A 113993-nucleotide genomic window follows, 5' to 3' on the forward strand; every position below is an offset into this window, starting at 1 on the left:
CAAACGCAGCTACGGCTTCAAATAAGAAGGGCAAAAAAAAAGCCAGCACCCGGCTGGCTAAAGTAATACTGGAAGCAATGTGAGCAATGTCGTGCTTTCAGGATGTCTCCGTAGGGGTCTCCCCTGAACGCATGGCAATAATAATCATTATCATTCGCACTTGTAAAGTTTTTTTTGAAAAAAATGGCATTGACTTGAACTTCAAAGTCAATGATGTTTAAAAGGTTTTCCATAACCCATTGAGGAGAAAAGGATGAAATCTGTTGTCGTGCGTCACGCCGAACCCGGCGATGCGGAAGCTTTACAGAAAATGTATGCCCATCCGGCGCTTTACCGCGACACGCTACAGCTACCTCATCCGCCTCTAAAAGCCTGGTATGACAGAATTACTGACCCCAAACCGGGCAGCCGGCATCTGGTGGCCTGCGTTGGAGATGAGATTGTCGGGCAACTGACGCTGTCGGTGGAGCAGTCTCCGCGCCGCAGCCATGTGGCAACATTTGGCATGGGCGTGCATGCCGATCATCAGGGCAAGGGCGTTGCCTCGGCTCTGATTCAGGAGATGGTTAACCTGTGTGACAACTGGCTGCGCATCAGCCGTATTGAGCTAACGGTGTATACCGATAACACACCGGCGCTGGCGGCCTACCGCAAGTTTGGCTTCGAGGTGGAAGGCACCGGCAAGCTCTTCGCCCTGCGCGACGGCGAGTATGTGGACGCTTACTTTATGGCACGTTTTAAACCGGAGTGATTTTTACCCTCACCCCGCCCCTCTCCCTAACAGGGAGAGGGAGAAAGAAAAACTGGCTTCAACTTGAACGCACCCCTCTCCTTTTTAGGGAAAGGGGAAAGTAAGAACAATCAGTACCCTGCCGCTAAATCATCTACCGAGCGTGGGTCTGAAGCGCCGTAAAGCTTGCCGTCCGGCGCGACCATAATGCTTTGCGTACTGCCCATAGCCGCCTTCACTTCGACGTTTTGCCCCTTCTCTTTAAGCAGTTTTAGCGTATCCGGGCTAAAGCCCTTCTCCACCCTCAGCTCGTCCGGCAGCCACTGATGATGGAAGCGCGGAGCATTGGCCGCTTCGGCAACGTTCATTCCAAAGTCGATGCTGTTGACCACCATTTGCAGCACGGTGGTGATAATGCGGCTACCGCCCGGGCTACCGGTCACCAGCCATGTTTTACCGTCTTTCACCACAATCGTCGGCGACATAGAAGAAAGCGGGCGTTTATGTGGCCCCACGGCGTTGGCCTCCCCACCTACCAGCCCGTAAACGTTGGGCGTGCCGGGCTTGGCGGAGAAGTCATCCATCTGGTTATTCATCAGAATGCCGGTATTACCCGCAACGATGCCGGTGCCAAATACGGTATTGAGCGTATAGGTTACCGCCACGGCGTTGCCGTCTTTATCCACCACCGAGAAATGTGTGGTCTGGTCGCTTTCATAAGGGGCAAGTTTGCCGGGTTTGATTTCACTCGACGGGCGGGCTTTGTTGATATCGATTTTCTCGGCCAGTGATTTCGCATAGGCCTTGCTGGTCAGCGCCTGCCAGGGCACCTTCACAAAATCCGGATCGCCGAGATATTCCGAGCGGTCGGCGTAGGCATATTTTTCAGCCTCGGCCATAACCTGCATCGCATCGGCGCTGCCGAAGCCATATTTCGCAAGGTCGAAGTTTTCGAGAATATTCAGGATCTGCACGATATGAATACCGCCGGAAGACGGAGGCGGCATGGAGTAAACCTCATAGCCACGGTATTCGCCGCTGACGGGCTTGCGTTCCACCGCCTTGTAGTTAGCAAGATCCGCCTTGCTTATCAGCCCGCCGTTTTTTGCCATCTCTTCGGCAATCTGGTCGGCAATCGCGCCTTTATAGAAAGCATCCGGCCCCTGCTCGGCAATCATCTCCAGGCTTTTTGCGAGGTTTGCCTGCACCAGCTTATCGCCTTTTTGCAGCGGCTGGCCGTCAGCTTTCCAGAAAATGGCCTTGCTGTTTTCGTGGTTCGGGATCACTTCCGCACCGTACTGCTTGAGATCGTCCGCCAGCGCATCGTTGACGGTAATACCATCACGCGCCAGCTTGATCGCAGGCTGCACCACTTTGTTCAGCGGCATAGTGCCGTATTTATCCAGCGCCAGGCTAAAACCGGCCACGGTGCCGGGCGTGCCGGAGGCCAGGTGTGAGGTCAGCGATTTTTTGCTGTCCGCATTGCCTTTATCATCCAGGAACATATCGCGGCTGGCTTTCTCAGGCGCCATTTCACGGAAGTCGATGGCGACGGTTTTGCCGTCTTTCGTTCGCAGCATCATAAAGCCGCCGCCGCCAATATTCCCCGCCTGCGGGTGCGTGACCGCCAGCGCATAACCCACGGCGACTGCGGCATCAACCGCATTGCCGCCCTGCTTTAAAATCTCAACGCCAACCCGGGTTGCCGCCGCATCCTGAGAAGACACCATTCCATGTTCGGCTACAACAGGATGGTGAACATCCACTTCCACGCCGTAAGAAACCGGCGGAGGAGCCGCGACACCCGGCAGGCATAGCCCAATTAACAACGCCGGGATAGCGGCCCAGCTCAGCTTTTTCCACTGTTTTATCATCGTTATATCCTCATTTACCCGGGGAAAGTCCCCGCTTAATCCTGGTTCACAAATCCGAAATAATCACCGTGTGAAGGGAAACGGAGTAAACTTAAAAAGCCCCTGACGGGAGGAGATGACGATGAAAAAAGTATGGCTTTTGGCAGCCCTGCTGCCCTTAACGGCGCTGGCCCAGCCGCTAAACACCACCAATAATCCAAACCTTCCTGGCTACCAGAATCCGAGCCAGCAGCGCATGCAGTCGGAAATGCAGGCTCAGCAGACCCAGCAGCAGGGGATGCTTAAACAGCAGCTTCAGACGCAGAGCCAGCTTCAACAGCAGAAGCTACAGACGCAGCTCAACAACAACTCGCAGCGGGTTTTACAATCACAGCCGGGGATAAGGGAGCAGCCGCTACCGAGCGGCAAAAACGGGATGCTGAAGGCAGGAAACGGCGGCATGCTGAATCAAAATAGCTCAACTCTGCCGCCCGTTACGCCGTAAAACTCAGGCGTTAAAATCAGGGCCAATCTCGTCGATGCGATCGGTACAGATGGCATCGACGCCCCACTCCAGCAGCACAGCTGCACGATGCGGAACGTTCACGGTATACACCAGAATATATAAGCCCGCCGCTTTTAGCTCCTTCACGCGAGCCTCATCCAGCAGTTGATGATTCAGGTGAATCGACACGCACTGTAAACGGGTGGTCAGTTCGCGCCAGTCGTCACGCCATTCGTCCAGCAGCAGCCCGCGAGGCAGCTCAGGTGCAGCCTGCTGCGCGGCTTCCAGCGCCGGGATTTCAAAAGACGAAAGCAGCGGTGCGGTTTGCCCGGCCCACAATTCGCGGGCGGCCAATGCCACCACTTTACCAGTTTCCGTTTCCAGGCCGGTGGTCGGCTTGATTTCGATATTGGCCATCATGCCGTGCTGCCTACAGCGCTCGGCAACCTGAGAGAGCAGCGGCAGCGGCTCGCCGGCAAATTCGCGGCTGAACCAGCTACCCGCATCCACTTTCAGCAGGTTATCCCAGTTCAGCTCTCCGGCAACGCCCCAGCCGTTGCTGGTGCGCTCCAGGGTGTCGTCGTGCAGCAGGAAAATTTGCCCATCGCGTGACAGCTTGGCATCAAACTCAATCATGGTGTGGCCGTAGCGCGCCCCCACGTCGATTGCCGCGAGGGTATTTTCCGGTGCCAGTTTACCGCCGCCACGGTGGGCGACGATTTTTGGATAGGGCCAGTTGCTCATAAGCGTTGTCCGTTTTTACCATCAAAGAAGTGCAGATGTTCTTCCGGCAGATGGACCCACAGCGTGGTTCCCGGCTGAGGACGCTCCTGGTGTGAAAGGCGAATAACCACCTTTTGACCGCCCCAGCGGCCGTGCACCAGGTTATCGGCGCCGAGCATTTCCAGGGTTTCAACAACAATGGGAATGCCGCCTGCAGCCTGTGAGCTTATCGCAATATGTTCCGGGCGGATACCCAGCGTCATCGGGCGGCCAACCCACTGTAAATGCTGGCTGCCAATTGGCAATACGTCGCCGCCATCCAGCTCAAAGCGCGAGCCGTCGATGCTGATTTTGCCCTCCAGCAGGTTCATCGCAGGAGAGCCGATAAAGCTGGCAACAAAGCGGCTGGCCGGGCGCTCATAAACTTCAACCGGAGTACCAATTTGCTCCGCTATGCCTTTGTTCATCACCATCACGCGCTGGGCGAGTGTCATGGCTTCGACCTGGTCGTGCGTAACGTACAGGCTGGTGGTTTTCAGGCGGCGATGCAGCTGCTGTAGCTCAAGGCGCATCTGAACGCGCAGCTTGGCATCGAGGTTGGACAGAGGTTCATCGAACAGAAATACCGCCGGGTCACGCACGATGGCGCGGCCCATAGCCACACGCTGGCGCTGGCCGCCGGAAAGCTCGCGCGGGCGGCGGGTTAACAGCGCATCCAGCTCAAGAATACGGGCAGCTTCCAGCACTTTCTGGCGGATCTGTTCTTTGCCCAGACCGCGAATTTTCAGCCCCCACGCCATGTTCTCTTCCACCGTCATATGCGGGTAGAGGGCGTAGTTCTGGAACACCATCGCAATGCCGCGTTCTTTTGGCTCCATGTCAGTGACGCGCTGGCTGTCAATCCAGATGTCGCCGCTGGTGACCTGCTCAAGCCCGGCGACCATACGCAGCAGCGTAGATTTACCGCAGCCCGACGGCCCAACCATGACGATAAACTCGCCGTCCGCTACGTCAACGGTCAACGGCTGGATCACCTGGGTCTTGCCGTCCCAGCTCTTACTTACTGCCTGTAACTTTAAACCTGCCATGGGCTATTTCTCACTATCAACCAGGCCACGCACAAACGCGCGCTGCATTACTAAAACGATAACTACCGGAGGAACAAGAGTCAGCAGCATTGCCGCCATAACCTGGTTCCACTGCGTCACGCCATCACCGCTGGCAATCATTCCTTTGATACCCGCCACGGCGGTTCCCAGGTCAGCGTCGGTGATAATCAGCAGCGGCCAGAGATACTGGTTCCAGCCGTAGATAAAAGTGATCACGAACAGCGCGGCCAGATTGGTTTTGGACAGCGGCAGTACGATGTCAAAGAAAAAACGCATCGGCGAGGCGCCGTCGATGCGGGCCGCTTCCATCAGCTCGTCTGGCAGCGTCATGAAAAACTGGCGAAACAGGAACGTGGCGGTAGCCGAAGCCATCAGCGGCAGCGTCAAACCGGTGTAGCTGTCGAGCATTTTCAGGTTAGAGATAACCTCTACCGTAGGGAAAATACGCACTTCAACCGGCAGCATCAGGGTGATAAAGATCATCCAGAAGAACAGGTTGCGCAGCGGAAAGCGGAACCAGACAATGGCGAAGGCCGACAGCATAGAAACGGCGATTTTGCCAATGGTTATCACCAGCGCCATCACCGTGCTGTTAAACAGCATCCGGCTAAAAGGCGCGCTGTTCACCGCCACGCCGTTGTTCCAGATATAGCTAATGTTTTCCCACAAATGGGTGCCGGGGATAAGCGTCATCGGCGTATCAAAAACCGCTTTGTTATCCAGCGTCGCGGCGACAAACGCCACGTACAGCGGGAACAAAATCACGATAATGCCGAGGATGAGCAGGGTATGGCTGAAGATAGTCAGCCCGCGACGGTTCTCAATCATTGGTAGCGCACCTTACGTTCAACGAAGCGGAACTGAACCACCGTCAGGACAATCACCAGCAGCATCAGCACCACCGATTGCGCCGCCGAGGAAGAGAGATCCAGCCCGGCAAACCCTTCGCGATAAATCTTGTAGATAAGCGTGGTGGTTGCCTGAACCGGGCCACCGCCGGTTGCCGCGTCGATAACCGGGAAGGTATCGAAGAAGGCATAAACCAGGTTCACCACCAGCAGGAAAAAGCTCACCGGGGCGATAAGCGGCAGCGAAATAAAGAAGAAGCGGCGCACCGGGCCAGCTCCGTCAATGGCTGCGGCTTCCACCAGCGAACGAGGGATCGACTGCAGGGCGGCGAAGAAGAACAGGAAGTTATAGCTAATCTGCTTCCACACGGAGGCGAACACTACCAGGAACATGGCCTGGCCGCTGTTCTGTGCGTGGTTCCAGTTATAGCCAAACTCTTCCAGTACGTGGGTAATCAGCCCGCGTCCCGGGTTGAACAGAAAGATCCACAGCACCGCGGCGATGGCGGGTGCAACAGCGTAGGGCAATAGCAGCATGGTTTGATAGAAGCGGCTACCGCGCACCACGTAATCGACCAGAGCGGCAAAAAACAGCGAGGCCAGCAGGCCGCTGCCCGCCACCAGGCCGCTAAAAATCATCGTGGTGTAGAAAGAGTCCAGATAGTAGCTATCGTGGAACAGCTGCACGAAGTTATCCAGGCCAACAAAGTGGCTGGACAGACCAAACGGGTCAAGGTTTTGCAGCGAGTACCAGAGGGCTTCGCCCGCCGGCCAGATAAAGAAGATGACGGTGATAATCAACTGCGGCAACACCAGGGCGTAGGGGAGCCAGCTTGAGCGAAACACCGGGCGAGATGATGACATAGAGTTACTCGGTTTATGTTGATACGGGTGGGGCTATGCCCCTCATCCCGCACTCTCTTTCAGGGAGAATGCGGGATGGGGGTAGATCTTATGACTTGGTAGACTGCTCGAAGCGGCGCAGCAGCTGGTTACCACGCTCAACGGCGGTATCCAGAGCCTGTTGTGGCGTCTTCTTGCCGGTCCATACGGATTCCAGCTCTTCATCAACCACGGTACGGATCTGCGGCATGTTGCCCAGACGCAGGCCTTTAGTGAACGGCAACGGCGGCTTGTTCAGCATCTGGCGAGTTGCGGTATCCGCACCCGGGTTCTTGTCGTAGAAGCCGTCTTTACGGGTCAGGTCGTAAGCCGCGGTGGTGATTGGCAGGTAACCGGTTTTCTGGTGCCACTCAGCGGCGATTTCCGGCTTAGCCAGGAACTGCATGAACTCGGCAACACCTTTATACGTTGGCTTGTCTTTGCCCTGCATAACCCACAGGCTTGCACCACCGATGATGGCGTTCTGCGGAGCGCCTTTCGCGTCTGCGTCGTAAGGCATCATGCCTACGCCGTAGTTGAATTTCGCGTACTGGCGGATATCAGCCAGAGAGCCGGAAGAAGCGGTGGTGATTGCGCAATCGCCGTTGTAGAACTTCTCGGTAGACTCGTCTTTACGGCCGAAGTAGGTGAAATCGCCCTTCTTATTCATCTCTTCGAGCATCGCAATGTGTTTCACCTGCTCTGCTTTATTGAATTCGAGAACCGCGTCAGTGCCGTCGAAGCCGTTGTTTTTAGTCGCAAACGGCAGGCCGTGCCAGGCGCTGAAGTTCTCCAGCTGGATCCAACCCTGCCAGCCGCTGGCGTAGCCGCACTTCATGCCGGCCGCGCGCAGTTTGGCACTGTACTCGGCAACGTCTTGCCAGGTTTTAGGCGGCTGGTCCGGGTTCAGGCCCGCTTTCTTGAAAGCGTCTTTGTTGTAGTACAGCACCGGCGTGGAGCTGTTGAAAGGCTGGGACAGCAGGTGGCCCGTTTTGGAGTCGGTGTAGTAACCGGCAACGGTCGGCACGAACTGGGATTCGTCGAAATTGATACCTGCGTCTTTAAACACTTCGTAGACCGGCTTGATAGCTTTAGAAGCCATCATGGTCGCGGTGCCTACTTCATAAACCTGCAGGATGGCTGGCGCGTTACCGGAGCGGTATGCCGCAATGCCCGCAGCCAGGCTCTGCTCATAGTTGCCTTTATAAACCGGCACAATTTTGACGTCAGGATGCGTTTCGTTGAAGCGGGTAGCCAGAGAATCAACTTCTTTACCCAGTTCCCCGTCCATTGAATGCCAGAAAGGGATGGTGGTAACGGCCATCGCCTGGCTGGCAAATGCCAGACCCAGCGTCAGCGCCAAAGCTGTGTGTCGTAACGATGTCATTCGGTTATCTCTCTTGTTGTGCCGGATGCGCGAAATCACGCGTTTTATGCTCGCGAGGTAACATGACACGCTCGAATGACAGAAAAATAACGGCCGGATGACAGAATGGTTACAGCAAGGTGAATGAAATGTTTCTTTGGATCGGGGAGGATATATTTTCTTCGCCCCTCTGAGCAGGGGGGGCAAACAACACCGAGTAGCCTGATGCCCTCACCCCGCCCCTCTCCCACAGGGAGAGGGGGCAAACAAAAAAAACGGCAACCGAGGTTGCCGTTTTGCTTTTATTAGCCGCCCAGATAGGCGCTTCTTACCGCTTCGTTCGCCAGCAAGGCCTCGCCGGTGTCTTCCAGCACGACGTGGCCGTTTTCCAGGACGTAACCCCGGTCGGCCAGCTTCAGCGCCTGGTTGGCGTTTTGCTCAACGAGGAAGATGGTCATCCCTTCGCTGCGCAGCTGTTCGATGGTGTCGAAGATTTGCTGGATGATAATTGGCGCCAGACCAAGCGAAGGTTCATCCAGCAGTAACAGACGCGGCTGGCTCATCAATGCCCGGCCAATCGCCAGCATCTGCTGCTCGCCGCCGGACATGGTGCCCGCCCGCTGAATGCGGCGCTCATGCAGGCGCGGAAACAGTTCATAGACGCGCTTGATGCGCTCCTGGAACTGGTCACGCTCGGCAAAAAATCCGCCCATCGCCAGGTTCTCTTCTACCGTCATGCGGGAGAAGACGCGGCGGCCTTCCGGCACGATGGCTACGGCCTCACGCATGATGCGCGCGGTGTGCCAGTCTGTAATATCTTTGCCATCAAATACCACACGGCCGCTGGTGGCACGCGGGTCGCCGCACAGCGTGCCGAGCAGCGTGGTTTTACCGGCCCCGTTGGCGCCGATCAGGGTAACGATTTCACCCTGTTTAATATGCAGACTGACTTCGTGCAGCGCCTGGATTTTTCCGTAGTGGGCGCTCACCTTGTCAAACGACAGCATTATATTTTCCATCTTATGCCTCACCCAAATAGGCGCGAATGACATCAGGGTTGTTGCGGATTTGCTCCGGCGTGCCGTTTGCCAACGGCGTTCCCTGGTTCACCACGTAGATACGGTCAGAAATGCCCATTACCAGCTTCATGTCGTGCTCAATCAGCAACACCGTGGTGTTGTGGTGATTACGCAGCTCCATGATCAGCTCATCAAGCTCATGGGTTTCTTTCGGGTTAAGGCCGGCAGCAGGCTCATCCAGCATTAAAATTTCCGGCTGAGTGACCATACAGCGAGCAATTTCCAGGCGACGTTGATCGCCATAGGCCAGGTTACTTGCCTGGCGGTTAGCGTGCTCGAGCAGGCCAATTCGCTCAAGCCAGGTTGCCGCCCGGTCCAGGGCTTCGCTCTGGGCGCGACGGAAGCCAGGGGTTTTCAGCAACCCGGAGAAAATACCGGTTTTCAGCTGCTGATGCTGAGCCACCAGCAGGTTTTCAATCACCGTCATTTCGCGGAACAGGCGTACGTGCTGGAAAGTACGCACCACGCCCATACGAGCAATCTGCTGGCCCGGCAGCCCTTCAAGATGCTGGTCACGCAGCATGATGGTGCCGCCGGTCGGCTTATAGAAGCCGGTGAGGCAGTTAAACACCGTGGTTTTACCGGCGCCGTTGGGGCCGATAAGTGAAACGATTTCCTGAGGATGCAGCTCCAGAGAGACATTGTTGACGGCGAGCAGGCCGCCGAAACGCATCATCAGGCCGCTGACGGATAACAATGGCTGACTCATGCCTGCTCTCCTTTCACTTGCTCTTTCTTCAATTTCAGATGCGGGCGCGTCATCGGCAGCAGGCCCTGCGGACGCCAAATCATCATCAGCACCATCAGGCCACCGAGCACCAGCATGCTGTATTCGTTCAGGTCACGCATCAGCTCGCGGGAAACCACCAGCAGCACGGCCGCCAGAATAACCGCAAACTGAGAGCCCATCCCGCCCAATACCACAATCGCCAGCACAAACGCCGACTCGGCAAAGGTGAAGGACTCCGGGCTGACAAAGCCCTGGCGCGCGGCAAACAGCGTCCCGGCAAAACCGGCAAACGCGGCGCTGATGGTAAACGCGGTCAGCTTAATGCGGGTCGGATTCAGACCCAGCGAGCGGCAGGCGATTTCATCTTCGCGCAACGCTTCCCACGCGCGACCCAGCGGCATACGCAGCAGGCGGTTAATCACGAACAGCGACAGCACTACCAGCAGCAGCGCCACCAGGTAGAGGAAGATAACCCTGTCGCTGGGATCGTAGGCCACGTTGAAGAAGTTGCTGAAGGTATCCCAGCCGCCTTCACGGGCGGTACGGCTAAATTCGAGGCCAAAGAAGGTTGGTTTCGGGATCTGGCTGATGCCGTTCGGGCCGCCGGTTATCTCGGTGTTATTCAGCAGCAGGATACGGACGATTTCGCCGAAGCCCAGCGTCACAATCGCCAGATAATCACCACGCAGGCGCAGCACCGGGAAGCCCAGCAAGAAACCGGCGGCGGCGGCCACCAGGCCCGCCAGCGGCAGGCAAGTCCAGAAGCCAAGGCCGTAATAGTGGTTCAGCAGCGCAAAAGTATAAGCGCCAATAGCGTAGAAGCCGCCATAACCCAGCACCAGCAGGCCGGACAGCCCCACCACCACGTTCAGCCCCAGGCCGAGGATGATGTAAATCATGGTTAACGTGGCGATGTCTACCGTACCGCGCGAAACCAAAAACGGCCACGCAACGGCGGCAACCAGCAGCGCCACCAGGAACAGCTTCTGCTTAACCGTTGAGCCATCCAGCGCGGGCAGCACAAACTTCGGCCCGGAAACTTTCTTCATGCCTTTCTGGAACAGCGGGCGCAGCAGCTGGAACACCAGCACTACGGCGGTGCCGATAAGCACCCATTCCCAGCGCACGGAAGCGGCGCTGTTTACCACCAGTTTGGTACCGTCCAGGCTCAGCTGAACGCCCATAAATACCGATGCCAGAATAAAGAACATGGCCGCAGAGAGCAGCGAAAAGACAACATGCATCGGCTTCATACTTTCTCAACCTCCGGACGACCGAGGATACCGGTCGGCATCACCAGCAGCACCACTATCAGCAGAGCGAAGGAGACAACGTCTTTATATTCAGTGCTCAAATAAGCGGAGGTCAGCGCTTCGGCAACGCCGAGGATCAGGCCGCCAATCATGGCACCAGGAATGCTGCCGATACCGCCCAGAACCGCCGCGGTAAAGGCCTTCATCCCGGCCATAAAGCCGATATAAGGGTTGATAACGCCGTAGAACTGGCCGAGCAGAACGCCCGCAACCGCCGCCATCGCAGCGCCAATCACGAAGGTCAGGGAGATAACGCGGTCGGTATTAATGCCGAGCAGGCTCGCCATTTTCAAATCTTCAGCACAGGCGCGGCAGGCGCGGCCCATACGGGAATAGCGGATGAACAGCGTCAGCGCCAGCATCGCCAGGAAGGTCACTACCCAGATAACCAGCTGCATAGTAGTAATGGTGGCGGTGAAATTATCACTCGCGCCCACTATCCACTGGCCGTTAAACAGGCTTGGCAGCGCGATGTCACGCGAGCCTTCGGTAAGGCTGACGTAGTTTTGCAGGAATATAGACATACCGATGGCGGAAATAAGCGCAATCAGGCGCTTGGAGTTGCGCACCGGCTTATAGGCGACGCGCTCAATGCTCCAGCCATAAGCGCTGGCAATAATAATCGCGCCGATAAAGCCTGCGCCGACCAGCATCCAGCCAACATCAATTCCGAGCATCATTAGCGCGGCGATTATCATGAAAGAGACATAGCTGCCGATCATATACACTTCGCCGTGGGCGAAGTTGATCATGCCGATAATGCCGTACACCATCGTATAGCCGATAGCTATCAGCGCATAAGTACTACCCAGCGTGACGCCGTTAAACATCTGCTGCAGGAAGTAGAGAAACTGCTCGGACATAACTTAACCTTTTAATGACCCCCCGGCAGAAAGCCGGAGGGTGGGATGACTATAGAGTCGTCGCCTTATTTCGCCACGCTGGACGAACCATCGGCGTGCCACTGGAAGACACCGAATTCAAATCCTTTCAAATCGCCTTTTTCATCCCAGTTCAGCGGCCCAATAACGGTGTTCGCGCCATGCGCTTTTAAATCTTTAACCAGCGCGGCAGGATCCTTGCTGCCGGTACGGTCCATCGCGGTTGCCAGAGACTGAACCGCCGCATAGGTTATCCAGACATACGGGCCGCTCGGGTCTTTTTTCTCTGCTTTCAGCTCATCCACGATAGCTTTGTTGGCAGGCTCCTGGTCATAGCGCTTAGGCATAGTCACCAGCATTCCTTCACCCGCCGGGCCAGCGATGTTGGACAGAGAAGCATTGCCCACGCCTTCCGGCCCCATAAACTGAGTTTTCAGACCCACGGCGCGCGCCTGGCGCAGGATCTGACCCATTTCCGGGTAGTACCCGCCGTAGTAAACGAAGTCGATATTTTCTTTTTGCAGGCGCGCCACCAGAGTGGAGAAGTCTTTATCGCCCGCGGTAATGCCGTCGAAGAAGACGATGTTAGCCCCGCCTTTCTTCAGGCCGTCCTGCACGGAGCGCGCCAGGCCTTCACCGTATTGCTGCTTATCGTGAATGATGGCAACGCGCTGCGGCTTAACGTGCTCGAGGATGTATTTGGCCGCGGTCGGGCCCTGGGAAGAGTCCAGGCCAGCGGTGCGCATAATCATGCCGTAACCACGCTGGGTCAGCTCCGGGTTCGTCGCGCCCGGGGTAATCATCAGGATGCCTTCATCTTCATAGATGTCGGAGGCTGGCTGAGTAGAGGAAGAGCAAAGGTGGCCGATAACGTATTTCACGCCGTCGTTCACGATCTTGTTCGCTACCGCTACGGCCTGTTTCGGATCGCAGGCGTCGTCGTATTCTACGGCAACAAGCTTGTCCCCTTTGATGCCGCCTTTGGCGTTGATGTCTTTAATAGCCTGGCGGGCACCGTTAAATTCCATGTCGCCCCACTGCGCTACCGGGCCTGACATTGCCCCGACAACAGCCACTTTAATATCTCCAGCGGTTGCCGCGTGAGACATCGCCAACGCAACCACTCCGGCGAGTAATGTCTTCGCGTTCATCTTCATCCGTTCCATCCCCATAACGTGGTTAAAAAGCACCCAGTGCTTTTTTTAATCAATGACCATTTTTATCATTGCCTTGAAGGAGTTAGCGGCAAAATTTACAATTTATCCGGCTAAACTCTCTATTTTTCAGGCGATTAAGTAGAGATAATATTCTGTATTTCGCCATAGTTAAACAAAAAAAAGCACTGAAATCAGCATAAAATAGCGGCACAAAGAGCCGAACAATTCACTGGATTTTAGTGCTTTATCCTGGTCAGGATTCAATCTGCCATTTTTAAGGCTGGCTTCGGTTTGCCACAAAAAGTAATCAACTGCTCAGCGGCATAAAAAAGATAAAGCGTCTGGGGCAAATAAATTGGTTACACTCGACGTTTTCCCGCTTTTTGGTTAGGTCACTTATGAAACTCACCATCATTCGTCTGTTTGAGTTTAGCGCTCAGGATAAAATTGACCTCGGCAAGATCTGGCCGGAATATTCCAGCGCCTCGCTGACGCTTAGCGATAACGAAAGGATCTATGCCGCAAAATTTAACGATCGCCTGCTCGGGGCGGTACGCGTCACGTTGACCGGTTCACAAGGCGCGCTGGATTCGCTGCGGGTGCGCGAGATCACCCGTCGCCGCGGCGTGGGGCAGTACCTGCTGGAAGAAGTGATGCGGGATAACGCGGCGATTAACCACTGGTGGCTGGCGGATGTTGGCGTGGAAGACCGCGAAGCGATGGCGGCGTTTATGCAGGCTTCGGGGTTCCGCGCACAGAGCGGCGGCTGGGAGAAATAGGCGCCCCCTCACCCCGTCCCTCTCCCTAAGGGAGAGGGTGCAAACACTAAAACGGCAACCAGAGGTTGCCGTTTGCTGTTTATTTTGCGTCGGTCGCTGTACCGTTGGCATGCCAGGTAAACACGCCGAACTCAAAGCCCTTCAGGTCGCCCTTCTGGTCCCAGGACAGCGGCCCCATTACGGTGTTAACGCTGTTAGCCTTCAACCATTCAGAGATTTTTGCCGGGTCTTCACTCTGGTTCAGACCAGCCGCCAGAGACTGCAACGCGGCGTAGGTAGTCCAGACGAATGCACCGCTCGGATCCTGTTTCTTAGCTTTAATCGCGTCCACAACCGGTTTGTTAGCCGGAACCTGATCGTAGTTCTTAGGTTTGGTAACCAGCAGGCCTTCAGCAGAATCACCGGCGATGTTAGACAGGGATACGTTCGCTACGCCTTCCGGACCCATGAACTGGGTTTTCAGGCCAGCAGCGCGGGACTGACGCAGGATCTGTCCCATTTCCGGGTGGTAGCCGCCGTAATAAACGAAGTCGATGTTCTCTTTCTTCAGGCGCGCCACCAGGGTAGAGAAATCTTTCTCACCGGCGGTAATGCCGTCGAAGAACACGACGTTAGCGCCGCCTTTTTTCAGGCCATCCTGCACCGAACGCGCCAGACCTTCACCGTACTGCTGCTTGTCGTGGATTACCGCAATTCGCTTGGGCTTAACGTGGTCAAGAATGTATTTTGCTGCGGTCGGGCCCTGGTCAGAGTCAAGGCCAGTGGTGCGCAGAGTCAGCTTATAGCCGCGTGACGTCAACTCCGGAGCGGTTGCCGCCGGGGTGATCATCAGAATACCTTCGTCTTCGTAGATATCAGATGCTGGCTGAGTGGAAGAAGAGCACAGGTGGCCGATAACGTATTTAACGCCATCGTTAACCACTTTGTTGGCTACCGCTACCGCCTGTTTCGGGTCACAGGCATCGTCATATTTGGTGATAACCAGTTTGTCGCCTTTGATCCCGCCCTTTGCATTAATATCGGCAACCGCCTGCTCGGCACCGGTAAATTCCTGATCGCCATACTGGGCAACCGGGCCAGACATCGCCCCCACTACCGCGACTTTAATATCTTTTGCCAGCGCCGCGTGGCTCATTGCCAGTGCAATGCATCCTGCCAGTAAGGCCTTACCCGTCATTTTCATCCTGAGAGTCCCCATAGTTATGGTTATTGCATTTGTTGTGTTGTTGTTTGTTAGCGCATTATTCTGATTGTATGCATAAGAAAAGCATATGATAGCTAACTTAAGGGCGTCCACCCGCGCCAGGGCAGCACACTATGCTAAACATAGCGTCATTTGCGATAATTTGGAAAGACATATTTGAAGGTTAGATAAAGGAAACGTGACCAAGAAATGACCGCGCCGGACGAGGCTCCGGCGCGGGTAGTCGAAACCATAATTACCAGCCGGCGGGCAAATAACCCAGGGCAGAAGCTATTGCATAAACCGCGCTACACAGATAAAGCAGTACGATGAAAATCTGAATCAACGGATGGGACATAAATGCCGGGCAGGTCCAGCCGGGCGTGATATCGCCATGACGGCGGGCACCTTTAATCATCAGAATCGGCATAATCGACAAAATCACGCCGCTGAATACCCCGGCGAAATAGAGTGCGTTAACAAACGACACCAGCCCGCTGTAGGCCAGAATAAAGGGCGGCACGGCAACCACCAGCAGCACCAGGAAACGCTTCATCGAAGGCTCGTCGCTGCCGAGGCGAAATCTGTCGAAAATATTAGTCAGGAAGCTACCGCCCAGCCCCCAGTACGAGGTCAGCATGGCGCACAGCGCGAACAGGTTGGCCGAAAAGAATGCCCACTCCCCCAGCGCTTTACCCCAGGAAATGGTCGCGACCTCAGAGATATTGTCCAGCCCGTTAAGCATAATGACCGACATCGGCACCAGGGCCAGCAGGCTAAAGGTAATAACCATGCCGACGATAATCGCCTTTGGCAGCTTCTCGGGTTTGTCAGCAAAGCCGCGCGCCATCTCCGGCACGATGTACTGCGCCGAGAAGCAGAACACCACAACGTTGAATACCGGCACCATATAAAGCCAGTTACCTTCCAGCAAATAGCTCACGCTGGTCGTCTCTTTGAGTAAAGTAGCGACCACCAGGATGGCAATCATCACCACCATGCCAACGCTAATAAATTTTTCCCCCCGGCCAATCGCTTTTAGCCCCATGTACAGTACGCCCGCCGCCGGGATAAAGAACAGCACGCTGCCCAGCGCAGGGGAGATACCGAGCAAAGAGTGCAGCAGCTTGCCGCTGCCGGTCATATAGGCAGTCAATGCGCCCACGCTGTTCACACAAACCGAGAGGAACATCATCAGTGCGCCAAACTTGCCAACGTAGCGTAGAGACAGTCCGCTAAGCTGCAAATGCTGGCGGGTGCGCAGAGTCGTTTCTGCTACATAGAGCATGGTTACGGTAGTGAGACTGCCCACCAGTACCAGCCAGAATAGCAGCGGCCAGAAGCCTGCTTTACTGGAGGCATAGGCGATAGAAAGCACGCCCGCGCCAATATTAGTGCCGACAATCATCGACACGCCTTCAACAAAACTCAGGGATTTTCCAGGGACAGCCGTTCGCTCCCCGCGCGCAACGGCGGGAGAGAAGGTGGAGTTTTCAGACATAATATTTTCCAGATTACTCCGGCGGAGAGCCCCGCCGGAAAACAGGTGATATCAGGGTGATAAACCACTCACGCTGAGCAAAAAGAGCTTCGCGGCCGCCTTATATTGATGACGGCCTTCCGTGGCGCCGCAGAAATTGGCCGGGCCGGTTAGCCCTTAAGTACCCGCGCAAGAATAGCCAGCGCTTTGGTGAACTGCGCATCGGGGATGGTGAGCGGGTAGAGGAAGCGAATCACGTTGCCGTAAACGCCGCAGCTCAGCAGCAGTAAACCCTGCTCCTGGGCCTTTTGCTGGATTTCTCGGGTAATTTCCGGGGAAGGTTTTCCGCTTTGCGGGTCGTTAAACTCCACCGCTACCATCGAACCTTGCCCACGCACGTCGGCAATCGCCGGGCAGCTCTGCCGGGCCTGGTTCAGCACCTCTTTCAGGTGTTCGCCCAATTGGGTTGCACGTTTGCACAGCTGCTCCCCGGCAATAACATCCAGAACAGCATGCGCGGCAGCAACGGCTAGCGGGTTACCTGCATAGGTCCCCCCCAGGCCGCCCGGAGCCGGAGCATCCATCACTTCCGCGCGGCCAACCACGCCGGACAGCGGGAAGCCGCCTGCCAGGCTTTTCGCCATCGTCATCAGGTCGGCTTTGATATCGTAATATTCCATCGCAAACAGCTTGCCGGTACGCGCAAACCCGGTCTGCACTTCATCGGCTATCAGCAGAATGCCGTGGGTGTCGCACAGCTCACGCAGCGCCTGCATAAACTCCGGCGGCGCAACGTTAAAACCGCCTTCGCCCTGAATCGGCTCCAGCACGATGGCCGCCACCTGGTCCGCCGCAATATCCGCTTTGAAGATGCGATCCAGGCTTTTCAGTGCGTCCCCGGTGGTTACGCCATGCGCGGCATTAGGGTAAACCGCGTGGTAAACGGAACCGGGGAACGGGCCAAAGCCAATTTTGTAAGGAGCCACTTTGCCGGTGAGCGCCATCGTCATAAAGGTACGGCCATGGAAGCCGCCACCGAAAGTAATCAGGCCAGGGCGTTTGGTGTAAGCGCGGGCAATTTTCACAGCATTCTCAACGGCTTCTGCGCCGGTGGTGAAAAATGCGGTTTTGGCCGGGCCTTCAATCGGCGCCAGCTCGTTGATGCGCTCGGCAAGGGAAACATAGCTTTCGTAAGGAACAATCTGGTAAGCCGTGTGGGTAAAGGCCTGCAGCTGTTTTTCTACAGCGGCAATCACTTTTGGATGACGATGTCCGGTGTTCAGCACCGCAATCCCTGCGGCAAAATCAATAACCTCGTTGCCTTCTACATCCCACAGAGTGGCGTTCTCAGCCTTCTCTGCAAAGTAGCTACACATCACGCCCACGCCGCGCGGGGTGGCCTGTAAACGACGCTGGTTCAGCTCTGCACTTTTCACCCTGATCTCTCCTGTTATCTCAGTCACTTTATCGCAACAAATCAGAAACAATGTCGTTTATTTACACAGGTATTGGCTCTATAATCGAGTACCAATTCAGATTATCTGAGGGATCCAATTGCGAGATTTAGTGGGTGATTTGATTCTTGTCAGGCTGCAGGAAGAGAGCGATAACCTGCTGCATAAGCGCCTTTACAACGCGCTTCGGCGCTCAATTCTGGATGGCTCACTCCCCTCCCACAGCCGCCTGCCTGCGTCTCGTGACTTAGCCAGTGAACTTAACATCTCACGCAACACGGTATTAACAGTTTACGAACAGCTGATGACTGAGGGCTATGTCGCCTCCCGCCAGGGCAGCGGAACATTTGTTGAAAAAACGCTGCCGGATCGCTTCACCTCCGCAGGCAAGGTTGGCGAAAGCGGCGCGGCTTCCGCCACGGAGGTTTCAATCTCCCGCCGCGGCCTGCATCTTCTTTCCCGGGTCAGCGCCAGCCCGCGCCAGTGGGGAGCCTTTATTCCCGGCGTCCCGGACGTTAACGCTTTCCCACATCCGCTGTTCAGCAAGATCCAGGCTCGCATCAGCCGCCGTCCTAAGCCGGAGCGCCTCAGCTATAGCTGCAACGGCGGCACGCCGGAGCTACAGCATGCGCTGGTTGACTACCTGCGGGTTTCTCGAGGCGTAAACTGCCAGGTTGAGCAAATTCTTATCACCGAAGGGATCCACCAGGCTATCGACCTGGTGACACGAATGCTGTGCGACAGGGACGACCTGGCGTGGATCGAAGAACCTTCCTACTGGGGCATTCGCCACGTACTGGCGATGAACGACGTGCGGATTACACCGCTGACCGTCGATGCTAACGGCCTCTGCCCACCGGAGACGATAACCGAAGCGCCGCGCCTGATCTTTGTCACGCCTTCACACCAATATCCGCTGGGCGCGGTGATGAGCCTGGAGCGTCGCCAGCGGCTGCTGGCCCTGGCCCGCCAGCACGGCAGCTGGATTATTGAAGACGATTACGACAGTGAATTTCGCTTTTCAGGCCAGCCTATTCCCGCTTTGCAGGGGCTGGCCGACGAAGCGCCGGTGGTTTACATCGGTACCTTCAGCAAAACGCTTTATCCAGGGCTAAGGCTCGGCTATGTGGTGCTGCCGCGCCCGCTGGTTAGCGACCTGAAAACCGCTCATGCGGAGCTGTATCGCGGCGGCCACTCGCTTATCCAACAGGCGCTGGCGGAGTTTATAACCGCCGGGCACTACTCGGCCCATATACGCCGTATGAGGCTGCTTTATGGCCGTCGCCGCGCTTTTTTAACCGAGCTAATTTCCCGCCATTGCGGCCCGCAGGCGCTGTCAGATTTCAGCGACAATGCCGGGCTGCATCTGATTTTGAACCTGCCGGATGAAGCGGATGATGTGGCAATTGCGCAGTGCGCCAACGCCAGAAATATTCTGGTGCGCCCGCTGTCGCGCTATTACCTGACGGAGCGGCGTAAGAAGGGATTGTTGATGGGGTTTGCCAGCCTGCCTGAGAGTGAAATGGAGGCGGCGTTTGCCGCGCTGTTGGAATGTATGCCGGAGGCTAAAAAACAAAACGCCCCAGCATAAAGTGGGGCGTTCTCGGGGCGGCACTGCAATGTCGGCTTTATGCTTCTATCGCAGCTCGCAATTTTTTCATCGCGTTCTTTTCAAGCTGGCGTACACGCTCGGCGGAAACGCCATAACGGTCTGCCAGTTCTTGCAGCGTGCTCTTGTTGTCTTCGTCCAGCCAGCGTGCGCGAATAATCTGCTGGCTACGCTCGTCAAGGCCCTGCATCGCGTCGCTCAGCTTATCGGCAGCGTGCGATTCCCAGTTATCGTCTTCAATGCCGTCGGCAAAGTTGGACGATTTGTCCTGCAGGAACAGCACAGGCGCCATCGGCTGGCCGTCCGAGTCGTCATCGTTGGACATGTCGAAGGTCATATCCTGCGCCGCCATGCGTGATTCCATCTCAAGCACGTCTTTGCTGGACACGCCAAGCTCGTTGGCAACCATTTCGACTTCGTCCTGATTAAACCAGCCCAGACGCTGCTTGGTTTTACGCAGGTTAAAGAACAGCTTACGCTGTGCCTTGGTGGTCGCGACTTTCACGATACGCCAGTTACGCAGCACGTATTCATGAATTTCGGCTTTGATCCAGTGCACGGCAAAGGAGACCAGGCGAACGCCGACTTCCGGATTAAAGCGGCGCACCGCTTTCATCAGGCCGATGTTGCCTTCCTGGATAAGGTCTGCCTGCGGCAGGCCGTAGCCGGAATAATTACGGGCAACGTGAACAACAAAGCGCAGGTGAGACAGGATCAGCTTTTTCGCTGCTTCCAGACTACCCTGGTAATGCAGCTTTTCAGCCAGCTCCTTCTCTTCCTCAGCCGTTAACATCGGCCAGGCGTTTGCAGCCCGGATATACGACTCCAGGTTACCAACAGGGGCTAAAGCTAAATTTTGCATTTCTTTGGTCATTCAAACCCTCTCTTAGAGACTGACGTACAGGTTGCCATCTACTGGCGGCGGCGCGCCTGCAATGCAGCGAGCGCCAAACCGTATCATCCACTGTACTCTCAGACAGTGATGTTATCCACAAGTTCAATGTAAAGCTGTGAATAGATTACACACAAAGTGTGACGGTTATTGCAGCATGGCAGGGGGCACTGCGGAGTAAAACTCATCCCCTGCTGACGACGTTATCGTAGCAGAAGATGAGTATACCAAAAACTTTTTACTGTGGGGTAAAACGGCGTAAATGTTGAACAGTGGCAAGCCAGGCTGCCAGCCAGCCGATCATCGAGGAGACCAGCAGCAGCAGCAGGCATTCGTCAAAACCTAAGCCGCTGATATCGAACTTAGTGCCGAACACCTGCGCCACTTCGGTCACCGCCGAGGACAGACGCATCACCAGAATTTCCGACAGAATAAGCGACAGGAACGCCCCGCTAAAGCCGAGCAGCGCCCCGCCATAAAGGAACGGACGCAGAATAAAGCCGTCCGTCGCGCCAATCAGCTTTTGCACGTTGATGGTATCGCGGCGGGCAAAAATGCTCAGGCGAACCGAGTTGCCGATAACCAGGAATACCGCGGCCACCATCAGAATGCCTATCATCGCCGCTACGCGACCCACCAGCCCGGTCAGCGCCGCAAGGCGGGCAAACCAGCTATCGTCCATGCGCACTTCATCCACGCCGTGGATCTTCGCCACGCGGTCACGCAGCGTATTGAGGTGGTCGGTACTCTGGAAATCCAGCTTAGGGTTAACCACCGCAACCGCGGGCAGCGGGTTCTCTTCCAGCATATCCAGTGCACCGCCAAAGCCCGACCAGTTACGGAATTCGCCCAGCGCTTCTTCGCGGGAAAGGTAGTTAACTTTATCTACGCCCTCTTCCGCCTGAATCGCGCCCACAACCTGCTGCGCGGCGTTGTCGTCCAGCGCTTTATCCAGATAAACGGTGATTTGCGGTGAAGGGTAATACTGCGTCGCGGCCTGGTTGACGTTTTTGTAAACCATATAACAAACGCTCGGCAGCGTGAGGGAGATGGCAATTACCATCACCGTCAGGAACGTCGCCAGCGGCTTGCTCTTTAAATCTTGAAGCGCGCCTTCCCAGGCGTAGCGGAACTGTTCATTCACGCCCCCCTTGAGGGAGCGGCTTTTCGACTGCGGCCCTTTGCCACGCTTTTTCACCGAGCGGCCCAGATCGCCAAGCTTGTTCAGCTTGTTGAATTTATCCAGCTTGTTGCTGAAGCGCTTAATATGGTTGAGCGCACTGTTTCTATTCACCTGCCAGGCCTCCATGCAAATGGCCGTCGCTTAGCGTCAACATACGGTAGTTGCGGCGCGAGATTAGCCCCATGTCGTGGGTTGCCATCAGAACCGTCACGCCGACGCGGTTAAATTCTTCAAACAGGCGCAGAATGCCTTCCGACAGCGCGTCATCCAGGTTACCGGTCGGTTCATCCGCCAGCAGTACCGCAGGCTTATTCACCACCGCACGGGCAATGCCCACGCGCTGCTGCTCACCGCCGGAGAGTTGGATTGGGAAATTTTTCGCTTTGTCCAGCAGCCCGACCTTATCTAATGCCGCCGAGACGCGACGGCGAATATCTTCGCCGCTGGCGCCGGCGATGATCAGCGGAATGGCCACGTTGTCGTAAACGGTTCTGTCCATCAACAGGTGGTGATCCTGGAAAATCATGCCGATCTGACGCCGCAGGAACGGCACCTCACGGCTCTTCAGGCGGCTAATATCGTGGCCGCCGAAAGAGATTTTCCCGGCGCTTGGCCGCTCGATACCACAGATAAGCTTGAGCAGGGTACTTTTCCCTGCGCCAGAGTGGCCGGTCAGAAAGGCCATCTCGCCCGGTTGCATATGGAAGGTCACTCCCTGCAACGCTTGTCTCCCACCGAGATAGGCTTTACTGACGTGTTCAAAGCGAATCATTGTTAATCCTCTCGGGCAAAAAGTGCCTCTATAAAGTCGCCCGCATTAAACGGTCGCAAATCAGAAATTTGTTCGCCGACGCCAATGTAGCGAATCGGAATACCGAACTGGTCTGCCACAGAGAAGATAACGCCACCCTTGGCGGTCCCGTCCAGTTTGGTCAGGGTGATGCCCGTTAGCCCCACCGCTTCGTGGAACAGTTTAGCCTGGCTTACCGCATTCTGACCGGTGCTGGCGTCGATGGTGAGCATAACCTCATGCGGGGCATCTTCGTCCAGCTTTTTCATAACCCTGACAATTTTCTTCAGCTCTTCCATCAGATGCGCTTTATTTTGCAGGCGCCCTGCGGTGTCGGCTATCAGGACGTCAACATTACGCGCCTTCGCCGCCTGGATAGCATCGAAGATAACCGAAGCGGAATCCGCGCCGGTATGCTGAGCCACCACCGGAATATTGTTGCGCTGGCCCCAAACTTGCAGCTGTTCAACCGCCGCCGCGCGGAAGGTATCGCCCGCCGCCAGCATCACGGATTTACCCTGCTGCTCAAACTGGCGCGCCAGCTTGCCGATGGTCGTGGTTTTACCCACGCCGTTAACGCCAACCATCAGGATAACAAACGGCGTTTTGCCTTCAACATTCAGCGGCTCGTCCACTTTGGCGAGGATTTCGCTCATCTCTTCCTTCAGCAGGCCGTATAACGCCTCGGCGTCACGCAGCTGTTTGCGGCTTGCGCCTTCCGTCAGGTTGTTGATGATTTTACGGGTGGTTTCCACCCCAACGTCGGCAATCAGAAGCTGCTCTTCCAGCTCTTCAAACAGATCATCGTCGATTTTTTTGCCGCGGAACAGACTGATAAATCCGGAACCGAGGTTTTGTTTGGTTTTGACCAGGCTGCGCTTCAGGCGCGCAAAGAAACCTTCTTTGGTTGGCTTCTCTTGTTCCTGCTGGACCGCTGCCGGAACCACTTCTTCAACCGCTTCCGGTTCGGCTTCCTCAACGGTTTCAGGCTCGGCCTCTGGCTCTACGAGCTGTGCTTCGGCGAATAAAGCTTTTGCTTCGGCCACTTCTTCTTCAATGATTTCGTCCTGCTCGGCCTGCCATTCGTCCGGCTGTGCTGCGCTTTCAGTAACGTCTTCCGGCAGCGGCAGAACTTCGTGCTCTACGGCGGCAACCGGCTGCTCGATAACTTCTGGCTCAACGGCAGCCACCACAGGTTCGATGATTTCCGGCTCTGGCTCGGCAATCACTTCCGGCTCGACAACCGCCTCGGGTTCGGCAATAACCTCAGGCTCTACAACCGCTTCGGGTTCAACAACGGCCTCAGGCTCGGGGGCGACTTCCGGTTCAGGGATGATTTCCGGCTCGGCAACGGCGGCATCTTCTTCCACCAGCAGCTGATTAACCTCAACCACCTCCCGGGCAAATTTTTCGGACTCCTCCAGTGAGTGCTCACTAACTAAATCCTGGGTTTCTTGTTCAGCAGCCTGGGGCTGTTGAGGCGCTTCCTGTTGTGCAGCCTGTTCAGTAACCGGTTGTTCTTCTGCTACTTTTTGTTCTGTTTCTGCTTCCGGTTGTTGATCTTTCTGGCCAAATCCCAGCCAGGAAAAAAAGCCACGTTTTTTCTCTTTCGCCATTTGCGACTACACTCCTCGCTGTTAACTCATGGCACAGACCCGATTCTGCTTGCCACGGGCATAAAAAATAGTGGGCTAGTCTACCACTTTCCCGGCGCGGCATCACTCCGGTGGAATAAGGTTTCCTGGCCGGACATGCGCCGCTAGAATAGCCGCAAAATTTAGCATCGCAGTGAGAGCAATGAAGAAACCCCAATCCGCTGGCTCCGGCCAGATCCGCATAATCGGCGGCCAATGGCGTGGCCGAAAACTCCCGGTTCCCGACAGCCCGGGCCTGCGTCCGACTACCGACCGGGTACGCGAAACGCTGTTTAACTGGCTGGCGCCTTCAATGGTGGACTCACATTGCCTCGACTGCTTTGCCGGTAGCGGCGCACTTGGCCTGGAGGCGCTATCGCGCTATGCCGCCAGCGCCACGTTGATTGAAATGGATCATGCCGTCTCCCAGCAGTTGCAAAAGAACCTGGCGACCTTAAAAGCCAATAACGGCAAAGTGCTGAACGCCAATACGCTCAACGTGCTGGCGCAGCCGGGTACACCGCATAACGTGGTGTTTGTTGACCCGCCGTTCCGCAAGGGGCTACTGGACGAAACCCTCGCCCTGCTGGAGAAAAACGGCTGGCTGGCGGACGAAGCGCTTATCTACGTTGAAAGTGAAGTGGAAAATGGTCTACCCGCAGTGCCAAAAAACTGGGCGCTGCATCGTGAAAAAGTGGCAGGCCAGGTTGCCTACCGTCTGTTTATTCGTGAAGCTCAAGGAGCCGCATAATGCCGATTCTGATTAACTTTGGCCGCCTGCTGATGCTGTGCGTGTGGGGCTTTCTGATTTTCAACCTGTTTCATCCATACCCGCGCCCGCTCAACATCTTTGTGAACGTCGCGCTGATATTTATGGTGATAATGCATGGCCTGCAGCTCAGCCTGCTGAAGGCGACCCAGCCTAAAGACGGCCCGGCGCTGCCTCGCATCGAGCAAATTAAAATCTTCGTGTTTGGCGTGTTTGAACTGCTGGTCTGGCAGAAGAAGCTGCGTCAGGGCAAGTGAGGCGCTTCGGGGGCGAAGCTGACAAAGCGCGTCCCCTTATAGCTCAGCAGCCCTTTGTCTCCCACCGTCACCTGATTGTATTCCGCCGCGGTAACGCGCATTTTCATCTCCATGCCGCCGCTCTGTGGCGCGAACCAAATTTCGTAACGCATTGAGTCCTCGGCGGGGATCACTTCCCTCTGGCGCGAGCGCCGGTCATTGAGAGGCTTTTCTCGCTTCGTTGCCACCACCACCTTTTTCACGCTCAACGGAGCCGCATCGTTTTCCATATTCTGGCGTCGCTGATGCAGGTAGCGGAAGGAAGCTGCGACCACGATTAACACGATGATCGCTATGATGAAAACGGGCGGTTTGCTCATGGCTTTGTCTCAAGTTGTCAGGCACTTTTAAGCATAACCCTGGCGCGACGGCGTTGTCATCTGCGCCGCTTAACCACTAGACTGAGCACAGTGACGCCTGACAATTAAAATAAGGACATATCATGCTTTGGTCATTTATTGCAGTTGCTTTATCAGGTTGGATTTATATCGATGCCTCCTGGCGAGGCCCCGCCTGGCAGCGCTGGGTTTTCAAGCCTGTGACCCTACTGCTCCTGCTTTTGCTTGCCTGGCAAGCGCCGATGTTTGAAGCCTCCGGCTACCTGATTGTCGCCGGTTTGCTGGCAACCCTGGTGGGCGATGCGTTAACGCTGTTGCCGACCCAGCGCCTGCTGTACGCCGTTGGCGCTTTCTTCCTTTCACACCTGCTGTACACCATCTATTTCGCCAGCCAGATGACCTTCGCTATCTTCTGGCCGCTGCCTCTGGCGCTGCTGATTATCGGCGCGCTGCTGGTCGCCACTATCTGGACCCGGCTGGAAACACTGCGCATGCCGATCCTGACCTTTATCGGCATGACGCTGGTGATGGTATGGCTGGCCGCCGAGCTGTACTTCTTCCGCCCGACTGCTAACAGTTTCTCCGGGTTTATCGGTGCCAGCCTGCTGCTGCTCGGCAATATTGTCTGGCTGGTTAGCCACTATCGTCATCGCTTCAGAGGCGACAGCGCAATCGCCGCCGCCTGCTATTTTGCCGGGCACTTTATGATTGTTCGTGCCCTTTATATCTGAGCTTAGCGCCTCTCTTCTACGAGAGAGGCGGGTTCCAGCCTGCGGGTTTTACCGTAGATAATGGTCAATACCGCAGGCACCGTGAACGCCACCGCGATGGCAAAGACTTCATAAATCATCTTCGAATCAGGCCCGCTGAATAACCCCAGCTCGAACACGTTGAGCACCGGCAGGAAGCTGTAGGTTTTTACCCCCAGCAGCCCGGTAATACCGCCCCCAAGCGCTGCCCCAATGCAGCCAAACACAAACAGCATGCGATATTTGAGGTTCACGCCGTACAAAGCAGGCTCGGTAATGCCGAAGAAGGCGGAGAGTGAAGCAGAGATAGCAATCTGCTTATCTTTGAGATTACGGGCGATAAATATCGCGCCGAATACCGCGCCAAATTGCCCCATCACCGCCGACATAAACATCGCCATAATGGTGTCGTAACCGTTGACCTGAATATTGATAAGCGCCAGCGGGATGATGCCCCAGTGCACGCCGAATACCACGAACAGCTGCCCAATCCCGGCCAGTAATGCCCCGGAGATAACCGGGCTGAGGTTGTACAGCCACGCATAGCCGTTCGCGATGCCCACGCCCACGTAATCCGCCACCGGGCCTATCACGGTAAACACCACAAACCCGCTGATAATCAGCGACAGGCAGGGAACAAATACCAGCGCCGCAATCTCAGGAATGACCTTCTTCAGCCAGCGTTCCACGTAGCTCTGGAACAGCACGGCAAACACCGCCGGAATAACCGCTCCGCCGTAGATTTTAACGTTCAGCGCCAGGCCCATTACGTGAAACGCGCCGGGTACGCTGGCATCCGTCAGCGGGAATATCATCGCCGCCGTTAGCGCCAGCGCGCTGAATTTATTGGTTTTAAACCGCTCTGCTGCGGTAACGGCGATAAACAGCGGCAGCATCACAAATACGCCGCTGGAAAGCGCATTAAACACGGTGAAAATATAGGAATGAGTGTCCACCAGGCTCATGGTTTGCAGCAGCACCACTATCCCTTTCACCACCCCAACGCCCGCCAGCACGCCGATGTACGGGGTAAAAATGGCCGACAGCGTAGCCAGCAGGCGGTTGATAACCGAGCCCTTCGGCGCTGCCGCCTCGCCCTGGTTTTGCTCACCAAGCTGCGCCGTTATCTCCAGAAATACTTTTTCAACCTTCGGCCCGATGACAATCTGAAACTGCCCCGGGTTTTCAACCAGCTTGACTACCTCCGGTAATTTATAAAGCTCGTCTTTATTAATCTTAGTTTTGTCTTTAATAGTAAAACGCAGACGCGTGGCGCAGTGAGTAAGATGCTCTATATTTTCTGCTTCACCGACGTGCTTAATTATCTGGCGGGCAAGTTGACCGAAGGTAGCCATAGTCATTCCTCAGTAGCAAGGTATGGAAATTATTTTATGTAGGGTACAGCCCGTATCAGGCGTAATCGCCCGGTTTGGTTTTACTTTTTACCGCAACGCCAAAATCGGTGAAAATGCGTTGTGGAAGGTTATTCCCTTTCGCCTCGGCAATATGATGAGCCAGGATCTGGAATGGGATCACCAGGATCAGCGGCGCAATAAATTCATCAATCTCAGCATTGACGCTAAGCGTGCGGGGATCGTTGCCTTCACCTAATTTAACTGTGTACACATAGTCGGTATATTTTTGCTCATAGGCTTTCAGCAATAATAACCTTTCACGTGCTACGCCCGGCGTATCAATAAAGAACATGCGGTGATTGCCGTTCACCTCGAAATAAGGCCCGTGCATAAAGGTTTCCAGCTCTACGCCCTGAGAAGGCACGCGAATAGTCTCGGCAAATTTGGTCTCCATCTCTTTAATCACGCCAACGCCTGGCCCAAAGCCAATCGCGGTAAATCGCGGCGAAGCAACCAGCTCATCCTGCCATTTGCTAAAGAAAGATTCTGTAGCGGAGATAACCGCCGGAATCGCCTTCACCGCTTTTTCCAGCTTCGCCAGTTCGACGGCTTCCTGCTCCGCGCTCAGCTTGCCGCTACGGCGGGCGGAAAAAATGCCCAGCAGCATAAATTTCAAAATGGTGGCAACGTAGCCTTTAGTGACATAGCCCACCCGCTCTTCGCCAATTTCGATATCGACAACATGATCAACGGTACGCGCCAGTTCGCTGCCCATTTTGCTGGTTATGCCGAGGGTTTTTACCTCATGCGACCGGCGAATATGTTGGATAGCGTTGATGGTGGAAGTGCTCTCCCCGCTCTGGGAAACGCCAATCACCAGATCCGTAGTTTCGGCAAATTTTTCGTAATGCTGGAAATGAAAAGGCTCCTCCACCGTAATGCGCACATCCGCCAGCTTCTCCACGTAATATTTGGCGCTTTTGATGGCGTTAATGCTGGAACCGGTCGCCAGCACCAGCCAGTTTTTTTGCCCGTTAAGCACCGGCAGGTCGGACGGATAGCGGGCACTCATGGCGCCAAGCGTCGCCTGTTCCTCGTGGATGTAGGTCATCATTGTCGGTTTCATCGGCTCTCCTGTAATCAAAACCTGAAAACGTTTTCAGGTTTTAGGCTAGAGGAGTCAGACGAGGCTTGTCAACGCCAGATCGTGCAATTGCTAGCGGGATCAAAAAATGGAGTGAAGGGCGGCTACAGGCGGAGGCAAGGTAATATGCCTCCGCCGTTGAAAATTAACAGGATTCGCCTTTTGCCAGCATAAGAGGCGTTTTTTCCGACACGCTTACAACATTATCCTGATTAAGAATCGCCATTAAACGTGCCATTACCTCTTTACCGATCAGCGCATTTTGATGGTCAACCGTGGTGATGCGGGGAATAAAATATTCGCTACCCGGAAAATATTCACAGCTGACAATGGCGATATTTTCAGGCACCGATATATTTTTATCTTTTAATGCCCGGATCGCACCTTTAGCGACATGATCGTTAATCGCGACAATGGCATCAGGCAGTTTTTCATTCCCGGAAATTAATTTCTCAATGGCTTCATAGCCGTGCTGTAAATAGAAATTATTAAGAACGATTGAACTTGTATTAACCGGTAAACCGGCCTGCTCCAGCTCTTCTCTGAATACGGCTTCACGCTCGCGGGTAATATAAACATTTTTCGAGCCGCCAATAAAACCAATATGCCGGTAGCCTTTAGCAATGAGATGCCGGGTCGCCAGCCTGACGCACCCGGCCTGATCGCGCTCAACGCAGGCGTACTCGACGCCCGGGAGCCTGCGGCCAACCACCACTACCGGCACGGTGGCAATCAGCTTTTTCAGCTCCTGCATATAAGTTGCCGAGATATCGTTGTAGTCAATGTTGCCACCCAGAATGATAACGCCGTCAATCTGGCTGTCGGTAATGGAATTGAAAATATGCTCTTCTGGCACCACCGGCGCCTCGTGGGAGCTTTTATTCGCCGACTGAGTATCGTAGAGCGTGACCTTATAACCCAGCCGCAAACTTTCGTGCTCAATCTGCGCCACCAGCGTGACAAAATAAGGGTTGCTGATGTCAGAAACCACGATAGCCAGAGTCTGGGTTTTCTTCGAAATCATCCCTCGCGCCAGCAAATTAGGGCTGAAGTTATGCTCCTGGATAACTTTTTCCACCCGGCTGCGGGTTTTATCCGCCACCCAGCTATTGTTATTCAGCACCCTCGAGACCGTGGCGATGGAAACCTGCGCCAGCTCGGCAATATCTTTGATTGTCAGCGGTTTTTTCATTATTACATTCTCATCCCGACCTGCGCTTAATACTAGGGGAAGCGCCAGGGGTAAGCAAAGAGCAATCCCGAAAAGTGCCGTCCGGGTGTAATTAACCGCCCGCGGCAAAAATCCCTCTTGACTCTGGAGTTGGCTCCAGAGTGTAACATCGGTAATGAGAAAATTATCATTACCGGAGGGCGCCATGCTCAACACACCTCAAGACGGCAAAAAACCACCGCAGTTTGCGCTAGCCAAACTTAGCCCGCTGCAGGCGGAAGGCCCCTCCTGCTGCGCAGATGAAACCTGTTCTTCCGCAGTACCTGAGCCAGAAATCGCCGACGGCGGCAGCCGCTACAGCTGGCACGTTGAGGGTATGGACTGCGCGGCATGCGCCCGCAAAGTCGAAAATGCCGTGAAGCAGATTAGCGATGTACGGCAGGTACAGGTGCTGTTCACCACCGAAAAATTGCTGGTCAACGCGGAGCGGGATATCCGCGCGGATGTAGAAAAGGCGGTAAGAGCCGCCGGTTACACTCTGAGCGACGCCAATGCGCCGAAGCAGGAAAAAAGCGCTGGATGGCGCGAGAACCTGCCGCTGATCCTGCTTATCGTCCTGATGGTCATTAGCTGGGGGCTGGAGCAGGTTAATCACCCGCTTGGCAATCTGGCCTTTGTTGCCACAACGCTGGTAGGCCTGTGGCCGATTGCCCGCCAGGCCGTGCGCCTGATGCGCAGCGGCAACTGGTTCGCCATCGAAACGCTGATGAGCGTCGCGGCCATTGGCGCCCTGTTTATCGGTGCCACCGCCGAAGCGGCGATGGTGCTGCTGCTGTTCCTGATTGGCGAGCGTCTTGAATCTTACGCCGCCAGCCGCGCACGCAGGGGAGTCAGCGCCTTAATGGCGTTAAAGCCGGACGTCGCTATTCGCCTCCGGGACGGCGAGCGCGAAACCGTCGCCCAGGCCGACCTGCGCCCGGGAGACATTATTGAAGTTGCAGCGGGCGGGCGCCTTCCTGCCGATGGTCGGTTGCTGAGCGAATTTGCCAGCTTCGACGAAAGCGCCCTTACCGGCGAGTCTGTGCCGGTCGAACGCCAGAGTGGAGAAAAGGTCGCGGCCGGCAGCACCAGCGTTGACCGTCTGGTACAGCTGGAAGTGCTTTCCGAACCGGGCGACAGCGCTATCGACCGCATCCTGCGCCTGATTGAAGAGGCGGATGAACGCCGTGCGCCAATTGAGCGTTTTATCGACCGCTTCAGCCGTATTTATACGCCGATAATCATGCTGCTCGCGCTGCTGACCGCAGTCATTCCGCCACTGTTCTTCGGCCTGGGCTGGGAGCCGTGGATTTATAAAGGTCTGACGCTGCTGCTGATTGGCTGCCCTTGCGCGCTGGTCATTTCTACACCTGCGGCCATTACCTCCGGCCTGGCAGCCGCCGCTCGCCGCGGGGCGCTGATTAAGGGCGGTGCCGCGCTGGAAAGGCTCGGCCAGGTACAGCAGGTGGCGTTCGACAAAACCGGCACGCTGACCGCGGGCAAACCGCAGGTTACGGGTGTTAGGGTTAATGGAGATATTGAGGAAAACGCTTTGCTGGCGCTGGCCGCAGCGGTAGAGCAAGGCTCAACTCATCCGCTGGCACAGGCGATTGTGAACGCCGCTCAGCAGCGGAACCTCTCGCTGCCGGTAGCGCAAAATCACCGTGCTCTGGCGGGCGTTGGCGTGGAAGCCAACATCAGCGGTGACACCGTGCTGCTCAGCTCTCCGTCTAAACTGACCGACGGCGAACTGAATGACACATGGCAGCAAAGCATTGCTCAGCAGGAAGAACAGGGCCAGACGGTGATCGTCGTGCTGCGCGCCGGGCAATTACTCGGCACAATAGCCATGCGGGATACGCTGCGCGGCGACGCCCGCGAGGCGGTTGCGGCTCTGCGTGAACTGGGGATTCAGGGCGTAATGCTGACGGGTGATAACCCACGAGCGGCGGCGGCCATTGCCGGAGAATTGGGCATCGACTACCGCGCCAGCCTGCTACCGGCGGATAAAGTAGCGGCGGTGAACAAGCTGAATGCGGCAGCGCCGCTGGCAATGGTTGGCGACGGCATTAACGATGCCCCGGCGATGAAAGCGGCGACTATCGGCATCGCGATGGGCAGCGGCACCGACGTGGCGCTGGAAACCGCAGATGCGGCATTAACCCACAATCGCCTGACCGAACTTGCCGGAATGGTGAAGCTCGCCAGAGCAACCCACAACAACATTCGCCAGAACGTGACGATAGCGCTGGGCCTGAAGGGGATTTTCCTCGTCACTACACTGCTCGGCCTCACCGGCCTTTGGCTGGCGGTACTGGCCGACTCCGGCGCAACCGCGCTGGTCACCGCTAACGCCATCCGGCTACTGCGTAAGAAATAGATATCGAGGCATCTCGCAGCGTTTACACGCTAAATGGAGGCAAGGAAGCCTCTCTGCAACAATAGAAATCCCTCGCTCGCTAGTTGACTGATTGGCAACTAGCGAGCATTATTGTTGCCAATCAGTCAACTTCAGGAAGAAGTTATGCATCTGATTACTCTCAAAGCGCTAATCGAGGCCAGCCTTCGATTTCCCCAACATAAGCAAGAGCTGCTGATGCTCGGGAAAGTGGTTGAAAAAGGATACTTTCCAACGCCGGATGCTCTCAGGAAAATCTATCCGTCGCTGGATAATTTTAAATATCTCGATAAGCATTACGTGATTAACATCGCGGGAAATGAATTGCGGCTTATCGCACTTATTTTTTTTGCCAGCCAAAAATTCTATATCCGCAACATCATGACCCACAGTGAATACATCAAGTTCACTGAACAACACCGGGGTAAAAAGAGATGATTGGCGACGCATTAAAAGCAGGTGAAGCCCTGAAAAAAGCGGTTCCACTGCTGGCCGAAAGCGCCAGTGAAAAAGATTACCTTGCCGCGCTGGAGCTGGTTGAATACCTGCTGCTTAACGACCCTGTAAATCCTCTGCTTGAACTGGTCAGCACCAAAATTACGGCGTATGAAAATAGCCAGCCCGAGGTTCAGGCGTTTCGTGAAGAGATGCTGGCGATCCCCGCAGGCGTGGCCATGCTGAAAACTTTGATGGAGCACCACCAGCTAAAACAGAGTGACTTTCAGCAGGAGATTGGCAGTAAATCAATGGTGTCCCGAATACTGAAAGGCGAACGTCAGCTAACCACCGAACACATCCGCCGGCTTTCCCGGCGCTTTGGCATATCACCTGCCCTCTTTTTCTGAGGGATATCAGTGGCTCTTACGCAGCAAATAGCGGTAAGGCAGAGCATCGGTCTCGCTGGCGACCAGCTCGTGCTCCATAAAACGGCAGAAGCCGGGGATGTCACGCGTGGTTGCCGGGTCGTCGGCAATCACCAGCAGAGTTTCGCCTACGGGCATGTTGCGCACGGTTTTGCGCACCATCATCACCGGCTCCGGGCAGCGCAGCCCAAGGGCATCCAGCGTATGATCGGGGGTTGCGAACAAATCGGTCATAGCAGTCTCAAGTCGTGAAAAACCGCGCTAGTTTACGCCGGGTAAAATCTGGCGCAAGCCGCGTGAACGATTGCGTTAAAATTAACCATTGCAATGAAAAGCCAAAGCAGTATCATCCCCGCGCTTTACATTTTTGACTGGGTTCCCTCACCCCACTACTAAAAAGGCTACAACATGATGCAGTTCAGCACTCGTCAGCGCACTAATGCGCTGTTTTGGCTATCGCTATTCCATTTGCTGGTGATAACGTCCAGCAACTATCTGGTACAGCTTCCGGTGTCGGTATTCGGCTTTCATACCACCTGGGGCGCGTTCAGCTTCCCGTTTATCTTCCTGGCAACCGACCTGACGGTACGCATTTTTGGCGCGCCGCTGGCACGTCGCATTATTTTCGCCGTGATGATCCCGGCGCTGGTTATCTCCTACGGCATTTCCGCCCTGTTTTATATGGGCAGCTGGCAGGGATTCGAAGCGTTAACCCACTTTAATCTGTTCGTCGCCCGCATCGCGATTGCCAGCTTTATGGCCTACGCGCTCGGCCAGATCCTCGACGTACACGTCTTTAACCGCCTTCGCCAGAACCGCTGTTGGTGGCTTGCGCCTACCGCTTCAACGCTGTTCGGTAACGTTAGCGATACGTTGTCGTTCTTCTTTATCGCCTTCTGGCGCAGCCCGGACGCGTTTATGGCCCAGCACTGGGTAGAAATCGCCGTGGTCGATTACTGCTTCAAAGTCCTTATCAGCCTGATTTTCTTCCTGCCGATGTACGGCGTACTGCTGAACATGTTGTTGAAACGCCTCGCAGATAAATCCGAAATCTCCGCGCTACAGCCTGGTTGAGGGCGGCCAGAATTTCTTGTGTTAAGATGCAAGAATTAGCCTTTTGGCTTGCTAACGGAAAGGAATAACGCGATGCGCAACCTGGTAAAATATGTCGGTATTGGCCTGCTGGTAGTGGGTCTTGCCGCCTGTGATAACAACGACAGCAAAACCGCCACCGCCGGTAGCCCGGCAGCAAGCAGCGCCAGCGGCCAGCCGGTAGAGCTGTTGGACGGTAAGCTGAGCTTTGCTCTGCCTGCGGATATGACCGACCAGAGCGGCAAAGTGGGCACTCAGTCCAATAACATGCACGTTTACTCTGACGCCACCGGCCAGAAAGCGGTTATCGTCATTGTCGGGGATAACACCACCGACGACCTGGCCGCGCTGGCAAAACGCCTGGAAGATCAGCAGCGTGCGCGCGACCCGCAGCTTCAGGTTGTGACCAACAAATCGATTGAGATTAAAGGCCACGAATTGCAGCAGCTGGACAGCGTTATCTCCGCTAAAGGGCAGACCGCCTGGTCCTCAATCATTATTGGGAAAATCGACGATAAACTGCTGACCATGCAGATAACGCTGCCTGCGGACAACCAGCAGCTCGCCCAGACCAGCGCGGAAAACATCATTAATACCATCACCATCAAGTAATATCTGGTGGATGAATAAACGGCCTCGCAACCTGCGGGGCCTTTTTTTACCTGCATTTTCAGACTGACCGCCACCGCCCGGTTCCGGGGAAGCACTACACTAAAAGCATCTTTTCCTGACTGGACGTCTCAATGACCGCCCCACAACTCGATAAAACCGGGCTACACATTCTGCTCAAACTCTCCGCTCTGGTGATTATTCTCGCCGGTATTCACGCCGCCGCCGACATCATCGTCCAGCTGCTGCTGGCGCTGTTTTTTGCCATCGTTCTCAACCCGCTGGTCACCTGGTTTATGCGCCGGGGTTTTAGCCGCCCGCTGGCCATTTCCATCGTGGTGCTGGTGATGATCATTGCGCTCACGCTGCTGGTTGGCGTGCTGGCAACCTCGATGAATGACTTTATGGAACAGTTGCCGCAGTTCAATAAGCTGCTGACCCAGAAGGTACGAGAAGTCGAGCACGCTATGCCGTTCCTCCACCTGCCGCTGTCGCCGGAGCGCCTGCTGCAAAAGCTGGACTCCGACAAGCTGATGACCTTCGCCACCGCATTAATGGCCGGGCTTTCCGGGGCGATGGCCAGCATTCTGCTGCTGGCAATGACGGTGATTTTTATGCTGTTTGAGGTGCGCCACGTACCTTATAAGCTGCGCTTTGCGCTGGCTAACCCGAAGATCCATATCGCCGGAATGCACCGCGCGCTGAAGGGCGTGACCCATTACCTGGCGCTGAAAACCTTTATCAGCCTGCTGACCGGGATAATCGTCTGGCTGGGGCTGAAGCTGATGGGCGTGCAGTTCGCGCTAATGTGGGGCGTGCTGGGTTTTCTGCTCAACTACATTCCCAATATCGGCTCGGTGATATCCGCTATTCCGCCGATGATTCAGGCCTTCTTGCTTAACGGCACTTATGAAATGCTGATGGTGGGCGCGCTGTTCCTGGTGGTACACATGGTGCTGGGCAACATTCTCGAGCCGCGCATGATGGGGCGCGGGCTGGGCATGTCCACCTTTATCGTGTTTCTCTCGTTGCTGTTCTGGGGCTGGCTGCTCGGCCCGGTGGGAATGCTGCTTTCGGTGCCGCTCACCAGCGTGTGTAAAATCCTGATGGAGTCTACCCAGGGCGGCAAGAAGCTCGCCATTCTGCTCGGCCCCGGCAGGCCAAAAAGCCGGCTGCCGGGGTAACAGAGGCCTATTCCGAACGCCTTTTTGCGATGCTGGCCAACATGGCCTCGCCTATGGCCAGCTCGCCTTTTGCCATCAGCCCTTGCGCCGCTCCGGCCTGGTCAGCCAGTTTCTTATTCTGGCCGAGCTTGGTCTTGCCGGTTAGCTCGCTCACGGCAATCTCCAGCCCGACCACGGCCTTAACCATCGCCTCAATAAACTCCGGCGGCGCGTCGCTAATCTGCCAGGGGATTTCCATCTGCGATTCCTGCTGGCGCGTCAGGCTGGCTATTTGCTGCAACACAAAATCAGCGTCATCCCGCACGGTTATCCTGCCGCGCGCCTGCACCACCTGATAATTCCATGTCGGCACCTCTTTATGGTGCTCCTGCTTGCCCGGGTACCAGCCCGGCGAGATGTAGCCCTGTGCCCCGCGAAACACCACCAGCACTTCTTGCTCTGGCTGGAGGTTGCGCCATAGCGGGTTGGCCCGGGCGATATGGGCGCGCAGCGTTGTTCCGCCGTCCGGGTCCAGGCAAAGTTCAAAGGGAATATCAAAGGCCTCCAGCGATCCTTCAACCTGAGCCGCCAGCAGCCCCAGCGGATTAGCCCGAATGAGATCGTAAAGCGCCGGGCACTCCTGCTCCTGGAAATGACGAGGAAGATACATTTTAACTCCTGAACCCGCGGTGATTTACCCCAGCTTATGGCTAAAGTGGTTTATGATGAAGAACCAGATTCAGCTAATAATGCCGGGCCACATTCCATGTCACGCAAAGCCAGAGCCACCGAAATCCCCGCCATTGGCGAACTTGACCGCCAGGCCGGACAGCTTAGCCTCCAGCTTGCGAAGGCGCTAAAAAACGCCATTCATAAAGGCGAGCTGAAAAGCGGGGACCAGCTCCCCTCCACCCGCGTGCTGGCGGGCGCGTTAAGTCTTGCACGCGGCACCGTGCTGGAGGCCTTCGAACAGCTGGTTGCCGAAGGCTTTTTAGAGTCAAAACACGGCTCCGGCACCCGCGTTGCCTATGCCCCGGAAGGCCCTTACCCCGCCCTCAAGGAGACAGCCGGGGCAAAAATCCCGCTGTCCGCTCAGGCACGGGCTTTTGCCAAAGTTGGCGACCAGATGAAAACGCTCGCTCCTGAACCTTTTGCCGTTTCGGTGCCAACCGGCGATACCGCCCCGGACGACATATGGCGCAGGCTCGGCAACCGGCTGCGCGCTCGCGGCCCCGGCGCACCTTCAGGCTATGGCGACCCGCAAGGCGCGCTGGTGCTGCGGGAAGCAATATGCGAGTACGTTCGCAAGTCCCGCTCGGTACGCTGTAGTGCTGATCAGGTGATTATTACCTCCGGGAACCAGCACGGCCTGTACCTCACGCTGCAAATCCTGCTGGACGCCGGTGACACGGTCTGGATGGAGGAGCCGGGTTATCCGGGCGCGACTTCGCTGTTTGAAACCATGTTCCGCGACCGCAAAATGGTCAGGATTGCGGTCGATGAAGAGGGCATGGACGTTGAATCAGGAATAAAGCTGGCTCCCCACGCCAAAGCCGCCTTTGTAACTCCTTCGCATCAGTACCCTCTGGGCATGCCGCTCAGTATGTCGCGCCGGGCCGCGCTGCTGGAGTGGGCGCAGGCTAATCAGGCCTGGATAATCGAGGATGATTACGACAGCGAGATGCGCTATGCGGGCCACCCTTTCCCGGCGCTACAGGGGCTGGGGCCGGATAACGTTATCTACCTCGGCACCTTCAGCAAAATTCTGTTCCCGTCCCTGCGCCTGGGCTACGCGGTGGTGCCGAAGCAGCTGGTTCCGGCCTTTTGCGGAGCACGTATCCTGATGGACAGGCAGCCGCCGGGAGCCGATCAATACGTGCTGGCGAGCTTTATCTCGGAAGGCCACCTCGACCGCCACCTGCGAAAAATGCGCAGCGTTTACGCCGAAAAGCGCCGCGTGCTGATGGCCGCGGTCAACGAATATATCGCGCCGGAGGTAGCGTGGTTGCAGCCTTGCGATCAAGGCATGCACATGGTGCTGTGGCTGCGCGACGGGCTGGACGACCATCTGGTTGTTGACCGGGCAATGCAGGCCGGGGTTGCGGTACGTGCGGTGTCGCATATGTTCACCCCTGAAAACCGTAAATCCGGCATCCTGCTTGGGCTGGGAGGCTACAGCGACGAAGAGATAGTCCGCGCCGTGCAGCGGCTGAATGAGGTGCTATGCTTCAGTGCATCCCTGATTACGCCACAAAACCGGCAGGAGCCTGATTATGCTAACATTTTTAGAAAATGATGATTCTGAAGAGAAAACCGCCCCGTCCAATGTGTCAGGGTTAATGCAGCAAAAGATGCTGGATTCACGTTCGATTATTATCTCGGGCGAGATAACCCAGGCCATCACTAAAGAAGTAGTTTCCCAGCTGTTGCTGCTGCAAAGCATTAACGACAAGCCGATTAAACTTTACCTGAATAGCCAGGGCGGCCACGTTGAGGCGGCGGACACCATTCACGACGTGATTAAGTTCATCAAGCCTGAGGTGCATATCATCGGCACCGGCTGGGTTGCCAGCGCCGGGATCACCATCTTCCTCGCGGCGGACAAAAAGCACCGCTATTCGCTGCCAAACACCCGCTTTATGATCCACCAGCCGCTGGGCGGCGTGCGCGGCCAGGCGACGGATATTGAGATTGAGGCCAAAGAGATTATTCGCATGCACGAGCGGGTGAACAAAATGATCTCCGATGCCACCGGCCAGCCGCTGGAGAAGGTCAAGCAGGACACCGACCGCAACTACTGGATGTCGCCGAAAGAGGCCATTGATTACGGCATCGTCGGCAAAATCATCACCAGTTTCGCGGAACTGAATATCGACTAGCCCATAGTGAACCGCCTCCCCGGCGGTTCACTCCCGCCAGCATCACCCCAGAAACGACAGCTGGCGTGAAGATAAGAATTAATCTCATCGGATAACAACTTTTTTCTGCCTGATTTCCCGTCTCGCGTGACCTCTCTGATGCAGTGCTTATCGTTATTCACCTTCAGGGATACATCATGACCACAAAATATAACGGAAAGGCTACGGCCATTTCCGGGGCCACACCGCCTGCGGCGCAGAAGTTCCGGCTTCGTCGCCCCTACCTTGCTTTGGGAGCGGCCCTCTCCGGCCTGCTTATCTTGACCACCAGCCTGCCCGCGGCATCCTGGGCGGCGCAGCAGCCATCCGGAGCGGCAACCATCACCTTCGCCGTGCCTGCCGGGCCGCTTAGCGGCGCGCTCCAGACTCTGGCAAACGACGCCAACGTAATGCTCGTTTTCACTCCTGAGCAAACCAACAATAAAACCAGCCAGGGTCTGCAAGGCAGCTATTCGGTCGAAAATGCGTTTGACCGCCTGCTGGCGGGAAGCGGGCTGCGGGCCGTGCGCGAGGGGAATGGCTACCGGCTGATAAACGTTAGCGTGGCGCAGACACATGCCGCGCCGATTATCATCCCGGAGCTCTCCGTAGTCAGCGGCCAGCAGGACAGCGTGGTTGCCGGGCGCTCAACGCTGAAGAAAGAAAACATCGAGCGTATTCAGGCCGACAACGTGGCCGAACTGCTGGATAAGCTCCCCGGCGTTTCTTCCGCCGGTTCCCCACGCCCCGGCGGCCAGAGCCTGAACATCTGGGGCATGGGCGGGATGGAGGACATCAAAGTCACGCTGGACGGCGCGCCGAAAGGCTTTGAGAAATACCGCCAGGGCTCGGTCTTTATCGAACCCGAGCTGATTAAACAGATAGATGTCGATAAAGGCCCGTTCAACCTGGCTAACGGCAACGGCGGCTTTGGCGGCAGCATCAAAATAGTCACCAAAGACGCGGCCGACCTGCTGCTGCCCGGTGAAGATTTTGGCGGCATGATGAAATACAGCTACCACACCAATGATAATCAGAACATATACAGCGGCGCGCTGTATGGCAGAACGCCCGAAGGCTTTGCCGATGGCCTGCTGTACGTCAACAAACGCGACGGCGGCAATATTACCCGGCCGGACGGCACGCATTTTGACTACTCCGCCAATCGCCAGGGCACCTGGCTTGCAAAAACCAACCTCTACCTGACCGACTCGCAGACCCTGACCCTATCGGCTATGCGCTCAGAGTCCGACGGCTGGCAGCCGTTCGCGGCAAAACGCGATGATATCGCGGCCCCCAGCCAGGCGGATATCGACAAATACGGGCTCAATGAAGCGTGGCGCCGCAAGCTGGTTTACCGCAATCAAACCGATGAAAACTACTCGGTCAAATGGAACCTGGCTCCGGCGGATAATCCGTGGATAGACCTCACGCTCAACTACGCTTACTCCAATACCAAACAGCACGACACCCGCCCGAACAGCGCCTCTACGGCCAGCTATCTGGGTACGCTGGGGAATGAAAGTTGGGTGGACTATAAAGACAACCTGGTGGAGATAAGCAATAAAAGCCGCTTCAGCACCGGGCCGGTGGAGCACCTGCTGGAAGTGGGCGCAAGCTGGCATAAAAATAAGCGCGACACGTTAATGTACTACCCGAGCTACAAGAAGAATCCGGCCTATAACTACGGCTATTTCCAGCCCTACTATATGCCCGCCGGGGAGCAGCAAACGCGCGGCCTTTACCTTCAGGACAGCATGACGCTCGGTAGCGTCACCGTTACGCCGGGCGTGCGCTACGATAGCGTGAGCAACACCGGGCAGCCGAACATTGCCCCGATGTATAACAACAGCAATCCTAAATATGGTCACGACTACAGCACCAAAAGCTATCACGGCTTTACGCCAGCGCTTGGCGTAGTCTGGAAAGCGACGCCGAATGTGTCGCTGTTTGCCGATATCACCCGCACCTGGCGCGCGCCGACGATTGACGAGCAGTACACCGTGCAATATGCACAGTCTAACGTGCCCAGCACCAGCCGCGACCTGAGCGTTGAGAAGATAAACAGCATCCGAACCGGGATGATCCTTAACTTCGACAACGTGCTGGCTGACGATGACAGCGTGCAAATCCGCACCACGGTGTTCCGCAACCGCGGCAAAGATGAAATCTTCTACCGCCGTGGGGTCCTGTGCCAGGCGCAGTCTGTTAAAGGAAACGCAAACTGCGGCACGCCGCTGTCAAACTACCGCAACCTGCCGGGCTACACTATTCAGGGGCTGGAAATCGAATCGTTTTACGACAGCAAACGCCTGTTCGGCAGCTTCTCTTTCTCCACCATTCGCGGCCAGCGTGATGCTTCTCCGCGCGATCCATGGGGTGAAAAAACCTGGCTGGCAGAAATCCCGCCGACCACCGCGCACACCCTTGTGGGCGTAAAAGTGCCGGAGTGGAATATGGCCTTTGGCTGGACAACGGACCTGGTTCGCAAGCAGGACCGCTCCCCGCAGGACGGCGACCCGTTAGCCGGAGTCTGGGCGCTGCCTAAGACCAGCGGCTATGCGTTACAGGGGCTGTTTGCCACCTGGCAGCCGGAGCAGGTTAAAGGGATGGAGGCCCGTATCGCCGTCGATAACCTGTTCAATACCGACTACTACCCGTACCTGGGCGAGTCCGTCTCCGGAATTGGCCGCAACTTTAAACTCAGCATTTCACAGAAATTCTGACCCTTCACCGGCAGCGCTCATCGCGGCGCTGCCGGTCTTCCATCGTTTCCCGCCCGCAAAATTGCATTAATACTTCGTCATCTATTGACACAAAAAGACGAAAACGCAAATAATAATGATTATCATTTCAACAACTATCACGCCCTGATAAAGATCAATGGTGAGTGGAATAAATGCAGAGTGCCCAACAGGTAGCGCAGCAGCTCTATTGCGACCATCAGCGCTGGCTGTATCACTGGCTACGCAATAAAGTCGGCTGCCCGGAGCACGCGCAGGATCTCACCCAGGACACCTTTATCAATATCCTGGTCAGCCCTGACCTGGAAGCCATTCGCCAGCCTCGCCCCTTCCTGGCGACCGTGGCACGACGCCTGGTTGCCAACCATTACCGGCGAAAAAAGCTGGAAGAAGCGTGGCTCGAAGCCCTGGCAACGCAGCCCGAACAAGAGCACCCCGACCCGGAAACCAGCCTGCTCATCCTCGAGACGCTGGAAAAAATTGATAGCGCCCTCGACGGGCTGCCGCCGCACGTCCGGGAGGCTTTTCTGCTCGCGCATTTGCAGGGCATGCGCTATTGCGACATCGCCGAACGCCTGAGCGTTTCCAGCAGCTCGGTAAAACAGTATTTGCAGCGCGCTAACCTGCACTGCTTTTTTGCCCTCAGCTCATGAAACCGCGCCCGCTTGTCGATAGCCAGGGGCAGGAGCTGAATCTGGACAGCGCCCACGCCGCCGCGTACTGGCTTACGCAGCTGATGTCTGACGATGCCAGCGAGCAGGACAGGCTCAACTGGCAGCACTGGCTGACGCAAAGTGCAGATAATGAACGAGCCTGGCGGCATATTGAGTCGGTTTGCGCCGGGTTTAAGCAAGTGGACGGCAAACTGGCACAGCAAAGCCTTTCCGCGCTGAACGCAGGCAGCAGGCGCACGCTGCTGAAGGGGCTTGCTGCCCTGCTGTTGGTTGGCGGTTCCCTCGAGTGGGGACGGCAGCAGCAAAGTTGGGAAATGTTGACCGCCGATTACCACACGGCAACGGGCGAGCAGCGTCGAGTCGAACTTAGCGAAGGCAGCCAGCTGTTGCTCGACACGCAAACCGCGCTAAACGTGCATTACACCGGGCAAGAACGCCAGATAGAGTTACTCAGAGGCGACCTGCTAATCACCACCGGCAAGCAGGAGAAGCTGGCTGCTTCCCCTCGTCCTTTTAGCGTGACCACGCCCCACGGCAAAGTACTGGCCCTCGGCACGCATTTCCGCGTGAAGCTGGAAAAAGAGCAAACCAGGGTGGCCGTCTACGAGGGCGCGGTACGGCTGTACCCGAAAGATAATATGCAGGCAGGCCCTCGGCTCCTCGCGGGCCAGGGTGCCTGGCTGGCCAGAGACCAATCTGGCGGAATTCGCAAAGGCGAGCGAGAGCCGGGCTGGGTTCACGGTAAATTGCTGGCCGATAATATGCCGCTGGGTGAATTTTTACGGGAGGTGAATCGCTATCGCTCAGGCATTCTGCGCTGCGACGAGGATATCGCAGGGCTACGGCTCTCCGGGGTCTTTCCACTGGCGGATACTGACCAAATCCTTGCGGCGCTGCCTGCCGTACTGCCTGTCAGGGTAAATACTCTGTCGCGCTACTGGGTAAGCCTTTCTCACCAGTGAATAATACTTAATATATTAATAATCCATGCTGATTATGCCGTTATTGATTTTCCTCTGCCCTTTTTCAGATCTGCCGTGTCCTCCTTTTTATCCGTACTGAATCGACGATAAGCGGCCAGAGTCTGGCCTGCGGAGTATTTTTGTCATGCCTTTTTCCCTGCCGATAAAACGCACTCTCCACGACTGGCCGGACGGCGGCCGCTCTTCCCGCTGGGGAAGCGGGCTGCTGTTGGCTCTGCTGCTGCACGCCGGGCTTCTCTTTTGGCTCGGCTACCGTTCAACTCAGATGCAGCCCGCCACGGCCTATCCTCCGGTAGCGCTGATGCTGCTCCCTAATACCCAGCCTGCTTCAACGGCAACACCCGAAGAACAGCCGGATACGATAAAGCAGCGGCAGTCCAGCGCGCAGGAAGAAGAGCCGCAGCCCGAAGAGGAGCCGGTAAGCAAAAGCGTCGTAGCGCCCAACCCGGAGATAATAGCGGCGAAAAAGGTACGGCATAAAAGCAAACCCAGGCCTCAGGTAGCCAAACCGCCGGAGAAAATACTGCCGCCAGCGCCCACGCCGCCCGCACCGGTCACCACCGCGCCTGCGAGTCAGCCGCAGCAGAACGCCGGAGCCGCAGGAAGCAGCGCGGTGAGCGCCCCCAGCCTCGGGGAAGTTAACTGGGTAAGCCTGCTACGCCAGCGCCTGGACCACTACAAACGTTACCCGGCCCAGGCATTGCGCCAGCAGGCTGAAGGCGTGGTTTACCTGACTCTGACGCTGAACCGCCAGGGGCAGGTGGTGAGTGTTGCGGTGGAAAAGAGCAGCGGCGTGCCCGCCCTTGACCGTGAAGCCCTGGCGTTACCCTCTCGATCCGCCCCGCTCCCCCCGCCGGGCGAGGAAGTTGCCCCCGGCAAAGATCGGGTCACCCTGACGCTTCCGATCCGCTTCGATCTTCGCCAGTAAGATCCTCCGCTCAATGCTCGATTGTGCAGCATTGAGTTTTCCCCCTCCTGGTGATCGACACGGATCACAAAAAAACCGCCTTCACTCGCGTTAACGTTGCACAAGTGAGCATTAAAATTTATGTTAATCGAGCAACAACGAGCAAACATACATTAACGAGGATACAGCGGTGAGTCATAACCATGTAGGGCAGACAGTGATGAATGAATCGACCATTGCCGATGGCGTAACCAAGGTCGCCAGGCAGCTTAATAGCCGTTATCACGAGGCGGTAGTGATAACGGTTGTTCCCGGCGGGATCTTATTCACCGCTGACCTGGTCAGGCAGTTAACCTTCGATATTTCAATGGACTACATTTCATGCCCGCATACGCCCGGTGACAGAAATAACAGTTCAACCATTGTTTACCACGATAATATCGGCATTAACGGCAAGGACGTTATTTTAGTCGATGACGCCATCGAGTCCGGCGGCACGATGAAAAGACTGGTTGAACATTTAACGCATCAGTATTCACCTAAGTCTTTGTCAGTGGCCACTTTATTCGTCAAACCTGGGCGTGTGGAGATCCCCGTCGAGCAGTTCTATGCCTGGATTATGGACAATGACGACCTGCTTATTGGCTACGGTATGCCGTGGCAAAACAAATATCGAAACCTGCCGTTCGTCTCAAAACTAAAAATATAAACCTTCCGATTACACTTACCGATGGGTGAATAAATGCTAAAGCTGATAATCACGGATCTCGACGGAACCTTCCTTAATAGCCACGGCGATTACGACAGAGCGCTATTTGCTGAAATTCACGGCTTAATGGCCGAAAAAGGCGTTCATTTTGCTGCCTGTACCGGCAAACAGTGCCAGCGCGTTGAAGAACTCTTTGCCGACTACGGCAATAACCTGTGGATTATTGGCGACAGCGCCACTCGTATTAAATATAACGGCGAATATGTTTTTGAATCGCTAATCCGCAATGAACTGGGCTTACGCATTATTAAAACGCTGGAAGAGGTGAGCGCCAGCCACGTCATTATCGCCTGTAGCAACGAAGGCGCTATTATCCGCAAAGATGTTCCCCAGCCGCTTAAAGATAAAATTCGTAAGTCTTACGCCAGCCTTATTCAGGTGGACTCGCTGGCCGACCTGGACTGTGATTTTGTGAAGATTAGCGTCTTTGATGAAGCAGGAAACTGCCCTCAGACCCGGCAGCACCTGGCGCCTTTTGAGCAGCAGGTTTATATCGTGGTGTCCGAGGCCGCGTGGATAGACATTGCCGACTTTGGCGTGCATAAAGGAACGACGGTGCAAAAACTTCAGCAGTTGCTTAACGTTGGCCCGCACGAAACGATGGCGTTCGGAGACGGCTATAACGACCTTGAGCTGCTGGCACAGGCGGAATACAGCTTTGCGATGCGAAATGCTTTTGAAGAAACGAAGTCGGCGGCAAAGTTTATTACCGGCAGCAACGATGAAAGCGCGGTTCAGCACACCATCAGGCGCATGCTGGCGCTGCAAAGCTGAAGAAATAAATGATACACAAGAAACCCTTTCAGGATCCTCCCGAAAGGGTTAACTATATTACAAATTCAACTATCGATGATTATTTAAAACCTTCAGGGGGAACAGCTTGTTCACTTTCCTGATAGCTAAAGTGGTATTTATATTTATTAGTTTCAAACTTGGTTTCCTCCATATCAATAATTGGAATCCATTTTTTCACTAACGCATAATACTCCAGCTGAGCTTCCTGAGCCTTCAGAAGATTACGCCTAATATTTAATTTACTTGCACCTGATTGCTTAGAAGAGAAAATAGCCTCTATCGGTAGATTTTTTACGGGTTCATCTCCCCAGGAGGGAAGCACAATTTCATTATTTGAGGTAAAGCCTTTATTGATAAGAATAGTGCTCACATCGATCATTGAATTGAACGCCACGTCCGAATTGCCATTTCTTAAATCCCATCCACAAAATGCTAACCCAGCATTTTTAGAATACGCATCCAACCATTCTTTTGTATTAGTAAGCCCTTGTGACTGGCAGCTTGCTGAGCTGGGATCATTAGCATATTCTCCACAACCATCGTCTTCCCTGTCATTTGTCGTACCGTTAATCGGGAATGAACATGAATATTTTGGCTTGTATTTATCAGCAGGCACTTCAGCCTGCGGCAAAAGAATGATGCCGTAATCATAGCTGGAATATATTCTATTAAAAACATCGGCCCTGATATAAGAGTAAGACATGCTGTTATCTGTTGGCGGTGCCCACGGGAAACGAGAGTCTGTGTTACCAGCCCCGTGGAGAACGACGCCCGAGCACTCATAGGCAGGATTATTATTCTCACCACATTTCTCAACCACATTATCGTTGCGAGCATTTAGCTTACTGGCAACATCCTCTCCCTGCCCGGCATAGGCTATGCCACAAAAAGAAACAAAAACAAGCGGAATTATTGATTTAACCTTCATCATATTATGCCTTTAATCACTAACAGTCAGAACACCCATAAAGTGCTTAAAGATTACGCCTGAAATTTAAGAGAGCTATTTTTCTTTTACATTTACATCTTATGCTTGATTCATATCAAAATAGTATATTTAACAAAAAAAGACCTTCTACATTATTGTTATTCTTTCCGGTTTACGCCTCAAATAAAAGTATAAAAAAGGTAATGAAAACGAAAAAATGATAACTCATAAACAACCACAGGAGCTATTTATTAACAAAAAATATTTTTTTAAATACTTAAGATAAAACAAGTCACAACACCTTAAGAATATTCCTGTGGTTGCGATAAGTTATTATTTTTCGTGTCTGTCAGAAAGGATAATCAAATGACTTTATCAAAAACGGCACGGGTGCCATGTTGCTTCATTGAATCTTGTCATTCTTCTCTTACGGTGCTGCCGACAAGCATTTGCTTGAGACTATTCACTATTCCCATGTTTAATAACGATAAAAAAGGCGGCATCAGCGCCGCCTTGTTGATTAGCCTGCCACTTCAATGAGCATGTTTACGCCGCTGAAATCAGCGATTTTGGTCTCTGAGCTAACTACCGCAACATCAATGTCTTCGCAGGGCGCGACCTTGTAGCGCGCCACCTGCGACATCTTATTAGCGGTTACCGCCGCGATAACCTCGTTGCTCTGGCCGAGTACTTCTCGTTTAAAACAGGCATCTTCGTAATAAACCGCGCTCAGGCCAGCCTGCGGATCCAGCCCGCATACGCCGATAAACGTCTGGTCGAAAACCATGCCGCGAATTTGATTCACCGTGTCGGAACCGAGCGTGCTGCCGGTCAGGGGGTTAACTTTCCCGCCCAGCAAAATAAGCTCCCCCCTGGTGCGCCCGCTGAGTGCGGCCGCAATCTGCGGGGAATTGGTCACGATAGTGAGATCCAGCTCTTCGGGGATAAACTCCACCATCGCCAGATACGTTGAGCCAGCATCCAGGAAAACGCAGGTGTTGGCCTTTATCCTCCGGGCACACGCGCGAGCAACCTGCGACTTCTCAACTACATCCTGCGCGACACGAGTTTCAAAACTGGCGGACTGCTGGAACTGGCTTATTGCCCCACCGTAGACCTTTTTGCACAGCCCGCGCCGTGCAAGCTCCTGTAAATCCCGGCGAATAGTATGCTCAGACACGCCCAGTTTTCGCGCCACATCGGCGCCGATAACCCTGCCCGTCTCGGTGAGGATCTGATGGATCATCGCCTGGCGCTGTTCAGGCAATACGTCATAATCTGTCACGTTTAGCCCTCAAATAGATGCAATACGGCATAACATATCATAACCCGGCACTCCGGCTAAGAGCGCAGCCTCGGCGCAAATGGGCCGGTGACCTGCCAGGCAAGCTATGGTCTCTATTTTTAATAGCGTTCGTGACGCAGATAACAAATAATAATTTTCGCTATTGCTGATTCAGTGTGGCTATGGCGATACTTTCCGGCGTAGCAAGTTAAGACTGGCTACCAACGCATTTTTATTGAGGCGTGTCACTGCTCAGGCAGGCAAGACCAAAATAAGAATGCACTTCTCCTGCGGGCGAGGTGCATTTTCATTTTGGTCTTTTTTTTGTTTTTTTTCCGGGGAAAACTGATGGATTACAAACAGCTTGGTATTGAAATTTTAGCGCTGGCGGGAGGTAAGCAGAACGTCAGCAAACTCACGCATTGCGCCACGCGCTTGCGGATGGAGTTTAATGACGACGCGAAAGTGAACGCAAAAGCCATCGAAGCGTTGCCGGGCGTGATAAGCGTTGTAGATCGTGGGGGCCAATTCCAGATTGTGGTCGGGAATAACGTTCAGCAAGCGTTCCGTGCGATGCAAAAAGAGATTGGGCAATCCGGCGCGCAAACGGGTGGGCAGCAAAAACAGAAGGCCAAAGGCGGGATGATTTCGCAAATTATCAGCGTTATCTCAACCACCTTTACGCCGGTTATACCGGCCATTACAGGCGCGGGCATGATCAAAGCGCTGCTGGCTATTCTAAAACTGACCGGCGTGATGGCGGCTGACAGCCCGACTTATCACCTGCTGGATACCATTTCTGATGCGGCATTTTTCTTCCTGCCGGTGCTGCTGGCCTACGGCGCATCTATCAAATTTGAATGTAACCCGATTCTGGCGATGACCATCGCGGGGGCCCTGTTGCACCCTAATCTGGCTCAGATGATGGCGGCCGGGACGGCGATTGATTTCATCGGTATTCCGGTTCGTCTGGCCGATTACGCTGGCTCCGTATTGCCGATTATCTTCACCGTCTGGCTAATGTCATACGTCGAACGCTTCGCTGAGAAAGTGTCGCCGACGATGATTAAATTCTTCACTAAGCCAATGATTATCCTGCTGGTAACGGCCCCTCTGGCGCTGGTTGTGGTTGGGCCTTTCGGCATCTTCCTGAATGACGTGGTAGCCAGCGGGGCGGCGATAATAGACGGCAAAGCGAGCTGGCTGATTCCAATGTTAATGGGCGGATTACAGCCGTTCCTGGTGATAACCGGTACGGCCTGGGCGATGACGCCGATAGCAACCGGGCAGCTCGGTAAAAATGGTTTTGAGATGATTAATGGCCCCGGCATGCTGGCCTCGAACATTGCGCAGGGGGCCGCGACGCTGTGCGTTGCGTTCCGCACGAAGAACAAAAACCTGCGCCAGCTGGCCTCTTCCGCCGGTTTCACAGCGCTGCTGGGAATAACCGAGCCTTCGCTGTATGGCGTCACGCTGAAACTGCGTAAGCCGCTGATTGCGGCGATGATCGGCGGCGGCTGTGCCGGTATTTATGCCGGGCTTAGCGGGCTGGTGCGTTACGCGTTTGTCTCGCCTGGGCTGGCGGCGCTCCCGGCGTTTATCGGTGAAAACCCGATGAATATCGTCCACGCGCTGATCACCTGCGCCATCGCGATGGTGGTCACATTTGCGCTTACCTGGATTCTGGGCTTCGAAGACCCGGTTGAAGAGACGCCAGAAGGGCAAGATGCCGCGCCAGCTCCCGCTACGCAACCGCAGATAATCAGCCCGCTGGCCGGTGAGTTAGTCACGTTGGATCAAGTGAGTGACGACGTGTTTTCACAAGGCCTGCTGGGCAAAGGTGTCGCGATCATTCCGCATGAGGGCCTGCTGCGTGCGCCGGTTGATGGGGAAGTGGTGACATTCCTGCCTTCCCGGCACGCCGTAGGTATCCGCGGTGACAATGGCGTGGAGATCCTGATGCACATCGGGATTGATACCGTCAATCTGGGCGGCGAGCATTTTACCTCTGAGCTTCAGGTTGGGGATCGGGTGCGGGCGGGTGATGAGCTGGTGCGTTTTGATATTGCCGCCATCGTCGCGCTGGGTTACGAAATCATCACGCCGGTACTGGTGGTAAACAGTGACGAATATCCGCAACTGGAATGCCGCGAACCGGGTAATGTTCATTTTGGCGAGCAGATAATGACGCTGGATACAGCAAAGGATAAAGCATGATTTTCCAGACGCTTGAAGGGTTTCCAAAAGATTTCCTGTGGGGCGCATCAACGTCGGCCTATCAGGTCGAAGGAGCGTGGAACGAGGACTGTAAAAGTCCGTCGGTCGTGGATATGCTGACGCATCCTGAAGAAGCCGCTGATTTCACGGTCGCCAGCGATCATTATCATCGCTTTCGCGAGGATATCGCCCTGTTTGCCGAGCTGGGGCTGAAAGCCTACCGGTTCTCCGTAGCCTGGACGCGCATTCTGCCGGACGGAACCGGCGAGGTAAATCAGGCCGGGCTGGCGTTTTACCAGCAGTTGATCGACGAGCTGCTTCATCACGGTATTGAGCCGATAGTGACTCTCTATCATTTTGATCTGCCATATATTCTTGAACAGCAGGGGGGCTGGTCGAACAGGGCAACAATTGATGCTTTTGTGGAGTATGCCGCCGTGTTGTTTACGGCCTTTGGCAGCAAAATCAAATACTGGCTGACCATCAATGAGCAAAATACGATGATTTTGCATCCCGGTGCAATTGGGATGCCGAAGGGCGGAGAGTTGCCGTCAAAGCAGGTGCTGTATCAGCAAAATCACCACATGATGGTGGCGCAGGCTCGGGTGATGGCGTTATGCCACCAGCTTTGCGCTGGCGGGAAAATTGGTCCGGCGATTAACACCACGTCGATGTATCAGGAGACCTGCCATCCGCTCGATGCCATCGCCGCCCATAACTGGGAGACGTTGCGCTGCTGGAGCTTCCTGGATGTAGCCGTTCACGGCCGCTATAACGCGCTGGCCTGGCGCTATCTTGAGGATCGGGGCCTGGCCCCGGTCATGGCACCTGAAGATGCCGCCCTGTTATTAGAGGGCAAACCGGACTATGTGGCGATTAACTATTACTCAACGGCAACCATCGCCGCCAGCCGGGGCGATGGTTCAGACCTCAGCGCACGGGCGGGCGATCAGCAAATTATGCTGGGTGAGCCGGGGGTATATCGGGCGGCGGAAAACCCCTTTGTGGATAAAACCCAATACGGCTGGGTCATCGATCCGGTCGGGCTACGCCTGACTTTGCGTAAAACCTGCGAGCGCTACCATCTGCCAATCCTGATAACCGAGAATGGAATCGGTGCGGCAGATACTTTGCTGCCGGATGGTACAATTAATGACAACTATCGCATTGAATTTATGCACCAGCACGTTGAGCAGATGCAATTGGCTATTAACGACGGCGTCGAACTGCTCGGGTACTGCCCATGGGCGGCTATTGATGTAGTCAGCACACATCAAGGCTATGCAAAGCGCTACGGGTTTATCTACGTTAACCGGGGTGAAAAAGACCTCATGGATCTGCGGCGTATCAAAAAGAACAGCTTCGCCTGGTATCAGCGCTTAATTGCGTCAAACGGCGAGCTACGCGGCTAAGGCAAAGGGTTGGCTGAGAAAATGAAGGTCATTAAGGTCCTCAACAATAGCCTGGTGCTCACAACGGATGGCGATAAGCACGAAGTTATCGCCATGGGCAAAGGTATTGGCTTTAGCAGCAAAGTCGGTGACGTTCTCGACCCGGCCTGCATTGAGAAAATATATGCGGTACAAAATAATCAGAAAGGCCGTGAATATCTGCGGCTGATTGAAGATACGCCGGAAGCGCATATTGAGATTGTGCAGACGATCCTCAGCCTGGCAAATGCCGGGCTGAAAGGCCGGGTCAACGAGCAGATATTTTTCACTCTGGTCGATCACATCAGTTTTGCCATCGAGCGTTATCACAACGGGATAACTATCCAGAACCGACTGCTTTTCGAGGTGAAGCGCTTTTATCCCCGCGAATTCGCGGTAGCAACGCAGGCGCTGGCGTTCATCAATCAGCGGCTGAATATCCAGCTTCCTGAAGAAGAAGCGGGCAATATCGCCTTTCATCTGGTCAACGGCCAGACGGATGTGCAAAACATGGAGCACACGCTGCTGGCGGTGAAAATGCTGAAGGATATTTTCAATATCATCCAGTATCACTTTCGCATCACTATCGACACTGAATCACTCAATTACGCCCGTTTTCTGCTTCATATGCAGTTCTTCATTCAGCGCATGGTGGAAAAACAGCAGGTCATCTCAAAGGATGATTTTATCTTCGGGCAGGTCATTAAAGAGTATCCGCATATTTACCGGTGCGCGCTGCTCATCCGCGATTATGTTAAAAATCTGCTGGAAATGGAGATGTCCAACGACGAACTGCTGTATCTGGTGATTCACCTGACGCGTATTACCGAAAGAGATGACTGAGTGAGTTAACAATCATTCACCGGCCAATGCCTGAGCGCAGGCCCAGGCCGAACTCCACGCCCACTGAAAGTTATAGCCACCCAGCCAGCCGCTGACGTCCATTACTTCGCCGATGAAGTACAGGCCCGGCGCTTTTTTGGCTTCCATGGTGCGCGAAGAAAGTTCATTGGTGTCCACGCCGCCAAGCGTCACTTCCGCCGTGCGGTAACCTTCGGTGCCGTTGGGCTGCACGCGCCAGGATTGCAGAGTTTCAACCAGCTCGCTTTGCTGGCGAACGTTGAGCTGTTTGAGCGTGACGTCCGGTATCTGCTGGAGCTGTTGCAGGCATTCCACCAGGCGCTTAGGCAGCAGCATGGAGAGGGTATTTTTCAGGCTCTGGTTCGGGTGGGCGCTACGCTGCTCGTTGATAAAACCGTCCAGATCGGTGTCCGGCAGCAGATTCACGCTGACAAATTCGCCCGGCTGCCAGTAGCTGGAAAGCTGTAAAACCGCCGGGCCGGACAGCCCGCGGTGGGTAAAAAGCAGGCTTTCGCGGAAGCTGACCCCGTTTTCGGCGGTAATCACCGAAGGCACGGAGACGCCGGACAGCACCTGAAGCTGCTCCAGCAGAGGTTTATGCAGGGTAAACGGCACCAGCCCGGCGCGGGTTGGCAGCACCTTCAGGCCAAACTGCTCGGCCACTTTATAGCCGAATGGCGTCGCGCCCAGGCCCGGCATAGACAGGCCGCCGGAGGCGATAACCAATTTTGGTGCCCATACGCTGTCGCCGTTAAGCTCCAGGGTATAACCCTGCTCGCCGCGCTCTATACTCAGCACTTCGCTGCGCAGGCGCATCGTCACCTTTCCCTTCTCGCACTCGGCCACCAGCATGTCGACAATTTGCTGCGCGGAGTCGTCGCAGAACAGCTGGCCGAGGGTTTTCTCGTGCCAGGCGATGCCGTGCTTGCCCACCATGTCGATAAAGTCCCACTGGGTATAACGCGCCAGCGCAGACTTGCAGAAATGCGGGTTCTGGCTGAGATAGGCCGCAGGCTCCACATAAAGGTTGGTAAAGTTGCAGCGTCCGCCGCCGGACATCAGGATTTTGCGGCCCGGCTTTTTGCCATTATCGATAAGCAACACGCGGCTGCCAGCCTGCCCGGCCATCGCCGCACAAAACATTCCCGCTGCACCCGCACCTATAATAATGGCATCAAACTTTTCCACGACCGACTCCCGACTATGCTTAAGGCAACGGATTGTAAAGATACGCGGCTGGTCGCACCAGCTTTAACGTCATTAACAATTGCAGGTGATTGAAAAACAAAATGTAAATCATTCCACCAACTGACCCGAAGGCGACTAATATCAAAAAAAGTCCAGATTTCACTTTGCCGCGGCTGAGGTTGTCTTACATAATGCGCCGCGTTCATGTCCTCAAAATGGCGTAACGTCTATGCTACATTTGTTTGCCGGCCTGGATCTTCATACCGGGCTTTTACTTTTGCTTGCTCTGGCATTTGTGCTGTTCTACGAAGCCATTAATGGTTTCCACGATACGGCCAACGCAGTAGCAACGGTGATTTATACCCGCGCTATGCGATCGCAACTTGCGGTGGCAATGGCTGCGGTATTTAACTTCTTTGGCGTTCTGCTCGGTGGGCTGAGCGTAGCCTATGCCATTGTGCATATGCTACCCACGGATCTGCTGTTAAACGTAGGGTCGGCCCATGGTCTCGCCATGGTGTTCTCTATGTTACTGGCCGCTATTATCTGGAACCTCGGCACCTGGTATTTCGGTCTGCCGGCCTCCAGCTCCCATACGCTTATCGGTGCCATTATCGGTATCGGTTTGACCAACGCGCTGATGACCGGTACCTCGGTAGTCGACGCGCTGAATATCCCGAAAGTTGTCGGTATCTTCGCTTCGTTAATTCTTTCCCCGATTGTCGGGCTGGTGATTGCCGGTGGGTTGATTTTCCTGCTGCGCCGTTACTGGAGCAACACCAAGAAAAAACAGCGTATCCACCTGACTCCGGCCGAACGTGAAAAGCAAGATGGCAAGAAAAAGCCGCCTTTCTGGACGCGTATTGCCCTGATCCTGTCCGCTATCGGCGTGAGCTTCTCGCACGGCGCTAACGACGGCCAGAAAGGCATTGGTCTGATAATGCTGGTGCTGATTGGCGTTGCGCCGGCGGGCTTCGTGGTTAACATGAACGCTTCCGGCTACGAAATCACCCGTACCCGTGATGCGGTGAACAACGTTGAGACTTTCTTCCAGCAACGTCCTGAGCTGCTGAAGAAAGCCACCGGCTCGGAACAGCTGATCCCTTCCCCGGAAGCAGGCTCAACTGAACCGGCTCAGTTCCACTGCCACCCGGCGAACGCGATTAACGCGCTTGACCGTGCGAAGCTGATGCTGACCGATATCGAAAGCTACGACAAGCTCACCATCGAGCAACGTAGCCAGCTGCGTCGCATCATGCTGTGCATCTCCGACACCACCGATAAAGTGGCGAAGCTGCCGGAAGTGAGCGCCGACGACCAGCGCCTGCTGAAAAAGCTGAAAGGCGATATGCTTAGCACCATCGAGTACGCGCCTATCTGGATTATCCTCGCGGTGGCTCTGGCCCTCGGCCTGGGTACGATGATCGGCTGGCGCCGCGTTGCGACCACTATCGGCGAGAAAATCGGTAAAAAAGGCATGACCTATGCGCAAGGGATGTCCGCGCAGATGACGGCTGCCGTTTCTATCGGTCTGGCGAGCTACACCGGGATGCCGGTTTCCACCACCCACGTTCTCTCTTCCTCCGTAGCGGGGACGATGATTGTGGACGGGGGCGGCCTGCAGCGTAAGACGGTAACCAATATCCTGATGGCCTGGATATTCACCTTACCGGCTTCGATTCTGCTTTCCGGCGGGCTGTACTGGATTGCGCTGCGCTTCGTGTAAGCGGCAGCCAAAAGAAAAGCGGGTCAGGAAACTGGCCCGCTTTTTTTATGCTTGTTCATAACCCTGCCCTGATAAAACCTAGTGCCAGATAATCAGCCCAACGAGGCTAATCACCACCAGCCCGCACAACGAACTCGTCAGAATAAACTGGCGACGAAGGCGCTCGCAGCGGCGAATAAACTCCTCATCGTGATGGTCCAGATAGCGCTGGCCGTAAATATAACGAACCAGGCGAACCTGTTTACTGGGTTGGCCGTGAGATGTAAAAAAACCGCCGCCGTCGACGTATTGATACAGCAGTGGGTCACATCCGCGCAGCACCACCAATAACGCACGCAGCGAAGAGTAATAACGCGCCATATTTACTACACAAACTACACAAAGCGCCCAGAACAGCGCGACGGTGCTGATCATGTACCCCTCCCGGCGAAGCCCTCGAAGCTCTTGCTCCGGGACAACCGCTCTCCCCGAAAACCCCTGTCAGACAATCCAGCGTGCAATAACCGACGCAGGTCACAGCTTTCTTCCCGCCCGGCTCATTTAATAGTGTAGGAGATCCCTTAATTTTTTTACCACCGCGTTAACCTTTATCAAAGTCACCATAATGATTTTTCGCTTGAATGTAATTGCGGGGTAGCGCATTGACGGGCTGAATAGCTCACTATAAGGTAGAAATACCATCTACAATTTAAGTCTTTAGGTAGGGTGACCGTAGCTCATGCCGCTGCGGTTCAGAAGATGACGGCGAGAGTCATCGATAACTTATGGAAGGAGTAACATTATGGCTTACAAACACATTCTGATCGCGGTAGACCTCTCTCCGGAGAGCAAAGTGCTGGTGGAAAAAGCGGTATCTATGGCGCGCCCATATAACGCGAAGGTTTCCCTGATTCATGTCGATGTAAATTACTCCGATCTGTATACCGGGCTGATTGATGTCAATCTGGGCGATATGCAGAAACGTATTTCCGAAGAAACCCATCACGCGCTAACCGAGCTGTCTACCGGCGCGGGCTACCCAATCACTGAAACCCTGAGCGGCAGCGGCGACCTCGGCCAGGTGCTGGTAGATGCGATTAAAAAATACGATATGGATTTGGTGGTATGCGGCCATCATCAGGACTTCTGGAGCAAGCTGATGTCCTCCGCTCGCCAGCTGATTAATACCGTGCATGTGGATATGCTGATTGTTCCGCTGCGGGATGAAGAAGACGAGTAACAGCATTGGCTCTCTCCCAACGGGAGAGGGCCAAGCCAACGGCCCGATTACTCCGGCGTCCCGGCATAAATATCAAACCGGTGTCCTTTAGTGACCACCGCATTCTGCGTCGCGACATCGGCCAGCGGCGGGGCGTAATCCGGGCGCTTTACCACTACCCTTTTCTTCGCCAGCATTCTCGCAGGCTCCAGCAGCCCGTCCGCATCTTCGTCAGGCCCCACCAGCGACTGAAACACGCGCATCTCTTTCTTCACCAGCGCGCTTTTCTGCTTATGTGGGAACATCGGGTCGAGGTAAACCACGTCCGGACGCGGCGTAATATCGCTTAACGCCGTCAGGCTGGATGCGTGAATTAGCTGGAGCCGCTCCTGTAACCAGCCGCCGATCTCCGCATCCTGGTAACCACGGCGCAGGCCGTCGTCCAGCAACGCGGCAACAACCGGATTGCGCTCCAGCATGCGCACGCGGCAGCCGACCGAGGCCAGCACGAAGGCATCTCGCCCCAGCCCGGCGGTGGCATCAACCACATCCGGCAAATAGCTGCCTTTAACGCCCACGGCTTTTGCCACCGCTTCGCCACGCCCGCCGCCAAACTTGCGGCGGTGCGCCATTGCCCCGGAAACAAAATCAACGAAAATGCCGCCCAGCTTTGGCTCATCGCGTTTGCGCAGTTCAAGATGCTCTGGCGTCAACACCAGCGCCATCAGGGCGTTTTCATCATGCTCGAGCTGCCAGCGCTCGCTCAAAACAGATAAGGCGCCGGAGTCGGCGCCTGCTTCAGTCAGTAAACAAATTTTCACGAGGTGAATTAGCCCTGAATGCCGTAGTGATCCAGCATCGCATCCAGCTGAGGCTCACGGCCACGGAAGCGCTTGAACAACTCCATTGGCTCTTCTGAGCCGCCGCGGGTCAGAATGTTGTCGAGGAACGACTGCCCGGTCTGACGGTTGAAAATACCTTCCTCTTCAAAACGAGAGTATGCATCCGCCGCCAGCACGTCCGCCCACAGGTAGCTGTAATAGCCCGCAGCGTATCCACCGGCAAAGATGTGGCTGAAGGCGTGCGGGAAGCGGCCCCAGCTCGGCCCCGGCACCACGGCAACCTGTTTCTTAATTTCGGCCAGCGTTTGCAGCACTTTTGCGCCCTGCTCCGGGTTAAATTCGGCATGCAGTCGGAAGTCGAACAGGCCGAACTCCAGCTGGCGCAGAATAAACAGCGCGGCCTGGTAGTTTTTGGCTGCCAGCATTTTCTCCAGCAGTTCTACAGGCAGGGATTCACCGGTTTCGTAATGGCCGGAGATAAACGCCAGCGCCTCCGGCTCCCAGCACCAGTTTTCCATAAACTGGCTCGGCAGCTCGACCGCATCCCACGGCACGCCGTTGATGCCGGACACGCCTGCGGTTTCGACTTTGGTCAGCATGTGGTGCAAACCGTGGCCGAACTCATGGAACAGGGTGATCACTTCGTCGTGGGTAAACAGCGCGGGTTTGCCGTTGACCGGACGGTTGAAGTTGCAGGTCAGGTAGGCGACCGGCTTTTGCAGCGAACCGTCGGCGCGACGCATCTGGCCTACGCAGTCATCCATCCACGCCCCGCCGCGTTTGTGCTCGCGAGCGTACAGGTCGAGATAGAAGCTACCGCGCAGTTCGCCCTGCTCGTCATACAGCTCGAAGAAGCGTACGTCCGGGTGCCAGACGTCGATATCTTTGCGCTCTTTGGCGGTAATGCCGTAGATGCGTTTTACCACTTCGAACAGGCCGTTAACCGCCCGCTCTTCCGGGAAGTACGGGCGCAGCTGTTCATCGCTGATGCTGTAAAGATGCTGTTTCTGTTTTTCGCTGTACCAGGTGATGTCCCACGGCTCCAGCTCTTCAACGCCGTAATGCTCTTTAGCGTAGGCACGAAGCTGAGCCAGCTCGGCTTCACCCTGCGGGCGGGCGCGTTTTGCCAGGTCAGACAGGAACTCCAGCACCTGCTGCGGGTTTTCCGCCATTTTGGTGGCGAGGGATTTTTCAGCGTAGTTGCCAAAGCCCAGCAGCTGAGCCAGTTCGTGGCGCAGAGCCAGAATCTCTTCCATCACCGGGGTGTTGTCCCACTTCCCGGCATTCGGCCCCTGGTCAGACGCACGAGTGGAATAAGCGCGGTACATCTCTTCGCGCAGCGCGCGGTTATCGCAGTAGGTCAGCACCGGCAGGTAACTTGGGATGTCCAGCGTCAGCAGCCAGCCGTCCTGCTCTTTGGCTTCGGCCTGGGCGCGGGCGGCGGCAAGCGCGCTTTCCGGCATCCCCGCAAGCTCGGCTTCGTCGGTAATCAGCTTGCTCCAGCCCATGGTGGCGTCGAGCACGTTGTTGCTGTAGGTAGAACCCAGCTCGGACAGGCGGGCAGAAATCTCGCCGTAGCGCTGCTGTTTATCCTTCGGCAGGCCAATACCGGACAGTTCGAAGTCGCGCAGGGCGTTATCCACCGCTTTCTTCTCGGCAAGGCTCAGCTTCGCGTAGTTCTCGCCGTCGCGCAGGTCACGGTAGGCGTTATACAGCCCTTCGTGTTGCCCAACCCAGGTGCTGTATTCGGACAGCAGCGGCAGCGTTTCTTCATAGGCTTCGCGCAGCTCCGGGCTGTTCTGTACCGAGTTCAGGTGGCTGACCGGCGAGAACAGGCGCCCGAGACGATCGTCCACTTCCGCCAGCGGCTGAACCAGGCTCTGCCAACTGTAAGGCGCGCCCTGGGCGACCACGCTTTCCACCGCCGCACGGCAGTCGGCCAGCGCTTTGCTTACGGCCGGGACAACGTGCTCAGGTTTGATGGAGGAAAACGGCGGCAGCTCGAAAGGAGTCAACAATGGATTGGTCATAAGCGCGTTCCTGATTAAAAGGGAGAGTGAAGCGCTCAAGCGGCGCTTTGTGCATGGGATCTAGCATGGGGTTAAGTGTAGCGAATTTCAATCCCGGGCGTTGCGCATTACCGGTATCAGTTTACTGATTTAAAAGGGGCAACAAGGTTGCCCCGAGCAGGAAATTAGTGAGCCTTCTGCGCCATTGCGTAAGCGGCAGGCAGGTTCAGGCGCTGCCAGAACTGCTGGTCAGGCGTGGTGCCGGACAGCGGGTAGCCGGCCGGCAAGGCGGTTTTCACCATCAGGTCGCGGCGCTGGGCGGCGGAGAGCTTAGGCAGCGCGGCTTCCAGCAGCACTTCGGCACCTTGCGGCACCTTAAGCGTTTGCTTCTCGCCCTTCTGCTGCGGCAGGTCGTAAGTCATGGTGAAGCGATAAAGTTCTTTCATCCCTGGCGCACGGTAAGGGTCGTCTTTAGCGGAAGATTTCGCACATTCGGCCAAAGAAGTGCCGCACTCTTTCTCCAGCGCGGTGCGCAGCTGGTCACGGGCTTCGTTAAACAGCGCGCGGTATTTCGGGTCGTTCAGATAGTTAGCCACGTTGCGCTGGGCCACCATGCGGGAACCCATTACGTCGAGCGGGTAATGCACGCCCAGTACGATGCGCGAGTAGCCGTAACGCGCTCCACGTTCGACCAGCGAGTCGAAGCGTTCAGGAACCATCTGCGCCATCAGCAGCGCATCGGTATAGCCGGTATTGGTGTGGCCGCTCGGGAACGAGCCGCCGTCTGCGGTATACGGCTTGTTATCTTTAATCACCACGTCGTCCGGTACCAGATGAATGGTGTTGCCGGAGATCAGGAACGGGCGCGGGTTGTTAAAGTGTTTCTTCGCCGCGCTGGTGCTGACTTCAGAGGCTTTAATCAGCGCTGCGGCCTTGCTCAGCTCGCCTTTATCGTAGGCGGCCAGGAAAGCTTTGCCCAGGCGAGGCCCCATGGCGTCGCTCAGAAAATAGAGATGGTTAATACCCTCTGCGTCTGCCAGCGCCTGGTGGCGGGAAGCCTGCACGGCATTCAGGTTAATGCTGGTGACGGTTTCGAGGTTTGGCTTAATCACGGAGTCCGGCAGCTTGCTGAACGCGGAGAGCAGCTCAATACCGGCTTTCTGGTTCGCTTTAGTCTGGAAGTCATAACCGCTGGCCTTCAGCCATGCGGTGTCCGCCAGTTTCTTGCTTTGCTTAGCCTTATCCAACTGGTCGCGCGTCAGCTTATCCGCATCGCCTTTCAGCGCGGCACGCAGCGCCGTGAGGGACTGGCTTTCCAGTTCGTCAAAGCTCTGGCTGCTATTCGCCGGGGTGACGGTATTGGCTATCGCCGCTGCCTGAGGTAAAGAGACATCCTTCGCCAGCGCGGGGACGGCCACGGCCAGCGCAGCAGCCAGTATTGAGAGACGGAGTTTCATTATTTTTCCTTTTATTCAAACGATTACCTTGCCTGGCTGCGACGCTATCCTGGTAATTTGACGCTTTTATGACACATTTATGTTTTGAAACGCTTTCGCCCCAATTGAAACAGCGCCGCGTCCGGGCGGTAATCTGCCGCAATCTGCGGTAAACTGTGGGAAATTTGTTTTCTTATTTGCGGAACTCCAGCCCCCATGCTCAGCTATCGTCACAGCTTCCACGCCGGTAACCATGCCGACGTACTGAAACACACCGTTCAAAGCCTGATTATTGAATCGTTAAAAGAGAAGGAGAAACCGTTTCTCTATCTCGACACCCACGCAGGCGCCGGTCGTTACCAGCTGAGCAGCGAGCATGCGGAGCGCACCGGAGAATATCTGGAAGGTATCTCCCGAATCTGGCAGCAGGACGATTTGCCCGCCGAGCTTGAGGCCTATATTGGCGCGGTGAAGCACCTGAACCGCAGCGGCAACCTGCGCTATTATCCGGGCTCCCCGTTGATTGCGCGCCACCTGCTGCGCGAGCAGGACAGCCTGCAGCTGACCGAGCTGCACCCGTCTGACTTCCCGCTGTTGCGCTCCGAGTTCCAGAAAGACGCCCGCGCCCGCGTTGAGCGTGCCGACGGCTACCAGCAGTTGAAGGCGAAACTGCCGCCGGTTTCCCGCCGTGGCCTGATCCTTATCGACCCGCCGTATGAGATTAAAACCGACTACCAGGACGTGGTAAAAGGCATTGCAGAAGGCTACAAGCGTTTTGCCACCGGCACCTACGCGCTGTGGTATCCGGTCGTACTGCGTCAGCAAATTAAACGCATGCTCCGCGAGCTGGAAGAGACCGGTATTCGCCGCATTCTGCAAATTGAGCTGGCGGTGCGCCCGGACAGCGATCAGCGCGGCATGACCGCCTCCGGCATGATTGTTATCAACCCGCCGTGGAAGCTTGAGCAGCAGATGACAAACGTGCTGCCGTGGCTGCACAAGAAGCTGGTTCCTGCCGGTACTGGCTCGACGACGCTGAGCTGGGTTGTGCCTGAATAACGGCCGTCCCTTTCACAGTAATTGGTAGAACCTTTATCCCGGCGCGCTACAATCGCGCCTTATTTTCGACTCAAAAGGGAAACATCATGACCAAACATTATGACTACCTCGCCATTGGCGGCGGCAGCGGCGGTATCGCCTCGATTAACCGTGCGGCAATGTATGGGAAGAAATGCGCACTGATTGAGGCGAAAGATCTCGGCGGCACCTGCGTGAACGTGGGTTGTGTACCGAAAAAGGTCATGTGGCATGCGGCACAAATCGCCGAGGCGATTCACAACTACGGCCCGGATTACGGCTTTGATACCACGCTGAACCACTTCGACTGGGACAAGCTTATTGCCAGCCGTACCGCATATATCGACCGCATTCACGCCTCTTACGACAACGTATTAGGTAAAAACAAAGTTGACGTTATTCGCGGCTTTGCAAAGTTTGTGGATGCCCATACCGTTGAAGTGAACGGTGAAACCATCACCGCAGACCATATTCTGATTGCCACCGGCGGCCGCCCAAGCCACCCGAACATTCCGGGTGCGGAATACGGCATCGACTCGGACGGCTTCTTTGAGCTGCCGGGCCTGCCTAAGCGTGTTGCCGTTGTTGGCGCAGGTTACATCGCGGTAGAAATCGCAGGCGTTATTAATGCCCTGGGTTCTGAAACTCATCTGTTCGTGCGCAAGCATGCGCCGCTGCGTACTTTCGACCCGTTAATCGTCGAAACGCTGCTGGAAATTATTGAAACAGAAGGCCCGACGCTGCACACCAACGCTATCCCGAAAGCGGTAGTGAAAAACGCAGACGGCAGCCTGACGCTGGAGCTGGAAGATGGCCGCGCTGAAACCGTCGACACCCTGATTTGGGCGATTGGCCGCGAACCGGCTAACGACAACTTCAACCTGCAGGTGACCGGCGTTGAGCTGGATGAAAAAGGCTACATCAAGGTCGATAAATTCCAGAACACCAACGTGGCTGGCATCTACGCCGTGGGCGATAACACCGGCGCCGTTGAGCTGACTCCCGTTGCGGTTGCGGCCGGCCGTCGCCTGTCCGAGCGCCTGTTTAACAACAAACCGGACGAGCACCTGGACTACAGCAACATCCCAACCGTCGTGTTCAGCCACCCGCCAATCGGCACCGTTGGCCTGACCGAACCGCAGGCTCGCGAGCAGTACGGCGAAGACAACGTGAAGGTGTATAAATCTTCCTTCACGGCGATGTACACCGCCGTGACCTCTCACCGCCAGCCGTGCCGCATGAAGCTGGTTTGCGCTGGCCCCGAAGAGAAAATCGTCGGCATCCACGGCATTGGCTTCGGCATGGACGAAATCCTGCAGGGCTTTGCGGTGGCGCTGAAAATGGGTGCGACCAAAAAAGACTTCGACAACACCGTGGCTATCCACCCGACCGCGGCGGAAGAGTTTGTGACGATGCGTTAATGGTTTAATGCCATGAAGTAAGATGAAAGAAGCTCACCCCGGTGAGCTTCTTTTTTTTCGCTAAATGAGCGGCTTGCGCAGCAGGCCTTCCAGCACCTTCAGGGGAGAGTGCTGCGGGCTTTGCATCGAATCCACCGGCAGCAAGAACGTCTGCTCCAGCATAAACTGCCCGCCCATTGCCGCGTGCGGCGTCTGGTCGGAGAAACATATCCAGCTGCTGCCAGCCGGGAACTCAATGGCCACCTGCGGTCCCTGTTTCTGGTAATCAGCATCTGCTTTCATCGCATCGTGCATTTGCAGCATCAGGTGGTCGTAATGGCTGCGGCGGCTTTTGGTGATCCCAACAGCATTTTGCAGCCAGCTGCTTACCGGGGAATAGTTTTTCAGCCGCGGCAAAAAACGCTCCGCCAGCGTCGGGAATGCTTCACCTACGCGCCAGCTGCGGCCTTCGCCAGTTGGATTGATGTTGGTAAAGATTCGCAGGATGCGCTCGCCGTAGTTAGGCCGGGAGGGGAAAGCATCCACATGCAGGCGACTGTCATCTTTACGCCAGGAAGTGCTATGCGTCCACTGCGTAACCGGGTGCAGCCGCAGGCTGTTGGTTGGCGTATGCAGCGCCTGCTGATATTCCGGCAGAATAGAACCGATCAACTGGAGGCAGGATTGATAGTGGCGCTGTAATAAAGCCCGTACCGCGGGTTCCTGCTCAGCCACGGCGACGCCGGTTAACTTATCCTTCAGCGGTTGGTAACTGATGTTCTTACGCTTAGGGTCAACAACGGCGGGGTTCAGGAGCGCCTGTTCCTGCGCCGTTAGCGTAAACGCCAGCTGCGGCAGGAAAATGACTTTGCCCTGCTCGAGCTCGCTAACGGCGGAGTCGGGCTGGTCGGCTCCCCAGTGAGAAAGCGCGTGAGTATGAGTGGCGGCGTTAAGCGATATATTTATATCCGACATAGCAATATCCTTGCGGAATATCCGGACGTATTTATTTTGCAGGTGAATATCCGGAGCGTTTTATTTGAGAAATATAAGCGAATGAATCCGCCACAGATGGGCAGATTCAGGCATAACAGGGAATACTGCCAGTATAGTAACAACCCAATTTCAATATTAAACAAAACCTAAACACCGCATCCAACACCCAATAAAAGCGCACAAAATCATAAAGTAACGCTAAGTGAATATTTCACCGGGAAATACAGGATTTAAATTATTCAAGAATTCATTATCAAATAATGCTAAAAATAATAAAGGCCATTTATTATTATCACGCGTCTGTAAAAAAGTATTCAGGCGAAACTTCAGCTTCTCCAGCTGCGTGGCGGCGGCCTCATTTCGGGCATCAACCGTCATGTCCGGCCAGGGGTGTCCGCCGTCATCAAGCCACATTGCCCGTTAGTCATCTATCGACGCAGCGTACAGCGGCAACCTGGAATCAGCGTTGATCGACATTCAACTTCAAAGGTTCAGCGCCTGCTACAGAAAATTCACAATAAATACATATGAATAGTTATGATATATCCTTGTAACAAAAAGCTACAATTTTAATTATCTTTAAAATCAAACAATTCACCGCTCAAATATTCACCAGATGAAAATAATCTTTTCCCTGTTAAAAGACTCCTCTTAGAATACGCCCCGCCACACCAGGAAAGACAAACTAATAATAAGTTTCAACAACATAATTTATCGCGCAACGATAAGCCCCAACAGGCCTCTAACCCGGCTTCGCGGGGTTTATTTTTTGCAACACCAAACCAATGATTTTATATAAAACAGACTGATACATCATGCACAAGCAAAAATACCTGCCTGCGGCCGCCGCATTGCTGTTTAGCCCGGCGCTGTTCGCTTCGAGCAATTTTAACTTTTCACCAGATGCCGTAACCGCTGATATTTCTACCGGAGTGTTGAACGGGGAATCCAAAGAGCTTGTTTATAATCAAGATCATGGAAGTAAATTAAGTGAGTTGAAATGGAAAATTAAAAATACCCCTATTATAAAGGGCGGTATTAGCTGGGATGCACAGCGCTATATTACCCTCAACGCTAACGGCTGGACGACCCTGGCCTCTCGCGGTTCACATATGTCGGACTACGACTGGCAAACCCCGGGCCAGAGCCACTGGAGTGACAAATCTACCCACCCCGACACCAGCCTGAATTACGCTAATCAGTTCGATCTCAACCTGACGGGCTGGGTTCTGAAAGAGCCAACATATAATTTTGGGGTCACCACCGGCTACCAGGAAACCCGCTACAGCTGGACGGCGAGAGGCGGCTCATATGACTATTTTAATGGCGCGCTTATTGGCGAATTCCCGAAAAATAAACCGGGCATTGGCTACAGCCAGAAATTTAGCCTGCCCTATATCGGCCTGACCGGCAGCTACCGCTATCAGGATTTTGATTTAGCGACACAATTTAAGTTTAGCCCGTGGGTTAATGCCCGTGATAATGATGAGCATTATATGCGCCAGCTCAGCTTTAGCGAAAAAGGCAGCAACTCTAATTATTACTCGGCTACCGTTTCTGCCGGTTATTACGTCACGCCAAATGCCAGAATTTATACTGAATTAACCTGGACGCGTTTCGCAGAAGCCAAAGCATCAACCAGGACCTATGATAATAAAACCGGTGAAAGCTGGTATCAGGGCGGTGATGCAGCAGGCCTGAGTAACGAGAGCTATACCTATGGCGTAGGTATTCAGTACCGCTTTTAAATGCCGATAAGGGTCTGCCGCAAGCAGACCCTTATTGTTAATAAGCGCCTGATTATCTCGCACACTGAATCACGTTCCTGCGCGGTATTACGATTAACGAAGAGTTTGAGCAGCCCGCAGGCCGCTCTGCACGGCTAGCGCATCGCGTTGTATATCGCCTGCTGGATTTTCACCGTCTGCTCGTCTACCGGGACCGCGTCCAGCCCCTGCGCTTTTGCTTCTGCGGCACGCTGTTTTTGCGCTGCAAAGCGTATTTGGGCACGATCAACTTCTTCTTTCTGGCGCTTAACTGCCGCATCAGAACTACAGAAAGCGGCCAAAAACTGCTTTCTTAGAGAAGTGAGCTTTTGCCCATTTTTCATGCCCAGCTCTGTAGAGCCAATCAGGCGGCGGCACGGGCGCGCCTCATCCATTTGCGGGCGATATTGCAACAAAATAGTCAGCACATCCCGGTAATCAGCCGCCAGCGCCTGCTCGGCAAAATAGACCTTCCAGTTCATTCCACCCTGCATAAACAGCCGCACAATACGCGTATCGTTGCGGTTGATGGCCGCCCGCAGATTATTTTCATCCCAGGTGATGCCCATATTCGCCAGCATATCCCGCGGGCTATTGTATTCCGGCCGCTCTTTAGCCTGAACCACAGTGCTGACTACCGGCGCTGCCGCCGCAATTTCAGGCTTGCCGGAGATCTCACTCAGCATATACAGGCCAAGCACCGCAACAGCCACAACGGCTACGCCGACCACGGACCATAGCGCAGTAGAAATAACGCCGGTCGTATCCTGCTGTTTTTTAACGCCGCGAGGATCGTAGCGCTCGATAGAATCCCTGATTTCTTCGGCGTCCCCTCCCTGTGCGGAATGGTTTTTACGAGCCAGCTCGAGGTAGCTCTGTAGCGCGGTATTATCGGCCTCAAGCAGCCCCGCCGGGTTCACTTTGCTGCGCCCCTCGCTAAAGGCTTTCTGCACCGCAGAGCTAATTTCGCCGTAATAGTTGTCCAGCAGCGCGACCTGAACGGTGGTCAGCGGCTGTTTGTGCATCAGGTCGTTACGGATCTGGCGAACGCCATCGAGGAAGATTTGCAGGGTTTTGCGCTGGTCGATAAGAAAACCGAGCTGAGGCGCGCCCCGGTAGAGTTTGGCGTAATGATGGGCAAACTCTTTTTTATCCACCACCAGCAGCGCCAGCTCGCTAAACTTCATGCCGCTAAGCACATCACCCCGCTCGCCCCGCTTCAGCCAGCGGCGAACCTTATCGGCCCCAAACTGCGATTTTAGCTGATTAACCAGCTCCGCCTCGCTGCCCCAGGCCTGGTTCACCAGCCCTTTGAGAATCAGTTCTATGCCGCGCATCTGGCGCTGTGCGCCCTGCTGTAGCCCGTCTACGTCGGAAGACAGCTCGGTAGAATAGCCCAGCAGCGGCTGTTTAAAGCGAACGTGCTCAAGGTAGCTGCAAAAACGCAGCGCGGCGAGAAGCTGATTCTGGGTGACTTCCTGCCCGCTCTCATACTGCGGCACCAGCTGTTGCAGATGGCGCAGCAGCAGCGTGAATTGAGAAATTTCAGAGTCGTTAAGATTAAGCCTTTTTGCCACCGCTCCCCAACTGCCAAGCGCCATTCGCGCCTGCTCCAGTTGCTGAAAAAACCATTGCGGATCTTTGCCTTCGGCGGCACGAATGTTCAGTAACGGCAGGATCTGTAGCGAGGCCTGACGAATAATCCCGAGGCAGGTTTCAAAGTGCTCCCGCATCTGCAATGTTGCGCTGCTCATGATCGTCCTTTGTCGATGTCCGGCATAGCGTTGCCGAACGCAGAAAAAACTGCATTTTTCCGCCCCAGGCGGCTATTTTTTATGGTTATTCACGCTAAGGCCAAACTTCGCCATTAGAGCCGAGTGTAGAACAAGCAAACGACAATCAATGGCGATAAAAAGAGCAATTTACTCAGGCATTTTCCATCGCACAGCCCACAATCTCTCCGAGCGTTTTCAACGCCGCTTCGGTTGCGGGATTGAACGGCAAAGCATAGTTCAGCCGCAGGCAGTTGCGATATTTCCCGGAGGCGGAAAACAGCGAGCCGATGGCGATATGAATTTTCTCCTCGCGCAGCGCCCTGCCGAGGCGCACGGCATCCACGTTTTCCGGCAGCTCAATCCACATAATAAAACCGCCCTGAGGACGGCTGACGCAGATGCCGCAAGGGAAATAATGCCGCACCCAGCAGGTGAACAGATCGAGATTGCGCTGGTAGTGCAGGCGCATACGCCTGATGTGGCGATGATAGTGGCCGTTGCGGATAAATGCCGCCACCGCCTGTTGCGTAAAGGTGGCGCTGCTGCCGGTGCCGATGTATTTCATATGCAGCGCCCGGTCGAGGTAGCGCCCCGGCACTATCCAGCCCACGCGCAGGCCTGGCGCAAGCGTTTTGGAAAACGAACTGCACAACAGCACGCGGCCATCCACATCGAGGGATTTAATCGTCATCGGGCGCGGGTATTCATAGGCCAGCTCGCCATACACATCATCTTCAATAATCGCGATGTCAAAACGCTGGGCAAGGTTAAGCACCGCTCTTTTGCGGGCATCCGGCATGATAAAGCCGAGCGGGTTATTGCAGTTAGGGACTAAAAATACGGCCTTAATTGGCCACTGTTCCAGCGCCAACTCCAGTGCTTCTACGCTGATCCCGGTGACAGAATCCGTAGGGATTTCAACCACCTTAATACCGTAACCGCGCAGCATCTGCATGGTGCCGTGAAACGAAGGCGACTCCACCGCCACAATATCTCCCGGTTCGCATACCGCGCGAATAGCAATCGACAGCGCTTCATGGCAGCCGTTAGTGACCACAATATCGTCGACGTTAATCACGCAGTTGCTGTCCAGCATCAGGCGCGCAATTTGCTCCCGCAGCGCTTTTACGCCGTACATGCCGTCGTAGGCCAGCATATCCGCTTCCTGGTACTGCGCCAGCCGCCCCATTTCCCGCCACAGCGGCTTGATGGTTGACTGCGTGAGGTCCGGCGAACCGCTGCCAAAAGCCACCAGCTCGCAGTCCTGTCTGGAATTCACCAGTTCCAGCACCGCATCCCACTGCGTGACCTCCACCGGGCGCTGTACCGGGCGGGTCAGGGGCGGCACCGGCGGCACGGCTTTGCGCGGTGCCACAAAATAGCCGGAGCGCGGCTGGGGCGAAATCAGCTGCTGATCTTCCAGAATATGGTAAGCCTGCTGGACGGTGCTGATACTGACGCCGTGTTCGCTGCTCAGGCTGCGAACCGAAGGCAGGCGCTCACCGCTTTGATATAAGCCCTGCTCAATACGCTCCGCCAGCAGCGTGGCAAGATGTTGGTAACGCGTCATGCTGTATCCTCACCCGGAACCATACAGAAGGAAAAACCAGTACAGAATGTGCAAAAAAATGCCATTCAACCGCTGTTTTAGCGCTTCTGTATGTTAAAGAAAAGTAATTTCTGAATCTGTCTGCTTTTAGCCCGCTGGCGGATGATAGCTCCCGGAGCAACAGCGAGGAGCAACATCATGGGCTTTGATGAAAATCACCACCGCAGGCCGTTTCACGGTCTGGTTATGCTTTACCAGTATTTCCGCCGTATCAGGCAGCGCCGCCAGACGGTACGCGCCCTTCGCGAGTTAAGCACGGAGCAGCTCAGGGATATGGGGTTAACAAGGGATGACTTATCGCGCTGGGAGTGAAGACTAAGCGGTGCCTCAGGGCTGGCGCCGCTTTTTATTTACTGCTATCAAAGAGGCTACTAAGACGATAAAAAAATAAGGAGCCCGATGCACATTCTGACCCCTCGCCTGACCCTGAGCCAGGTAACCGAACAGGACTGGCCATTTTTCTGCTACCTGCAACAGCACCCGGACGTCATGCGCTATATCGATGAAGCGCGCCCTGAGGCCGAAATTCGCCGTGTCTTCGACTTACGCCTGCCCGAGTGGCTGCCGGAAAGCCGCCACTGGCTCAGCCTGGTCATGCGGCACCAAAAAACCGGCGTGCCGATAGGCATTACCGGGTTTGTTCGCCGCGAGGACGGCATAGCGGAAGTCGGTTTTATACTCGACCCGGCATTTCACGGGCAGGGCTACGGATATGAATCGCTGTATGAGGTTTGCGCTTTTGCATTCGCCGAAATCGGCATTCGTAAGCTAATAGCGACCGTGACGGCGGGAAATATCCCGTCAAGAAAAGTGCTGGAGAAAGCAGGATTTCAGCTTGAAGGCACGCTGCGGGAGAATTACTGGCTGGGTGAAAGCTGGCAGGATGACTGGATCTTTGGCCTGCTCGAGAGAGAATTCAGATAAAACACGGGCCGCGCAAGGCGGCCCATACAGCGTGATTTGTCTTTACGGCTTAGTTGTAGATTTCAGCAACGCCATACAGTTTGTTATCGCCACCGGCAGAGATGATGCGGATAGATTTCGCGCCAGCCTGCTCGGCTTTTTGCTGTAACTGATGTTGCAGGCTATCCAGGTTAGAAGCGCCGCTAGCGGACACGGTACCCAATTTCTGGCTGCCTGCCTGCTGAGTTTCAGCGGCAAAACCGGAGAAGGAAGCGGCGAGAGTCAAAACTACGGCAAAATATTTGATGCTTTTCATGATGGTCACCCTTAATGTTTGGTTTCAGAGAAGGCTGACTGCCTTCGATGAAATAAGAATAGCGCCGGGCAACTTCGTTTGTTAGCGGAACAATTCGCTTATCTTATTCAAAATTACTGAACACAAATTAATCACTAAGGCTAACCGGGAAATGGCCTCACACCGGGAACCGCCGCAAGGCCATGATGGACGGGATCACCAGCTCCAGCGCACGCCGACATTGCCGGTAACAATGCGCTGATGCTCGCCGCCAAAATTGGTGAGGTAACCTGTAGTGGCGTAGAGGCTGCCGTTCTGGCTCACCTGCGCCACCAGCCCGGCACCTATTTGCCCGGCAGTTTGACCAACCTGATTCGTCAGGGTGGTGCTGGCATCAAAGTCTGTTTTGTCATCCTGCCCAAACGAGCGCAGAACGTTGAGGCGCAGGTACGGTTTCCAGCTTATGCCGCTTGCGTCAAACGCCCATTGCAGCCGCGTCCCCACCCGCCCCTGCCAGACATTGCCATTATTCCAGCGGACGTCAGACACGCCGTCGTTCAACGAGTCCAGAGAGGTTCTCTGCCACACCAGCTGTGCCTGAGGCTCAAGCGTTAAGCCCTCACTCAGCGTGAAAGGCAGCCCCGTTTCTACCGAGCCGGTGATGGCGTTGCCGTCGGCAGAGCCGCTCACGCCATTGTTAGAGCTGGTGTTCAGGCGTAGCACGCTGCCCATTAACACCGCGTCGGTATACCACCCGGAAGGGGCGACCCGCGTCCAGTAGCCGCCGTAGTTGTAGTTATTGAGCTGCAACTTGCCCACGCCCATGCCCTGTTTTGCCAGCGCAAAACCGCCTACATCGCCGGTGGCTCTTGAGAAGCCAAACAACACGCCCGCATGGTTGCTGGCCCCGCCGTCTTCGGTGCTGGCGTATAGATCCTGCCCAAGCTGTAGTCCCCACAATGTGCCATTGAAGGAAGGATTAACGTCGCCGCTTTGGCGAATATCCGCGTGGCTGCCCCAGCTACGTGCCCAGAAGGCCGGAGCCTTATTGTTGCCGCCGAGCAGGCTCTGTTCGCCCTGTCGGTCATGGAAGGTGTCGATTTGTTGCAGGTTAAGCTGGCGCGCGACCGCAGGCGCTTCAACATAGAGCGGGACTTCAGGCCGGTAAACATTTAGCGTCTCGCCGCCGCCGGATGTCTCATCTCCTTTTCCTGCCTCAATAATGGAGTCAGGCGTCCCTTCTCCCGGCGTAATCGGGGTCACGGTTTCCGGAGGCGTTGGCGTGCCTTCATCCGGTGGAACGGGCACGACGGGCTGAACAACAACAGTATTACGCAGATACCAGCTATTACTGCTGCCATCCGAAACCCCGCCCTTTGCAAGATAATAAGAATACGCCCCGGCGCTGATGGTTCCGCCGGACAGGCGGAAGGCGTTTGCCGCGCTGGTCGCGCCGTTGATAGCCTGCACAACCTGGATCCCGTCCGCATTGGTTTGCGCCCCGACGCCGCCGCTGTTGGTCACTTGCAGCGTGCTGCTGCCCGAAGCGCCACCGCCGCTGAGGATAAGCTTGTCGGATGCGGCTCCGTCGCCCGCCAGCACCGAATTTAGCGCAAGGACGCCATTCTGCCCGACGTAATTACCCGCGACGGTCAGACTATTTCCCACCCCGCTACCGCCGAGCTGGACTAACCCGGCGTTGCTCAGATTGCCGTTAATCTGGAAGTTGCCCAACGCGCCGCTGACCTGCGATGGCAGCGCATTAGCCACGGCTATCATGCCGTTATTGGTTACGTCGCCGTTCACCGTGCCATAGCCGCCAAGCGTAGCCCCGGAGGCAACCGTTGCGCCGCTGGCAAGCGAAGCGGAGGCATGAGCGCTATCTCCGAGCAGCAGCGTTCCTGCGCTGACGTTGGTGCCTCCGGTATAAGTGTTAACGCTATTGAGTGCTAAGGTGCCGCCTCCCGCTTTTTCCACCGCTCCGCTACCGCTGATGGCGCCCGAATACTCGCCCTGATTATTTTGCAGGAAGCGCACCAGCCCGCTGTTGTTTACCGACAGCGGCAGGTTGGCCGAGTTGGCCTGCAAGGTCGCTCCGTTGCTCACCGCTGCCGTTACGGAGGCGGTGGTGGTGCCCAGCGTTCCGGTTAAGTCGAGCGTGCCTTTTTGGATTAACGCCGTAGTGAACGCCCCGGTTCCGGCCCAGGTCCAGTCGCTGCCCGTCATATTCAGCGTCTGAAAGTTGGTAAAGGCGTTATCCGCCGTGCCGGTCCCTTCCAGCGTGACGGAGTTGTTACCCCTTCCGCCGTCGGCCAGGCCGACAATCTGCGAACCGGTCTGAAGGATCAGCGAAATGCTGCCGTTGCCGCTCAGGATAGCCGTCCCGCTTCCACCCTGAATCAATCCGGCATTGGTGATGGTGATATTGCCGTTGGTGGAGCGAATACCGATCCCGTTATTACTGATTATCTGCCCACCCGCCAGGTTATTAATGGTGGTGTTAAAGCTGCTGCCGAGCGTATTCGCCACCACGCCGTCAACGCTGCCGCTTGAGGACGCCGTTCCTTTTGACTGAATCAGCCCGCTGTTATTCAGCGTGGCATTGTTGCCCTGCAAAAATACCGTTGGCGCGTCTCTGCCCGTGGTGGTCAACGTCCCGCTGTTATTAACCGTACCGCTCCCGCCCAGCAATGAAATAGCCCTGGCGTTGTTGCCAGAGGTCGTTACCGTCCCGGTGTTGGTAATCGTATTCCCCGAAGCTCCGGGGTTACTTTGCCCCCAGGCGGCGGTCATGCCGTAGGAATTATTGCCGCTGGTGGTAATTGTTCCGTTATTAATCAAATTGTTGTTATTACCGTTAGCGGCCATACCGTCGTTGTAAGCGCCCGTAGTGGTCAGCTTTCCCGCCGCCCCGTTGGTCACGGTATTGTCGTTATTGGTGCCAATCAGCAGCGCGCCACGGTTAGCTACCCCGGTACCGTCTCCGGATAAAGTTAACGCACCGTTATTGGTGATAGCGCTGGAAGTGTCGACGGAAAATGGGGTGGGCGAAGTGCCCAGCGTGTAGCTGCCCGAAGCGGTTGAATCGATATTGAGAGTGACATTGCTACTGCCGGTGACGGCAACAACCGGGGGCGTATTTACGCCGCTACAGGTCACGGAAGTGCCGCTTGCAGGCGCAACGGAGGTACAGGCCGCGCTAACAGCGCCGGTGAAACCAGCAAAACAAACGGGAACCAGAGTGAGGGCTTTTATTTTCATGTTTTCTCTCGCATCAAGAAAGATAAACAAATTTCAGCAGGTTGAGTTGGCAGTCCCTGCCATTACGTCATGAGAGAAAAGGGGATATTTCCTGTATGACCCTGAACGTTATTCGGGGCGCAAAGAAGCATCACCCGGCTCTTAAATATAGAGTCGGGTGATAATTTGTGAGGATTTTCTACGAAATTTTTCCGGTTTATTTCACCGAAAAGAGAGCGCTATCAGAAATCGATGCGGGAGAAGCCGGTCATTTCGGTCAGTTCCATCTCGCGGCCCAGGGCCGTCATCGGATGAACAATCACCAGGCCACGCACGCTCTTCTTGAACTTGCCCATGTCGGCCTGCTCTTTCTTGGTAATCGGGCGTTTAAACGGCATCGCCATCAGTTTCTGGGCTTCTTTGCTCAGCTTCTGGTTACGCACCGCCTGCAGGCGGGCAATTTCAATTTCCAGCTTCTGCTTCTCTTTATCCAGCTCGGCGTATTTTTCCGCCTCGTTGATCAGGTGCAGTTCTGGCATTTCGTGACGGATGGCGTCCAGACGATCGCTGAGACGTTTAATTTCTGCTTTTTCGATTTCTTTCATTTTTGACTAACCGTGAATAAATTGCTTTGCGGCAAGGATACACCATTCGGCGTAAGAGGGCGAAAGAGGACTGAAGCCGGGGCTATTTCTTGAAAGCTTTTTTTAAGCTGATCCGCGAGATCAGCTCGGTCAGGGAAAGTACCATCGTGGAGCGGACAATTTGCATGTAGCGCTGCCGCTGCATCGCCAGCAGCTCCGGGTCGCTGCCGTCAACAAAGGTCGGCGTCGGCGGCATCGCCGCTACGCAGTGCAGCTCGCCAAACGGACCAAGAATTTCGTCGTCGGTAAAGCTGTACTCATTGCCGTCGTGATTAAGCTCTTCGCGTAAAGCCATTAGCAGCTCGCAGTCTTCGTACTCGGCGCGGTTCAGCACGCCCAGCCCGTAGATAAGCTTCAGGCGCACCGACAGGTCGCCCAGCGGCCCGTCGCCGTCCAGCAGCGGCTCCACCGCGTATTTTACCGCGTAGTCATCTTTACGGAACACCTGGAGCACCAGAATATTTACCGCTTCGGTCAATAATTCGACGGCAGCAATCAGCAGGCTACGGACGGTTTTGCCGGCATTAAGACGCTCAAGCACGCGGTTTTCAAAGGCCTGGGTTTCTTCCATTTTTGCCTGCATCACTAAAAATGTTTCAGGAGCGGCGTCCACCGCCCCTGCATAGGGTTACGCTATGGCGTTATACGCCTTCACCGCCTCGGTAACGGCTTCGCTATTGGCATCCAGACCAGAGACTTCTGCCAGCGCCGCCTGCGGGCCTTTATCCGCCAGCAGTTGCTTCAGCTCCTGAGCCTGCGGGTCCTGCTCGCTGTGGTAGTGCATCGCCGCCGCAATCCCTTTGATCAGGTTGGCATGGCCTAAACCGTACTCAAGGGTGCCGAGCAGCGGTTTCACCAGGCGGTCCCCGGCGCTGAGTTTACGCAGCGGCTGGCGGCCAACGCGTTCCACATCGTCTTTCAGATAAGGGTTTTCGAAACGACCAAGGATTTTCTTGATATACGCCGCGTGCTTGTCGGCCTCAAAGCCGTAACGCTTAATCAGCACCGCGCCGCTCTCTTCCATCGCCCCTTTCACTACGGCGCGAACTTTCTCATCAAGAATGGCATCGCGGATAGTCTGGTGCCCGGCCAGCTGACCGAGGTACGCGGTTATAGCATGCCCGGTATTCAGCGTGAAGAGCTTGCGCTCGACAAACGCCATAAGATTATCAGTAAGTTCCATGCCAGGAATGTTCGGTAGCTCACCTTTGAACTGAGTTTTATCCACAATCCACTCGCTAAAGGTTTCAACAGTCACTTCCAGCGGGTCGTTAGTGGCGGACTCGGACGGCGGAACGATGCGGTCAACGGCGGAATCAACAAAACCTACATGCTGCTCAACCCACGCCCATGCGTCTGCGGAGAGGGCTTTCTTCACATGCTCTTTGAGCTGGCTGGTGCCGCGCACCATGTTTTCGCAGGCGATGATGTTCAGCGGCGCTTCGTTGCCGTTAGCGCGGCGCAGTTCCAGACCTTTGGCCAGCGTAGGCGCGATGCGCTCAAGCACGACCGGACCGACGGCGGTGGTCACTAAATCAACCTGAGAAATCAGCTCAACGACTTCGTCGCCGATGCTGCTGACGGCATTCACGTTGGAAACGGTATCAACCTGCTGCTGCTCGCCCACAACGTGAACTTCATAGCTGTGACGCGCGTTCAGGGCATCCAGCACGACCTGGTTCACGTCGGCAAAGGTCAATTGCAGGCCGGCATCCGCCAGCAATTTGCCAATAAAGCCACGACCGATATTACCTGCACCAAAATGTAATGCTTTCATTGCGTTAACCTTCCTGATTATTTCACCCGTAAGGGCTGGGGTAAGGATACTGTGTACGAATCCCCTCACCCTAGCCCTCTCCCCAAAGGGGAGAGGGGATAATTCTATGCAACTGCTGTTTCCTCTCTCCCCAGGAGGAGAGGGATAATTCTATGCCCCTGTTGTTCCCCCCTCGCCCCTCCGGGGAGAGGGTCGGGGTGAGGGGCAAGCCCTTACTTCTTACCGGCCAGCAGATCCAGCACTTCCTGGACGCTGGTGGTGTGCGCCAGGCGCTCAATCACCGACTCATCATCCAGCGCGTTGGTCAGGCTGGTAATAACCTGAATGTGCTCGTTATTGCGGGCGGCAATACCGATAACCAGGCGGGCAATGTCTTCCGGCTCTTCGCCGAAGTGCACGCCTTCAGGGTACTGGCAGAACACCACGCCGGTTTTCAGCACGCGATCTTTAGCTTCTACGGTGCCGTGAGGAACCGCGATGCCTTCGCCCAGGTAAGTCGGGGTCAGTTTTTCGCGCTCAAACATCGCGTCAACGTACTCAGGCTGAACGTAGCCGCCGTTTACCAGTTGCTCACCGGCGAAGCGAATAGCTTCTTCTTTGGTGCTAGCTTTCAGGCCGAGGAACACGTTACCCGCGCCCAGCTTGAATACGCCTTCTTCGCTGGAAACAAAGCTGTCTTCCAGGCTGTGCATCACCTTCACTTCTTTGTCGCTCAGGTTCTGAGAGGCAACCAGGCGCTCAACCAGGTTGGCATACAGGCTGCTGTCGAGGAAGTTGGTCAGGGAGATATGCTGCGCCTGAGGCACCTGGCGCATAGCGCGCTCGGTCAGGTCGCGGTGGGTAATCACCAGGTCAACATCGTCCGGCAGGCTGTTGATTGCGCAGTTGGTCACGGAGATGTTTTTCAGGCCCGCGTCGTTCACTTTCTTACGCAGCACGCCCGCCCCCATGGCGCTTGAACCCATACCAGCATCGCAGGCCACGATAATTTTGCGTACGTGGCTCAGGTCGTTAGACAGCCCAGCACCTACCGCCAGCGGCGCTGCGCCACCTTTGGACTCGGCTTTCATCTCCTGCATACGGCGAGCCGCAGCTTCGATGTCGTCTTCTTCTTTCACTTTGCTGGTTTTCAGCAGAATGGCGGAAACCACGAAGGAGACAACCATTGCCGCACAGATAGCCGCGATGTTAGCGAAGTAAGCGCCTTTCGGGGTCATCGCCAGAACGGCCAGGATAGAACCCGGAGAAGCCGGGGAAACCAGGCCGCCGTTCAGTACGGTCAGGGTGAACACGCCGGTCATACCGCCGAGGATAACGGCCAGGATCAGACGTGGATTCATCAGCACATACGGGAAGTAAATTTCGTGGATACCGCCCAGGAAGTGGATGATAGCCGCGCCGCCAGCGGACTGCTTGGCGTTACCGCGACCGAAGAACATGTACGCCAGCAGCACGCCCATACCCGGACCCGGGTTAGCTTCAATCAGGAAGAAGATGGATTTGCCCAGCTCGTGGGACTGCTGAATACCCAGCGGCGAGAAGATGCCGTGGTTGATGGCGTTGTTCAGGAACAGGATTTTCGCCGGTTCTACGAAGATAGACGCCAGCGGCAGCATGTCGTGCACAACCATGAAGTTAACGCCCGCTGCCAGAACTTTGGACAGGACTTCAACCGCAGGGCCAATACCCATGAACGCCAGAATCGCCAGGATCATCCCGATGATACCGGCAGAGAAGTTGTTCACCAGCATTTCAAAGCCGGACTTAATTTTACCGTCGACCCACTTATCAAAGTGTTTGATCGCCCAGCCGCCCAGTGGACCGGCAATCATTGCGCCGAGGAACATCGGCATATCCGCGCCGACGATAACACCCATGGTGGTGATAGCACCCACCACGCCGCCGCGGTCACCGCCAATCAGGCGGCCACCGGTGTAACCGATTAACAGCGGCAGCAGGTAAGTGATCATCGGGCCTACCAGCTTCGCCAGCGTCTCGTTTGGCAACCATCCGGTGGGAATAAATAAGGCCGTGATAATACCCCAGGCGATAAACGCCCCGATATTTGGCATGACCATATTGCTGAGAAAACGACCAAAGCTTTGCACTTTGATCTTGATATCGGATGACATACTCGTACCCCTTGTTGGTGTTACGCGCTGGGAAGCAGCCCGAGGTTTATTGTTAACGTAGCGGCAGGGTCGCCGGCCTGATGCAGTAAAGTGAGGCGAATCTGGCACTGAATCGTTTAGCTGTCCAGCCGACGACAAAATATGTGACTTAGATCACCAATAATCAGAGATCACCCTCCATCATTGAGTGATCAGCGTCACAAAATGTTTGTGTAAAAAAAATACACGGCTGCTTTTTTAACCCTGATTGACCTTTTTATGTGACAAATATCACATTTACTTATGACGCCTTTGTTATTTATTTGTGATCTATCTCACAAGATATTTTCAGGCAGATTAATCCGAGTGTGATCCAGTTAAAATATGGCAGTTGACAGCGGGCGAACATTAATTGCGCGATGAAAGTAAATTACAGCGAAGCGGGGGCGCGTTGAGAGGAAGCAAGCGCGACGAAAAACGCCGCGCCCTGATGGATGATTATTTAGCTAAATCCACGACAATGCCGCGGGCCTGAGCAAACAGCTGCTGATAGTGAGCATCGCTATCGCCAATGCCCTCTTCCACGCCGAGGGTGTTATACAGAAAGTCGATTTTCGCATCCTGCACGCCCAGGTAGCCCATTGAGCCATTGATGAAGTCGGTCATGTTCTTTTCCCAGCCGTATTTCACAAAGCCTTCCTGCGAGCCGCCCACCAGCGCCACCCAGCGAATTTTTTTGCCGCCCAATTTGCCGCCGGGACCGTAACCCAGGCCGTAGTTCCACACCCGGTCGAGGTAGCCCTTGAGCATCGCCGGGAAGCTGTACCACCACACCGGGAACACCACGACCACGGTATCTTTGTCTTCTATCTCGCCAAACAGGCGGTGGACTTCCGGGGAGTATTGCTTTTCCGGCTTGTTCCAGTCCGGCTCGTCGTCCACGCCCAGCGCCGGATCAAAGCCGCTGCGGTAGAGATCAAGAGAAGAGACGTTGATGCCGCGCTCCGCCGCCTCGCCCTGAATTTCCTGTACCACCTGCGCGGTTAACGAGTCGCTGCGCGGATGGGCCCAAACAATATACATATTCTCTGATTTCATGGAGTTATCTCAGCCTGTTGGGAAGTGACACCCACTTTACGGCCCCCGGATAATTCTGTAAAACGTAGTATTTAAGATGGGTTAATGAAAGGTTTTCACTAATGGCGCTGAATTTTTCCGACTTTGCGACCTTTATCGCCGTGGCTCGCCATAAAAGCTTCCGTGCCGCCGGGGACGAGCTTGGGCTGTCGCCCTCCGCCATCAGTCACGGCATCAAACAGCTGGAGCAGCGCCTGAAAATCCGGCTGTTCAACCGCACCACCCGCAGCGTGTCGCTCACCGAGGCGGGGTTTAACCTGTATGAGCGTCTGCGCCCGGCCTGCGACGAAATAAACACCATTCTCGACGAGGTGAATTCGTTTCGCGATACGCCGATGGGCACCCTGAAGATCAACAGTTCCCGGCTGGCTTCACGCCTGATTTTAATGCCGCTGGTCGCCGGGTTCACCCGCCGCTACCCGGATATCAAAGTTGAAATCACTACCGACGACCGGCTGGTGGATATCGTCAAACAGGAATATGACGCAGGCATTCGCCTGAGCACTACTGTGGAAAAGGACATGATTGCGGTGCCGATTGGCCCGAAGGCAAAAATTTGTGTAGTCGCCACGCCGGAATACCTTGCGAGCTACCCGGCGCCCTCACATCCGCGCGAGCTGGTGAACCATTGCAGCGTGGTTTTCCGCTACCCAAGCGGCCGACCGTATTGCTGGGAGTTTTACGGGCCGGAAGGCAAGCTGGAGGTTACGCCGTGCGGCAACATCGTGGTGGACGACCTCGACTCCGAACTGGAGGCCGTGCTGTGCGGCGCCGGCATCGGTTATCTCTATCAGCCGCAGGTAGCAGACCACCTCGCAAGCGGCAGGCTGGTTTCCATGCTGGAGCCCTGGCTGCCTGACCTCCCGCCCTTCCAGTTCTACTACCCGAGCCGCCAGTACATGCCCAGCACGCTGCGCGCCTTCGTCGACTACATAAAAGAGCAGTAGCCGTAGACATTTCCGCCAATGTTGGGTATCTGTTCCATACTTACCCCGTGTTGGCGAAAATGGATAATGTCATGAAACTGATCGGCAATTACACCAGCCCGTATGTGCGTAAAATCTCGGTGATCCTGCTGGAAAAAGGGCTCACATTTGAGTTTGTAAACGTTAATCCGTGGGTTGATGACAGCCCGGCACCGCAGTTCAACCCGCTGGGCAAAGTGCCGACGCTGATTACCGATGAAGGTGAACAGTGGTTTGACTCTCCCATCATCGCCCAATACCTTGAGCTACTCGATCTTGCCCCCGAGATTATTCCGCGCGACCCAAAAGCAGCGCTAAAAGTTCGCCAGCTCGAAGCCCTGTCTGACGGCATTCTCGATGCCGCGCTGACCTCAGTACGCGAGAAGTTCCGCCCGCCAGAGCAGCAGTCCGAAGAGATTCTGGTGCGCCAGCGCGAGAAAATTAGCCGCGCGCTCGACATGCTGGAGCAGTACGCCGCAGACGGCACTCTGACCGCCGAGCCGCTGAACCTCGCTAATATTTCCGCTGCCTGCGCCGTGGGCTATCTCAACTTCCGCCGCGTTTCGCCGGGCTGGTGCGTAAACCGCCCGCACCTGGTGAAACTGGTCGAAAAATTGTTCCTGCGCGAGAGTTTTGCCCGTACAGAACCGCCCGCAGCATGATCTGCGGCCAGGACAGGGGGCTTTGTCCCCCTGTAAACTAACCAAAATATTCTACTTCAGCCTCTGCCATGACAATCGCTCAAAAACTCTTTAGCCATCTTCCGGCGACCGACCGCCTGCTGCGTGATGCCGCCTTTACTTCTCTGCTTGCCGAATTCGGCCACACTCGCGTGGTTGCCGCCGTCAGAACGCTGCAAAACGAAGCGCGGGAACACATTCGCGCCGCCGGCCAGTTGCCGGACTGGTGTGAAGACTGGGCGAAGAAAACGCGAGCCGTACTGCAAAACGGCCAGCGTAGTGCCTTACAGCCGGTGTTTAACCTCACCGGCACGGTGCTGCATACCAACCTTGGCCGTGCTTTACAGGCCGAAGCGGCCATTGAGGCAGTAAGCGAAACCATGCGTTCTGCCGTGACGCTGGAATACTCGCTGGACGATGCCGGGCGCGGCCACCGCGACAGGGCATTAGCCGATCTGCTGTGCGAGCTGACCGGAGCGGAAGATGCCTGCATCGTCAATAACAACGCGGCGGCGGTGCTGCTGATGCTGGCCGCCTGCGCGAGGGGCGGGGAAGTCATCGTCTCTCGCGGGGAACTGGTGGAAATTGGCGGGGCATTTCGCATCCCGGACGTCATGCTCCAGGCAGGCTGCGGGCTGGTAGAAGTTGGGACAACTAACCGCACCCATCTAAAAGATTACCGTGCAGCGGCGGGGGAAAATACCGCCCTGCTGATGAAAGTCCATACCAGCAACTACCATATCGAAGGCTTTACCAAAGCGGTGAGCGAGGCGGAACTGGTCGCGTTAGGCACCGAGCTGAACCTGCCGGTAGTGACCGATTTGGGGAGCGGCTCGCTGGTGGATTTAAGCCAGTGGGGATTGCCGCCGGAGCCGATGCCGCAGCAGCTCATTGCCGACGGCGTAAGCCTGGTGAGTTTTTCTGGCGATAAACTGCTCGGTGGCCCGCAGGCGGGCATTATCGTCGGCAAAAAAGCGCTTATTGAACGCATTCAGAGCCACCCGCTGAAGCGCGCGCTGCGTGCCGACAAAATGACGCTTGCGGCGCTGGAGGCAACGCTACGCCTGTATCAGCACCCGGAAACTCTGGCCGAACGCCTCCCCACGCTGCGCCTGCTGACGCGCAAAGCCGAAGAGATCCATCTTCAGGCCTGCCGCCTGCTACCTGCGTTTGAGCAGCGCTTTAGCGAGCAATTTACCGTACGCGTTGAAGATAGCCTTTCGCAGATTGGCAGCGGCTCCCTGCCGGTTGACCGCCTGCCGGGCGCGGCGCTGACCTTTACCCCGAAAGACGGGCGCGGCTCTTCCCTGGCCTCTCTGGCACAGACCCTGCGCGAGCTGAAACGCCCGATTATCGGTCGCATCACCGATGGTCGCCTGTGGCTGGACCTGCGCTGCCTTGAGAATGAAGTATTGCTGCTGGAGGTGATTGCCCTGTGATTATTGCTACCGCCGGACACGTCGATCACGGCAAAACTACCCTGCTACAGGCGCTAACCGGCATAAATGCCGACCGCCTGCCGGAAGAGAAAAAGCGCGGCATGACCATCGACCTCGGCTATGCCTACTGGCCGCAGCCCGACGGCAGAGTGATTGGTTTTATCGACGTGCCGGGTCACGAGAAGTTTCTGGCTAACATGCTGGCGGGCGTCGGCGGCATCGACCATGCGCTGCTGGTCATCGCCTGCGACGACGGCGTGATGGCGCAAACCCGCGAACATCTGGCCATTTTGCAGCTAACGGGCAACCCAGCGATCACCGTGGCGCTCACTAAATCCGACCGCGTCAGTGAAAGCCGCGTTGAAGAAGTAAAAGCTGAAGTCATCGCGTTGCTGGGCGATCCCCAGGCAGCCATTTTTGTTACCGCGGCAACAAGCGGAGCAGGTATTGAGGCTCTGCAACAGCATCTGCGACAGCTCGGCGAACGCCCTCACGCCACCGCGCACCGCTTCCGCCTTGCGATAGACCGGGCCTTTACCGTGAAAGGCGCGGGGCTGGTGGTGACGGGCACGGCGCTGAGCGGCCAGGTTAACGTCGGGGACACCTTATGGCTGACCGGAGCCGACAAACCGATGCGCGTGCGCGGCCTGCATGCCCAAAATCAGCCGGTTTCCACCGCGATGGCCGGGCAGCGCATCGCGCTCAATATCAGCGGTGATGCGGAAAAAGCAGACCTCAGCCGCGGTGACTGGCTGCTTAGCGAAAAACCGCTATTGCCGGTGGAACGGGTCATCGTCGAGCTGCAAACCCTGCACCCGCTCCAGCAGTGGCAGCCGCTGCACATTCACCACGCCGCTCGCCACGTCACCGGCCGCGTCTCGCTGCTGGAAGACAACCTGGCCGAGCTTGTACTGGATGTGCCGCTGTGGCTGGCGGACAACGACCGCCTGGTGCTGCGCGACATCGGTGCCCGCACCACGCTTGCAGGCGCACGCGCCATCCTGCTCCACGCGCCGCGGCGCGGTAAGCGCCAGCCCGCCTTCCTGAGCTGGCTGGCAGAATTAAGCAACGCCGGAGATGACAACCAGGCTCTGAAAGTGCATTTAAAGCGGGGATCGGTGCAGCTGGCCGACTTCAGTTGGGCACGCCAGCTCACGGCGGAAGGACTACAGGCGCTGATCAACGCGCCCGGCTATTTGCAGGCGGGCAGCGCGCTGCTCAGCAACGAAGTAGCCGCCCGCTGGCAGCAGAAGCTTCTCGATGTACTGGAACGCTACCACCAGCAGCACGACGATCAGCCCGGGCCGGGCCGCGAACGCCTGCGCCGCATGGCCCTGCCCGCCGAGGACGAAGGCCTGGTGCTCTCACTTATCGAACGGATGCGCGGCGAAGGCCTGCTGGTTAGCCGCCAGGGCTGGCTGCATCTTCCGGGGCACGAGCCTGGATTTTCCGCAGCGCAGCAGGAAGTGTGGAGCAAAGTGGATGCTCTGTTTGGCGACGAACCTTGGTGGGTGCGCGACCTGGCAAAAGAGACCGGGCAGGAAGAGCAGGCCATGCGCCAACTGTTAAGATCCGCCGCTCAGCAGGGGCTGGTCACCGCGATTCTTAAAGATCGTTATTACCGAAACGATCGCCTGCAAACCTTCGCCGATCTGATCCGCGAAATGGATCAAGTCCACGGCGCCACCAGCGCGGCCGACTTCCGCGATAAGCTGGGCGTTGGCCGCAAACTGGCAATTCAGATTCTGGAGTATTTTGACAGAACCGGCTTTACCCGGCGGCGCGGGAACGAGCATCTTCTCAGGGATAGGGCGCTATTTTTACCTTCAAACTGAGGTTATCCCGGTGTAGGTTCCGGGAGAGAACAGACAGGTGTTCACGGACAGGGTGAACACCTGTTCGGTATAGCGGGTAAATATTCGATCCGTGAGCCACGTCGTAAAGCAGATGCCAGGCGGCGAAGAAACAAGCAATGCCATCTACCCTTGAGAGTGAACCGCTACAAGGAGACGGCTATGACAAATAATCCTCCCGATACCCGTATCATCCCCGGCGAATATGGCTTTCCGCTTAAACTGAAACCCCGCTATGACAACTTTATCGGCGGCAAATGGGTTGCTCCCGTGGGCGGCCAGTATTATGAAAATCTGACCCCCATTACAGGCCAGCCGCTGTGCGAAATCGCCAGCTCCGGCAAGGCCGACATCGACCTGGCGCTGGATGCCGCCCACGAAGCAAAATCGGGCTGGGGGCAAATGTCCGTTCAGGAACGCGCCAACATCCTGCTGAAAATCGCCGACCGCATGGAGCAGAACATCGAGCTGCTGGCGACGGCGGAAACCTGGGATAACGGCAAGCCCATCCGCGAAACCAGCGCCGCCGACGTGCCGCTGGCCATCGACCACTTCCGCTATTTCGCCTCCTGCATTCGTGCCCAGGAAGGCGGCATCAGCGAAGTGGATAAAGACACCGTGGCCTATCACTTCCACGAGCCGCTCGGCGTGGTGGCACAAATTATTCCGTGGAACTTCCCGCTGCTAATGGCTAGCTGGAAGATGGCTCCGGCACTGGCCGCGGGCAACTGCATCGTACTGAAACCCGCTCGCCTGACGCCGCTTTCTGTTCTGCTGCTGATGGAGCTGGTAGGCGACCTGTTGCCCCCTGGCGTGATTAATGTGGTTAACGGCGCGGGCGGCGAGATAGGCGAATATCTTGCGACATCCAAACGCATAGCCAAGGTGGCCTTTACCGGCTCCACGGAAGTCGGCCAACAGATCATGCAGTACGCCACGCAGAACATTATTCCGGTCACACTGGAGCTGGGCGGTAAATCTCCAAACATCTTCTTTGCCGATGTAATGGATGAAGAGGACGCCTTCTTCGACAAGGCGCTGGAGGGCTTTGCGCTGTTCGCCTTTAACCAGGGTGAAGTCTGTACCTGCCCTAGCCGCGCGCTGGTGCAGGAGTCCATCTACGAACGTTTTATCGAACGTGCGATTCGCCGTGTGGAAGCGATTCGCAGCGGCAACCCGCTCGACAGCCGGACCCAGATGGGCGCTCAGGTTTCTCAGGGGCAGATGGAAACTATCCTCAACTACATCGACATCGGTAAAAAAGAAGGGGCGGATGTGCTGACCGGCGGGCGTAGAAAAGCGCTGGCGGGCGACCTGCAATCGGGCTATTACCTGGAGCCAACCATCCTGTTTGGCAAAAACAATATGCGCGTATTCCAGGAGGAGATCTTTGGTCCGGTGCTCGCCGTCACCACATTTAAAACCGTAGAGGAAGCGCTGGAACTGGCGAACGACACGGAATACGGGCTGGGCGCTGGCGTATGGAGCCGCAACGGCAGCCTGGCCTACAAAATGGGGCGCGGTATTCAGGCCGGGCGCGTGTGGACTAACTGCTACCACGCCTACCCTGCACACGCGGCGTTTGGCGGGTATAAACAGTCCGGGATCGGGCGTGAAACCCACAAGATGATGCTCGAACATTATCAGCAGACCAAGTGCCTGCTGGTGAGCTACTCGGATAAACCTTTGGGGCTGTTCTGAGGATTGACCCTCACCCTAACCCTCTCCCTAAAAGGGAGAGGGAACGATTTGGCTCCCGCTCCGCTACTTTGCCCCTCGCCCCTTTGGGGAGAGGGCCGGGGTGAGGGGAAAATCTAGCGTAACCGCTGAGGATGGGTGTAAACGGTGGCGCGGCCGGGGCGGTTGAAGCCCACCAGCGTCAAATTGCTGCGCTGAGCCACTTCCACAGCCAGCGTGGTGGCCGCCGAGACGGCGAATAAAATCTCTACCCCGCACATCGCGGCTTTCTGCACCATTTCATAGCTTGCACGGCTGGAGACCAGCGCTGCGCCGTTATGCCACGGATTACGGCTGCGAACGCCCAGCATTTTATCCAGAGCGACGTGGCGGCCTATATCTTCCCGACCATCCAGAATCTTGCCTTCTGCATCAAGCCACAGCGCCGCGTGGGTACAGCCGGTTAACTCCCCAATGGGCTGGTAGCTGCGCATTTTACCTAACGGTTCGTCCAGCGCGGCAAGCGTGAAGGTCTGGGTAAACGGCAGCGGCGGCACCGGGCGGCCAATATCGCTCAGTTGCTCAACGCCGCATACGCCGCAGCCGGTGCGCCCGGCCAGCGCCCGGCGTCGCTCCTTCAGCCCCATAAAACGGCGGCTGGAGAGGTCTATCCGCACTTCAATGCCGTTACAAGACTGCAACACATCCATGCCATAAATCTCTGACGGGCTTTCAATGATGCCTTCCGAAAGGGAAAAACCGAGCGCAAAAGCTTCCAGATCTTTTGGCGAAGCCATCATCACAACGTGCGAGATGCCGTTGTAGACCAGCGCAACGGGCACTTCCTCAGCCAGCCAGTCGGTTTCAGCCTGCGTGAGATTGCCCCGATGCCACAGCTCTATGGTGCTGGCGCCGGTTATCTTATCCATCTCTTTTTTGTCAGACCCGTCAATTTTATTCACTTTGTTTTAACCTGCCGGGAACACCATCACGACCATTGTGGTATTCTGGAAATACCCCTTCTGGATGAAGGGAAGTAAGCCATCAAAATCTATAAGGGTTCCAATTGTGAACCTTTGCGGGTCGCCCCGCAAAAAATAATCCTAAGCAATGTGAAATGTCGAATGTAAGGAGCGATCCATGCAGGTCAGCAGAAGGCAGTTCTTTAAGATCTGTGCTGGCGGTATGGCAGGCACCACGGCAGCCGCGCTGGGCTTTGCCCCCGGCGTAGCGCTCGCGGAAACCCGGCAGTACAAGCTGCTGCGTACCCGTGAAACCCGTAATACCTGCACATACTGCTCCGTGGGCTGTGGGCTATTGATGTATAGTCTCGGTGACGGCGCAAAAAACGCAAAAGCCTCAATTTTCCATATCGAAGGTGACCCGGACCATCCGGTAAACCGCGGTGCGCTGTGCCCGAAAGGGGCCGGTCTGGTGGACTTTATTCACTCCGAAAGCCGCCTGAAAACCCCGTCATACCGTGCGCCAGGTTCCGATAAATGGCAGCAAATCAGCTGGGAAGATGCTTTTGACCGCATCGCTAAGTTGATGAAAGAAGACCGCGATGCCAACTTCATCGAAAAAAACGACCAGGGCACCACGGTCAACCGCTGGCTCTCCACGGGGATGCTTTGCGCTTCCGCCTCCAGCAATGAAACCGGTTATTTAACCCAGAAATTTACCCGCGCCCTCGGCATGCTTGCCGTGGACAACCAGGCGCGTGTCTGACACGGACCAACGGTAGCAAGTCTTGCTCCAACATTTGGTCGCGGTGCGATGACCAACCACTGGGTTGATATCAAAAACGCCAACCTCATCGTAGTGATGGGTGGGAACGCGGCAGAAGCGCATCCGGTGGGATTCCGCTGGGCGATGGAAGCCAAAATTCACAACGGCGCGAAGCTGATTGTTATCGATCCTCGCTTTACGCGAACCGCTTCGGTGGCGGATTTCTACACGCCTATCCGTTCCGGGACCGACATTGCCTTCCTGTCGGGCGTATTGCTGTACCTGATAAACAACAACAAATTCAACCGCGAGTACGTCGAGTCTTATACCAACGCCAACCTGATTGTGCGTGAGGACTTCGGCTTCGACGACGGCCTGTTCACCGGCTACGACGCGGCGAACCGCAAGTACGACAAAACAAGCTGGAACTACGAACTGGATGAAGAAGGCTTCGCCAAACGCGACCTGACGCTCCAGCACCCGCGCTGCGTGTGGAATCTGCTTAAAGAGCACATTTCACGTTATACGCCGGACGTGGTCACCAGTATCTGCGGCACCCCGAAAGAAGACTTCCTGAAAGTTTGCGAGTACATCGCCGAAACCAGCGTGGCGCATAAAACCGCGTCGTTCCTGTACGCCCTGGGCTGGACACAGCACTCCATCGGCGCGCAGAACATCCGCACCATGGCGATGATCCAGCTGCTGCTGGGCAACATGGGGATGGCAGGCGGCGGCGTTAACGCCCTGCGCGGCCACTCCAACATTCAGGGTCTGACCGACCTCGGCCTGCTCTCCACCAGCCTACCGGGTTATATGACGCTGCCAAGCGAGAAACAGCCCGATCTTGAAACTTATCTGGCCGCCAACACGCCGAAACCGCTGCTGAAAGACCAGGTGAACTACTGGGGCAACTACCCGAAATTCTTCGTCTCGATGATGAAAGCCTTCTTTGGCGACAAGGCGACGAAGGAAAACGGCTGGGGCTACGACTGGCTGCCGAAGTGGGACAAAGGCTACGACGTGTTGCAGTACTTCGAGATGATGAGCCAGGGCAAGGTCAATGGCTATCTGTGCCAGGGCTTTAACCCGGTTGCCTCGTTCCCGAATAAGAACAAGGTTGTGGCCTCGCTCTCGAAGCTGAAGTTCCTGGTCACCATCGACCCGCTGAATACCGAGACGTCCAACTTCTGGCAGAACCACGGCGAGATGAACGACGTTGATCCGTCGAAAATTCAGACCGAGGTGTTCCGCCTGCCGTCCACCTGCTTCGCGGAAGAGAACGGCTCCATCGTTAACTCCGGGCGCTGGCTACAGTGGCACTGGAAGGGCGCGGATGCGCCAGGGGAAGCGCTGAACGATGGTGAGATCCTCTCCGGCATTTTCACCCGCCTGCGCCAGATGTACGAGCGCGACGGCGGTAAAGTGCCTGAGCAGGTGCTGAACATGACCTGGAAATACCTGACGCCGGACAATCCTGCGCCGGAAGAAGTGGCCATGGAAAGCAACGGCAAGGCGCTGGAAGACGTTATCGACCCGGCCACCGGCGCGGTGCTGGTGAAAAAAGGGCAGCAGCTTAGCTCCTTTGCCCAACTGCGCGACGACGGCACCACCTCGAGCGGCTGCTGGATCTTCGCAGGTAGCTGGACGCCGGACGGCAATCAAATGGCACGCCGCGACAACGCCGACCCGTCAGGCCTGGGCAATACGCTCGGCTGGGCATGGGCATGGCCGCTTAACCGCCGCATTCTGTATAACCGCGCTTCCGCAGACCCTTCGGGTAAACCGTGGGATGAAAAACGCCGCCTGATCTCCTGGGATGGCGCGAAATGGGGCGGCATTGACGTGCCGGACTATAGCGCTGCCGCACCGGACAGCGGTGTCGGACCGTTTATTATGCAGCCGGAAGGCCTGGGACGCCTGTTTGCCCTCGACAAGATGGCAGAGGGGCCATTCCCGGAACACTATGAGCCGTTTGAAACGCCGCTTGGCACCAACCCGCTGCACCCGAACGTGGTTTCAAACCCGGCGGCACGTGTGTTTAAAGATGACCTGGAAGCGATGGGCACGCATGACAAGTTCCCGTATGTCGGCACCACCTATCGTCTGACGGAGCATTTCCACTACTGGACCAAACACGCATTGCTGAATGCCATCGCGCAGCCTGAGCAGTTTGTCGAGATTGGCGAGAAACTTGCCAACAAGCTCGGCATCGCCCACGGTGATACGGTGAAGGTTTCTTCCAATCGGGGCTACATCAAGGCCAAAGCGGTGGTGACCAAGCGCATCCGCACCCTGGATGTTCACGGTCAGAAGGTGGATACCATCGGGATCCCTATCCACTGGGGTTACGAAGGCGTGGCAAAGAAAGGCTTTATCGCCAACACCCTGACGCCGTTTGTCGGGGATGCCAACACGCAAACGCCGGAGTTCAAGGCGTTCCTGGTCAACGTGGAAAAGGTGTAACGGAGACGAATTATGGCTTATCAATCTCAGGACATTATCCGTCGTTCCGCTACCAACGGCTTCACGCCCGCGCCCCAAGCGCGGGATCATCAGCAAGAGGTCGCCAAGCTTATCGACGTCACCACCTGCATCGGCTGCAAGGCCTGCCAGGTGGCGTGCTCGGAGTGGAACGACATCCGCGATGAAGTGGGGCACAACGTCGGGGTTTACGACAACCCGGCGGACCTGACCGCCAAATCCTGGACGGTAATGCGCTTCTCGGAAGTGGAGCAAAATGACAAACTGGAATGGCTGATCCGCAAAGACGGCTGTATGCACTGCGCGGATCCGGGCTGCCTGAAGGCCTGCCCGTCGGAAGGGGCGATTATTCAGTATGCCAACGGCATCGTCGACTTCCAGTCCGAACAGTGCATCGGCTGTGGCTACTGCATAGCGGGCTGTCCGTTCGACGTGCCGCGCCTGAACCCGGAAGATAACCGAGTCTACAAATGCACCTTGTGCGTGGACCGCGTTACCGTGGGGCAGGAGCCTGCATGTGTGAAAACCTGCCCGACCGGGGCGATTCATTTCGGCTCGAAAGAGGATATGAAGACCCTTGCGGGCGAGCGCGTGGCGGAACTGAAAACCCGCGGTTACGACAACGCAGGTTTGTACGATCCGGCAGGCGTTGGCGGAACACACGTCATGTACGTGCTGCACCATGCGGACAAGCCGACGCTGTACCACGGCTTGCCGGAGAACCCGTCCATCAGCCCAACCGTGAAGTTCTGGAAAGGCGTCTGGAAGCCGCTCGCCGCTATTGGCTTTGCCGCAACCTTCGCCGCCAGCGTGTTCCACTATGTTGGTGTCGGCCCGAACCGTGCCGATGAAGAAGACGACAACCTGCACCATGACGACGACGAGGTGCGTAAATGAAAAAGCAACCGACCATTCAGCGCTATAGTGCGCCGGAGCGTATCAACCACTGGGTCACCGCCTTCTGCTTCGTGCTGGCGGCGGTGAGCGGACTGGGCTTTTTCTTCCCGTCCTTCAACTGGCTGATGGGCATTCTCGGTACGCCGCAGCTGGCGCGCATTCTCCACCCGTTCGTCGGCGTGGTGATGTTCGCCTCGTTTATCATCATGTTCTTCCGCTACTGGCACCACAACCTAATCAATCGGGATGATATCTTTTGGGCTAAGAATATCCGTAAGATAGTCGTCAACGAAGAAGTGGGAGACACCGGGCGCTATAACTTCGGCCAGAAATGCGTGTTCTGGGCGGCAATTATTTTCCTGGTGCTGCTGTTGGTGAGCGGCGTGATTATCTGGCGCCCTTACTTTGCGCCAGCGTTCCCGATCCCACTTATCCGATTTGCGTTAATGCTGCATTCATTTGCCGCAGTAGCGCTAATTGTGGTTATCATGGTGCATATCTACGCCGCCCTTTGGGTGAAAGGCACCATTACCGCGATGGTGGAGGGCTGGGTTACCACGACGTGGGCGAAGAAACATCACCCGAAATGGTACCGTGAAGTCCGCCGGAAACAGGAAAAGTCATCTGAATGAGTATTCGCATAATCCCGCAAGATCAGCTGGAGAAGAGCGAGAAACGCACGGCGGAAGTCATTCCGCCGTTATTGTTCCCCAGGCTGAAAAATCTCTACAACCGCCGCGCAGAACGCCTGCGCGAGCTGGCAGCCAGTAATCCGCTGGGCGATTACCTGCGCTTTGCCGCGCTGATCGCCCACGCCCAGGAAGTGGTGCTTTACGACCACCCGCTGGAGATGGATTTAACCGCCCTGATTGTTGAGTCCGCCAAAACCGGCAAGCCGCCGCTGGATATTCACGTCCTGCCGCGCGACCCGCACTGGCAGCGCCTGCTACAGTCGCTGATTGCCGAACTGAAGCCGGAAATGGACGGCCCGGCGCTGGCCGTTATCGAAAATCTCGAAAAAGCTTCTTCCCTGGAGCTGGAAGAGATGGCGACCGCGCTGTTCAACGCCGACTTCGCGTTAGTCAGCAGCGACAAAGCCCCGTTCATCTGGGCCGCGCTGTCGCTTTACTGGGCGCAAATGGCAACCTTAATCCCCGGCAAAGCGAAAGCGGAATACGGCGAACAGCGCCAGTTCTGCCCGGTTTGCGGCTCGATCCCGGTCTCCAGTATGGTTCACATCGGCACCACAAACGGCCTGCGCTACCTGCACTGCAACCTGTGTGAAACCGAGTGGCACGTTGTGCGCGTGAAATGCAGCAACTGCGAGCAAACCCGCGACCTGAACTACTGGTCACTGGACAGCGAACAGGCCGCCATCAAGGCTGAAACCTGCGGCGACTGCGGTACCTACCTGAAGATCTTGTACCAGGAGAAGGACCCGAAAGTGGAAGCCGTAGCCGATGACCTGGCTTCGCTGGTGCTGGACGCCCGCATGGAGCAAGAAGGCTTTGCCCGCAGCAGCATCAACCCGTTCTTATTCCCAGGCGAAGGGGAGTAAACCCGCCTACCGGTCAGCTTTTGCTGGCTGGTAGTTTTCTGCCTATTTTACACTCACTCCACCGCCTTACCGTAACTCAGCCAAATAGCCAACACCTGTAGAAGCCGTGCTTTCAGTCACAAATAGCTATTATTCTTTGTTGATTATTTCTACAATCAGGATTACCTTTTAGTACGGATTTAATCCGTACATTTTGGCGTAATCACGTAGCCAAAGAGATACGATGGCTCGCCACAAGGAACCAATATGCCAGCCCTGAAAAAGCAGCGCATCGATCTGAGATTATCCGATGATGATAAATGCCTGATCGAAGAAGCTGCGGCAATGACTAACCAAAGCATCACTCAATTTATGCTTAGTAGCGCCTCGGAACGAGCAGCACAAGTCATTGAGCAACACCGCCGCCTGCTCCTGAACGAAGAGTCATGGAGCAGGGTGATGGATGCCATCAGTAACCCGCCGGCACCGGACGCCCGGCTAAAACAAGCTGCCATACGTCTAAAAGACATGGAGTAAACCATGGGCAACCTGGTTATAGAGATCTTTTCGGAAAACAGGGAATATGAATTAACTGGCTTTGATTGTGGCGAAATATCGCTAAATCGGTTCCTTACCGATCAATTAAAACGCCAGCACGGGGGCCGTATTTTACGCGGTTATGTTCTCAAAACTCAGGAGCCGCTTCCCAGAGTACTTGGTTTTTACACTCTGTCCGGGAGTTGTTTTGAGAAAGCGACACTTCCATCAAAAACACAGCAAAAAAGAGTCCCTTACACGAATGTTCCCAGCGTCACCCTTGGCCGCCTGGCAATAGATACATCCTTGCAGGGTCAGCAATGGGGTACAACGTTAGTCACACACGCAATGAAAGTTGTTTACCTGGCTTCTCAAGCCGTTGGCATTCATGGGATTTTTGTTGATGCGCTTAATGACAGAGCGAGCGCTTTCTATCAGAAGCTTGGTTTTATTCCTTTAACCGGAGAAAATTCAAACTCTCTTTTCTACCCCACTAAATCAATCGAGCAGCTCTTTGCTGAAGATTAACAGGTTTTTATCCATCGCAAGTGCAAGCGCCAGGAGATCTCCGCAACCAGCGCTTACCTCTTCAGTCAGCCGCGCTTAATCATCTGTACAACCTGCTCGTTCTGGATCTGATGCTCCACGCCCTGCTCGTCGTAGTAACGCGTCAGCCCCGTTTGTTTATCCAGCTCCGGCTTGCCTTTAGTCACGATCATCTCGCCTGTTTTAGTCGACATCACGTAGCTGCTGGAGCAGCCCGCGACCGATAACGCAACCACGCCAAACAGCAGCATCCCGTATATTTTTTTCACTTTTTCCAGCCCGTTATTGTTATAGACGCCGGATTGTAGCTGGAGGAGATGCAACCGGTTGTTAATGTGTATTGCTAAGGGAAACAAGGATGAGAATGGCTTTTTAGCCGTCAACCCGGCCATCGCACACAATAACGACAACGCTTTGACAACCCGTAACTTTTCTCTCATCAGGAAAAAATCTATGTCCGTCGCAGAGCCTGTAATCCGCCAGTATGAGGCGTACAACGCCCACGATCTCGAAGCCTTTGCCGCCTGCTTTAGCGAAGACTTCATTGCTTACCGCCCCCCTGCCGCCGCGCCTTCTCTGGAAGGGAGAGACGCGCTTTATGCCTTCTACAAAGAGCATCGTTTTAATAATCCTGCCCTGCGTGCTGAAATTATTTCCCGCACCACGCTGGGCAACAAGGTTTTCGACCACGAGAAGATTTACGGCCTAAGCGAGGAACCAATTGAAAGTATTGCCGTTTTTGAAGTTGAAAACGGGCTGATAAAAACCGCATGGTTTTTCTTTGGCTAGGCCAGCATTACCAGCCCTCGCACTTGTAGGGCGGCATTTCGACGCGAGCAGCAGCGTTGGCACTCCGGTAAACGCTGCTGCAATGAGCAATTCCTGTGCCGTTAGATTGATTTGGTGAATAATTTCACTTTAAGCGCAGCATATATTCTTACTGACCCATTGGGCAGCAGCATGAAACCCGGTATAATGCGCCCCGCCTCCATGTAGCAATGAAGGCGCGGAAGGTCGTCGTCTCCGGTGAGGCGGCTGGATTTCAAATCCAGGTGGTGCCGCCAGCGGCGCCGGGCAGGTTCGACTCCTGTGACTTTCCGCCAAAATTTAAAAAACGCTCCTCATATCGATAATCCTCTCCATACTTATTTTCCTGGTCGTTTGAGCAAATCCTTCAGTCGGATATTTTTAGCTACTTTTTATAGCCATTCATATTTGAGAACAGTAATGGCTAAAAAATTAATCTCGGCCCCGCCAAAAAAACTTATATTTATATTAATGCAAAAAAAAACAATATAAACATTAAACAGATAATATATAAGTTATCTATGATTAAAGAATTCACCAGCAACCTAAATCCATAAAATTTATAGTTAAAAATCACTTTTTATTTATTCCGTGAGAGATATTGGGCTCTAGGTAATTTAAAGATTCATATTTTTACATGCTGGTGTTATAGAAATAAAGTTGTCAGGTGAAACCCTTCAAGAAAATTGAAAGATAAGTCGCCCTCGAAGGGTATTACCAGTACCAACCGAGGGCTAACCACAACGTTATAGGAGTAACGCCATGGCTAACAAAGATAGTACCACAACCGCTAATTCCCCCCGCTGGGCACAGGCCACGATCTCTTTCAGGTGCTGGACGCCTGCGAAGGCTATACGGATATTCTGATTGAGAGCGAAAATATGACCGAACACATGGCGCTGTGCGGCCGCCTGCTGGCAGGGCTGGAAGTATTGAAAATCGTTCTGGATGAACAGCTGCGGGAATATTGCAGCGCCCTGACTATTGTGCTGCTGAATCAGCAGGAATCCGCAGAGCAACAGGAAACCATTACCGGCCTGTTATTCGAGATGGTTAACAGCCTGCGGGCACCACGCTTTATTCGCACCGCCTCCGGGCTGGCGATGATTAGCAATAAGGCCAGGCCGGGTATTCACTAAACGATAATCCGCTCCTCTTCCTTAAAGGAGAGGAGATTTATGAACCTCAGCTCAAACTCTTCCCTGAAAAAATTAATTATTCGATTTTCCCGAACAAGTGTTCATTTTCAGTTACGGGTATACCCCTGCCGGGGAGAGTTAGGCTTATTTGGGAATGCCAGTTTTAGCTCTTTCTCATCCACCATCGGCTTTAGATAATTTTGGCGAATACTTTGCGCTCTTCGTCCCAGCAGCTTTTCAAGCACAGCCACGGATAAGTAATGCCCGTCGCACAACCTCGAAAGTAGAGCCTTCATAACATCAGTTTCAAGACGTCTGTGTTCACGCGCAGGAGAGGCAATCTCTTCAAGTGAAAAACGAAAATCTATAGTCAATACAGCAAGATCGTCAATAAATGGCTTATCTATTAAGCTACTGATAAATCTACCATAACTATCTCTATCTTGATCGCTATGCGTTAAGTTACCAGCGCTATGCGTTAAGTTATCAGCGCTATGCGTTAAGCTTGACGTCGTACTTAACGCATTGGCAAAGACCTCTTCTGGCGATGGTGGCTCCATTCCCGGCAAGCTATATGATTTATCTCGTTTCTCTCCACTAGAAACAAGAAAACCTTTATCCACTAACCTTGGTAGCGCCAGAGTAACATCACGAGAATGTTTACTTGTCAGTTGGCAAGCTCTTTCATGGTTAACCCAGCCTTCAATTGCCGCGGTAACCACTATCATCCTCTCGAATTCATCGAGTTGGTAGAATTGCTCACCAAATAATGATTCCAGAAGATCTGTAACTTCCCGTGGAACAAGACTCACGCTGGAGAGTTCAAGTAGCGTTTGCTCAGAAGGTTCTGTTTTCTCGTAAAGCTTCGGCATGCGCCAGTTAGCCCATTTCCAGCCGCTAATAATTTTTGGTACACCCGACCCTGCACGCTCTCCCGCTCCAATCATCAGAAACATCTGGTGCATGCGGCGATTGCGGCAATCACTCTCACCTCCTTTAATAGCAACTTCAGGAGGTACTCTCATCAACCCTGGATTGCGAAAACCAAAAAGATCAGGCCTTTTAATAATCAAAATTGAGCTTCTTCCAGAATAGTCCGCATGGACTAAAGTATTAACCAGAGCCTCACGAATGGCTTCATGCGCCCTGGTTTCATCCAGACGAAGACCATCCTGCAATTCGAATGGTACTTTAAGGTCGGTAATAAGTTTTCTATAAGTTCTACGATAAAAATCGAAAATATTACCGGACCATGAACCATCCGGATAAATCCGGTCAATCCAGCGAGAATCTATATTCGCATCTTCACGCTCACGGTAATCAACGAAATAATTTGGTGCGGCATCCTGAATCGCATTCCAGGTACCAAACATTAGAATCCCAGCCAGCGTAACTCCTTCCTCACCATTTTGTCTGTCTTTACGCCACCCACCTATATTTTTGAAAAGTTCAAATAGGTCCAATTCGAGCCATGGATGCTGAGGTTTTGATGCATTGAAAAGGTTTCTGTAAGCTCGCAAGCTGGTTTGGTCGATATCGCTAAAATCAAATCCTGTAAGGATTTTATCATCCCGGCAGTCCTCAACCTGTTCGGCCATCATTCTTTTTATTTGTTCCTCAGAACAATGACAATCACCCTCGTGCCTGCGTATATATGTCTCAGTCATCGGTTGATTATTTAGATATACAGGTTTCTGCTCACGTCGGGCAGCAGGAATTTCAATCACTACGACTACCTTACTCTCGAGAGTAATCTCCTGAACTGAATTTTCAGCCAGTAAATTAGAATTCACTTTCTTTTTATTATTAGAAATATCAAAGATTTGTTTTATTACTGTAGCTGTATTAGTTATTCCCTCAATAATAAATTGACCTTTCTTTTCTCTGACACCTAAGACGACATACCCACCTCGGGCATTCGCCATGGCACTGTATGTTCGCCAGAAATCATCAGGCAACTTACCTTTCCCATCAGCACCTTGTGCTAACTTAAATTCTAATTCTGCAGATTCAGAAAGCGTCTGAATATCAATCAGGTCCTTGATCTTTAACATAAGTAATATCTATACCTATCAAGATTGCCACAGGATGACATGTAATATCTGCAACTAATCCTAACACAGAATAATTTTATTCGTTAAAGAGGACCAGAATTAAAGGAATTAATTCCCTCCCTTTGTCTGAGATCAAAGTTTTTCTTTTTCCAGGTGTAAACAGGCTTTAGGCCATTAATTTTGATATTACTGATAACCAGTCCCCAAGGAACTGAAAATCTGCAAAGATGAAAACTATGCCAAAGCCTGTTGCATACCAAACCCGTGCCGGGAGCCACCAACCGCCATTACATAGGCGGCGTCAATCCATCTATACCAGCAGAAATCCCGCGTGCAACGGCCTGGCCTTTGTCGTCTTTGGTGGCAAACAGCACCACTTTCGCACCCGGTTTAAGCACGGATTTGTTGGCGGGGCTAATCAGCACCACCGGCACGTCGTCCGGGACCTGTACCGTTTTCTGCTGGCCGTGGAATTTCACCGTCATCGTGCGGCCGTGGCTGTTTACCAGAGTGCCGACCGTGCCGTTGGTCATAGTGTTAACCTGGCCGTTGGCGGATTCGAAGGGGTTAAAACCTTCTCCTGACCCGCGCAGGCTTGGGGCAAAAACATGGACTTCCAGCGCCTTCAGCGTGCCGTCTGCCTGTGGGACAGCGGCGGTGCCAATAAAGCTGTCGGGCTTGATGTCGCTCATCTTCGCTTCGCTCACGCCGTTGATTCTGGTTTTGTCCGTCAGGCCAACGGAGAGCTTTTCGCCCTGCCGGGTGGTGATTTGCAGCGAGGAATCATTTACCGCATCAATGGTGCCGCGCACCGGGGTAATCACATTGTCCGCCGCCGCTGCGCCAAAACTCAGCAACAGGGCGCTTAATGCCGGAACAAAAAAACGAGACTTAATCATGCTCTCTCCAGGGTCAGGTTCGGTTTACCTTCAGCTTTTCCAAGCTTAACCGGCAAATAAAACCCCGGCGTTAAAGAGTGTGTTCAAACGTTTCTTCACTTGCCAGAAACGTGCTCTTTAGCGAAGCGGCTCTGGCGCTGTCGAAATTCTGAGCCGCTCAACAATTCGTGATAAGCTCCGCATTGTTGCTAACAGATAAAGCGCATCGCCAGGCTGATGCGCAATAATGCCGCATTCCGGCTTCTTGTCGATTGCCGTTTCAGGAAGAAAAATGGCTTATAAATACACTTTTGTACTGCTTGCTCCGCTGCTGCTCTCCGCCTGCTCGTCCCTCGAACATTCGAGCGTTGATCGCCAGGACAGGCAGCGACTGGACGACAGCTTTAACCGCTCTCCGTGGCCCGATCCTTACTACAATAGCCGCTACCTGACGCCGGAACAGCGCCAGAACATCCGCGATCAAATCCGCTCTGACCAGCTTGAAGCCCGGGGCCGCAGGGATAACAGCACCGACAGCGGCGACGGATTCGGCCAGCCGGTACATTTCTAAACGGTCGGCACCGTTCCACCGTCAATAATGTACTCAGTGCCGGTGATGGCCGCCGCGCGGTCTGAGGCCAGAAACGCGATCAGGTTCGCAACTTCCTCTGGCTTAGCCGGCCGCCCCAGCGGGATGCCGCCCAGCGAATCCATAATCATTTTTTTGCCGCCTTCATAATCGGTTCCCGCCTGCAAGGCCAGGCGCTCGGCCAGGTGAACAGAAGCTTCGGTTTCAATCCAGCCTGGCGCCACACGCAGAACCCGCACGCCCCGGGGCGAAACCTCTTTCGATAAGCTTTTGCTGTAGGCAGAAAGCGCCGCTTTGGCCGAAGCATAGGCCGTGGTGGCCTCCGGCAGCGGCAAAATACGCTGGATTGAAGAAATGTGAATAATCACGCCGGAGCCACGCGCCGTCATGCCTGGCAGCAGGGCTCTGTCCAGCCGTACCGCCGGGAACAGGTTCAATGCCAGCTCACGCTGCCAGTGCTCTTCCTCCAGCGCGGCGTAACCCCCGGCCGGAGAAGATGAACCGCCCAGCATATGCACGATAATATCCACGCCGCCCAGCCGTTCCTGCACCGCCTTAAGCAGCTGCCCGCAGCCTTGCGGGGTGGAAAGATCCGCCGCCACAAAGTCTTCTTCCGCCGTCGCTTCTGGCCGGTTGCGGGCAACGGTTATTACCCGCGCTCCAAGCTCGCGGAACAGCGCCACGGTGGCCGCGCCAGCGCCTTTGGTGCCGGATGTCACCAGCGCCCGCTTGCCCTTCAGCGTTAAAAACTCACTCATCTTTCATTCTCCAGTAATCGGCAAACGTGCCGTATCCACACTGTAAGAAAGCGGTATAATTTAAACAATCAGGACAAACCGGGATGAAATGATGAGGAAATCGGGACAATGTCGCGCATAACGCTCGCCGATATCGAAGCCGTACAGGCCATTGCCCGCCGGGGTTCGTTCCGCGCGGCGGCTATCGATCTCGGTATCTCCACCACGGCGCTCAGCCACGCGCTGGCGAAGTTCGAGGCCGAACTTGGGGTTCGCCTGTTCAACCGCACCACGCGCAGCGTTGCGCTGACGGAAGCGGGAAGGCTGTTTATTGAAAGAGTCAGCCCCGCTTTGCAAGGCGTAAACGATGCTCTGGAAAGCGTGCGCTCGCACCGGGATACGCCCTCCGGCGTACTGCGCATCAACGCCCCGCCGTTTGCCGCCCGCCAGTTGCTCTCTTCTCTGGCGTTTGAGTTTTTGCGGCGCTACCCCGAGATGCACATCGACCTGGTTACCGAAGGGAAGCTTATCGACATTGTTGCCGAAGGTTTTGATCTGGGCGTACGTGTCGCAAGTCTGGTGCCTGCCGATATGATTGCCCTGCCGCTGGGCCAGCCGCAGCGTTATGCGGTTGTTGCCTCTCCGGCCTATCTGGCTAAAAACGGAACGCCATTAACTCCGGGCGAGCTGATGGCTCACGCCTGTATTCGTGTGCGCCTGCCGGACGGCTCACTTTATCGCTGGCACCTTGAAAAACAGGGAGAAGTCGCGCAAATCGACGTGCAGGGGCCGCTGACGCTGGATGAAGCCTCGCTGGCTCGCGATGCGGTGCTGGAGGGGCTTGGGGTTGGCTTCTTTATGGAGCAAAACGTGATGGCAGAAATACGCTCCGGCGCGCTGGTTCGCCTGCTGGAAGAGTGGACCCCGGCGTTTCCCGGCCTTTGCCTGTATTACCCCGGCAGGCGTCATCCTTCCGCCGGACTGGCCGCCTTCCTGGCGCTGGCGAGAGAAATAGCTGAGGAAAGGAAAAGGGAGACCAGCGGCCTCCCTCATCCGGGCTAGAAGCTGTAGTTTGCCGTCAGCGAGAAGCTGCGAGGCGCGCCGTAAACCACGTAGTCAGAAAGCCAGGTTTCATACTCTTTGTCGAACAGGTTGTTGATATTGCCCTGCACGGCAAAGTTTTTGCTCACCTGGTAGCGAGTGAAGAGATCCACCAGCGCGTAGCTGCCTTGCTCAATGCGGGTATTGCCGTTCGGGCCGTTCGCATCCTGCCAGGTCTTATTCTGCCAGTTCACGCCGCCGCCCACGGTCACTTCCGGCAGCATAGGTAGCTGGTAACGGGTAAACAGTTTCATCGTGGTGCGCGGCTGGTCCGGGTTCACCGCATCGCCGTTCTGGTCTTCCGCCACAAAGCGCGATGCGCCGAAGGTGAGCTGCCAGTTGTCCGTCAACGCGCCGTTCACCTCAAACTCGATCCCCCGGCTTACCGTTCCGTCCACCGACTTGTAGGCGGTTTCGCCCGGATTACCGTTTACCGGCGTGCCGAGCGCCTGCGCCACTTTATCCTGCTCGATACGGAATACCGCCAGAGAAGTGGTCAGGCGGGTGTTAAACCAGTCTGCTTTCACGCCTGCTTCGTAGCTTTTACCCGTCGTCGGGTCGAGATAGTCGCCGTTAACGTCTCGCTTGTCGGTCGGCTGGAAGATGGAGGTATAGCTGGTGTAAGCCGACCACGTATCGTTGATGTCGTACACCAGGCCTGCGTAAGGCGTAACGTCGTGCTTTTTGCTGTTAAGGCTGGTTTGCGGCGCGGTAGACGGGTTGTAGTCCGCGTTCCATTCGGTGTAGCGAGCGCCAACGATTAAGTGCAGCGGGTCTGCCAGCGAGAAACGAGCGGCGGTATACGCGGACTGCTGGCGCACTACATCTTTGCTGTACAGCGAGAAGGCGGACCAGGCTGGATCGGCTACGTTTTCATAGAAGCCCGGCATTGCAATGCCGCCGTAATCCAGGCCGGTATTCGGCATGGCGTTGTCATAGTGGTTGCGCTGGCGGCTGTAGCTGCCGCCAAACATCAGTTCGTGCTGGCGGCCAAACAGGTCGAAGCCCCCGCGCACAAACGCATCCACCGAATCCTGCTTACGCTCGCCACGGTTCCAGCCACCATAAGCGCTTGTGCCAGCTCCGGTGGTCTTGTCCGGGGATCCGGTCACGTACATCAGCTTAGAGTCGAAGTTCGTTTCGGCGTGCAGCGTGTTAACGCGGGCTTCCCAGCCGTTATCAAAGCGCTGCACCAGGCTTGCAAACACTTTGGTGGCGTCTTTATTGGAATAAGCCCAGTCCGGCGCGGTGGTGGCGCTGCGGCTGAAGTGCGTGCGGCTGCCGTCGGCATACCAGGTTGGCAGGCCGCCCCAGGTCGGGCTGTCGTCGTTGCTTTCCTGGTAGTCATAGCCCACGGAGAGCGTGGTTGAGTCGGTCAGGTCTGCGTCCACCACGCCGTAGATAAATTTCTTGCGGTAATGGCTCTTATCCATCCAGGTGTCGTTGTCCTGGTAGCCTGTCACCACGCGCCCCCGCACGTTGCCGGACTCGCTCAGCGGCGCGGAGAGATCCGCGACATAGCGCTGCTTGTCCCAGCTGCCGTAAGTCGCCGAGACGTTGCCTTTAAACTCGCGGCTGTCTGCATGCTTGCGCACCATGTTGATGTACGCCGAAGGATTGCCGCTGCCGCTCATCAGTCCCGCTGCGCCGCGAACCACTTCCACATTTTCATAAATCGCGGAATCAGAGCCGGTGTCGCCGAAGTCCCAGACGTCGCTGACCTGGGTCGGCAGGTCGTCATAGGCGTAGTTGCTGATGAAAAAACCACGTGAGAAGTAGGTGGCGCGGCTGCTGTCTACCAGACGGGAGGTGATGCCGGTCGTGTTGTCCAGCACTTCGCCGATGGTTTGCAGATCCTGGTCTTCCATGCGCTGCTTGCTGATTACGCTGACGGACTGCGGGATATCACGCGGTACCAGCAGCAGTTTAGTGCCGGTAGTGGTGGTTTTAACGCTGTAGTCCTGCGCCTGCCCGGCCAGCGGATTGTCGGCGCTGGTGTTCACCGTGATAGTGTCTTCCGCCGATTTTTTTTCTTCGGACTGCGCCGAAGGAATAAGCGCCAGGGCAATACATGCCGCCAGCCATGACGGGCCATTTGCCCGCAAAGTGAACCGTTCCCTGGAGAAGTTAACGAAAGACATGTTTAACCCTCATTTTTAGTGGATATCGTGCTGCGGCGCACTCCGGCGCTGGACACGTTTTTTTGATTTTTTATCAAGACGCGCATGATTAATGCGGATGAGAAATATACGCATTAGCATTCACTATGTAAATAAATGTGATCTGCCAGAAGTTGACCGCAGCTGCACCTTTTCAGGGCAAATTGATGCATTCGCTGGCAATAAAAATTGCCGCTTTCGCTTTACATTCGGACACGTAAATCTGTGCTTAAAACAGCCTCATCATCTGGCTTATTGGTGGGGTTATGATAGATTCCTCTCGCTTTTAAAACATACACAGCGAAATACGCTGCGAGCAATCTATCTCTTTTCGGGTAAACGGTCGGAAGCCATGAGAAAGTTAGCCAATATCCACCTGCTGATGATGTTAATTCTGCTGGTTGCCGTCGGGCAGATGACACAAACCATTTATATTCCTTCGATTCCCGATATGGCTCACGAGATGGGCGTGCGCAACGGCGCTATCCAGCGCGTGATGGCAGCGTATTTATTTACCTACGGTATTTCTCAGCTGTTTTACGGCCCACTCTCTGACCGCATTGGCCGCCGCCCGGTGATACTGGCCGGTATGGTTATCTTTATGCTGGCTACGCTCGGAGCTTTGTTTACCACTAATTTGCATGTTCTGGTGCTGGCTAGCGCGCTCCAGGGTATGGGCACCGGCGTGGCTGGCGTAATGGCAAGAACCATGCCGCGCGACCTGTATGAAGGCGGCGATTTACGCCTCGCCAACAGCCTGCTGAATATGGGTATTTTGGTTAGCCCGCTGCTGGCCCCGGTGATTGGCGGCCTGCTGGACAGCGTCTGGGGCTGGCGTGCCTGCTACGGCTTCCTGCTGCTGCTGTGTGCGGTAGTCGCTTTTTCAATGTGGCGCTGGCTGCCGGAAACCCGCCCGGCAAACGCAACGCCTCCGCGGCTGCTGCGCAGCTATAAACTGCTGCTCGGCAACATCTCTTTTAATTGCTACCTGCTGATGCTGGTTGGCGGCCTGGCGGGCGTGGCGGTGTTTGAAGCCTGCTCGGGCGTGCTGATGGGCGGCGTGCTTGGTCTGAACGGCGTGGTGGTCAGTATCCTGTTTATTTTACCCATTCCGGCGGCATTTTTTGGCTCCTGGTACGCGAGCCGCCAGAACGCACGTTTCTCCAGCCTGATGTGGCAGGCGGTGCTGAGCTGCCTGCTGGCCGGTATTCTCATGTGGATACCGGGCTGGTTTGGCATCATGAATATCTGGACGCTGCTGGTGCCCGCCGCGCTGTTCTTCTTCGGAGCAGGCATGCTGTTCCCGCTGGCGACCAGCGGCGCGATGGAGCCGTTCCCGTTCCTCGCAGGCACCGCAGGCGCGCTGGTGGGCGGCCTGCAAAATATCGGCTCCGGCGTGATGGCCTGGCTCTCCGCGCTAATGCCGCAAACCGGGCAGTTCAGCATTGGCCTGCTGATGACCGCGATGGGCGTGCTGATCCTTTGCTGCTGGCTGCCGCTGGCTCAGCGATTCCAGCATCACGGGGAAACGATTTAATTTATTTAACCTCTTCGGCCAGGGCTTTAAGCCAGTGGATAAAAGCGTCAATCTTCGGCCATTGTCGGCCATCAAGGGTCGAAATGTAATAATGCTGATGGCAATTCAACGCCATCTCACCGAAAGGGGCGACAAGCTCGCCCCGCTCCAGCCGCTTTTGCACCAGCCTTTTTCGCCCCATCGCCACGCCAACGTGGTTCATCGCGGCTATCACCGCCAAATCTGAACGATCGAACCCAATGCCCGTAGAAGCAGGCAGCGCTATGCCAAAGTGCTGCGCCCAGCTGTACCACTCGTCCGTACCCGAGTCATTGCTCCACGCCTGCCGGTCGTGCAGTAAAGTGCAGTGGAGGAGATGCGAAGGCCTGCTTTGCAGCTCAAAACGCTGCGCGTATTGCGGACTACACACCGGCAGGATGGCCTCATCCATCAAAAAGTGATGGCTCAGTTGAGACGAAGGCGCATCGTCAAACGAGATAGCCAGGTCGATACCCGCCCGCTGTAAATTCAGGTTGTCGTTGCCGGTAAGAATGGTCAGGGAAATGGCGGGATAACGCTGCGAAAAGTCACCCAGGGAGGGCACCAGCCAGCACTGGGCAATCGACGGCCTGCAATAAACGGTTAAAGAGCCGGACAGCTCCTGGTTTTTGATATCCAGAATTTCCTGGTTAAGCGTATCCAGCGACGACTTCAGCGCCCAGAACACCCGCTTCCCCTCATGCGTCAGCTCCACCTTGCGATGGGAGCGAACAAAAAGCTGTATCCCCAACTCTTCTTCAAGCTGATTTATGCGGTGGCTGACGGCGCTGGGGCTGAGTGAAAGCTCGTTCGCCGCCAGGGCGAAAGATTGATGCCGCGCCGCAACCTCAAAGGTATACAGCTTCGACAACTGCAAGCCGTTTAATAAACGATTTCTAACTTCACGTCCCGCGTCCATAGCGCCTCTTGTCTGTTTACTTTCCGGCTAAGTGTAAAAAATCCACGGCAAATAGGCAGCGTTAAGTTGAGGAAAAGTGAACCATTACGCATTTACACCGCTTATTTCGACTTAAATCACTCACTTGATCCAATCTGGCTCATGTGAACGGCCAATTTTATCGTTTGTCAGCCAGGGCCATTTTTTATCCAATTACCCTAAATTATTCACAGGGTCGGGGTGAGAGATGGGATCGCAAATCTGGGTGGTGGGTTCGTTACTCAGCAGCATCGTTTTAATTGTATTCACAATCGTCAAACTGAAGTTTCATCCTTTCCTCGCGCTGCTGTTAGCGAGCTTTTTTGTCGGCACCATGATGGGAATGGGGCCGCTCGACATGGTGAATGCCGTCGAAAGCGGCATTGGCGGCACGCTGGGCTTTCTGGCCGCGGTAATCGGCCTCGGCACTATCCTCGGTAAAATGATGGAAGTATCCGGCGCGGCCGAACGCATTGGCCTGGCGCTGGAGCGCTGCCGCTGGCTCTCTGTCGACGTGATTATGGTGCTGGTGGGGCTGATTTGCGGCATTACGCTGTTTGTTGAGGTCGGCGTCGTGCTGCTGATCCCGCTGGCCTTCTCGATTGCCAAAAAGACTCAAACCTCTTTGCTCAAGCTGGCCATTCCACTTTGTACCGCGCTGATGGCGGTTCACTGCGTGGTGCCTCCTCACCCGGCGGCGCTGTTTGTGACCAATAAACTCGGTGCCGACGTGGGGACAGTGATTGTGTATGGCCTGGCCGTGGGCCTGCTGGCATCGCTGGTTGGCGGGCCGCTCTTCTTAAAATGTATCGGCAGCCGCCTGCCGTTTAAACCGGTTCCCCCCGAGTTTTCAGACCTGCAAACGCGCGATGCCGCTTCTCTGCCGTCATTAGGCGCCACGCTGTTCACCGTCCTGCTGCCCATTTTTCTGATGCTGATTAAGACCGTTGCCGAGCTGAATATGACGCCCGGCAGCACGCTCTACACGCTGCTGGAATTTATCGGCAACCCGATAACCGCGATGTTTATTGCCGTCTTCGTGGCTTATTACCTGCTCGGGCTACGCCAGCATATGAGCATGGGCACCTTGCTCAGCCATACTGAAAACGGCTTCGGCTCGATAGCCAATATCCTGATGATTATCGGTGCGGGAGGCGCGTTTAACGCCATTCTTAAGGCCAGCGGCATGGCGGATACTCTCGCCATTAGCCTGTCTAACCTGCATCTGCATCCAATACTGCTGGCCTGGCTGGTCGCGCTTATCCTGCACGCCGCCGTAGGGTCGGCAACCGTAGCCATGATGGGCGCAACGGCCATCGTTGCCCCAATGCTGCCGCTGTATCCTGACGTTAGCCCGGAGATCGTGACACTTGCGATAGGTTCGGGCGCAATTGGCTGCACGATTGTCACAGATTCTCTTTTCTGGCTGGTCAAGCAGTACTGCGGCGCTACGCTGCATGAAACCTTTAAGTACTACACCACGGCGACATTTATCGCTTCCTTGCTTGCACTGGCTGGCACCTTCCTGCTTTCTTTTATCATCTGAGCGCCACGGGACTTGTTATGAACAACGCTGAAATGACTACTTTGATTGAAAAATTTCCTCTGATTAACGACTTGATTGCGCTGAAAGAAGTGGCCTGGTTCAACCCGGCAACCACTTCCTTAGCCGAAGGTTTGCCCTACGTCGGCCTGACCGAAGAGGATGTCAAAGAGGCGCATGCTCGCCTCGCCCGATTTGCGCCTTATCTGGCAAAAGCCTTCCCGGAAACAGCGGCAACAAACGGGATTATCGAGTCTGAACTGGCAGCCATCCCGGCGATGCAAAAGCGGCTGCACGCGGCATTGGGCCAGGAGATCTACGGTAAATTGTGGCTGAAAAAAGACAGCCATCTTACGATTTCTGGCTCAATAAAGGCGCGAGGCGGTATTTATGAAGTGCTGACCCACGCAGAAAAACTGGCTACTGAAGCCGGGCTGCTTAGCCCGGAGGACGACTACAGCAAGCTTCTCTCCCCGGAGTTTCGCGAATTTTTCAGCCGCTACAGTATCGCCGTTGGCTCTACCGGCAATTTAGGCCTGTCGATTGGGATTATGAGCGCACGGATTGGCTTCCGGGTTACGGTGCACATGTCCGCCGACGCACGCGAATGGAAAAAGGCCAAACTGCGCAGCCACGGCGTTGAAGTGGTTGAGTATGCAGAAGATTACGGCGTTGCCGTAGAACAAGGTCGCAAAGCCGCAGAATCTGACGCCAACTGCTTCTTTATCGACGATGAAAACTCCCGCACGCTGTTTCTTGGCTACGCCGTCGCCGGGCAAAGATTGAAGGATCAGTTCACTCAGCGCTCGATTACCGTTGATGAGCAGCACCCGCTATTTGTCTACCTTCCGTGCGGCGTGGGCGGCGGCCCTGGCGGAGTGGCGTTTGGCCTGAAAATCGCTTTTGGCGACCACGTCCACTGCATTTTTGCCGAGCCAACCCATTCTCCCTGCATGTTGCTCGGGGTGCATACCGGGCTTCACGATGCCATTTCGGTACAGGAGATCGGTATTGATAACCTGACCGCAGCCGACGGCCTGGCCGTGGGGCGCGCTTCCGGCTTTGTCGGGCGGGCGATGCAGCGGCTGCTGGACGGTTTTTATACCGCAGAAGACCAAACGCTTTACAACATGCTGGGCTGGCTGGCCGCAGAAGAAGATATTCGTCTCGAGCCTTCGGCGCTGGCCGGAATGCCCGGCCCGCAGCACGTTTGTGCCAACGAAGCTTACCAGAGCATGCATGGCCTGAGCGCCGAAAAGTTGAATAATGCAACGCACCTGGTCTGGGCGACCGGCGGCGGCATGGTTCCGGAAGCTGAGATGGAACAGTACTTAGCAAAGGCACGCTGATATTGCCCCTCTCCCCAAAGGGGCGAGGGAGAAAATCCCTCATATTTCACCCTCGCCCTTCCAGGGAGAGGGTAATTCCTTCCGTCATTTTTCTGTCATTTAGTTACCTTACTCTCATTTCCGGTTTAATAATTTGATCAATCTACGCGCGTAGATACACTGAGCGAATGATTAAAAAACGCCCCCTGGGCCGATAACGTCCGACTTTTGTGAGCACCTCAATGACAACAAAATCTGTTTCTCATCCTCCGGCAGGCTCGGAGCACGCCGCTGAAGAGCGCCTGGCGACCCCCGAAGGCAAACGCGACTTTATTCGCGCCACCTTTTCCTGCTGGCTCGGCACTACGATGGAATACGCCGACTTTGCGCTCTATGGCCTGGCGGCCGGGATTATTTTTGGCGACGTGTTCTTCCCGGATGCCACCCCGGTTATGGCGTTGCTCTCAAGCTTCGCCGCCTATTCGGTAGGCTTTATCGCCCGCCCAATTGGCGCATTATTGTTTGGCCGGCTGGGCGACCGCTACGGCAGAAAAATGGTAATGGTGATTACCATCGCGCTGATGGGCTGCTCTACAACGCTGATTGGCCTGATCCCTGGCTATGCCCAGATCGGCGTCTGGGCGCCGGTTTGCCTGGTTATTTTGCGCTTCTCTCAGGGGCTTGGCGCGGGCGCAGAGCTTTCCGGCGGCACCGTTATGTTGGGGGAATATGCGCCGGTAAAACGGCGTGGGTTGGTGTCATCAATTATCGGCCTCGGCTCCAACAGCGGCACGCTGCTGGCCTCCCTGACCTGGCTGCTGGTGCTGCAAATGGATAAACAGGCGCTGCTCTCCTGGGGCTGGCGCATTCCGTTCCTGTGCAGCATGCTGATTGCCGTTGTCGCACTGATTATCCGGCATCAGCTGCGCGAGACGCCGGTATTCGAGCGCCAGAAAGCGTTGCTTGAAGAACAGCGTAAGCAGAGCCTGGAACAGGGCATCACGCTACAGCAGCAGGACACCCGCAGTTTCTGGAAACGCACCCGCGCCTTCTGGACGATGGTCGGCCTGCGTATCGGCGAAAACGGCCCATCCTACCTCGCGCAAGGCTTTATCATCGGCTACGTCGCTAAAGTGCTGGCGGTCGATAAATCCGTTCCCACGCTGGCGGTGTTGATAGCCTCCGTGCTCGGCTTCGCGATTATCCCGTTTGCAGGCTGGCTCTCTGACCGCTTTGGCCGCCGCATCGTTTATCGCTGGTTTTGCCTGCTGCTGATTATCTATGCTTTCCCGGCTTTTATGTTGCTGGACTCCCGCGAACCGATCATCGTTATTCCGACTATTGTCGTCGGGATGGGGCTGGCCTCGTTGGGTATTTTTGGCGTGCAGGCAGCGTGGGGCGTGGAGCTGTTTGGCGTAGCTAACCGCTATACAAAAATGGCGTTTGCCAAAGAGCTTGGCTCCATTCTTTCCGGCGGCACGGCACCGCTGGTTGCTGCCGCGCTGCTGTCGTGGACCGGGCACTGGTGGCCTATTGCTCTCTACTTCGCCGTGATGGCGGGGATAGGGCTGGTGACGACCTTCTTCGCGCCGGAAACCAGAGGCCGGGATCTTAACCTGCCGGAAGACGCCATTTGATTCGGCTCACGGTTCCCGGCGATTTTTACCAGGCAAAGCTTTATGCTGTTGCTCTGTTTAGCGCCAGCCCAAATAAAGCAGGTATTCAGTGACTAAGCCTCATATGCAACGTGTCACCCGCGCTGAAGTCGCCAAAGAAGCAGGGACTTCGGTCGCGGTGGTTAGCTATGTGATTAATAACGGCCCGCGCCCTGTGGCGCAGGCAACGCGCGAGCGGGTGCTGGCCGCCATCAAAAAAACCGGCTACCGTCCGAATGGTATCGCCAGGGCTTTAGCCAGCGGAACCACACGAACCTACGGCCTGATCGTGCCCAATATTGCCAACCCGTTTATCTCTTCCATGGCGCACGCCCTACAGCAGGAAGCCTTTGCCGACGGCAGAGTGCTGCTGCTTGGGGATTCAGGTGACGACAGGGTGCGTGAGCTTGAGCTGGTGAATAACCTGCTTCATCGCCAGGTGGATGGCCTGATTTACACCAGCGTAGACCGACATCCGTACATCGAGCTTATTCAGGCCAGCGGCACGCCGTGCGTCATGCTGGACAGAGTTGCGCCGGAGCTGAACGTCTGCGCCATTCAGGTTAATGAGCAACATGCCGCTTACCGGGCGACCCGGCACCTTATCGAGCACGGCTACCGCGAGATAGCCATTATTTGCGGGCCGCTGGAGATGCTGAACACCCAGGACCGCATCAGCGGCTGGAAGCAGGCGCTGGAAGAAGCCGGTTTGCCTCTGCGCCCTGAGTGGATTTTTTCTACCGACTATACCCGCCAGGGCGGCTACAGCGCGGCACAGCGCATGTTGAGCGGCGACTTGCCCCGCGCCCTGTTTGCCACCAATGAGCAGCAGGCCTTTGGCTGCCTGAGAGCGCTGGCCGAACGGGGGCTTTCGGCACCCGCCGACCTGGCGCTGGTCTGCTTTAACGGCACCCTTGAATCTTCTTTTAACGTCCCCTCTTTAACCACCGTGCGCCAGCCGGTCACTAAAATGGCGAAAAAGGCCATTGAGATGCTGAAGAGATGGGACGGGGAGCCGCACAACTGCGAATTCGCTTTCGAGCTGGAAATCGGCGAGTCCTGCGGCTGCCATCCTTCACCGCAGGCCAGAATGAGTAAATGAGTAACATGAAGCGTTTAATTATTGATTGCGATCCGGGCAACGGCGTTGCCGGAGCCAACGTTGACGACGGCCTTGCGCTGGCTCTGGCCCTGGCAGCCCCAGAAATCTCCCTCGAGCTAATAACCACCGTTTCGGGAAATACGCCCAGCGAAGTCGGCTACGCCGTTGCCTCTGATTTAATCGCACGCCTTGGCATGTCCGTTGAGGTCGCCCGCGGCGCATCCCGCGCCCTGATTGAGCCGTCGGCTCCATGGCGGGAACATCTTGACCACAAGGTTGATAAAGTCGGCCTGCGCCATTTATGGAACGGCGTCAGTGCGCCGCAGATAAACGCCGCCACAGCGCCGCTGGCGGTGCATAAAATGGGCGAACTTATCTGCAATAATCCCGGCGAAATCACCCTGATTGCCATCGGCCCGCTGACCAACGTCGCGCTGGCTTTACAGCTGTATCCGCAAATGGCGGCGGCGGTGAAAGAGATTGTGATTATGGGAGGCGTGTTCAACGTTGAGGGCTACCTGAAGGACACCAATTTTGGCGTCGACCCGGAGGCGGCCCACGCGGTGCTGACCAGCGGAGCGAACATCATCCTGGTGCCGATGGATGTCACCACCCAAACGATGATGACACACCAGGACCTGGATAAGCTGGCGACCTGCAATAACCGATTAAGCGATTTTCTTGTAGAAACAATCCGTCCGTGGATGGATTTTTCAATGCAGACCCGTAATCTGCCGGGCTGCTGGATACACGACGTGCTGACTGTCGCCCTGCTGCTGGAACCCGCGCTGGTCAGCGGCGTAGAGGATTACGTGGACGTTTCGCTGAGCGGCCTGAGCCGGGGCAGAACACTGCGCTACGGGCCAGAAAACCTGAGGCTGACGGTAAACGTAGAACCGCCGCGGGGCAAACCGGTGATGATTCTGCAAACCGTGGACAACGAGGCGCTGCTGGCGCTTATCGACAAAAATATTCGCCAGTTTTCCTGAAAGACAAAGGGCGCTTTCGCGCCCTTTTTTAGAGAACCTTGCTTAAAAACGCCTGGGTTCGTGGGTTTTGCGGGGCGCTGAACAGTTGGGCTGGCACGCCCTGCTCCTGAATCACGCCCTGGTCGATAAAGATCACGCGGTCGGCCACTTCGCGGGCGAAGCCCATTTCGTGGGTCACGATAATCATCGTCATACCTTCCTGCGCCAGCTGCTTCATCACCGCCAGCACTTCGCCCACCAGCTCAGGATCCAGCGCCGAGGTTGGCTCATCAAACAGAATAATTGACGGCTCCATTGCCAGCGCACGGGCAATCGCCACACGCTGCTGCTGGCCGCCGGAGAGGCTGGAAGGCCAGGCGTCGATTTTGTCTATCAGGCCAACTTTTTGCAGCAGCTTCTCCGCGCGGTTTACCGCTTCCGCTTTTGACAGCCCTTTCAGCGACATCGGCGCCATAATCAGGTTTTCCAGCACCGTCATATGCGGGAACAGGTTGAAACGCTGAAACACCATGCCAACACCTTCACGCAGGCCGTTGAGGTTGGTTTTTGGATCATGCACCGCAAAACCGTTCACCATCACTTCACCGCCGTCCGGCTTTTCCAGCGCGTTCAGGCAGCGCAGAAAGGTACTTTTGCCGGAGCCGGATGGGCCAATCACGCAAACCACTTCCTGAGGAGCAATATCGCAGGAGATACCGCGCAGGACGTGAGTTTTGCCAAATTTTTTCTGTAAGTCCTTAACGTGAATCACTTTTGCCAAACCTCTTTTCCATATGTTGCACCAGCAGCGAAAGCAGGAACGTCAGAACCCAGTAGACCAGTGAAATGGTCAGGTACGGCTCCCAATAGGTCGCATAAGCGCCGGAAACGGTACGCGCCGCGTAGGCCAGGTCGGCAAGGCCGATAGCCGAAGCCAGCGACGAGTCTTTAACAATAGCAATCGCGTTGTTGCCGAGCGGCGGCAGAATGCGGCGAAACGCCTGCGGCAAAATAACTTTGCGCATCGTTTTACCCCAGCCCATCCCCAGCGCGCGGGAAGCTTCCATCTGCCCTTTATCAATAGACTGAATACCGGCGCGGAAAATTTCGGACACATAGGCCCCGGCGTTTAGCGTAATCGCCACCACGCAGGAGAGGAATGCGCCGTATTCAGAGCGCAGCTCGCGGGCAAAGTCCACGGACATCAGCCCGCTGGTTATCATTATCCCATCGCGCGGGTTGATGAACAGCGGCACCAGGGCGAAGTGAACCACCATAATCTGCACAAACAGAGGCGTGCCGCGAAACGCGCTGAC

The 113993-nt window shown here is 55.5% G+C and carries 103 protein-coding genes and 1 tRNA gene (1 of these 104 running past the window's edge); 53 read left to right on the forward strand and 51 right to left on the reverse strand.

Annotated features, from left to right (window positions below; all coding sequences use genetic code 11):
- The first annotated feature begins 253 nt into the window (after positions 1-253).
- A complete protein-coding gene (locus tag HMPREF0201_RS20005; RefSeq protein ID WP_016538566.1) occupies positions 254-751 on the forward strand; it encodes a GNAT family N-acetyltransferase in 498 nt (165 codons plus the stop codon).
- Between the two features lie 110 nt (positions 752-861).
- On the opposite strand, the gene ggt is transcribed toward HMPREF0201_RS20005, so the two are convergent.
- Positions 862-2604 carry a gamma-glutamyltransferase gene (ggt, locus tag HMPREF0201_RS20010; protein ID WP_016538567.1) on the reverse strand — a complete coding sequence of 581 codons (1743 nt, stop codon included), beginning with the start codon at positions 2602-2604 and terminating at the stop codon, positions 862-864.
- A 121-nt stretch (positions 2605-2725) separates the two neighbouring features.
- On the opposite strand from ggt, the gene HMPREF0201_RS20015 reads away from it, so the two are divergent.
- Positions 2726-3088, forward strand: coding sequence for a DUF2756 family protein (locus HMPREF0201_RS20015; RefSeq protein ID WP_039898907.1), 363 nt, complete (start codon positions 2726-2728; stop codon positions 3086-3088).
- Positions 3089-3091: 3 nt separating this feature from the next.
- Here the strand turns inward: HMPREF0201_RS20015 and ugpQ are convergent, their stop codons facing one another.
- From ugpQ to livK, 10 genes are all read right to left on the reverse strand, one after another.
- Positions 3092-3832 (reverse strand): glycerophosphodiester phosphodiesterase, encoded by a 741-nt coding sequence (ugpQ, locus tag HMPREF0201_RS20020; protein ID WP_016538569.1) that lies wholly within the window; start codon positions 3830-3832, stop codon positions 3092-3094.
- A complete protein-coding gene (locus HMPREF0201_RS20025; protein WP_016538570.1) occupies positions 3829-4899 on the reverse strand; it encodes a sn-glycerol-3-phosphate import ATP-binding protein UgpC in 1071 nt (356 codons plus the stop codon). Before HMPREF0201_RS20025 ends, ugpQ begins: the two co-directional genes overlap by 4 nt.
- Before the next feature lie 3 nt (positions 4900-4902).
- On the reverse strand, positions 4903-5748 hold the full coding sequence (gene ugpE / locus HMPREF0201_RS20030; RefSeq protein WP_016538571.1) for a sn-glycerol-3-phosphate ABC transporter permease UgpE: 846 nt from the start codon (positions 5746-5748) through the stop codon (positions 4903-4905).
- The gene (gene ugpA / locus HMPREF0201_RS20035) at positions 5745-6632 is read right to left on the reverse strand and encodes a sn-glycerol-3-phosphate ABC transporter permease UgpA (protein ID WP_039898909.1); all 888 of its coding nucleotides are present in this window, start codon (positions 6630-6632) and stop codon (positions 5745-5747) included. The genes ugpE and ugpA overlap by 4 nt, the downstream gene beginning before the upstream one ends.
- An 88-nt stretch (positions 6633-6720) precedes the next feature.
- Positions 6721-8037 (reverse strand): sn-glycerol-3-phosphate ABC transporter substrate-binding protein UgpB, encoded by a 1317-nt coding sequence (ugpB, locus tag HMPREF0201_RS20040; protein WP_016538573.1) that lies wholly within the window; start codon positions 8035-8037, stop codon positions 6721-6723.
- 284 nt (positions 8038-8321) lie between these two features.
- Positions 8322-9035 (reverse strand): high-affinity branched-chain amino acid ABC transporter ATP-binding protein LivF, encoded by a 714-nt coding sequence (livF, locus tag HMPREF0201_RS20045; protein ID WP_016538574.1) that lies wholly within the window; start codon positions 9033-9035, stop codon positions 8322-8324.
- 1 nt (position 9036) lies between these two features.
- Positions 9037-9804 (reverse strand): high-affinity branched-chain amino acid ABC transporter ATP-binding protein LivG, encoded by a 768-nt coding sequence (livG, locus tag HMPREF0201_RS20050; RefSeq protein ID WP_016538575.1) that lies wholly within the window; start codon positions 9802-9804, stop codon positions 9037-9039.
- Positions 9801-11078, reverse strand: a complete 1278-nt coding sequence (locus tag HMPREF0201_RS20055) for a high-affinity branched-chain amino acid ABC transporter permease LivM (RefSeq protein ID WP_016538576.1) — start codon at positions 11076-11078, stop codon at positions 9801-9803. The genes livG and HMPREF0201_RS20055 overlap by 4 nt, the downstream gene beginning before the upstream one ends.
- A complete protein-coding gene (livH, locus tag HMPREF0201_RS20060) occupies positions 11075-12001 on the reverse strand; it encodes a high-affinity branched-chain amino acid ABC transporter permease LivH (protein ID WP_008457946.1) in 927 nt (308 codons plus the stop codon). Before livH ends, HMPREF0201_RS20055 begins: the two co-directional genes overlap by 4 nt.
- 65 nt (positions 12002-12066) lie before the next feature.
- Positions 12067-13176: a high-affinity branched-chain amino acid ABC transporter substrate-binding protein LivK gene (gene livK / locus HMPREF0201_RS20065; RefSeq protein WP_039898911.1), complete on the reverse strand. Its 1110-nt coding sequence runs from the start codon at positions 13174-13176 to the stop codon at positions 12067-12069.
- A 398-nt stretch (positions 13177-13574) separates the two neighbouring features.
- Here livK and panM point away from each other — a divergent pair, with 398 nt between their 5' ends.
- Positions 13575-13955 (forward strand): aspartate 1-decarboxylase autocleavage activator PanM, encoded by a 381-nt coding sequence (gene panM, locus HMPREF0201_RS20070; protein WP_016538579.1) that lies wholly within the window; start codon positions 13575-13577, stop codon positions 13953-13955.
- Positions 13956-14034: 79 nt separating this feature from the next.
- Here panM and HMPREF0201_RS20075 read toward each other — a convergent pair whose 3' ends face one another.
- From HMPREF0201_RS20075 to HMPREF0201_RS20085, 3 genes are all read right to left on the reverse strand, one after another.
- Positions 14035-15138, reverse strand: coding sequence for a branched-chain amino acid ABC transporter substrate-binding protein (locus HMPREF0201_RS20075; protein ID WP_072145787.1), 1104 nt, complete (start codon positions 15136-15138; stop codon positions 14035-14037).
- 256 nt (positions 15139-15394) lie between these two features.
- Complete coding sequence (locus tag HMPREF0201_RS20080) at positions 15395-16639, reverse strand: aromatic amino acid transport family protein (RefSeq protein WP_016538581.1); 1245 nt, start codon at positions 16637-16639, stop codon at positions 15395-15397.
- 149 nt (positions 16640-16788) lie between these two features.
- Positions 16789-18054 (reverse strand): 4-aminobutyrate--2-oxoglutarate transaminase, encoded by a 1266-nt coding sequence (locus HMPREF0201_RS20085; protein WP_039898914.1) that lies wholly within the window; start codon positions 18052-18054, stop codon positions 16789-16791.
- Between the two features lie 118 nt (positions 18055-18172).
- Between HMPREF0201_RS20085 and pdxR (HMPREF0201_RS20090) the strand changes: the two genes are divergently transcribed.
- Complete coding sequence (pdxR, locus tag HMPREF0201_RS20090) at positions 18173-19663, forward strand: MocR-like pyridoxine biosynthesis transcription factor PdxR (protein WP_039898915.1); 1491 nt, start codon at positions 18173-18175, stop codon at positions 19661-19663.
- Between the two features lie 37 nt (positions 19664-19700).
- On the opposite strand, the gene rpoH is transcribed toward pdxR (HMPREF0201_RS20090), so the two are convergent.
- From rpoH to ftsY, 4 genes are all read right to left on the reverse strand, one after another.
- Positions 19701-20555, reverse strand: coding sequence for an RNA polymerase sigma factor RpoH (gene rpoH, locus HMPREF0201_RS20095; protein ID WP_016538584.1), 855 nt, complete (start codon positions 20553-20555; stop codon positions 19701-19703).
- A 256-nt stretch (positions 20556-20811) separates the two neighbouring features.
- The gene (gene ftsX / locus HMPREF0201_RS20100; protein ID WP_039899458.1) at positions 20812-21867 is read right to left on the reverse strand and encodes a permease-like cell division protein FtsX; all 1056 of its coding nucleotides are present in this window, start codon (positions 21865-21867) and stop codon (positions 20812-20814) included.
- The gene (gene ftsE / locus HMPREF0201_RS20105) at positions 21860-22528 is read right to left on the reverse strand and encodes a cell division ATP-binding protein FtsE (RefSeq protein ID WP_016538586.1); all 669 of its coding nucleotides are present in this window, start codon (positions 22526-22528) and stop codon (positions 21860-21862) included. The genes ftsX and ftsE overlap by 8 nt, the downstream gene beginning before the upstream one ends.
- A gap of 2 nt (positions 22529-22530) precedes the next feature.
- Positions 22531-24162: a signal recognition particle-docking protein FtsY gene (gene ftsY / locus HMPREF0201_RS20110; RefSeq protein WP_016538587.1), complete on the reverse strand. Its 1632-nt coding sequence runs from the start codon at positions 24160-24162 to the stop codon at positions 22531-22533.
- A 181-nt stretch (positions 24163-24343) separates the two neighbouring features.
- On the opposite strand from ftsY, the gene rsmD reads away from it, so the two are divergent.
- Positions 24344-24931: a 16S rRNA (guanine(966)-N(2))-methyltransferase gene (gene rsmD, locus HMPREF0201_RS20115; RefSeq protein ID WP_016538588.1), complete on the forward strand. Its 588-nt coding sequence runs from the start codon at positions 24344-24346 to the stop codon at positions 24929-24931.
- Positions 24932-24936: 5 nt separating this feature from the next.
- Complete coding sequence (locus tag HMPREF0201_RS20120) at positions 24937-25206, forward strand: DUF1145 family protein (RefSeq protein WP_115586373.1); 270 nt, start codon at positions 24937-24939, stop codon at positions 25204-25206.
- Here the strand turns inward: HMPREF0201_RS20120 and HMPREF0201_RS20125 are convergent.
- Positions 25194-25565, reverse strand: coding sequence for a DUF2500 domain-containing protein (locus tag HMPREF0201_RS20125; protein ID WP_016538590.1), 372 nt, complete (start codon positions 25563-25565; stop codon positions 25194-25196). The genes HMPREF0201_RS20120 and HMPREF0201_RS20125 overlap by 13 nt on opposite strands.
- Before the next feature lie 122 nt (positions 25566-25687).
- On the opposite strand from HMPREF0201_RS20125, the gene HMPREF0201_RS20130 reads away from it, so the two are divergent.
- On the forward strand, positions 25688-26314 hold the full coding sequence (locus tag HMPREF0201_RS20130) for a lysoplasmalogenase (RefSeq protein WP_016538591.1): 627 nt from the start codon (positions 25688-25690) through the stop codon (positions 26312-26314).
- A gap of 2 nt (positions 26315-26316) precedes the next feature.
- On the opposite strand, the gene HMPREF0201_RS20135 is transcribed toward HMPREF0201_RS20130, so the two are convergent.
- From HMPREF0201_RS20135 to HMPREF0201_RS20145, 3 genes are all read right to left on the reverse strand, one after another.
- Positions 26317-27687, reverse strand: a complete 1371-nt coding sequence (locus HMPREF0201_RS20135; RefSeq protein ID WP_115586321.1) for a PTS transporter subunit EIIC — start codon at positions 27685-27687, stop codon at positions 26317-26319.
- Positions 27688-27742: 55 nt separating this feature from the next.
- Entirely contained in the window at positions 27743-28813 is a 1071-nt protein-coding gene (locus HMPREF0201_RS20140; RefSeq protein WP_016538593.1) for an SIS domain-containing protein, read from the reverse strand.
- Between the two features lie 163 nt (positions 28814-28976).
- The gene (locus tag HMPREF0201_RS20145) at positions 28977-30023 is read right to left on the reverse strand and encodes a LacI family DNA-binding transcriptional regulator (RefSeq protein WP_039898917.1); all 1047 of its coding nucleotides are present in this window, start codon (positions 30021-30023) and stop codon (positions 28977-28979) included.
- A 184-nt stretch (positions 30024-30207) separates the two neighbouring features.
- On the opposite strand from HMPREF0201_RS20145, the gene zntA reads away from it, so the two are divergent.
- The 3 genes from zntA (at position 30208) to HMPREF0201_RS20160 (ending at position 33284) form a co-directional block, all read left to right on the forward strand.
- Entirely contained in the window at positions 30208-32421 is a 2214-nt protein-coding gene (gene zntA / locus HMPREF0201_RS20150) for a Zn(II)/Cd(II)/Pb(II) translocating P-type ATPase ZntA (protein WP_016538595.1), read from the forward strand.
- Positions 32422-32565: 144 nt separating this feature from the next.
- Positions 32566-32877 carry a type II toxin-antitoxin system HigB family toxin gene (locus tag HMPREF0201_RS20155; RefSeq protein ID WP_016538596.1) on the forward strand — a complete coding sequence of 104 codons (312 nt, stop codon included), beginning with the start codon at positions 32566-32568 and terminating at the stop codon, positions 32875-32877.
- The gene (locus HMPREF0201_RS20160; RefSeq protein ID WP_016538597.1) at positions 32874-33284 is read left to right on the forward strand and encodes a helix-turn-helix domain-containing protein; all 411 of its coding nucleotides are present in this window, start codon (positions 32874-32876) and stop codon (positions 33282-33284) included. Before HMPREF0201_RS20155 ends, HMPREF0201_RS20160 begins: the two co-directional genes overlap by 4 nt.
- Positions 33285-33290: 6 nt before the next feature.
- Here HMPREF0201_RS20160 and tusA read toward each other — a convergent pair whose 3' ends face one another.
- Positions 33291-33536, reverse strand: coding sequence for a sulfurtransferase TusA (gene tusA / locus HMPREF0201_RS20165; RefSeq protein ID WP_008458604.1), 246 nt, complete (start codon positions 33534-33536; stop codon positions 33291-33293).
- Positions 33537-33710: 174 nt separating this feature from the next.
- Here tusA and HMPREF0201_RS20170 point away from each other — a divergent pair, with 174 nt between their 5' ends.
- The 3 genes from HMPREF0201_RS20170 (at position 33711) to HMPREF0201_RS20180 (ending at position 36187) form a co-directional block, all read left to right on the forward strand.
- Positions 33711-34376, forward strand: coding sequence for a 7-cyano-7-deazaguanine/7-aminomethyl-7-deazaguanine transporter (locus tag HMPREF0201_RS20170; RefSeq protein ID WP_016538599.1), 666 nt, complete (start codon positions 33711-33713; stop codon positions 34374-34376).
- A 72-nt stretch (positions 34377-34448) separates the two neighbouring features.
- On the forward strand, positions 34449-35006 hold the full coding sequence (locus HMPREF0201_RS20175) for a DcrB family lipoprotein (RefSeq protein ID WP_016538600.1): 558 nt from the start codon (positions 34449-34451) through the stop codon (positions 35004-35006).
- 131 nt (positions 35007-35137) lie between these two features.
- A complete protein-coding gene (locus HMPREF0201_RS20180; RefSeq protein ID WP_016538601.1) occupies positions 35138-36187 on the forward strand; it encodes an AI-2E family transporter in 1050 nt (349 codons plus the stop codon).
- A 7-nt stretch (positions 36188-36194) separates the two neighbouring features.
- Here the strand turns inward: HMPREF0201_RS20180 and HMPREF0201_RS20185 are convergent, their stop codons facing one another.
- Positions 36195-36836 (reverse strand): FMN-binding negative transcriptional regulator, encoded by a 642-nt coding sequence (locus HMPREF0201_RS20185; protein ID WP_016538602.1) that lies wholly within the window; start codon positions 36834-36836, stop codon positions 36195-36197.
- Positions 36837-36932: 96 nt separating this feature from the next.
- On the opposite strand from HMPREF0201_RS20185, the gene pdxR (HMPREF0201_RS20190) reads away from it, so the two are divergent.
- From pdxR (HMPREF0201_RS20190) to HMPREF0201_RS20225, 8 genes are all read left to right on the forward strand, one after another.
- Entirely contained in the window at positions 36933-38462 is a 1530-nt protein-coding gene (gene pdxR / locus HMPREF0201_RS20190) for a MocR-like pyridoxine biosynthesis transcription factor PdxR (protein ID WP_055696407.1), read from the forward strand.
- Complete coding sequence (locus HMPREF0201_RS20195) at positions 38440-39045, forward strand: ATP-dependent Clp protease proteolytic subunit (RefSeq protein WP_039898919.1); 606 nt, start codon at positions 38440-38442, stop codon at positions 39043-39045. The genes pdxR (HMPREF0201_RS20190) and HMPREF0201_RS20195 overlap by 23 nt, the downstream gene beginning before the upstream one ends.
- Positions 39046-39221: 176 nt before the next feature.
- Positions 39222-41789 carry a TonB-dependent receptor gene (locus HMPREF0201_RS20200; protein WP_039898920.1) on the forward strand — a complete coding sequence of 856 codons (2568 nt, stop codon included), beginning with the start codon at positions 39222-39224 and terminating at the stop codon, positions 41787-41789.
- Between the two features lie 173 nt (positions 41790-41962).
- The gene (locus HMPREF0201_RS20205) at positions 41963-42460 is read left to right on the forward strand and encodes a sigma-70 family RNA polymerase sigma factor (protein ID WP_016538606.1); all 498 of its coding nucleotides are present in this window, start codon (positions 41963-41965) and stop codon (positions 42458-42460) included.
- Entirely contained in the window at positions 42457-43443 is a 987-nt protein-coding gene (locus HMPREF0201_RS20210) for a FecR domain-containing protein (protein WP_016538607.1), read from the forward strand. Before HMPREF0201_RS20205 ends, HMPREF0201_RS20210 begins: the two co-directional genes overlap by 4 nt.
- A 145-nt stretch (positions 43444-43588) precedes the next feature.
- A complete protein-coding gene (locus tag HMPREF0201_RS20215; RefSeq protein WP_016538608.1) occupies positions 43589-44392 on the forward strand; it encodes an energy transducer TonB family protein in 804 nt (267 codons plus the stop codon).
- Between the two features lie 169 nt (positions 44393-44561).
- On the forward strand, positions 44562-45080 hold the full coding sequence (locus tag HMPREF0201_RS20220; protein ID WP_244878523.1) for a phosphoribosyltransferase: 519 nt from the start codon (positions 44562-44564) through the stop codon (positions 45078-45080).
- Positions 45081-45113: 33 nt separating this feature from the next.
- Positions 45114-45914: an HAD family hydrolase gene (locus HMPREF0201_RS20225; protein WP_016538610.1), complete on the forward strand. Its 801-nt coding sequence runs from the start codon at positions 45114-45116 to the stop codon at positions 45912-45914.
- Between the two features lie 79 nt (positions 45915-45993).
- Here HMPREF0201_RS20225 and HMPREF0201_RS20230 read toward each other — a convergent pair whose 3' ends face one another.
- Entirely contained in the window at positions 45994-46866 is an 873-nt protein-coding gene (locus tag HMPREF0201_RS20230; protein ID WP_016538611.1) for a hypothetical protein, read from the reverse strand.
- A gap of 517 nt (positions 46867-47383) precedes the next feature.
- Positions 47384-48148, reverse strand: a complete 765-nt coding sequence (locus tag HMPREF0201_RS20235) for a DeoR/GlpR family DNA-binding transcription regulator (protein ID WP_039898921.1) — start codon at positions 48146-48148, stop codon at positions 47384-47386.
- A 348-nt stretch (positions 48149-48496) separates the two neighbouring features.
- Here HMPREF0201_RS20235 and HMPREF0201_RS20240 point away from each other — a divergent pair, with 348 nt between their 5' ends.
- Genes HMPREF0201_RS20240 through licT form a run of 3 tightly spaced genes read left to right on the forward strand, consistent with a single transcriptional unit; the run spans position 48497 to position 52638 of the window.
- Positions 48497-50365, forward strand: coding sequence for a beta-glucoside-specific PTS transporter subunit IIABC (locus HMPREF0201_RS20240; RefSeq protein WP_016538616.1), 1869 nt, complete (start codon positions 48497-48499; stop codon positions 50363-50365).
- Positions 50362-51777, forward strand: coding sequence for a glycoside hydrolase family 1 protein (locus HMPREF0201_RS20245; protein ID WP_016538617.1), 1416 nt, complete (start codon positions 50362-50364; stop codon positions 51775-51777). The genes HMPREF0201_RS20240 and HMPREF0201_RS20245 overlap by 4 nt, the downstream gene beginning before the upstream one ends.
- Before the next feature lie 21 nt (positions 51778-51798).
- Entirely contained in the window at positions 51799-52638 is an 840-nt protein-coding gene (licT, locus tag HMPREF0201_RS20250; RefSeq protein WP_016538618.1) for a BglG family transcription antiterminator LicT, read from the forward strand.
- A 12-nt stretch (positions 52639-52650) separates the two neighbouring features.
- On the opposite strand, the gene HMPREF0201_RS20255 is transcribed toward licT, so the two are convergent.
- A complete protein-coding gene (locus tag HMPREF0201_RS20255) occupies positions 52651-53844 on the reverse strand; it encodes a BaiN/RdsA family NAD(P)/FAD-dependent oxidoreductase (protein ID WP_016538619.1) in 1194 nt (397 codons plus the stop codon).
- Positions 53845-54073: 229 nt separating this feature from the next.
- Here HMPREF0201_RS20255 and pitA point away from each other — a divergent pair, with 229 nt between their 5' ends.
- Entirely contained in the window at positions 54074-55570 is a 1497-nt protein-coding gene (gene pitA / locus HMPREF0201_RS20260) for an inorganic phosphate transporter PitA (protein ID WP_016538620.1), read from the forward strand.
- A gap of 78 nt (positions 55571-55648) precedes the next feature.
- On the opposite strand, the gene uspB is transcribed toward pitA, so the two are convergent.
- Complete coding sequence (gene uspB / locus HMPREF0201_RS20265; RefSeq protein WP_016538621.1) at positions 55649-55984, reverse strand: universal stress protein UspB; 336 nt, start codon at positions 55982-55984, stop codon at positions 55649-55651.
- A gap of 367 nt (positions 55985-56351) precedes the next feature.
- On the opposite strand from uspB, the gene uspA reads away from it, so the two are divergent.
- Positions 56352-56789, forward strand: coding sequence for a universal stress protein UspA (uspA, locus tag HMPREF0201_RS20270; protein WP_008458645.1), 438 nt, complete (start codon positions 56352-56354; stop codon positions 56787-56789).
- 47 nt (positions 56790-56836) lie between these two features.
- On the opposite strand, the gene rsmJ is transcribed toward uspA, so the two are convergent.
- The 3 genes from rsmJ to HMPREF0201_RS20285 form a co-directional block, all read right to left on the reverse strand.
- On the reverse strand, positions 56837-57589 hold the full coding sequence (gene rsmJ / locus HMPREF0201_RS20275; RefSeq protein WP_016538623.1) for a 16S rRNA (guanine(1516)-N(2))-methyltransferase RsmJ: 753 nt from the start codon (positions 57587-57589) through the stop codon (positions 56837-56839).
- 8 nt (positions 57590-57597) lie between these two features.
- Positions 57598-59640 carry an oligopeptidase A gene (gene prlC / locus HMPREF0201_RS20280; protein ID WP_016538624.1) on the reverse strand — a complete coding sequence of 681 codons (2043 nt, stop codon included), beginning with the start codon at positions 59638-59640 and terminating at the stop codon, positions 57598-57600.
- Positions 59641-59804: 164 nt separating this feature from the next.
- A complete protein-coding gene (locus HMPREF0201_RS20285) occupies positions 59805-61076 on the reverse strand; it encodes an acid phosphatase (protein ID WP_016538625.1) in 1272 nt (423 codons plus the stop codon).
- A 195-nt stretch (positions 61077-61271) separates the two neighbouring features.
- Here HMPREF0201_RS20285 and HMPREF0201_RS20290 point away from each other — a divergent pair, with 195 nt between their 5' ends.
- Together HMPREF0201_RS20290 and gorA are read left to right on the forward strand one after the other, a co-directional pair.
- Positions 61272-62114 (forward strand): 23S rRNA (adenine(2030)-N(6))-methyltransferase RlmJ, encoded by an 843-nt coding sequence (locus tag HMPREF0201_RS20290; protein ID WP_016538627.1) that lies wholly within the window; start codon positions 61272-61274, stop codon positions 62112-62114.
- Positions 62115-62200: 86 nt separating this feature from the next.
- Positions 62201-63553, forward strand: coding sequence for a glutathione-disulfide reductase (gorA, locus tag HMPREF0201_RS20295; RefSeq protein ID WP_016538628.1), 1353 nt, complete (start codon positions 62201-62203; stop codon positions 63551-63553).
- 60 nt (positions 63554-63613) lie between these two features.
- Here gorA and kdoO read toward each other — a convergent pair whose 3' ends face one another.
- Complete coding sequence (gene kdoO / locus HMPREF0201_RS20300; protein WP_016538629.1) at positions 63614-64507, reverse strand: Kdo hydroxylase KdoO; 894 nt, start codon at positions 64505-64507, stop codon at positions 63614-63616.
- A 219-nt stretch (positions 64508-64726) separates the two neighbouring features.
- A complete protein-coding gene (locus HMPREF0201_RS20305) occupies positions 64727-64942 on the reverse strand; it encodes a hypothetical protein (RefSeq protein ID WP_016538631.1) in 216 nt (71 codons plus the stop codon).
- Between the two features lie 401 nt (positions 64943-65343).
- Between HMPREF0201_RS20305 and HMPREF0201_RS20310 the strand changes: the two genes are divergently transcribed.
- Positions 65344-66276, forward strand: a complete 933-nt coding sequence (locus tag HMPREF0201_RS20310) for an omptin family outer membrane protease (RefSeq protein ID WP_016538633.1) — start codon at positions 65344-65346, stop codon at positions 66274-66276.
- A 134-nt stretch (positions 66277-66410) separates the two neighbouring features.
- Here the strand turns inward: HMPREF0201_RS20310 and HMPREF0201_RS20315 are convergent, their stop codons facing one another.
- Together HMPREF0201_RS20315 and HMPREF0201_RS20320 are read right to left on the reverse strand one after the other, a co-directional pair.
- Positions 66411-68048: an STY4199 family HEPN domain-containing protein gene (locus tag HMPREF0201_RS20315; RefSeq protein WP_016538635.1), complete on the reverse strand. Its 1638-nt coding sequence runs from the start codon at positions 68046-68048 to the stop codon at positions 66411-66413.
- Positions 68049-68220: 172 nt separating this feature from the next.
- A complete protein-coding gene (locus HMPREF0201_RS20320) occupies positions 68221-69639 on the reverse strand; it encodes an aminotransferase-like domain-containing protein (protein ID WP_016538637.1) in 1419 nt (472 codons plus the stop codon).
- 177 nt (positions 69640-69816) lie between these two features.
- Here HMPREF0201_RS20320 and HMPREF0201_RS22775 point away from each other — a divergent pair, with 177 nt between their 5' ends.
- On the forward strand, positions 69817-69990 hold the full coding sequence (locus HMPREF0201_RS22775; protein WP_016538638.1) for a DUF1127 domain-containing protein: 174 nt from the start codon (positions 69817-69819) through the stop codon (positions 69988-69990).
- An 87-nt stretch (positions 69991-70077) separates the two neighbouring features.
- Positions 70078-70602 carry a GNAT family N-acetyltransferase gene (locus HMPREF0201_RS20325; protein ID WP_016538639.1) on the forward strand — a complete coding sequence of 175 codons (525 nt, stop codon included), beginning with the start codon at positions 70078-70080 and terminating at the stop codon, positions 70600-70602.
- Between the two features lie 49 nt (positions 70603-70651).
- Here HMPREF0201_RS20325 and HMPREF0201_RS20330 read toward each other — a convergent pair whose 3' ends face one another.
- The 7 genes from HMPREF0201_RS20330 to HMPREF0201_RS20360 form a co-directional block, all read right to left on the reverse strand.
- Positions 70652-70897: a YdgH/BhsA/McbA family protein gene (locus tag HMPREF0201_RS20330; RefSeq protein WP_016538640.1), complete on the reverse strand. Its 246-nt coding sequence runs from the start codon at positions 70895-70897 to the stop codon at positions 70652-70654.
- A 195-nt stretch (positions 70898-71092) separates the two neighbouring features.
- Positions 71093-74137: an autotransporter family protein gene (locus HMPREF0201_RS20335; RefSeq protein WP_016538641.1), complete on the reverse strand. Its 3045-nt coding sequence runs from the start codon at positions 74135-74137 to the stop codon at positions 71093-71095.
- A gap of 221 nt (positions 74138-74358) precedes the next feature.
- Entirely contained in the window at positions 74359-74721 is a 363-nt protein-coding gene (locus HMPREF0201_RS20340; RefSeq protein WP_016538642.1) for a YibL family ribosome-associated protein, read from the reverse strand.
- Positions 74722-74803: 82 nt separating this feature from the next.
- Positions 74804-75343: a mannitol operon repressor MtlR gene (gene mtlR / locus HMPREF0201_RS20345; protein ID WP_016538643.1), complete on the reverse strand. Its 540-nt coding sequence runs from the start codon at positions 75341-75343 to the stop codon at positions 74804-74806.
- Positions 75344-75388: 45 nt separating this feature from the next.
- Positions 75389-76537, reverse strand: a complete 1149-nt coding sequence (gene mtlD / locus HMPREF0201_RS20350) for a mannitol-1-phosphate 5-dehydrogenase (RefSeq protein WP_039898925.1) — start codon at positions 76535-76537, stop codon at positions 75389-75391.
- Between the two features lie 212 nt (positions 76538-76749).
- On the reverse strand, positions 76750-78669 hold the full coding sequence (locus tag HMPREF0201_RS20355; RefSeq protein WP_016538645.1) for a PTS mannitol transporter subunit IICBA: 1920 nt from the start codon (positions 78667-78669) through the stop codon (positions 76750-76752).
- A gap of 477 nt (positions 78670-79146) precedes the next feature.
- The gene (locus HMPREF0201_RS20360; RefSeq protein ID WP_016538646.1) at positions 79147-79746 is read right to left on the reverse strand and encodes an NAD(P)H oxidoreductase; all 600 of its coding nucleotides are present in this window, start codon (positions 79744-79746) and stop codon (positions 79147-79149) included.
- 101 nt (positions 79747-79847) lie between these two features.
- On the opposite strand from HMPREF0201_RS20360, the gene HMPREF0201_RS20365 reads away from it, so the two are divergent.
- From HMPREF0201_RS20365 to exaC, 5 genes are all read left to right on the forward strand, one after another.
- On the forward strand, positions 79848-80732 hold the full coding sequence (locus HMPREF0201_RS20365; RefSeq protein WP_016538647.1) for a LysR family transcriptional regulator: 885 nt from the start codon (positions 79848-79850) through the stop codon (positions 80730-80732).
- 71 nt (positions 80733-80803) lie between these two features.
- The gene (locus HMPREF0201_RS20370; RefSeq protein ID WP_039898927.1) at positions 80804-81412 is read left to right on the forward strand and encodes a glutathione S-transferase; all 609 of its coding nucleotides are present in this window, start codon (positions 80804-80806) and stop codon (positions 81410-81412) included.
- 68 nt (positions 81413-81480) lie between these two features.
- The gene (gene selA / locus HMPREF0201_RS20375) at positions 81481-82869 is read left to right on the forward strand and encodes an L-seryl-tRNA(Sec) selenium transferase (protein WP_016538649.1); all 1389 of its coding nucleotides are present in this window, start codon (positions 81481-81483) and stop codon (positions 82867-82869) included.
- Positions 82866-84704, forward strand: a complete 1839-nt coding sequence (gene selB, locus HMPREF0201_RS20380) for a selenocysteine-specific translation elongation factor (RefSeq protein WP_016538650.1) — start codon at positions 82866-82868, stop codon at positions 84702-84704. Before selA ends, selB begins: the two co-directional genes overlap by 4 nt.
- A gap of 180 nt (positions 84705-84884) precedes the next feature.
- Positions 84885-86423, forward strand: coding sequence for an acetaldehyde dehydrogenase ExaC (gene exaC, locus HMPREF0201_RS20385; protein WP_016538652.1), 1539 nt, complete (start codon positions 84885-84887; stop codon positions 86421-86423).
- 113 nt (positions 86424-86536) lie between these two features.
- On the opposite strand, the gene fdhD is transcribed toward exaC, so the two are convergent.
- The gene (gene fdhD / locus HMPREF0201_RS20390) at positions 86537-87328 is read right to left on the reverse strand and encodes a formate dehydrogenase accessory sulfurtransferase FdhD (RefSeq protein WP_039899462.1); all 792 of its coding nucleotides are present in this window, start codon (positions 87326-87328) and stop codon (positions 86537-86539) included.
- Between the two features lie 211 nt (positions 87329-87539).
- On the opposite strand from fdhD, the gene fdnG reads away from it, so the two are divergent.
- The 6 genes from fdnG to HMPREF0201_RS20425 all read left to right on the forward strand — a co-directional run bounded on the left by fdnG (position 87540) and on the right by HMPREF0201_RS20425 (position 94107).
- The gene (gene fdnG, locus HMPREF0201_RS20400; RefSeq protein ID WP_115586318.1) at positions 87540-90590 is read left to right on the forward strand and encodes a formate dehydrogenase-N subunit alpha; all 3051 of its coding nucleotides are present in this window, start codon (positions 87540-87542) and stop codon (positions 90588-90590) included.
- 12 nt (positions 90591-90602) lie between these two features.
- Positions 90603-91505, forward strand: coding sequence for a formate dehydrogenase subunit beta (gene fdxH, locus HMPREF0201_RS20405; RefSeq protein ID WP_008458719.1), 903 nt, complete (start codon positions 90603-90605; stop codon positions 91503-91505).
- Positions 91502-92137, forward strand: a complete 636-nt coding sequence (gene fdoI, locus HMPREF0201_RS20410; RefSeq protein WP_016538656.1) for a formate dehydrogenase cytochrome b556 subunit — start codon at positions 91502-91504, stop codon at positions 92135-92137. Before fdxH ends, fdoI begins: the two co-directional genes overlap by 4 nt.
- A complete protein-coding gene (fdhE, locus tag HMPREF0201_RS20415) occupies positions 92134-93063 on the forward strand; it encodes a formate dehydrogenase accessory protein FdhE (protein ID WP_016538657.1) in 930 nt (309 codons plus the stop codon). The genes fdoI and fdhE overlap by 4 nt, the downstream gene beginning before the upstream one ends.
- A gap of 246 nt (positions 93064-93309) precedes the next feature.
- The gene (locus HMPREF0201_RS20420) at positions 93310-93579 is read left to right on the forward strand and encodes a type II toxin-antitoxin system TacA family antitoxin (protein WP_016538658.1); all 270 of its coding nucleotides are present in this window, start codon (positions 93310-93312) and stop codon (positions 93577-93579) included.
- A 3-nt stretch (positions 93580-93582) separates the two neighbouring features.
- A complete protein-coding gene (locus HMPREF0201_RS20425) occupies positions 93583-94107 on the forward strand; it encodes a GNAT family N-acetyltransferase (protein WP_016538659.1) in 525 nt (174 codons plus the stop codon).
- Positions 94108-94172: 65 nt separating this feature from the next.
- Here HMPREF0201_RS20425 and HMPREF0201_RS20430 read toward each other — a convergent pair whose 3' ends face one another.
- Positions 94173-94394 (reverse strand): YgdI/YgdR family lipoprotein, encoded by a 222-nt coding sequence (locus HMPREF0201_RS20430; protein ID WP_227318581.1) that lies wholly within the window; start codon positions 94392-94394, stop codon positions 94173-94175.
- Between the two features lie 184 nt (positions 94395-94578).
- On the opposite strand from HMPREF0201_RS20430, the gene HMPREF0201_RS20435 reads away from it, so the two are divergent.
- From HMPREF0201_RS20435 to HMPREF0201_RS20445, 3 genes are all read left to right on the forward strand, one after another.
- On the forward strand, positions 94579-94914 hold the full coding sequence (locus HMPREF0201_RS20435) for a nuclear transport factor 2 family protein (RefSeq protein ID WP_039898930.1): 336 nt from the start codon (positions 94579-94581) through the stop codon (positions 94912-94914).
- 219 nt (positions 94915-95133) lie between these two features.
- A tRNA-Sec gene (locus HMPREF0201_RS20440) sits at positions 95134-95228 on the forward strand.
- A 534-nt stretch (positions 95229-95762) separates the two neighbouring features.
- The gene (locus HMPREF0201_RS20445) at positions 95763-96071 is read left to right on the forward strand and encodes a hypothetical protein (protein ID WP_016538663.1); all 309 of its coding nucleotides are present in this window, start codon (positions 95763-95765) and stop codon (positions 96069-96071) included.
- Between the two features lie 107 nt (positions 96072-96178).
- Here the strand turns inward: HMPREF0201_RS20445 and HMPREF0201_RS20450 are convergent, their stop codons facing one another.
- Both HMPREF0201_RS20450 and HMPREF0201_RS20455 read right to left on the reverse strand, forming a co-directional pair.
- The gene (locus HMPREF0201_RS20450; RefSeq protein WP_016538664.1) at positions 96179-98125 is read right to left on the reverse strand and encodes an RNA-binding domain-containing protein; all 1947 of its coding nucleotides are present in this window, start codon (positions 98123-98125) and stop codon (positions 96179-96181) included.
- A 287-nt stretch (positions 98126-98412) separates the two neighbouring features.
- Positions 98413-99024: a hypothetical protein gene (locus HMPREF0201_RS20455; protein ID WP_016538666.1), complete on the reverse strand. Its 612-nt coding sequence runs from the start codon at positions 99022-99024 to the stop codon at positions 98413-98415.
- Between the two features lie 271 nt (positions 99025-99295).
- Here HMPREF0201_RS20455 and HMPREF0201_RS20460 point away from each other — a divergent pair, with 271 nt between their 5' ends.
- Positions 99296-99574 (forward strand): putative periplasmic lipoprotein, encoded by a 279-nt coding sequence (locus HMPREF0201_RS20460; protein ID WP_115586317.1) that lies wholly within the window; start codon positions 99296-99298, stop codon positions 99572-99574.
- On the opposite strand, the gene HMPREF0201_RS20465 is transcribed toward HMPREF0201_RS20460, so the two are convergent.
- Complete coding sequence (locus tag HMPREF0201_RS20465; RefSeq protein ID WP_016538668.1) at positions 99571-100350, reverse strand: SDR family oxidoreductase; 780 nt, start codon at positions 100348-100350, stop codon at positions 99571-99573. The two genes, HMPREF0201_RS20460 and HMPREF0201_RS20465, sit on opposite strands and share 4 nt — an antisense overlap.
- A gap of 108 nt (positions 100351-100458) precedes the next feature.
- Between HMPREF0201_RS20465 and HMPREF0201_RS20470 the strand changes: the two genes are divergently transcribed.
- On the forward strand, positions 100459-101391 hold the full coding sequence (locus HMPREF0201_RS20470; protein ID WP_016538669.1) for a LysR family transcriptional regulator: 933 nt from the start codon (positions 100459-100461) through the stop codon (positions 101389-101391).
- Here HMPREF0201_RS20470 and fhuE read toward each other — a convergent pair.
- The gene (gene fhuE / locus HMPREF0201_RS20475; protein ID WP_016538670.1) at positions 101388-103571 is read right to left on the reverse strand and encodes a ferric-rhodotorulic acid/ferric-coprogen receptor FhuE; all 2184 of its coding nucleotides are present in this window, start codon (positions 103569-103571) and stop codon (positions 101388-101390) included. The two genes, HMPREF0201_RS20470 and fhuE, sit on opposite strands and share 4 nt — an antisense overlap.
- A 370-nt stretch (positions 103572-103941) precedes the next feature.
- Between fhuE and emrD the strand changes: the two genes are divergently transcribed.
- Positions 103942-105126: a multidrug efflux MFS transporter EmrD gene (gene emrD / locus HMPREF0201_RS20480; protein WP_016538671.1), complete on the forward strand. Its 1185-nt coding sequence runs from the start codon at positions 103942-103944 to the stop codon at positions 105124-105126.
- A 1-nt stretch (position 105127) separates the two neighbouring features.
- Here the strand turns inward: emrD and dsdC are convergent, their stop codons facing one another.
- Positions 105128-106063, reverse strand: coding sequence for a DNA-binding transcriptional regulator DsdC (gene dsdC / locus HMPREF0201_RS20485; protein WP_016538672.1), 936 nt, complete (start codon positions 106061-106063; stop codon positions 105128-105130).
- 226 nt (positions 106064-106289) lie between these two features.
- On the opposite strand from dsdC, the gene dsdX reads away from it, so the two are divergent.
- From dsdX to HMPREF0201_RS20510, 5 genes are all read left to right on the forward strand, one after another.
- Positions 106290-107627, forward strand: a complete 1338-nt coding sequence (gene dsdX, locus HMPREF0201_RS20490; RefSeq protein WP_016538674.1) for a D-serine transporter DsdX — start codon at positions 106290-106292, stop codon at positions 107625-107627.
- A 17-nt stretch (positions 107628-107644) separates the two neighbouring features.
- Positions 107645-108973: a D-serine ammonia-lyase gene (gene dsdA, locus HMPREF0201_RS20495; protein ID WP_016538675.1), complete on the forward strand. Its 1329-nt coding sequence runs from the start codon at positions 107645-107647 to the stop codon at positions 108971-108973.
- Positions 108974-109194: 221 nt separating this feature from the next.
- Positions 109195-110589 (forward strand): MFS transporter, encoded by a 1395-nt coding sequence (locus HMPREF0201_RS20500; protein WP_016538676.1) that lies wholly within the window; start codon positions 109195-109197, stop codon positions 110587-110589.
- A gap of 103 nt (positions 110590-110692) precedes the next feature.
- Positions 110693-111709 carry a LacI family DNA-binding transcriptional regulator gene (locus tag HMPREF0201_RS20505; RefSeq protein WP_016538677.1) on the forward strand — a complete coding sequence of 339 codons (1017 nt, stop codon included), beginning with the start codon at positions 110693-110695 and terminating at the stop codon, positions 111707-111709.
- A 5-nt stretch (positions 111710-111714) separates the two neighbouring features.
- Positions 111715-112698 carry a nucleoside hydrolase gene (locus HMPREF0201_RS20510; protein WP_039899465.1) on the forward strand — a complete coding sequence of 328 codons (984 nt, stop codon included), beginning with the start codon at positions 111715-111717 and terminating at the stop codon, positions 112696-112698.
- A 28-nt stretch (positions 112699-112726) separates the two neighbouring features.
- Here HMPREF0201_RS20510 and HMPREF0201_RS20515 read toward each other — a convergent pair whose 3' ends face one another.
- Positions 112727-113449: an amino acid ABC transporter ATP-binding protein gene (locus tag HMPREF0201_RS20515; RefSeq protein WP_039899466.1), complete on the reverse strand. Its 723-nt coding sequence runs from the start codon at positions 113447-113449 to the stop codon at positions 112727-112729.
- A protein-coding gene (locus HMPREF0201_RS20520) for an amino acid ABC transporter permease (RefSeq protein ID WP_016538681.1) crosses the window boundary here: on the reverse strand, positions 113436-113993 show its 3' portion. Its footprint extends 207 nt past the window's final position; only the last 558 of its 765 coding nucleotides appear in the window; its start codon lies beyond the right edge, outside the window — the gene reads right to left on this strand; its stop codon occupies positions 113436-113438. The genes HMPREF0201_RS20515 and HMPREF0201_RS20520 overlap by 14 nt, the downstream gene beginning before the upstream one ends.

The sequence above is a fragment of the Cedecea davisae DSM 4568 genome, from assembly GCF_000412335.2.
Classification (GTDB): domain Bacteria; phylum Pseudomonadota; class Gammaproteobacteria; order Enterobacterales; family Enterobacteriaceae; genus Cedecea; species Cedecea davisae.

What these genes read in the sequence shown, in the direction of transcription:
- HMPREF0201_RS20025 (WP_016538570.1), bottom strand. Translation starts at nt 4,899, where the DNA reads ATGGCAGGTTTAAAGTTACAGGCAGTAAGTAAGAGCTGGGACGGCAAG.
- gorA (WP_016538628.1), top strand. Translation starts at nt 62,201, where the DNA reads ATGACCAAACATTATGACTACCTCGCCATTGGCGGCGGCAGCGGCGGT.
- HMPREF0201_RS20355 (WP_016538645.1), bottom strand. Translation starts at nt 78,669, where the DNA reads ATGTCATCCGATATCAAGATCAAAGTGCAAAGCTTTGGTCGTTTTCTC.
- livK (WP_039898911.1), bottom strand. Translation starts at nt 13,176, where the DNA reads ATGAAGATGAACGCGAAGACATTACTCGCCGGAGTGGTTGCGTTGGCG.
- HMPREF0201_RS20335 (WP_016538641.1), bottom strand. Translation starts at nt 74,137, where the DNA reads ATGAAAATAAAAGCCCTCACTCTGGTTCCCGTTTGTTTTGCTGGTTTC.
- ftsE (WP_016538586.1), bottom strand. Translation starts at nt 22,528, where the DNA reads ATGATTCGCTTTGAACACGTCAGTAAAGCCTATCTCGGTGGGAGACAA.
- pdxR (WP_055696407.1), top strand. Translation starts at nt 36,933, where the DNA reads ATGTCACGCAAAGCCAGAGCCACCGAAATCCCCGCCATTGGCGAACTT.
- HMPREF0201_RS20155 (WP_016538596.1), top strand. Translation starts at nt 32,566, where the DNA reads ATGCATCTGATTACTCTCAAAGCGCTAATCGAGGCCAGCCTTCGATTT.
- uspB (WP_016538621.1), bottom strand. Translation starts at nt 55,984, where the DNA reads ATGATCAGCACCGTCGCGCTGTTCTGGGCGCTTTGTGTAGTTTGTGTA.
- HMPREF0201_RS20225 (WP_016538610.1), top strand. Translation starts at nt 45,114, where the DNA reads ATGCTAAAGCTGATAATCACGGATCTCGACGGAACCTTCCTTAATAGC.
- HMPREF0201_RS20075 (WP_072145787.1), bottom strand. Translation starts at nt 15,138, where the DNA reads ATGAAAATGACGGGTAAGGCCTTACTGGCAGGATGCATTGCACTGGCA.
- HMPREF0201_RS20285 (WP_016538625.1), bottom strand. Translation starts at nt 61,076, where the DNA reads ATGAAACTCCGTCTCTCAATACTGGCTGCTGCGCTGGCCGTGGCCGTC.
- HMPREF0201_RS20470 (WP_016538669.1), top strand. Translation starts at nt 100,459, where the DNA reads ATGTCGCGCATAACGCTCGCCGATATCGAAGCCGTACAGGCCATTGCC.
- HMPREF0201_RS20200 (WP_039898920.1), top strand. Translation starts at nt 39,222, where the DNA reads ATGACCACAAAATATAACGGAAAGGCTACGGCCATTTCCGGGGCCACA.
- dsdC (WP_016538672.1), bottom strand. Translation starts at nt 106,063, where the DNA reads ATGGACGCGGGACGTGAAGTTAGAAATCGTTTATTAAACGGCTTGCAG.
- HMPREF0201_RS20305 (WP_016538631.1), bottom strand. Translation starts at nt 64,942, where the DNA reads ATGTGGCTTGATGACGGCGGACACCCCTGGCCGGACATGACGGTTGAT.
- HMPREF0201_RS20245 (WP_016538617.1), top strand. Translation starts at nt 50,362, where the DNA reads ATGATTTTCCAGACGCTTGAAGGGTTTCCAAAAGATTTCCTGTGGGGC.
- ftsY (WP_016538587.1), bottom strand. Translation starts at nt 24,162, where the DNA reads ATGGCGAAAGAGAAAAAACGTGGCTTTTTTTCCTGGCTGGGATTTGGC.
- mtlR (WP_016538643.1), bottom strand. Translation starts at nt 75,343, where the DNA reads ATGCAGGCAAAAATGGAAGAAACCCAGGCCTTTGAAAACCGCGTGCTT.
- dsdX (WP_016538674.1), top strand. Translation starts at nt 106,290, where the DNA reads ATGGGATCGCAAATCTGGGTGGTGGGTTCGTTACTCAGCAGCATCGTT.
- fdoI (WP_016538656.1), top strand. Translation starts at nt 91,502, where the DNA reads ATGAAAAAGCAACCGACCATTCAGCGCTATAGTGCGCCGGAGCGTATC.
- HMPREF0201_RS20290 (WP_016538627.1), top strand. Translation starts at nt 61,272, where the DNA reads ATGCTCAGCTATCGTCACAGCTTCCACGCCGGTAACCATGCCGACGTA.
- uspA (WP_008458645.1), top strand. Translation starts at nt 56,352, where the DNA reads ATGGCTTACAAACACATTCTGATCGCGGTAGACCTCTCTCCGGAGAGC.
- ugpA (WP_039898909.1), bottom strand. Translation starts at nt 6,632, where the DNA reads ATGTCATCATCTCGCCCGGTGTTTCGCTCAAGCTGGCTCCCCTACGCC.
- HMPREF0201_RS20135 (WP_115586321.1), bottom strand. Translation starts at nt 27,687, where the DNA reads ATGGCTACCTTCGGTCAACTTGCCCGCCAGATAATTAAGCACGTCGGT.
- HMPREF0201_RS20365 (WP_016538647.1), top strand. Translation starts at nt 79,848, where the DNA reads ATGGCGCTGAATTTTTCCGACTTTGCGACCTTTATCGCCGTGGCTCGC.
- HMPREF0201_RS20240 (WP_016538616.1), top strand. Translation starts at nt 48,497, where the DNA reads ATGGATTACAAACAGCTTGGTATTGAAATTTTAGCGCTGGCGGGAGGT.
- HMPREF0201_RS20005 (WP_016538566.1), top strand. Translation starts at nt 254, where the DNA reads ATGAAATCTGTTGTCGTGCGTCACGCCGAACCCGGCGATGCGGAAGCT.
- HMPREF0201_RS20505 (WP_016538677.1), top strand. Translation starts at nt 110,693, where the DNA reads ATGCAACGTGTCACCCGCGCTGAAGTCGCCAAAGAAGCAGGGACTTCG.
- livF (WP_016538574.1), bottom strand. Translation starts at nt 9,035, where the DNA reads ATGGAAAATATAATGCTGTCGTTTGACAAGGTGAGCGCCCACTACGGA.
- HMPREF0201_RS20210 (WP_016538607.1), top strand. Translation starts at nt 42,457, where the DNA reads ATGAAACCGCGCCCGCTTGTCGATAGCCAGGGGCAGGAGCTGAATCTG.
- selA (WP_016538649.1), top strand. Translation starts at nt 81,481, where the DNA reads ATGACAATCGCTCAAAAACTCTTTAGCCATCTTCCGGCGACCGACCGC.
- HMPREF0201_RS20455 (WP_016538666.1), bottom strand. Translation starts at nt 99,024, where the DNA reads ATGATTAAGTCTCGTTTTTTTGTTCCGGCATTAAGCGCCCTGTTGCTG.
- fdhD (WP_039899462.1), bottom strand. Translation starts at nt 87,328, where the DNA reads ATGGATAAGATAACCGGCGCCAGCACCATAGAGCTGTGGCATCGGGGC.
- mtlD (WP_039898925.1), bottom strand. Translation starts at nt 76,537, where the DNA reads ATGAAAGCATTACATTTTGGTGCAGGTAATATCGGTCGTGGCTTTATT.
- kdoO (WP_016538629.1), bottom strand. Translation starts at nt 64,507, where the DNA reads ATGTCGGATATAAATATATCGCTTAACGCCGCCACTCATACTCACGCG.
- HMPREF0201_RS20450 (WP_016538664.1), bottom strand. Translation starts at nt 98,125, where the DNA reads ATGTTAAAGATCAAGGACCTGATTGATATTCAGACGCTTTCTGAATCT.
- pitA (WP_016538620.1), top strand. Translation starts at nt 54,074, where the DNA reads ATGCTACATTTGTTTGCCGGCCTGGATCTTCATACCGGGCTTTTACTT.
- HMPREF0201_RS20215 (WP_016538608.1), top strand. Translation starts at nt 43,589, where the DNA reads ATGCCTTTTTCCCTGCCGATAAAACGCACTCTCCACGACTGGCCGGAC.
- ggt (WP_016538567.1), bottom strand. Translation starts at nt 2,604, where the DNA reads ATGATAAAACAGTGGAAAAAGCTGAGCTGGGCCGCTATCCCGGCGTTG.
- HMPREF0201_RS20175 (WP_016538600.1), top strand. Translation starts at nt 34,449, where the DNA reads ATGCGCAACCTGGTAAAATATGTCGGTATTGGCCTGCTGGTAGTGGGT.
- HMPREF0201_RS20325 (WP_016538639.1), top strand. Translation starts at nt 70,078, where the DNA reads ATGCACATTCTGACCCCTCGCCTGACCCTGAGCCAGGTAACCGAACAG.
- emrD (WP_016538671.1), top strand. Translation starts at nt 103,942, where the DNA reads ATGAGAAAGTTAGCCAATATCCACCTGCTGATGATGTTAATTCTGCTG.
- fdxH (WP_008458719.1), top strand. Translation starts at nt 90,603, where the DNA reads ATGGCTTATCAATCTCAGGACATTATCCGTCGTTCCGCTACCAACGGC.
- HMPREF0201_RS20370 (WP_039898927.1), top strand. Translation starts at nt 80,804, where the DNA reads ATGAAACTGATCGGCAATTACACCAGCCCGTATGTGCGTAAAATCTCG.
- fdhE (WP_016538657.1), top strand. Translation starts at nt 92,134, where the DNA reads ATGAGTATTCGCATAATCCCGCAAGATCAGCTGGAGAAGAGCGAGAAA.
- HMPREF0201_RS20500 (WP_016538676.1), top strand. Translation starts at nt 109,195, where the DNA reads ATGACAACAAAATCTGTTTCTCATCCTCCGGCAGGCTCGGAGCACGCC.
- HMPREF0201_RS20340 (WP_016538642.1), bottom strand. Translation starts at nt 74,721, where the DNA reads ATGAAAGAAATCGAAAAAGCAGAAATTAAACGTCTCAGCGATCGTCTG.
- livG (WP_016538575.1), bottom strand. Translation starts at nt 9,804, where the DNA reads ATGAGTCAGCCATTGTTATCCGTCAGCGGCCTGATGATGCGTTTCGGC.
- HMPREF0201_RS20205 (WP_016538606.1), top strand. Translation starts at nt 41,963, where the DNA reads ATGCAGAGTGCCCAACAGGTAGCGCAGCAGCTCTATTGCGACCATCAG.
- HMPREF0201_RS20320 (WP_016538637.1), bottom strand. Translation starts at nt 69,639, where the DNA reads ATGACGCGTTACCAACATCTTGCCACGCTGCTGGCGGAGCGTATTGAG.
- HMPREF0201_RS20145 (WP_039898917.1), bottom strand. Translation starts at nt 30,023, where the DNA reads ATGAAAAAACCGCTGACAATCAAAGATATTGCCGAGCTGGCGCAGGTT.
- HMPREF0201_RS20080 (WP_016538581.1), bottom strand. Translation starts at nt 16,639, where the DNA reads ATGTCTGAAAACTCCACCTTCTCTCCCGCCGTTGCGCGCGGGGAGCGA.
- HMPREF0201_RS20420 (WP_016538658.1), top strand. Translation starts at nt 93,310, where the DNA reads ATGCCAGCCCTGAAAAAGCAGCGCATCGATCTGAGATTATCCGATGAT.
- HMPREF0201_RS20180 (WP_016538601.1), top strand. Translation starts at nt 35,138, where the DNA reads ATGACCGCCCCACAACTCGATAAAACCGGGCTACACATTCTGCTCAAA.
- HMPREF0201_RS20015 (WP_039898907.1), top strand. Translation starts at nt 2,726, where the DNA reads ATGAAAAAAGTATGGCTTTTGGCAGCCCTGCTGCCCTTAACGGCGCTG.
- panM (WP_016538579.1), top strand. Translation starts at nt 13,575, where the DNA reads ATGAAACTCACCATCATTCGTCTGTTTGAGTTTAGCGCTCAGGATAAA.
- ugpQ (WP_016538569.1), bottom strand. Translation starts at nt 3,832, where the DNA reads ATGAGCAACTGGCCCTATCCAAAAATCGTCGCCCACCGTGGCGGCGGT.
- HMPREF0201_RS20425 (WP_016538659.1), top strand. Translation starts at nt 93,583, where the DNA reads ATGGGCAACCTGGTTATAGAGATCTTTTCGGAAAACAGGGAATATGAA.
- exaC (WP_016538652.1), top strand. Translation starts at nt 84,885, where the DNA reads ATGACAAATAATCCTCCCGATACCCGTATCATCCCCGGCGAATATGGC.
- HMPREF0201_RS20230 (WP_016538611.1), bottom strand. Translation starts at nt 46,866, where the DNA reads ATGATGAAGGTTAAATCAATAATTCCGCTTGTTTTTGTTTCTTTTTGT.
- HMPREF0201_RS22775 (WP_016538638.1), top strand. Translation starts at nt 69,817, where the DNA reads ATGGGCTTTGATGAAAATCACCACCGCAGGCCGTTTCACGGTCTGGTT.
- HMPREF0201_RS20170 (WP_016538599.1), top strand. Translation starts at nt 33,711, where the DNA reads ATGATGCAGTTCAGCACTCGTCAGCGCACTAATGCGCTGTTTTGGCTA.
- dsdA (WP_016538675.1), top strand. Translation starts at nt 107,645, where the DNA reads ATGAACAACGCTGAAATGACTACTTTGATTGAAAAATTTCCTCTGATT.
- HMPREF0201_RS20315 (WP_016538635.1), bottom strand. Translation starts at nt 68,048, where the DNA reads ATGAGCAGCGCAACATTGCAGATGCGGGAGCACTTTGAAACCTGCCTC.
- rsmD (WP_016538588.1), top strand. Translation starts at nt 24,344, where the DNA reads ATGAAGAAACCCCAATCCGCTGGCTCCGGCCAGATCCGCATAATCGGC.
- licT (WP_016538618.1), top strand. Translation starts at nt 51,799, where the DNA reads ATGAAGGTCATTAAGGTCCTCAACAATAGCCTGGTGCTCACAACGGAT.
- HMPREF0201_RS20125 (WP_016538590.1), bottom strand. Translation starts at nt 25,565, where the DNA reads ATGAGCAAACCGCCCGTTTTCATCATAGCGATCATCGTGTTAATCGTG.
- HMPREF0201_RS20185 (WP_016538602.1), bottom strand. Translation starts at nt 36,836, where the DNA reads ATGTATCTTCCTCGTCATTTCCAGGAGCAGGAGTGCCCGGCGCTTTAC.
- rpoH (WP_016538584.1), bottom strand. Translation starts at nt 20,555, where the DNA reads ATGACCAAAGAAATGCAAAATTTAGCTTTAGCCCCTGTTGGTAACCTG.
- HMPREF0201_RS20140 (WP_016538593.1), bottom strand. Translation starts at nt 28,813, where the DNA reads ATGAAACCGACAATGATGACCTACATCCACGAGGAACAGGCGACGCTT.
- prlC (WP_016538624.1), bottom strand. Translation starts at nt 59,640, where the DNA reads ATGACCAATCCATTGTTGACTCCTTTCGAGCTGCCGCCGTTTTCCTCC.
- HMPREF0201_RS20130 (WP_016538591.1), top strand. Translation starts at nt 25,688, where the DNA reads ATGCTTTGGTCATTTATTGCAGTTGCTTTATCAGGTTGGATTTATATC.
- ugpE (WP_016538571.1), bottom strand. Translation starts at nt 5,748, where the DNA reads ATGATTGAGAACCGTCGCGGGCTGACTATCTTCAGCCATACCCTGCTC.
- ugpB (WP_016538573.1), bottom strand. Translation starts at nt 8,037, where the DNA reads ATGACATCGTTACGACACACAGCTTTGGCGCTGACGCTGGGTCTGGCA.
- HMPREF0201_RS20055 (WP_016538576.1), bottom strand. Translation starts at nt 11,078, where the DNA reads ATGAAGCCGATGCATGTTGTCTTTTCGCTGCTCTCTGCGGCCATGTTC.
- HMPREF0201_RS20330 (WP_016538640.1), bottom strand. Translation starts at nt 70,897, where the DNA reads ATGAAAAGCATCAAATATTTTGCCGTAGTTTTGACTCTCGCCGCTTCC.
- fhuE (WP_016538670.1), bottom strand. Translation starts at nt 103,571, where the DNA reads ATGTCTTTCGTTAACTTCTCCAGGGAACGGTTCACTTTGCGGGCAAAT.
- HMPREF0201_RS20310 (WP_016538633.1), top strand. Translation starts at nt 65,344, where the DNA reads ATGCACAAGCAAAAATACCTGCCTGCGGCCGCCGCATTGCTGTTTAGC.
- HMPREF0201_RS20195 (WP_039898919.1), top strand. Translation starts at nt 38,440, where the DNA reads ATGCTAACATTTTTAGAAAATGATGATTCTGAAGAGAAAACCGCCCCG.
- HMPREF0201_RS20360 (WP_016538646.1), bottom strand. Translation starts at nt 79,746, where the DNA reads ATGAAATCAGAGAATATGTATATTGTTTGGGCCCATCCGCGCAGCGAC.
- zntA (WP_016538595.1), top strand. Translation starts at nt 30,208, where the DNA reads ATGCTCAACACACCTCAAGACGGCAAAAAACCACCGCAGTTTGCGCTA.
- HMPREF0201_RS20435 (WP_039898930.1), top strand. Translation starts at nt 94,579, where the DNA reads ATGTCCGTCGCAGAGCCTGTAATCCGCCAGTATGAGGCGTACAACGCC.
- HMPREF0201_RS20510 (WP_039899465.1), top strand. Translation starts at nt 111,715, where the DNA reads ATGAAGCGTTTAATTATTGATTGCGATCCGGGCAACGGCGTTGCCGGA.
- HMPREF0201_RS20465 (WP_016538668.1), bottom strand. Translation starts at nt 100,350, where the DNA reads ATGAGTGAGTTTTTAACGCTGAAGGGCAAGCGGGCGCTGGTGACATCC.
- HMPREF0201_RS20460 (WP_115586317.1), top strand. Translation starts at nt 99,296, where the DNA reads ATGGCTTATAAATACACTTTTGTACTGCTTGCTCCGCTGCTGCTCTCC.
- tusA (WP_008458604.1), bottom strand. Translation starts at nt 33,536, where the DNA reads ATGACCGATTTGTTCGCAACCCCCGATCATACGCTGGATGCCCTTGGG.
- HMPREF0201_RS20160 (WP_016538597.1), top strand. Translation starts at nt 32,874, where the DNA reads ATGATTGGCGACGCATTAAAAGCAGGTGAAGCCCTGAAAAAAGCGGTT.
- livH (WP_008457946.1), bottom strand. Translation starts at nt 12,001, where the DNA reads ATGTCCGAGCAGTTTCTCTACTTCCTGCAGCAGATGTTTAACGGCGTC.